115 protein-coding genes, 1 tRNA gene and 1 pseudogene (1 of these 117 cut by a window edge) are annotated in these 112,405 nt (G+C 69.7%); 52 read left to right on the top strand and 65 right to left on the bottom strand.

Translation table 11 applies throughout. From position 1 onward, the window contains the following. Positions 1-94 carry the final stretch of a hypothetical protein gene (locus FHU35_RS17880; protein WP_145741082.1) on the top strand. It extends 332 nt beyond the left edge of the window, so only the last 94 of its 426 coding nucleotides appear in the window; the start codon falls outside the window, past its left edge; its stop codon occupies positions 92-94. 79 nt (positions 95-173) lie between these two features. Here the strand turns inward: FHU35_RS17880 and FHU35_RS17875 are convergent, their stop codons facing one another. Continuing rightward, positions 174-746: a phosphatase PAP2 family protein gene (locus FHU35_RS17875; RefSeq protein WP_145741080.1), complete on the bottom strand. Its 573-nt coding sequence runs from the start codon at positions 744-746 to the stop codon at positions 174-176. A gap of 147 nt (positions 747-893) precedes the next feature. On the opposite strand from FHU35_RS17875, the gene FHU35_RS17870 reads away from it, so the two are divergent. Beyond that, on the top strand, positions 894-1,436 hold the full coding sequence (locus FHU35_RS17870; protein WP_145741078.1) for a chorismate mutase: 543 nt from the start codon (positions 894-896) through the stop codon (positions 1,434-1,436). Between the two features lie 7 nt (positions 1,437-1,443). Here the strand turns inward: FHU35_RS17870 and FHU35_RS17865 are convergent, their stop codons facing one another. From FHU35_RS17865 to FHU35_RS17855, 3 genes are all read right to left on the bottom strand, one after another. Further along, positions 1,444-2,586 (bottom strand): serine hydrolase domain-containing protein, encoded by a 1,143-nt coding sequence (locus FHU35_RS17865; protein ID WP_222429416.1) that lies wholly within the window; start codon positions 2,584-2,586, stop codon positions 1,444-1,446. A gap of 193 nt (positions 2,587-2,779) precedes the next feature. Beyond that, positions 2,780-3,967, bottom strand: coding sequence for a cobalamin-independent methionine synthase II family protein (locus tag FHU35_RS17860; RefSeq protein ID WP_145741073.1), 1,188 nt, complete (start codon positions 3,965-3,967; stop codon positions 2,780-2,782). A gap of 134 nt (positions 3,968-4,101) precedes the next feature. Continuing rightward, positions 4,102-4,608 (bottom strand): GNAT family N-acetyltransferase, encoded by a 507-nt coding sequence (locus FHU35_RS17855; protein WP_145741071.1) that lies wholly within the window; start codon positions 4,606-4,608, stop codon positions 4,102-4,104. A gap of 140 nt (positions 4,609-4,748) precedes the next feature. Here FHU35_RS17855 and FHU35_RS17850 point away from each other — a divergent pair. Continuing rightward, positions 4,749-4,824: transfer RNA gene (locus FHU35_RS17850), tRNA-Lys, on the top strand. A gap of 349 nt (positions 4,825-5,173) precedes the next feature. On the opposite strand, the gene FHU35_RS17845 is transcribed toward FHU35_RS17850, so the two are convergent. From FHU35_RS17845 to FHU35_RS17835, 3 genes are read right to left on the bottom strand one after another with little or no spacing between them, the layout of a single operon-like run. Next, positions 5,174-5,581, bottom strand: a complete 408-nt coding sequence (locus tag FHU35_RS17845) for an arsenate reductase ArsC (RefSeq protein ID WP_145741069.1) — start codon at positions 5,579-5,581, stop codon at positions 5,174-5,176. A 37-nt stretch (positions 5,582-5,618) separates the two neighbouring features. Next, a complete protein-coding gene (gene arsB, locus FHU35_RS17840; protein WP_145741067.1) occupies positions 5,619-6,704 on the bottom strand; it encodes an ACR3 family arsenite efflux transporter in 1,086 nt (361 codons plus the stop codon). After that, entirely contained in the window at positions 6,701-7,069 is a 369-nt protein-coding gene (locus FHU35_RS17835) for an ArsR/SmtB family transcription factor (protein WP_145741065.1), read from the bottom strand. The genes arsB and FHU35_RS17835 overlap by 4 nt, the downstream gene beginning before the upstream one ends. An 84-nt stretch (positions 7,070-7,153) precedes the next feature. On the opposite strand from FHU35_RS17835, the gene FHU35_RS17830 reads away from it, so the two are divergent. Then, positions 7,154-7,594: an ArsI/CadI family heavy metal resistance metalloenzyme gene (locus FHU35_RS17830; RefSeq protein WP_145741063.1), complete on the top strand. Its 441-nt coding sequence runs from the start codon at positions 7,154-7,156 to the stop codon at positions 7,592-7,594. 146 nt (positions 7,595-7,740) lie between these two features. Here FHU35_RS17830 and FHU35_RS17825 read toward each other — a convergent pair whose 3' ends face one another. Then, positions 7,741-8,040, bottom strand: coding sequence for a YrhK family protein (locus FHU35_RS17825; protein WP_145741062.1), 300 nt, complete (start codon positions 8,038-8,040; stop codon positions 7,741-7,743). Positions 8,041-8,220: 180 nt separating this feature from the next. Between FHU35_RS17825 and FHU35_RS17820 the strand changes: the two genes are divergently transcribed. Continuing rightward, entirely contained in the window at positions 8,221-9,144 is a 924-nt protein-coding gene (locus tag FHU35_RS17820; RefSeq protein WP_222429415.1) for an MBL fold metallo-hydrolase, read from the top strand. A gap of 3 nt (positions 9,145-9,147) precedes the next feature. On the opposite strand, the gene FHU35_RS17815 is transcribed toward FHU35_RS17820, so the two are convergent. The 4 genes from FHU35_RS17815 to folP form a co-directional block, all read right to left on the bottom strand. Further along, positions 9,148-9,984 carry an undecaprenyl-diphosphate phosphatase gene (locus FHU35_RS17815; RefSeq protein ID WP_145741060.1) on the bottom strand — a complete coding sequence of 279 codons (837 nt, stop codon included), beginning with the start codon at positions 9,982-9,984 and terminating at the stop codon, positions 9,148-9,150. A 149-nt stretch (positions 9,985-10,133) separates the two neighbouring features. Next, positions 10,134-10,340 (bottom strand): hypothetical protein, encoded by a 207-nt coding sequence (locus tag FHU35_RS17810; RefSeq protein WP_145741059.1) that lies wholly within the window; start codon positions 10,338-10,340, stop codon positions 10,134-10,136. Positions 10,341-10,519: 179 nt separating this feature from the next. Next, on the bottom strand, positions 10,520-11,263 hold the full coding sequence (locus FHU35_RS17805; protein ID WP_145741058.1) for a pyrimidine reductase family protein: 744 nt from the start codon (positions 11,261-11,263) through the stop codon (positions 10,520-10,522). Continuing rightward, complete coding sequence (gene folP, locus FHU35_RS17800; RefSeq protein ID WP_145741057.1) at positions 11,263-12,129, bottom strand: dihydropteroate synthase; 867 nt, start codon at positions 12,127-12,129, stop codon at positions 11,263-11,265. The genes FHU35_RS17805 and folP overlap by 1 nt, the downstream gene beginning before the upstream one ends. Before the next feature lie 114 nt (positions 12,130-12,243). On the opposite strand from folP, the gene FHU35_RS17795 reads away from it, so the two are divergent. Further along, positions 12,244-13,038: an alpha/beta fold hydrolase gene (locus FHU35_RS17795; RefSeq protein ID WP_145741056.1), complete on the top strand. Its 795-nt coding sequence runs from the start codon at positions 12,244-12,246 to the stop codon at positions 13,036-13,038. A gap of 5 nt (positions 13,039-13,043) precedes the next feature. Here the strand turns inward: FHU35_RS17795 and FHU35_RS17790 are convergent, their stop codons facing one another. Continuing rightward, positions 13,044-13,658 (bottom strand): TetR/AcrR family transcriptional regulator, encoded by a 615-nt coding sequence (locus FHU35_RS17790; protein ID WP_145741055.1) that lies wholly within the window; start codon positions 13,656-13,658, stop codon positions 13,044-13,046. 81 nt (positions 13,659-13,739) lie between these two features. Between FHU35_RS17790 and wzt the strand changes: the two are divergent. Together wzt and FHU35_RS29660 are read left to right on the top strand one after the other, a co-directional pair. Next, positions 13,740-14,471, top strand: a pseudogene (wzt, locus tag FHU35_RS29665) (galactan export ABC transporter ATP-binding subunit Wzt/RfbE); the annotation flags it as partial. 57 nt (positions 14,472-14,528) lie between these two features. Then, positions 14,529-14,900 (top strand): ArsC/Spx/MgsR family protein, encoded by a 372-nt coding sequence (locus FHU35_RS29660; protein ID WP_222429430.1) that lies wholly within the window; start codon positions 14,529-14,531, stop codon positions 14,898-14,900. A gap of 63 nt (positions 14,901-14,963) precedes the next feature. Here the strand turns inward: FHU35_RS29660 and FHU35_RS17780 are convergent, their stop codons facing one another. Then, complete coding sequence (locus FHU35_RS17780) at positions 14,964-15,263, bottom strand: hypothetical protein (protein WP_145741053.1); 300 nt, start codon at positions 15,261-15,263, stop codon at positions 14,964-14,966. Positions 15,264-15,676: 413 nt separating this feature from the next. Here FHU35_RS17780 and FHU35_RS17775 point away from each other — a divergent pair, with 413 nt between their 5' ends. From FHU35_RS17775 to FHU35_RS17745, 7 genes are all read left to right on the top strand, one after another. Next, positions 15,677-16,303 carry a superoxide dismutase family protein gene (locus FHU35_RS17775; RefSeq protein WP_145741052.1) on the top strand — a complete coding sequence of 209 codons (627 nt, stop codon included), beginning with the start codon at positions 15,677-15,679 and terminating at the stop codon, positions 16,301-16,303. A 121-nt stretch (positions 16,304-16,424) separates the two neighbouring features. Further along, positions 16,425-17,579, top strand: coding sequence for a tRNA dihydrouridine synthase DusB (gene dusB / locus FHU35_RS17770; RefSeq protein ID WP_145741051.1), 1,155 nt, complete (start codon positions 16,425-16,427; stop codon positions 17,577-17,579). 3 nt (positions 17,580-17,582) lie between these two features. After that, entirely contained in the window at positions 17,583-17,984 is a 402-nt protein-coding gene (locus FHU35_RS17765) for a hypothetical protein (RefSeq protein WP_186459482.1), read from the top strand. A gap of 289 nt (positions 17,985-18,273) precedes the next feature. Then, complete coding sequence (locus FHU35_RS17760) at positions 18,274-19,128, top strand: GGDEF domain-containing protein (protein ID WP_145741050.1); 855 nt, start codon at positions 18,274-18,276, stop codon at positions 19,126-19,128. Positions 19,129-19,382: 254 nt separating this feature from the next. Further along, entirely contained in the window at positions 19,383-21,599 is a 2,217-nt protein-coding gene (locus tag FHU35_RS17755) for an LCP family protein (RefSeq protein ID WP_246110383.1), read from the top strand. Positions 21,600-21,783: 184 nt separating this feature from the next. Further along, on the top strand, positions 21,784-22,431 hold the full coding sequence (phoU, locus tag FHU35_RS17750; RefSeq protein WP_145741049.1) for a phosphate signaling complex protein PhoU: 648 nt from the start codon (positions 21,784-21,786) through the stop codon (positions 22,429-22,431). Positions 22,432-22,564: 133 nt separating this feature from the next. After that, positions 22,565-23,419 (top strand): helix-turn-helix domain-containing protein, encoded by an 855-nt coding sequence (locus FHU35_RS17745; protein WP_246110382.1) that lies wholly within the window; start codon positions 22,565-22,567, stop codon positions 23,417-23,419. A 273-nt stretch (positions 23,420-23,692) separates the two neighbouring features. On the opposite strand, the gene pstB is transcribed toward FHU35_RS17745, so the two are convergent. The 6 genes from pstB to FHU35_RS17715 form a co-directional block, all read right to left on the bottom strand. Next, positions 23,693-24,469: a phosphate ABC transporter ATP-binding protein PstB gene (gene pstB / locus FHU35_RS17740; RefSeq protein WP_145741048.1), complete on the bottom strand. Its 777-nt coding sequence runs from the start codon at positions 24,467-24,469 to the stop codon at positions 23,693-23,695. Between the two features lie 11 nt (positions 24,470-24,480). Next, a complete protein-coding gene (pstA, locus tag FHU35_RS17735) occupies positions 24,481-25,395 on the bottom strand; it encodes a phosphate ABC transporter permease PstA (protein WP_145741047.1) in 915 nt (304 codons plus the stop codon). Next, a complete protein-coding gene (gene pstC, locus FHU35_RS17730) occupies positions 25,392-26,306 on the bottom strand; it encodes a phosphate ABC transporter permease subunit PstC (RefSeq protein WP_246110381.1) in 915 nt (304 codons plus the stop codon). The genes pstA and pstC overlap by 4 nt, the downstream gene beginning before the upstream one ends. 216 nt (positions 26,307-26,522) lie before the next feature. After that, complete coding sequence (gene pstS, locus FHU35_RS17725; protein WP_145741044.1) at positions 26,523-27,638, bottom strand: phosphate ABC transporter substrate-binding protein PstS; 1,116 nt, start codon at positions 27,636-27,638, stop codon at positions 26,523-26,525. 220 nt (positions 27,639-27,858) lie between these two features. Then, a complete protein-coding gene (gene mshD / locus FHU35_RS17720; RefSeq protein WP_281290243.1) occupies positions 27,859-28,818 on the bottom strand; it encodes a mycothiol synthase in 960 nt (319 codons plus the stop codon). 233 nt (positions 28,819-29,051) lie between these two features. Further along, a complete protein-coding gene (locus tag FHU35_RS17715; protein ID WP_145741039.1) occupies positions 29,052-29,837 on the bottom strand; it encodes a winged helix-turn-helix transcriptional regulator in 786 nt (261 codons plus the stop codon). A gap of 196 nt (positions 29,838-30,033) precedes the next feature. Here FHU35_RS17715 and FHU35_RS17710 point away from each other — a divergent pair, with 196 nt between their 5' ends. The 7 genes from FHU35_RS17710 to FHU35_RS17685 all read left to right on the top strand — a co-directional run bounded on the left by FHU35_RS17710 (position 30,034) and on the right by FHU35_RS17685 (position 33,978). Next, positions 30,034-30,804 carry an alpha/beta hydrolase gene (locus FHU35_RS17710; protein WP_246110380.1) on the top strand — a complete coding sequence of 257 codons (771 nt, stop codon included), beginning with the start codon at positions 30,034-30,036 and terminating at the stop codon, positions 30,802-30,804. Continuing rightward, positions 30,801-31,604 carry an LmeA family phospholipid-binding protein gene (locus FHU35_RS17705; protein ID WP_145741034.1) on the top strand — a complete coding sequence of 268 codons (804 nt, stop codon included), beginning with the start codon at positions 30,801-30,803 and terminating at the stop codon, positions 31,602-31,604. Before FHU35_RS17710 ends, FHU35_RS17705 begins: the two co-directional genes overlap by 4 nt. Continuing rightward, positions 31,601-32,038 carry a TlpA family protein disulfide reductase gene (locus FHU35_RS17700; protein ID WP_145741032.1) on the top strand — a complete coding sequence of 146 codons (438 nt, stop codon included), beginning with the start codon at positions 31,601-31,603 and terminating at the stop codon, positions 32,036-32,038. The genes FHU35_RS17705 and FHU35_RS17700 overlap by 4 nt, the downstream gene beginning before the upstream one ends. Next, positions 32,035-32,199 (top strand): putative leader peptide, encoded by a 165-nt coding sequence (locus tag FHU35_RS30440; protein WP_425474152.1) that lies wholly within the window; start codon positions 32,035-32,037, stop codon positions 32,197-32,199. The genes FHU35_RS17700 and FHU35_RS30440 overlap by 4 nt, the downstream gene beginning before the upstream one ends. 130 nt (positions 32,200-32,329) lie before the next feature. Continuing rightward, the gene (locus tag FHU35_RS17695; protein WP_145741030.1) at positions 32,330-32,773 is read left to right on the top strand and encodes a DUF4395 domain-containing protein; all 444 of its coding nucleotides are present in this window, start codon (positions 32,330-32,332) and stop codon (positions 32,771-32,773) included. A 32-nt stretch (positions 32,774-32,805) separates the two neighbouring features. Further along, complete coding sequence (locus tag FHU35_RS17690; RefSeq protein WP_145741029.1) at positions 32,806-33,645, top strand: sulfurtransferase; 840 nt, start codon at positions 32,806-32,808, stop codon at positions 33,643-33,645. 33 nt (positions 33,646-33,678) lie between these two features. Beyond that, positions 33,679-33,978 carry a DUF1416 domain-containing protein gene (locus FHU35_RS17685; protein ID WP_145741026.1) on the top strand — a complete coding sequence of 100 codons (300 nt, stop codon included), beginning with the start codon at positions 33,679-33,681 and terminating at the stop codon, positions 33,976-33,978. 51 nt (positions 33,979-34,029) lie between these two features. On the opposite strand, the gene FHU35_RS17680 is transcribed toward FHU35_RS17685, so the two are convergent. Further along, complete coding sequence (locus FHU35_RS17680; RefSeq protein WP_145741024.1) at positions 34,030-34,773, bottom strand: class I SAM-dependent methyltransferase; 744 nt, start codon at positions 34,771-34,773, stop codon at positions 34,030-34,032. A gap of 258 nt (positions 34,774-35,031) precedes the next feature. Between FHU35_RS17680 and FHU35_RS17675 the strand changes: the two genes are divergently transcribed. Next, a complete protein-coding gene (locus tag FHU35_RS17675) occupies positions 35,032-35,673 on the top strand; it encodes a heme-binding beta-barrel domain-containing protein (protein WP_145741022.1) in 642 nt (213 codons plus the stop codon). Positions 35,674-35,869: 196 nt separating this feature from the next. On the opposite strand, the gene FHU35_RS17670 is transcribed toward FHU35_RS17675, so the two are convergent. Next, positions 35,870-36,718 (bottom strand): aminodeoxychorismate lyase, encoded by an 849-nt coding sequence (locus FHU35_RS17670; protein WP_145741020.1) that lies wholly within the window; start codon positions 36,716-36,718, stop codon positions 35,870-35,872. Positions 36,719-36,813: 95 nt separating this feature from the next. Between FHU35_RS17670 and FHU35_RS17665 the strand changes: the two genes are divergently transcribed. The 5 genes from FHU35_RS17665 to FHU35_RS17645 all read left to right on the top strand — a co-directional run bounded on the left by FHU35_RS17665 (position 36,814) and on the right by FHU35_RS17645 (position 41,029). Beyond that, positions 36,814-37,242, top strand: coding sequence for a Fur family transcriptional regulator (locus tag FHU35_RS17665; protein WP_246110379.1), 429 nt, complete (start codon positions 36,814-36,816; stop codon positions 37,240-37,242). A 41-nt stretch (positions 37,243-37,283) separates the two neighbouring features. Continuing rightward, the gene (ygfZ, locus tag FHU35_RS17660) at positions 37,284-38,426 is read left to right on the top strand and encodes a CAF17-like 4Fe-4S cluster assembly/insertion protein YgfZ (RefSeq protein WP_186459480.1); all 1,143 of its coding nucleotides are present in this window, start codon (positions 37,284-37,286) and stop codon (positions 38,424-38,426) included. 212 nt (positions 38,427-38,638) lie between these two features. Beyond that, the gene (locus FHU35_RS17655) at positions 38,639-39,199 is read left to right on the top strand and encodes an RsiG family protein (protein ID WP_145741018.1); all 561 of its coding nucleotides are present in this window, start codon (positions 38,639-38,641) and stop codon (positions 39,197-39,199) included. After that, complete coding sequence (locus FHU35_RS17650; RefSeq protein WP_145741016.1) at positions 39,196-40,113, top strand: asparaginase; 918 nt, start codon at positions 39,196-39,198, stop codon at positions 40,111-40,113. The genes FHU35_RS17655 and FHU35_RS17650 overlap by 4 nt, the downstream gene beginning before the upstream one ends. A gap of 109 nt (positions 40,114-40,222) precedes the next feature. After that, the gene (locus FHU35_RS17645; RefSeq protein WP_222429414.1) at positions 40,223-41,029 is read left to right on the top strand and encodes a methyltransferase domain-containing protein; all 807 of its coding nucleotides are present in this window, start codon (positions 40,223-40,225) and stop codon (positions 41,027-41,029) included. Positions 41,030-41,063: 34 nt separating this feature from the next. On the opposite strand, the gene FHU35_RS17640 is transcribed toward FHU35_RS17645, so the two are convergent. Further along, positions 41,064-41,942, bottom strand: coding sequence for a DUF8083 family protein (locus tag FHU35_RS17640; protein ID WP_145741014.1), 879 nt, complete (start codon positions 41,940-41,942; stop codon positions 41,064-41,066). A gap of 246 nt (positions 41,943-42,188) precedes the next feature. Between FHU35_RS17640 and FHU35_RS17635 the strand changes: the two genes are divergently transcribed. Next, positions 42,189-42,377: a DUF3073 domain-containing protein gene (locus tag FHU35_RS17635; RefSeq protein WP_093419982.1), complete on the top strand. Its 189-nt coding sequence runs from the start codon at positions 42,189-42,191 to the stop codon at positions 42,375-42,377. A gap of 670 nt (positions 42,378-43,047) precedes the next feature. Here FHU35_RS17635 and purM read toward each other — a convergent pair. From purM to FHU35_RS17605, 6 genes are all read right to left on the bottom strand, one after another. Then, the gene (gene purM / locus FHU35_RS17630; RefSeq protein WP_145741011.1) at positions 43,048-44,160 is read right to left on the bottom strand and encodes a phosphoribosylformylglycinamidine cyclo-ligase; all 1,113 of its coding nucleotides are present in this window, start codon (positions 44,158-44,160) and stop codon (positions 43,048-43,050) included. 82 nt (positions 44,161-44,242) lie between these two features. Continuing rightward, positions 44,243-45,847: an amidophosphoribosyltransferase gene (gene purF, locus FHU35_RS17625; RefSeq protein ID WP_186459479.1), complete on the bottom strand. Its 1,605-nt coding sequence runs from the start codon at positions 45,845-45,847 to the stop codon at positions 44,243-44,245. 121 nt (positions 45,848-45,968) lie between these two features. Next, a complete protein-coding gene (locus FHU35_RS17620; RefSeq protein WP_145741009.1) occupies positions 45,969-46,358 on the bottom strand; it encodes a sterol carrier family protein in 390 nt (129 codons plus the stop codon). A gap of 187 nt (positions 46,359-46,545) precedes the next feature. After that, on the bottom strand, positions 46,546-47,343 hold the full coding sequence (locus FHU35_RS17615) for a helix-turn-helix domain-containing protein (RefSeq protein WP_145741007.1): 798 nt from the start codon (positions 47,341-47,343) through the stop codon (positions 46,546-46,548). 271 nt (positions 47,344-47,614) lie between these two features. After that, the gene (locus FHU35_RS17610) at positions 47,615-48,787 is read right to left on the bottom strand and encodes a S8 family peptidase (RefSeq protein ID WP_145741005.1); all 1,173 of its coding nucleotides are present in this window, start codon (positions 48,785-48,787) and stop codon (positions 47,615-47,617) included. A gap of 289 nt (positions 48,788-49,076) precedes the next feature. Beyond that, on the bottom strand, positions 49,077-49,496 hold the full coding sequence (locus FHU35_RS17605; protein ID WP_145741003.1) for a PRC-barrel domain-containing protein: 420 nt from the start codon (positions 49,494-49,496) through the stop codon (positions 49,077-49,079). 183 nt (positions 49,497-49,679) lie between these two features. Between FHU35_RS17605 and FHU35_RS17600 the strand changes: the two genes are divergently transcribed. Together FHU35_RS17600 and FHU35_RS17595 are read left to right on the top strand one after the other, a co-directional pair. Beyond that, positions 49,680-50,252 carry a type VII secretion system-associated protein gene (locus FHU35_RS17600; protein WP_145741002.1) on the top strand — a complete coding sequence of 191 codons (573 nt, stop codon included), beginning with the start codon at positions 49,680-49,682 and terminating at the stop codon, positions 50,250-50,252. Positions 50,253-50,378: 126 nt separating this feature from the next. Further along, positions 50,379-52,259 carry a glycoside hydrolase family 15 protein gene (locus tag FHU35_RS17595; RefSeq protein ID WP_145741000.1) on the top strand — a complete coding sequence of 627 codons (1,881 nt, stop codon included), beginning with the start codon at positions 50,379-50,381 and terminating at the stop codon, positions 52,257-52,259. Here the strand turns inward: FHU35_RS17595 and FHU35_RS17590 are convergent. After that, positions 52,235-54,400, bottom strand: a complete 2,166-nt coding sequence (locus FHU35_RS17590; protein WP_186459478.1) for a putative bifunctional diguanylate cyclase/phosphodiesterase — start codon at positions 54,398-54,400, stop codon at positions 52,235-52,237. The genes FHU35_RS17595 and FHU35_RS17590 overlap by 25 nt on opposite strands. 416 nt (positions 54,401-54,816) lie before the next feature. Between FHU35_RS17590 and FHU35_RS17585 the strand changes: the two genes are divergently transcribed. Further along, a complete protein-coding gene (locus tag FHU35_RS17585; RefSeq protein ID WP_145740997.1) occupies positions 54,817-55,605 on the top strand; it encodes a lysozyme in 789 nt (262 codons plus the stop codon). Between the two features lie 61 nt (positions 55,606-55,666). Further along, positions 55,667-56,668 (top strand): pentapeptide repeat-containing protein, encoded by a 1,002-nt coding sequence (locus tag FHU35_RS17580; RefSeq protein WP_145740995.1) that lies wholly within the window; start codon positions 55,667-55,669, stop codon positions 56,666-56,668. A 6-nt stretch (positions 56,669-56,674) separates the two neighbouring features. Here the strand turns inward: FHU35_RS17580 and purL are convergent, their stop codons facing one another. From purL to purS, 3 genes are read right to left on the bottom strand one after another with little or no spacing between them, the layout of a single operon-like run. Further along, on the bottom strand, positions 56,675-58,984 hold the full coding sequence (gene purL, locus FHU35_RS17575) for a phosphoribosylformylglycinamidine synthase subunit PurL (RefSeq protein WP_145740992.1): 2,310 nt from the start codon (positions 58,982-58,984) through the stop codon (positions 56,675-56,677). Next, positions 58,981-59,658, bottom strand: a complete 678-nt coding sequence (gene purQ / locus FHU35_RS17570; protein WP_145740990.1) for a phosphoribosylformylglycinamidine synthase subunit PurQ — start codon at positions 59,656-59,658, stop codon at positions 58,981-58,983. The genes purL and purQ overlap by 4 nt, the downstream gene beginning before the upstream one ends. After that, positions 59,655-59,894, bottom strand: a complete 240-nt coding sequence (purS, locus tag FHU35_RS17565) for a phosphoribosylformylglycinamidine synthase subunit PurS (RefSeq protein ID WP_145740988.1) — start codon at positions 59,892-59,894, stop codon at positions 59,655-59,657. The genes purQ and purS overlap by 4 nt, the downstream gene beginning before the upstream one ends. 233 nt (positions 59,895-60,127) lie before the next feature. On the opposite strand from purS, the gene FHU35_RS17560 reads away from it, so the two are divergent. Continuing rightward, positions 60,128-60,526 carry a hypothetical protein gene (locus tag FHU35_RS17560; protein ID WP_145740986.1) on the top strand — a complete coding sequence of 133 codons (399 nt, stop codon included), beginning with the start codon at positions 60,128-60,130 and terminating at the stop codon, positions 60,524-60,526. Positions 60,527-60,630: 104 nt separating this feature from the next. Next, positions 60,631-61,266, top strand: a complete 636-nt coding sequence (locus FHU35_RS17555) for an MBL fold metallo-hydrolase (RefSeq protein ID WP_145740984.1) — start codon at positions 60,631-60,633, stop codon at positions 61,264-61,266. Between the two features lie 109 nt (positions 61,267-61,375). Here FHU35_RS17555 and FHU35_RS17550 read toward each other — a convergent pair whose 3' ends face one another. Further along, the gene (locus FHU35_RS17550) at positions 61,376-62,119 is read right to left on the bottom strand and encodes a DUF2334 domain-containing protein (RefSeq protein ID WP_145740982.1); all 744 of its coding nucleotides are present in this window, start codon (positions 62,117-62,119) and stop codon (positions 61,376-61,378) included. A 237-nt stretch (positions 62,120-62,356) separates the two neighbouring features. After that, entirely contained in the window at positions 62,357-63,247 is an 891-nt protein-coding gene (locus tag FHU35_RS17545; RefSeq protein WP_145740979.1) for a phosphoribosylaminoimidazolesuccinocarboxamide synthase, read from the bottom strand. A 72-nt stretch (positions 63,248-63,319) separates the two neighbouring features. On the opposite strand from FHU35_RS17545, the gene FHU35_RS17540 reads away from it, so the two are divergent. After that, positions 63,320-63,982, top strand: a complete 663-nt coding sequence (locus tag FHU35_RS17540) for a TenA family protein (RefSeq protein ID WP_145740977.1) — start codon at positions 63,320-63,322, stop codon at positions 63,980-63,982. Between the two features lie 98 nt (positions 63,983-64,080). On the opposite strand, the gene purB is transcribed toward FHU35_RS17540, so the two are convergent. Together purB and FHU35_RS17530 are read right to left on the bottom strand one after the other, a co-directional pair. Next, complete coding sequence (gene purB, locus FHU35_RS17535) at positions 64,081-65,514, bottom strand: adenylosuccinate lyase (protein ID WP_145740975.1); 1,434 nt, start codon at positions 65,512-65,514, stop codon at positions 64,081-64,083. A 136-nt stretch (positions 65,515-65,650) separates the two neighbouring features. Next, positions 65,651-66,877, bottom strand: a complete 1,227-nt coding sequence (locus FHU35_RS17530; RefSeq protein ID WP_145740973.1) for a threonine synthase — start codon at positions 66,875-66,877, stop codon at positions 65,651-65,653. 103 nt (positions 66,878-66,980) lie between these two features. Here FHU35_RS17530 and FHU35_RS17525 point away from each other — a divergent pair, with 103 nt between their 5' ends. Together FHU35_RS17525 and FHU35_RS17520 are read left to right on the top strand one after the other, a co-directional pair. Beyond that, complete coding sequence (locus FHU35_RS17525) at positions 66,981-68,537, top strand: ABC transporter transmembrane domain-containing protein (RefSeq protein WP_246110378.1); 1,557 nt, start codon at positions 66,981-66,983, stop codon at positions 68,535-68,537. Next, positions 68,534-70,276, top strand: a complete 1,743-nt coding sequence (locus tag FHU35_RS17520) for an ABC transporter ATP-binding protein (RefSeq protein ID WP_145740971.1) — start codon at positions 68,534-68,536, stop codon at positions 70,274-70,276. Before FHU35_RS17525 ends, FHU35_RS17520 begins: the two co-directional genes overlap by 4 nt. Before the next feature lie 449 nt (positions 70,277-70,725). On the opposite strand, the gene FHU35_RS17510 is transcribed toward FHU35_RS17520, so the two are convergent. From FHU35_RS17510 to FHU35_RS17500, 3 genes are all read right to left on the bottom strand, one after another. After that, the gene (locus FHU35_RS17510; RefSeq protein ID WP_145740967.1) at positions 70,726-71,310 is read right to left on the bottom strand and encodes a TetR/AcrR family transcriptional regulator; all 585 of its coding nucleotides are present in this window, start codon (positions 71,308-71,310) and stop codon (positions 70,726-70,728) included. A gap of 89 nt (positions 71,311-71,399) precedes the next feature. Next, positions 71,400-72,017 carry a hypothetical protein gene (locus tag FHU35_RS17505; RefSeq protein ID WP_246110377.1) on the bottom strand — a complete coding sequence of 206 codons (618 nt, stop codon included), beginning with the start codon at positions 72,015-72,017 and terminating at the stop codon, positions 71,400-71,402. Between the two features lie 51 nt (positions 72,018-72,068). Beyond that, on the bottom strand, positions 72,069-72,584 hold the full coding sequence (locus tag FHU35_RS17500; protein WP_145740963.1) for a SigE family RNA polymerase sigma factor: 516 nt from the start codon (positions 72,582-72,584) through the stop codon (positions 72,069-72,071). 167 nt (positions 72,585-72,751) lie between these two features. On the opposite strand from FHU35_RS17500, the gene FHU35_RS17495 reads away from it, so the two are divergent. Together FHU35_RS17495 and FHU35_RS17490 are read left to right on the top strand one after the other, a co-directional pair. Further along, complete coding sequence (locus FHU35_RS17495; protein WP_145740961.1) at positions 72,752-73,774, top strand: threonine aldolase family protein; 1,023 nt, start codon at positions 72,752-72,754, stop codon at positions 73,772-73,774. Between the two features lie 25 nt (positions 73,775-73,799). Next, positions 73,800-74,393 (top strand): HAD family hydrolase, encoded by a 594-nt coding sequence (locus tag FHU35_RS17490; RefSeq protein ID WP_186459499.1) that lies wholly within the window; start codon positions 73,800-73,802, stop codon positions 74,391-74,393. A gap of 90 nt (positions 74,394-74,483) precedes the next feature. On the opposite strand, the gene FHU35_RS29345 is transcribed toward FHU35_RS17490, so the two are convergent. The 3 genes from FHU35_RS29345 to purD form a co-directional block, all read right to left on the bottom strand. Next, positions 74,484-74,648, bottom strand: a complete 165-nt coding sequence (locus FHU35_RS29345; protein WP_186459477.1) for a hypothetical protein — start codon at positions 74,646-74,648, stop codon at positions 74,484-74,486. A gap of 116 nt (positions 74,649-74,764) precedes the next feature. Then, positions 74,765-75,928: a pyridoxal phosphate-dependent aminotransferase gene (locus tag FHU35_RS17485; RefSeq protein WP_145740956.1), complete on the bottom strand. Its 1,164-nt coding sequence runs from the start codon at positions 75,926-75,928 to the stop codon at positions 74,765-74,767. Between the two features lie 79 nt (positions 75,929-76,007). Continuing rightward, positions 76,008-77,270 (bottom strand): phosphoribosylamine--glycine ligase, encoded by a 1,263-nt coding sequence (gene purD, locus FHU35_RS17480; protein ID WP_145740954.1) that lies wholly within the window; start codon positions 77,268-77,270, stop codon positions 76,008-76,010. 185 nt (positions 77,271-77,455) lie between these two features. Here purD and FHU35_RS17475 point away from each other — a divergent pair, with 185 nt between their 5' ends. After that, complete coding sequence (locus FHU35_RS17475) at positions 77,456-78,562, top strand: glycerophosphodiester phosphodiesterase (RefSeq protein WP_145740952.1); 1,107 nt, start codon at positions 77,456-77,458, stop codon at positions 78,560-78,562. Positions 78,563-78,687: 125 nt separating this feature from the next. After that, complete coding sequence (locus tag FHU35_RS17470) at positions 78,688-80,301, top strand: Na+/H+ antiporter (protein ID WP_145740950.1); 1,614 nt, start codon at positions 78,688-78,690, stop codon at positions 80,299-80,301. Between the two features lie 114 nt (positions 80,302-80,415). Here FHU35_RS17470 and FHU35_RS17465 read toward each other — a convergent pair whose 3' ends face one another. Then, positions 80,416-81,702, bottom strand: coding sequence for an adenylosuccinate synthase (locus tag FHU35_RS17465; protein ID WP_145740948.1), 1,287 nt, complete (start codon positions 81,700-81,702; stop codon positions 80,416-80,418). Positions 81,703-81,883: 181 nt separating this feature from the next. Here FHU35_RS17465 and FHU35_RS17460 point away from each other — a divergent pair, with 181 nt between their 5' ends. From FHU35_RS17460 to FHU35_RS17450, 3 genes are all read left to right on the top strand, one after another. Next, a complete protein-coding gene (locus FHU35_RS17460; RefSeq protein ID WP_246110376.1) occupies positions 81,884-82,507 on the top strand; it encodes a hypothetical protein in 624 nt (207 codons plus the stop codon). Between the two features lie 153 nt (positions 82,508-82,660). Beyond that, positions 82,661-83,293, top strand: a complete 633-nt coding sequence (locus FHU35_RS17455; RefSeq protein ID WP_145740945.1) for an HNH endonuclease family protein — start codon at positions 82,661-82,663, stop codon at positions 83,291-83,293. Between the two features lie 76 nt (positions 83,294-83,369). After that, positions 83,370-83,612 carry a hypothetical protein gene (locus tag FHU35_RS17450; protein WP_145740943.1) on the top strand — a complete coding sequence of 81 codons (243 nt, stop codon included), beginning with the start codon at positions 83,370-83,372 and terminating at the stop codon, positions 83,610-83,612. Between the two features lie 234 nt (positions 83,613-83,846). Here the strand turns inward: FHU35_RS17450 and FHU35_RS17445 are convergent, their stop codons facing one another. The 4 genes from FHU35_RS17445 to FHU35_RS17430 all read right to left on the bottom strand — a co-directional run bounded on the left by FHU35_RS17445 (position 83,847) and on the right by FHU35_RS17430 (position 87,102). Beyond that, entirely contained in the window at positions 83,847-84,935 is a 1,089-nt protein-coding gene (locus FHU35_RS17445) for an FUSC family protein (RefSeq protein WP_246110375.1), read from the bottom strand. Positions 84,936-85,081: 146 nt separating this feature from the next. Then, positions 85,082-85,492, bottom strand: coding sequence for a DUF3151 domain-containing protein (locus FHU35_RS17440; RefSeq protein ID WP_145740941.1), 411 nt, complete (start codon positions 85,490-85,492; stop codon positions 85,082-85,084). 91 nt (positions 85,493-85,583) lie between these two features. Continuing rightward, positions 85,584-86,618, bottom strand: coding sequence for a class II fructose-bisphosphate aldolase (fbaA, locus tag FHU35_RS17435; RefSeq protein ID WP_145740939.1), 1,035 nt, complete (start codon positions 86,616-86,618; stop codon positions 85,584-85,586). A gap of 205 nt (positions 86,619-86,823) precedes the next feature. Then, positions 86,824-87,102, bottom strand: coding sequence for a YciI family protein (locus FHU35_RS17430; RefSeq protein WP_145740937.1), 279 nt, complete (start codon positions 87,100-87,102; stop codon positions 86,824-86,826). A gap of 93 nt (positions 87,103-87,195) precedes the next feature. Between FHU35_RS17430 and FHU35_RS17425 the strand changes: the two genes are divergently transcribed. The 4 genes from FHU35_RS17425 (at position 87,196) to FHU35_RS17410 (ending at position 90,011) form a co-directional block, all read left to right on the top strand. Next, positions 87,196-87,765, top strand: coding sequence for a SigE family RNA polymerase sigma factor (locus tag FHU35_RS17425; protein WP_145740935.1), 570 nt, complete (start codon positions 87,196-87,198; stop codon positions 87,763-87,765). Positions 87,766-87,863: 98 nt separating this feature from the next. Continuing rightward, positions 87,864-89,018, top strand: coding sequence for an N-acetylglucosamine-6-phosphate deacetylase (gene nagA, locus FHU35_RS17420; protein ID WP_425474156.1), 1,155 nt, complete (start codon positions 87,864-87,866; stop codon positions 89,016-89,018). Between the two features lie 56 nt (positions 89,019-89,074). Then, positions 89,075-89,260 carry a hypothetical protein gene (locus tag FHU35_RS17415; protein ID WP_145740931.1) on the top strand — a complete coding sequence of 62 codons (186 nt, stop codon included), beginning with the start codon at positions 89,075-89,077 and terminating at the stop codon, positions 89,258-89,260. 79 nt (positions 89,261-89,339) lie between these two features. Then, positions 89,340-90,011, top strand: coding sequence for a DedA family protein (locus FHU35_RS17410; protein WP_145740929.1), 672 nt, complete (start codon positions 89,340-89,342; stop codon positions 90,009-90,011). 134 nt (positions 90,012-90,145) lie between these two features. On the opposite strand, the gene FHU35_RS17405 is transcribed toward FHU35_RS17410, so the two are convergent. The 5 genes from FHU35_RS17405 to FHU35_RS17385 all read right to left on the bottom strand — a co-directional run bounded on the left by FHU35_RS17405 (position 90,146) and on the right by FHU35_RS17385 (position 93,604). Then, entirely contained in the window at positions 90,146-90,790 is a 645-nt protein-coding gene (locus tag FHU35_RS17405) for a TrmH family RNA methyltransferase (protein ID WP_145740926.1), read from the bottom strand. Then, a complete protein-coding gene (gene pyrE, locus FHU35_RS17400; protein ID WP_425474151.1) occupies positions 90,787-91,329 on the bottom strand; it encodes an orotate phosphoribosyltransferase in 543 nt (180 codons plus the stop codon). Before pyrE ends, FHU35_RS17405 begins: the two co-directional genes overlap by 4 nt. 18 nt (positions 91,330-91,347) lie before the next feature. Continuing rightward, entirely contained in the window at positions 91,348-92,121 is a 774-nt protein-coding gene (locus tag FHU35_RS17395; protein ID WP_145740924.1) for an SDR family NAD(P)-dependent oxidoreductase, read from the bottom strand. Between the two features lie 54 nt (positions 92,122-92,175). After that, positions 92,176-92,874, bottom strand: coding sequence for a type III secretion system chaperone family protein (locus tag FHU35_RS17390; protein ID WP_342788513.1), 699 nt, complete (start codon positions 92,872-92,874; stop codon positions 92,176-92,178). Between the two features lie 109 nt (positions 92,875-92,983). Then, positions 92,984-93,604: a TetR/AcrR family transcriptional regulator gene (locus FHU35_RS17385; RefSeq protein ID WP_145740919.1), complete on the bottom strand. Its 621-nt coding sequence runs from the start codon at positions 93,602-93,604 to the stop codon at positions 92,984-92,986. A gap of 94 nt (positions 93,605-93,698) precedes the next feature. Between FHU35_RS17385 and FHU35_RS17380 the strand changes: the two genes are divergently transcribed. Beyond that, positions 93,699-94,904: an MFS transporter gene (locus FHU35_RS17380; protein WP_145740917.1), complete on the top strand. Its 1,206-nt coding sequence runs from the start codon at positions 93,699-93,701 to the stop codon at positions 94,902-94,904. 119 nt (positions 94,905-95,023) lie between these two features. Here FHU35_RS17380 and clpB read toward each other — a convergent pair whose 3' ends face one another. Then, positions 95,024-97,609 (bottom strand): ATP-dependent chaperone ClpB, encoded by a 2,586-nt coding sequence (gene clpB / locus FHU35_RS17375; RefSeq protein ID WP_145740915.1) that lies wholly within the window; start codon positions 97,607-97,609, stop codon positions 95,024-95,026. Positions 97,610-97,833: 224 nt separating this feature from the next. Between clpB and FHU35_RS17370 the strand changes: the two genes are divergently transcribed. Further along, positions 97,834-99,411 carry an alanine/glycine:cation symporter family protein gene (locus FHU35_RS17370; protein ID WP_145740913.1) on the top strand — a complete coding sequence of 526 codons (1,578 nt, stop codon included), beginning with the start codon at positions 97,834-97,836 and terminating at the stop codon, positions 99,409-99,411. 98 nt (positions 99,412-99,509) lie between these two features. Here the strand turns inward: FHU35_RS17370 and FHU35_RS17365 are convergent, their stop codons facing one another. The 5 genes from FHU35_RS17365 to FHU35_RS17345 form a co-directional block, all read right to left on the bottom strand. Further along, positions 99,510-100,376 (bottom strand): YceI family protein, encoded by an 867-nt coding sequence (locus FHU35_RS17365; RefSeq protein WP_145740910.1) that lies wholly within the window; start codon positions 100,374-100,376, stop codon positions 99,510-99,512. 116 nt (positions 100,377-100,492) lie between these two features. After that, positions 100,493-102,931, bottom strand: coding sequence for an MFS transporter (locus FHU35_RS17360; RefSeq protein ID WP_222429429.1), 2,439 nt, complete (start codon positions 102,929-102,931; stop codon positions 100,493-100,495). 74 nt (positions 102,932-103,005) lie between these two features. Then, on the bottom strand, positions 103,006-103,497 hold the full coding sequence (locus FHU35_RS17355; RefSeq protein ID WP_145740905.1) for a MarR family winged helix-turn-helix transcriptional regulator: 492 nt from the start codon (positions 103,495-103,497) through the stop codon (positions 103,006-103,008). 121 nt (positions 103,498-103,618) lie between these two features. Further along, positions 103,619-104,083 carry a MarR family winged helix-turn-helix transcriptional regulator gene (locus FHU35_RS17350; protein ID WP_246110374.1) on the bottom strand — a complete coding sequence of 155 codons (465 nt, stop codon included), beginning with the start codon at positions 104,081-104,083 and terminating at the stop codon, positions 103,619-103,621. 436 nt (positions 104,084-104,519) lie between these two features. Continuing rightward, the gene (locus FHU35_RS17345) at positions 104,520-105,236 is read right to left on the bottom strand and encodes a pyridoxamine 5'-phosphate oxidase family protein (protein ID WP_145741497.1); all 717 of its coding nucleotides are present in this window, start codon (positions 105,234-105,236) and stop codon (positions 104,520-104,522) included. Positions 105,237-105,518: 282 nt separating this feature from the next. Here FHU35_RS17345 and FHU35_RS17340 point away from each other — a divergent pair, with 282 nt between their 5' ends. Then, positions 105,519-106,691 (top strand): globin domain-containing protein, encoded by a 1,173-nt coding sequence (locus FHU35_RS17340; protein WP_186459476.1) that lies wholly within the window; start codon positions 105,519-105,521, stop codon positions 106,689-106,691. A gap of 182 nt (positions 106,692-106,873) precedes the next feature. Here FHU35_RS17340 and FHU35_RS17335 read toward each other — a convergent pair whose 3' ends face one another. From FHU35_RS17335 to FHU35_RS17310, 6 genes are all read right to left on the bottom strand, one after another. Beyond that, positions 106,874-107,302 carry a heat shock protein transcriptional repressor HspR gene (locus FHU35_RS17335; protein WP_186459475.1) on the bottom strand — a complete coding sequence of 143 codons (429 nt, stop codon included), beginning with the start codon at positions 107,300-107,302 and terminating at the stop codon, positions 106,874-106,876. Between the two features lie 44 nt (positions 107,303-107,346). Further along, the gene (gene dnaJ / locus FHU35_RS17330; protein ID WP_145740904.1) at positions 107,347-108,555 is read right to left on the bottom strand and encodes a molecular chaperone DnaJ; all 1,209 of its coding nucleotides are present in this window, start codon (positions 108,553-108,555) and stop codon (positions 107,347-107,349) included. 25 nt (positions 108,556-108,580) lie between these two features. Beyond that, positions 108,581-109,288: a nucleotide exchange factor GrpE gene (gene grpE, locus FHU35_RS17325; protein WP_145740902.1), complete on the bottom strand. Its 708-nt coding sequence runs from the start codon at positions 109,286-109,288 to the stop codon at positions 108,581-108,583. A 17-nt stretch (positions 109,289-109,305) separates the two neighbouring features. Further along, the gene (gene dnaK, locus FHU35_RS17320; RefSeq protein ID WP_145740900.1) at positions 109,306-111,189 is read right to left on the bottom strand and encodes a molecular chaperone DnaK; all 1,884 of its coding nucleotides are present in this window, start codon (positions 111,187-111,189) and stop codon (positions 109,306-109,308) included. A 228-nt stretch (positions 111,190-111,417) separates the two neighbouring features. After that, positions 111,418-112,002, bottom strand: a complete 585-nt coding sequence (locus FHU35_RS17315; RefSeq protein WP_246110405.1) for a TetR/AcrR family transcriptional regulator — start codon at positions 112,000-112,002, stop codon at positions 111,418-111,420. Between the two features lie 5 nt (positions 112,003-112,007). After that, positions 112,008-112,331: a DMT family transporter gene (locus tag FHU35_RS17310; RefSeq protein WP_145740895.1), complete on the bottom strand. Its 324-nt coding sequence runs from the start codon at positions 112,329-112,331 to the stop codon at positions 112,008-112,010. Positions 112,332-112,405: the final 74 nt, after the last annotated feature.

The following is a 112,405-nucleotide window of genomic DNA, read 5'->3' as shown; positions in this document are numbered from 1 at the left end:
GCCCTGCTGCGACGGGCAAGGGCTGCCACCGGAGTGGAACGAGCAGTGCCAAGACGTCGTCGACCACGCTCGCGCGATCACACGGCGCGGCTGACCTGCCCCTGCGGCGAGAGCCGCCAGTCCGATCTCGACCGCGCGAGCGACGGTCCTCCTCGTCCAAGCCGAGATGCAGTTCAGGACGTGGCTGACGTGGGTTCCACGTCCGCACCGATCGCTTCCGCAGGCGGCCGTCGAGCGCCGGGTTTGGCGGCGATGGCGGCGATCAGGCCGATGAGCGAGCCGAAGAGCAGGCCGAAGAGCACGTCGTGCGGGTAGTGCACGCCGATGAACACCCGCAGGAACGCCTCCAGCAACGCCGCGATCGCGACCACCGCGATGCTCTTGCGCCACAGCACGGCCACGGTCATCGCGAACGCCGCTGCTGTGGCCGCGTGACCGCTGGGCAGCGACCAGATCCCGACCTCGCTGCAGTGCTCGACTGTGCGCACCGGAAGCACGTTGCACGGCCGGGGCTGCTCGAAGATGCCCTTGACCAGACCGTTGAGCACCCAGGTCGTCCCGCCCGAGAGCAGGATCGCCAGCATCGCGCGCAACCTCCGGTCGACTCGCCACCAGACGAACGCGGCGACCGGGATGAACGCGAGCAGCAGCACGTCGGTGACGACCAGCGCACCGGCCTTCACCCAGGCCGGCGAGAGGTCGCCCCATCCGGCGATGATCCGGTAGAGATCGGCGCTGTAATCCACCACACCCACACTAACCGGACATGCGGCACCGGCCACCCACCCTCACGACCTCGGCATGACGATCCCGTGCGGCCGGGAGAAGTTGGTTGCCGTGCGGGGCATTCGGGTGTTGAGTGGGGAGGAATGATCTTCCAGGAGGGGTCTGCGATGCGTCCGTTGATCGTCGGTGGTGCTGCGCTGGCGGCTGTTCTGGGACTCGGCGCTCCGGCTCAGGCCGAAGGCGCGCTGGACCCGCTGGTGGGTTCGGCCGCGCAGCGCGTCGTGCTGTCCGACCAGGTGGCGGCTGCCAAGTGGGGAACGGACTCACCGATCGAAGACCCGGAGCGCGAGCAGCAGGTGCTCGACGGGGTCGCCGCCGACGCGGCGGAGCTCGGGCTCGATCCCGAGGAGGCGAAGCGGGTCTTCCGCGACCAGATCGAGGCGAGCAAGCTCGTGCAGCGCGGGCTGCACGCCTACTGGACCGCGCACCCCGACCAGCAGCCGACCGAACGTCCCGACCTCGGCGAGATCCGCCCCGAGCTGGACCGCCTCGGCGACGAGATCCTCCTGGCGCTCCGCGACACCGACGAGCTGCGCGACGGGCCCTCGTGCCCCGGCGACCTGCTCGGCGCCTACGCGCACACCGCGTCCGGTCTCGGCGTCCTGCACCAGGCCGGGCTCGGCCGCGCCATCCCGTCGATCTGCTCCTGACCTCGACTCAGTCCAGGGCCTGGTAGGTCGTGGTCTCGAAGTCCTGGAAGTGCGGTGCCCCACCGGTCAGCGCGCGCTGGGTGAGCAGGATCGCGATCAGGTCCTCGGCGGGTTCGGCGAACGCCGTGGTCCCGAATCCGCCGCTCCAGCTGAACTGTCCGACTCCGGGCATCCCGATCCGCCGTGTCACCACGCCCTGGCCGAACGCCCATCCCATGTTGTCGGGCAGAGCTCCTGCGGCGGAAGGCTTCTGCGTCTCGATGAGGCGGTCGGTGGTGAGCAGTTCGACCGACGCGCGGGACAGGATCCGGGTGCCCTCGTGCGTCCCGCCGGCCAGCAGCATCCGGTAGAACGTCAGGAAATCATCAGCCGTGGACAGCAATCCACCGGCACCGGATCCGAAATCCGGTGGCGCGGAAGGCGATACGGGGTACGGGAGGAGGACGCCGTCGTCGGGCATGTAGACGGAGGCGACGCGGTCCTCGGCGGCGGTGCAGAAGCCGGTCTCGCGCATCCCGAGCGGCTCGAAGATCCGCTCGCGCAGGACGTCTCCGAGTTCGCGGCCGGTCGCGCGGGCCATCAGAACCCCGAGCGCGTCCGATCCGGTGTGGTAGAGCCACTGCTCGCCGGGCTGGTGCGCGAGCGGCAGCTCACCGAGCCGCCGCATCCACTCGTCGGGTGCGATGCCCGGGTCGACCGGTGACGGCGACAGACCCGCTTCGTGCATCGCCTTCGCGATCGGCACGTCACCGGGCACGGCGCCGAGCCCGAAGGTGAAGGTCAGCAGGTCTCGCGCGGTGATCGGCCGAGCAGCGGGAACGGTGTCGGACAGCGGGGCGTCCGGGCTGACCAGCACGCGGCGATCGGCCAGTTCGGGCAGCAGCGGATCGACCGGGTCGTCCAGCCGGAGCACGCACTCCTCCACCAGCGTCATCACGGCCGCGGCGGTGATCGGCTTGGTCATCGAGGCGATGCGGAAGATCGTGTCGCGGCGCATCGGCTCCCCGCCGATCGACAACGATCCGAACGCGTCGATGTGCGTTTCACCGCCGCGGCTGACCGCGGTCACCGCCCCCGGAAGGGTGCCGTCGGCGATGTAGCCGCCCATCACCTCGCGCATCCGCGCGAGCCTGGCCTGATCGAATCCCACGTGGTCCTCCTCCTCGTCCCGGCTGTTCTGACTCGACGGCGCTCCGGAACTCATCGCCACCGGAACAGACCAACTGGAGGTGGTCCCAGAACGACTCAGGGGAGGGGAGACCGCCCACGTCGCGCACCGATCTCGTCAGCCTATTCGAAACCCGAAGCAGCGCACCGGGATCTAACCCCGGCGCGCCCTCCTGTCATCGGCTCCAGAGGTGCTGCGAAGCCAGCTTCGCGCCTTCGGCGAGGGCGGAGAGCTTCGCCCACTGGATCTCCTCGTGCACCCGCTTGATGAACGCGCCCTGCGCGAACCCGCAGTCGGTCCCGGCGAGCACGTTGTCCCGCCCGACGACGCCCGCCAGCCGCACCAGCCGCTGCGCGACCAGCTGCGGGTGCTCGACGACGTTGGTGTGGTGGGTGACCACGCCGGGGATGAGCTTCTTGCCGTCCGGCAGCTTCACGTCCTCCCACACGCGCCACTCGTGCTCGTGCCGCGGATTCGCCTGCTCCATCGCATAAGCACCGGCGTTGACCTGCAGGATCAGGTCGATGACGTCGCGCAGCGGTGGGTCGAACGCGTGCGGACCGTGCCAGCTGCCGAAGCACACGTGGTACCGGACGCGATCCTCCGGCAGCCCTTCCAGCGCGTGGTTGAGCGCGCGCACGCGCAGTTCCGCCCAGCGCCGGTAGTCGTCGAAGGAGCCGCCGCCGGCCAGGATCGTGTCGCACTCGTGCATCAGCACGGCGTCGTCGACCTGCAGCAGCAGACCGCTGTCGACGATCGCCCGGTACTCCTGCTTGAGCACGTCGGCCAACGCGAACACGAACTCCTCCTCGGAGTCGTAGTGCTCGTTGGTCAGCCAGTAGGCGCTCGCCGGCGCGACCACGGGCAGGAACGCTTCGACGCCTTCGTGCTGCGCCACAGCGGTTTTCACGTTCGCGATGTCGCGGTCGATCGCGGTCCGGTCGTAGCGCAGCGGGCCGGTGCAGTACCAGGCCGACGGCGGTTGGTCGGCGGTCTGGGCGTTGCTCTTGCGGGTGGCGGCCTCGTCGAGCGCGTCGAGTTCGGCGTAGGCACCGGGGAACGACTGCCGGTCGCGGCTCGGCGGAAGCACGCTCGATCCTTCGAGTTCGATCGACCGCGACCCCAGGCCGCTGACCCGTTCGTAGAGGTAGGTGATCCAGCTGACCTTGCCCATCTCGCCGTCGTCGACCACGTCGACGCCGGCCTCGACCTGCTTTCGGACCACGTCGTCCACGGATGCGGTCAGGCAGGTCTGGTAGGCGGCGTCGTCCACAGCGGCACCGCCGGCCTTCGCGGACAGGAACGACAGGAGCTCGGTAGGACGGATCAGGCTTCCGGTGTGCGTCGCAAGGATCCTGCTCACAGCTCTCCTCATGCCGACGACCTGAAGAACGCGGCCCCCATGACCGCACCCCGAACCCTTCTCCGCCCGGCACCCGCGGTCAACACCCGCACGACCCGAACGCCCTGCCCCAACCGGTCCCACTCGCGACGACCTCAGAGCGGGAGCCCCACGAACACGACGTCTTCGAGACGATCACCGAGATCAGCGACCGCGGGCAGACGCCCCCACTCCTGGAAACCGCGGGCCCGGAAGAGGCGGAGACTCCGCTCGTTCGAGGCGAAGATCGTGGTCGCGATGGTTTGGAAGCCCAGCTCGGGAGCCCGCGCGACGGCCTGGCCCAGCAGGTGCTCGCCCTGCCCCCGACCCCGGTGCTCGGGATGCAGGTACAGCGCCAGATCAGCGGTGATGTCATACCCGCGCCGTCCGTTGAGGAACGGTTCCAACGACACGTAGCCGGTCACGACGGTCGGCGAACCCGGCTCGTGGCCGACCCACACCGGGTAGCGATCCGGATCGGATTCGGCGAACCACGCCTCCCGCGAAGCGACCGTGATCGGCTCCCAATCGCAGGTCGCCGACCGTTCCGGGATCACCGAGTTGTAGATGTCCACGATCGCGGGGAGATCCGCACGCGTGGCGAGCCGATGCGCGTAGGTCATGACCACGTCCGCCCTTCGGGTTCGACCGGAAGCCCGCGCTGTCGCGCAGCACGGCGAAGCGTGCCAGGACGTGATCTCGACGGGAAATGCCGCCACCACGAGCCACGAAGATCATCCGGACCTTGTAACCTTGGGCTCGCGGGGCGTTAGCTCAACTGGCAGAGCAGCGGACTTTTAATCCGCGGGTTCAGGGTTCGATCCCCTGGCGCCCCACCAAAACCCCAGGTCAACGGCCTGGGGTTTTTTGCTTTCAAGATCGCCGCCATGCTTTTGCCATGGAGAACGACTCCACTGAGAGACCGCCGCTGGCGAACGGCTGATCACGGGCGAGGGAAACGCGCCGTAGCGTCCCCAGGCAGCCGAGGCGGTATCCATCACACGCGGCCCCACAACCAAGCCCCCCTTGGAGGGGGCGCATGCTCACCACGAACAGTGATCAACTGCACACGGCTGCAACCTTTGACCTCGCGCTTCTGGCTTTCCCGTCCGAAACAACAGGAAACGTCCATCACCAACGGTCCTCATCGGTGGGACGACCGGACACGTCGCCTCAGAACTCGCGGGATCAGGCGCCGGGGATGAGTTCGGCCAGGAGACCTCGGACGCGCCGGTCGATGTCGTCTCGGACCTCGCGGACGTCGTCGACGCCCTTCCCCGCGGGATCGATGAGTTCCCAGTCGAGGTAGCGCTTGCCGGGGAAGACGGGGCACGCATCGCCGCAGCCCATGGTGATGACCACGTCGGCGGCTTCGACCGCGTCGGTGGTGAGCTTCTTCGGGAACTCCTGCGAGAGGTCGAGGTCGAGTTCGTTCATGACCTCGAGCACGGCGGGGTTGATCGTGTCGGCCGGCGCGGATCCGGCGGAGCGCACGGCGATCTTGCCCTGTGCGTGGTGGTGCAGCAGGGCAGCAGCCATCTGGGATCGGCCAGCGTTGTGCACGCAGACGAACAGGACCTCGGGGATGGCGGACACGATGGCTCCCTGGTTCTCGGCGATGTCGTCGTGGTGGCTAGGCGCTGGCCCCGACGCGGTCGGCCTCGGAGGGCGTGAACCAGCGTCGTGCGGCGAGTGAGACGTAGACGAGCGCGACCAGCACGGGCACCTCGATCAGCGGGCCGACGACCCCGGCCAGAGCCTGGCCGCTGGTGACGCCGAAGGTCGCGATCGCCACCGCGATGGCCAGTTCGAAGTTGTTGCCCGCAGCGGTGAACGACAAGGTCGCCGAACGTTCGTAGTTCAGGCCGATGGCCTTGCCGAGCGCGAACGATCCGGCCCACATCACCGCGAAGTAGACGAGCAGCGGCAGCGCGATGCGCGCGACGTCCAGCGGGCTCGATGTGATCGCCTCTCCCTGCAGCGCGAAGAGGATCACGATGGTGAACAGCAGCCCGTAGAGGGCGATCGGGCCGATGCGGGGCAGGAACCGCGACTCGTACCACTCGCGGCCCTTCACGCGCTCGCCGAAGCGGCGGGTGAGGTATCCGGCCAGCAGCGGGATGCCGAGGAAGATCAGCACGTTCTTGGCGATCTCCCAGGCCGAGACCTCCAGTCCCGCGACCGGCAGACCCAGCCACCCGGGCAGCGCGGAGAGGTAGAACCAGCCGAGCCCGGCGAAGGCGATGACCTGGAACACCGAGTTGAGCGCGACCAGCACGGCCGCAGCCTCACGGTCCCCGCAGGCCAGGTCGTTCCAGATGATGACCATCGCGATGCAGCGCGCCAAGCCGACGATGATCAGCCCGGTCCGGTACTCGGGCAGGTCCGGCAGGAACATCCAGGCCAGCGCGAACATCAGCGCCGGGCCGAGCACCCAGTTGAGCACGATCGAGGAGACCATCAGCCGCTTGTCGCCGGTGACGGTGTCGAGCCGGTCGTAGCGGACCTTGGCCAGCACCGGGTACATCATGACCAGCAGGCCCAGGGCGATGGGCAGCGAAACCCCGTCGATCTGCACGGCATCCAGCGCAGAGCCCAGCCCGGGGATCCATCGGCCGGCCAGGAGCCCGAGGACCATCGCGGCACCGATCCACACCGGCAACAACCGGTCCAAGGCGGACAGCTTCGCCACGACGGCGTTGCCCTGGGTCTGCGTCATGCCGTCACCGCCACGTCCTGAGCGGGAACCAGCGAGTCCGACAGCAGGCGCAGGGTGTCCGGGCGGACGCGGTAGTAGATCCAGGTCCCGCGCCGCTCGCCCTCGATCACCCCGGCCTCGCGCAACACCTTGAGGTGGTGCGAGATCGTCGGCCCCGACAACTCGAACGCTCCCGTCAGGTCGCAGACGCAAGCCTCACCACCGGCGTGCGAGGCGATCAGGGACAGCAGCCGCAGCCGCACCGGCTCGCCGAGGGCCTTGAACACCCGTGAGAGCGTCCCCGCCTTCTCGGCATCGAGCGGCTCCCGCATCACCGGCGAGCAGCACAGCGCCCCGTCATCGACGGGCGACTCCTGATTCGACATGCTTCTATCTTGACATCCGTCAAATCAAGGGCGCAAGCTTCGAGCATCCATCTGATTCGATGGGCATCGAATTAAGGGGTTGAGATGTCTCGCATGCAACTGGCTCTCCGCGTGGGCGACCTGGAGGGCTCGATCGCGTTCTACTCGAAGCTCTTCGGTGCCGAACCGGCCAAGCTCCGGCCCGGCTACGCCAACTTCGCCATCGCCGAACCACCGCTCAAGCTCGTACTCCTCGAAGGCGAATCCGGGCAGGACACCGCCATCGACCACCTGGGCGTGGAGGTCGGAAGCACCGAGCAGGTCAGCAACGCCACCGACCGGCTCAAGGCCCTCGGGCTGTTCACCGAAGTCGAGGAGGACACCACCTGCTGCTACGCCCGCCAGGACAAGGTCTGGGTCCACGGCCCCGGACGGGAGCCCTGGGAGGTCTACGTGGTCAAGGCCGACGCCCAAAACTTCGGCGCCTCACCCACCGAGGAAGGCGCCACACCCTGTTGCACCACCGATGAAGCCGTCAGCGCATAACTCACCCTCGATCGCGGTCCGGCCACCATCAGGAGAGGCCGGGCCGCAGGACGTCCAAAGCGCGCCGACCTTGCACGACTGGCGATCATTCGCACGTGAGTTCCGACATGAGCGTTGTGAAGATCGAGCTCATCGGGGGCTTTCGGTCAGAACTCCTGGACTTCGGCGCCTGGGGCGTGGAGGTCGGCGGAGCGGACACGGCCCATGTGCACGTTCCTGCTGAGCCGGATCGCGGGGCGGATCAGCAGCTCGATACTTCCCAACAGGAAGAACCACGTGCCGGCCTCGGCGGTCTCCGGGGAGAAGAACAAGATGCTGCCGACGACGAACCAGACCGCGACCAGGATGTCGTTGCTGATGCTCAGCACCTCGTAGCGCCTGCGGAGCATCAGCTCCTTGTTGCCGATCGTCACGACCAGCGGTCGCGGGCCCTGCTTCTCGGCCATCTCGACACCCCTTCCCGCCGGTGACCCACGCCTTCCACAGACCTGTGCGCCAACGCCCACACTACCGATCCGACGTGCGCGAACGCCGCTTCCCGTTCGCTCCTGCCCGGAAGCAAGTCCACAATGGACAATCCCCGCCGTGGCGGGAATACCGATCGGCGGGCGCCGGTTGGTCCTCGTGTGAGTTCTGCGTTGAGGTTCGGCCCGTACGAGGTGCGGCGCGTCGTCGAGTGGGTCGGGCCGATCGCGCCGGTGAGCAAGGTGCTGCCCGACACGCCCGCGTCGTACTGGGCGGAGAACGAGGACTGGCTCGTCCCGTCCCACCTCGACGGGGAGAGCTACCGGGCGGCGATCCAGACCTGGGTGATCGAGGGCGCCGGCGAGACGATCCTCGTGGACACGGGTGTGGGCAACGATCGCGATCGCCCGCAGATCCCGGTCTTCTCGCACCTCCAGACCGACTTCCTCGCGCGCCTCGACAGCGCGGGCATCGACCGGAACGCGGTCACGTGCGTCGTCAACACCCACATCCACTACGACCACGTCGGCTGGAACACCACGCTGGCCGACGGCGCGTGGGTGCCGACCTTCCCGAACGCCCGCTACGTCGTTCCCGCGCGCGACCGGGAGCACTTCCGCCCGGAGAACGCCGACCGGATGCGGGCGCCGACGACCGAGGACGAGCGGCGCCGCTTCGAGGGCAGCCGGCTCGTGTACGCCGACAGCGTGGCGCCCATCGACGAGGCCGGTCAGCTGGAGACCTGGGACGACGAGCTGCGGCTCGCCCCCGCCCTCCGGCTCGAACGCGCGTCCGGGCACACGCCCGGATCGTCCGTCCTCTGGCTCGAAGCCGGCGACGGTGCCGTGTTCGTCGGCGACCTGACCCACAGCCCGGTGCAGGTCCCGCGCACGGATGACGCCTGCGCCTTCGATCTCGACCGGGACGAAGCGCGCCGCGCCCGGCACGACGTCCTCGGACGGGCCGCTCGAACCGGGGCCACGATCTTCCCCGCCCACTACGCGGGCCAGGGCGCGATGACGATCACCCCGCAGGACGAGAGCGGGTTCACCATCGGTGCCTGGGCACCGCTGCCGCCGCTCTAGAGATCAGGTGGCAGGACCTGATGCGGGGTCGAGGACGCCCGTGAAGACCAGGGCCAGGATCACCAGGCCGAGGATGACGCGGTAGACGACGAACGGCACGAAGGTGCCGCGCTTGATGTAGGCCATGAGCCAGGCGACGACCGCGTACCCGACCACGAAGGACACCAGCGTCGCCACGAGCGTGGGTCCCCAGGCCGGGGCGTTGCCCGCGCCGATGTCGGTCAGCTTATACAGCCCGGACCCGAACACGGCCGGTGCTGCCAGCAGGAACGAGTACTCGGCGGCGTCCGCGCGCCGGTAGCCCATGAGCAGGCCCGCCGTCGTCGTACCGCCCGAGCGCGACACACCGGGGATCAGGGCGAGCGCCTGAGCCAGGCCGTAGGCGAGACCGCGCGGAACGTTCAGGTCGTCGAGGGTGCGTTCCTTCCTGCCGTACCGGTCGGCCCATCCGAGCAGCAGCCCGAAGCCGATCAGCACCAGGGCGGTCAACCGGAGATCGCGGAACGCGGAGTCGATCGCGTCCTCGAACAGGACACCGAGCACGACCACGGGGATCGTGCCGACGATGATCAGCCACCCCATCCTGGCGTCGGGATCGCGGCGGAGCTCAGGGCGGTAGAACGACCGGAACCAGTTCCGCAGGATCGAGCCGATCTTCTTCGCGAAGTACGCGAGGATCGCCAGCTCCGTCCCGATCTGGATCACCGCGGTGAACGCCGCGCCCGGGTCGTCCCACCCGGCGAACGCAGCCACGACGCGCACGTGCGCGCTGGAGGAGACCGGCAGGAACTCGGTCAGCCCCTGCACCAAACCCAGCACGACCGCTTCGAACCAACCCACGGCAGACCCTCCGTCACGTGCAGCGCCGACACCGCACCGCTCCCGCGATCAGGATGCCCACCCCGGCCTGGCACCCCCGCAGCGGGTGCGCCCACGAAGAACCCCAGGTCTCGGAAGACCTGGGGCCGTTCGCCTGGCGGGTGGTGGTGCTACTCGGCGAGCTTGGTGATCGACTGCGCCCAGAGGAAGTACTTGTTGGTGCCGAGGTCGCGGACGGTCTTGATGCCGAAGGCGGAATTGAGCTGCTCCGCGTCGGATTCGCTGACGCCCTGCAACGCTCCCACCGGTGCGTCTGCCAGTTCCGCCAAGCTCTTGCCCTCGTAGGCCTTGACCACCTTGCTAGCGAGGTCTCCCATGCGAGTCGCCCTCCAAAGTCTCGGTCCAGCGGACTGATTGGGAGCCTAGGAGCGGCACGGACAACAGCAACCTGAAGGAGACCCTGCAGGCCGATCGAGTGTCACCCGGTCCGATGAACCACACCCCGGGCGACCACGCGATGTCGATCACCTCGCCGATCGGTGGACGCGGGGCCAGGTCAGCGCTTGATCAGATAGCGCAGGAGCAGCGTGTCGTCCTGGAGCAGCACCGAGTCGAGGGTCAGCGCTGCCGGGTCGATGCCCGTGCCCGTCGCGATCCGCCCCGCCGCTCCGGAGACCAGCAGCGGCGAGAGCGTCAGCCGGAGCTCGTCGACCACGCCCGCCTCGATCAGCGCGCCGAACAGGTGCGGCCCACCGTCGCAGTGGATCCGGCGGAGACCGCGTTCGGCCAGGGCCGCCGTCGCCGCCGCGAGGTCCACTTCGGACTCCCCGGCGACCAGCACCTCGGCACCGGCCGCCCGCCACTGCTCGCGCAGTTCGAGAGGCGCTGCGCGGCAGGTGATCACGATCGTCGGGACCTTGGCGTCGGTGATGACCGGTGCGTCCGCCGGGAGCGTCCCGCCGGAGGTCACGACCGCGATGCGGGTGATCGGGTCGAGCCCGTGGCGCTCGCGGAACGCGATCTCGTCCGCGTCGGGGTCGAAGCCGCGGAACTCCTCGATGACGGCGGTGTTCGCGCCGACGAGGATGACGTCCGAAAGCCGGCTGCCCAGCGGGTACACCTCGCGGTCCGCCGCGTTCGTCAGACCGCCGGAGCGACCGGCGATCTCGACCGCGCCGTCCACGCTCGACACGAAGTTCACGGCCAGCCACGGGGAATCGCCGTCCGGGTAGCCGTAGAGGCGTTCGAGTTCCGGACGGTCGACGCTTCCCGCTTCGTCCGCGGGCCACAAGCGATGCATCAGTCCACGTACCTCTCCACGCGCGCGGGTGCTCGTCGGCCGTCGATGGTCGCGACCATTTCCAGGGTGTGGCGGGTTTCGCGGACCTGGTGGGCCCGGAACATGACCGCGCCCTGCTGAGCTGCCAGCGCGGTCGCGGCGAGCGTGCCGGTCACACGGTCGTCCAGCTCCACGGCCAGCGACTCGCCCACCACGTTCTTGTTGCTCATCGCCATGAGCACCGGCCAGCCGGTGTCCACCAGCTCCGGCAGCCTGCGGAGGATCTCCAGGGACTGGTAGGTGTTCTTGCCGAAGTCGATCGCCGGGTCGATCAGCACGCCCTCGCGCGGAACGCCGAGGGACACCGCCCGCTCGGCGAGCTTCGTCGTCTGGTCGATGACGTCGGCGACGACGTCCTCGTAGTGCGGGCGCGAGGGATCCGTTCGCGGCTCCAGCCCACCGGTGTGCGAGCAGACGTAGCCGGCGCCGTACTGCGCGGCCACGTCGAGCATCTCGGGGTCGGCGCCCTGCCAGGTGTCGTTGAGCAGGTCCGCCCCGGCCTGGCAGACCCGGTCGGCGACCTCGTGCCGGTAGGTGTCGATGCTGATGATCAGGTCCGGGAACTCCGCGCGCGCCCACTCCAGGGTCGGCAGCACCCGGCGGATCTCCTCCTCGACCGTCACCTCGGGTCCCGGGCTCGCCGGGATCCCCCCGATGTCCAGGACATCGGCGCCCTCGGCGACCGCGCTCGCGATCGCCGTCCGCGCCCGGCCCTCCTCGAAGGTCGCGCCGTGGTCGTAGAACGAATCCGGCGTGCGGTTGACGATCGCCATGATCAGCGCCCGGTCGCTGACCACCGCACGACCTCGAAAGGCCAACTCAGGCATCCGGCCCCCTAACTGGGAAAACTCCGCGAGGTCGCCGAGCCTACCGAACCGAATCGGCCTGATCTGAGCCGATGACGGTGCGCGCCCGGCGTCGATCCTGCTTCGATCAGGCGCATGACCGAGCTGAACGTGACGGTCCTGGCCGATCCCGGTGCCGCCGAACCGCCCGCGGTGTTCGTCCACGGCGTGCTCGCCTGGGGCGACGACGACCTCTACGGCTTCGGCCGCCAGCGGGCGCTGGCCGCGAGCCGCCGGCTCCTGCTGGTGGACCGGCGCGGTCACGGCGGCAGCCCGGATCTCGACGGCCCGCACCGGACCGACTACGAGGTCGACGCCGCCGACGTCGTCTCGCTGCTGGGCGAGGGGGCGCACCTGGTCGGGCACTCCTACGGCGGTGTGGCCGCGCTGCTGGCCGCTTCCCGGCGCCCCGACCTCGTCCGCTCGCTGTGCCTCATCCAGCCGGGATCGCTGCGCGTCGCCGAGGAGCACCCGGTGATCGCGGAATGCCTCGCCCGCAACCGCGCGGCCACCGGCTCGCTGCCTGCGGACATGAGCGCGGAGGACTACTTGGCCCTCGCCACCAGCAGCGTCGGCATGCCATCGCCGGAAGCGACGCCCGAGCGCCTCCGCGCAGCACGCACGAGCATGGGCGAACGGCCCTGCTGGGACGCCGCCGTCGAGCTCGGGCCGATCGCCGACGCCGACTGGCCCTCGCTCGTGGTCGTCGGCGACTGGGCGAGCGCACCGGAGGCGTACCGGCGCCTCGCGGGCGAACCGCTCACCATCGCCGCCCAGGTCCTCGCCGAGCGCATCGGCGCGGACCTGCTGACGGTCCCCGGCTTCTACCCGCACGTCCAGGAACCGGACCAGGTCAACCGCGCGCTGCTGGACCTCTGGTCCCGCGCCTGAGCCCCTCAATCGCGAGAGGTCAAGTCCGCCAAGGCCATCTCCGCGCTCCGGGACGCCCAGTCGGTCCAGGTCAGACCGTCCGGCCAGGTGTCGCAGCTGGCGGCCCGGTGCACGCAGGAGCCGATGATGGTGCGCGCGGAAAAGCGCACGGCCGCACGCGGTTCGGTCCGAACGACCTCGGCCAGGTGCGGTTCGACGGCGTCGACGAGTGCGCGCTGAACAGCGTCGAGCGCCTGCAACCCGCGCTCGGCCCCTCCCACCGACTGGACGCTGAGCAGTGCGGGGAAGGTCCGGGTGTGACCGGAGAAGGCCCCGGCCATCGCGGCGGTGAAGGCGCCGATCACGCTGCCGAGTCCCGGTTCCGCTGACCGGAGAGCCTGCGACACATCGGTTTCCAGCTGTTCGAGGAGCTGGTCCTTCACGGCTTCGAGGAGCTGCTCCTTGCCGCTGAAGCGGCGGTAGATGGCGCCCACCGACATCCCCGACCGCTCCGCGACGGCCGCGACGGTGAAGTCCTCGATGCCGCCGACGGCGAGGACGTGCTCGGCCGAGGTCAGCACCTTCTGCAAGGTCTCTCGGCTGCGGGCCTGCTGCGGAGGCCGGAAGTGCGGGGCGCTCATCGCCCTGACGCTACCGCCCGCCTTCTCACCGACGATATGGGAATGATAATTTCCATTCTCATTTGGGAGAGAGGTCACGCCGTGGTGAACATCGAGGTGCGCGACGCCTACGTCGATTTCCCGATCTTCGACGCGAAGACGCGCTCGCTGAAGAAGAAGGTCTTCGGGAAGGTCGGCGGCAAGATCGGGACCGACGCCAAGGTGCCCGTCATCGAGGCGCTGCGCGGCGTCACGCTCTCACTGCGCGACGGCGACCGCGTCGCGCTCGTCGGGCACAACGGAGCGGGTAAGTCGACGCTGCTGCGCCTGCTGTCCGGCATCTACGAACCCACCCGCGGAACCGCCCGGATCCGGGGCAAGGTCGCGCCGGTCTTCGACCTCGGCGTCGGGATGGACCCCGAGGTCTCGGGCCACGAGAACATCGTCATCCGCGGCCTGTTCCTCGGGATGACCCGCAAGCAGATGCAGGAACGCGCCGACGACATCGCGGACTTCACCGAGCTGGGCGACTACCTGCACATGCCGCTGCGGACCTACTCCGCGGGCATGCGCGTGCGGCTGGCCCTCGGCGTGGTCACCACCATCGACCCGGAGATCCTGATCCTCGACGAGGGGCTGGGCGCCGTCGACGCGGCCTTCATCGCGAAAGCGCGGCAGCGCATGGTGGACCTGGTCGAGCGCTCCGGAATGCTGGTGTTCGCCTCGCACTCCGACGAACTCCTGCTGGAGCTGTGCACGAAGGCGATCTGGATGGACGAGGGCTCGATCCGGATGACCGGCGACGTGCGCGACGTGCTCGCCGCCTACAAGGGGCACCCGATCACCTGGGCCGCGTCCGGGAACGCGGCGCGTCCTAGGCTGGGTGGTGTGATGGAGATCTGGGTCAATCCGCAGTGCTCGAAGTGCCGTTCCGCCGTCGGTGAGCTCGACGCCGTCGGAGCCGGGTACACCGTGCGGCGATACCTGGAGGACCCTCCGTCCGTCGCCGAGCTCGAAGCGGTGCTGGAGCGGCTGGGGCTGGAACCCTGGGACATCGCGCGCACCGGCGAGGCCGTCGCGAAGGAGCTGGGACTCCGCGAGCTGCCGAAGGATTCCGCGCACCGGGCCGACTGGCTGCGGTTGATGAGCGAGAACCCGAAGCTGATCCAGCGGCCGATCATCACCGCGTCCGAGGGCACGACCGTCGTCGGCCGCGACGCGGAATCGGTGAGCCGCGTGATCGACGCCGAGAAGAACGCCTGATCGCGCGCACCTCATCCCGCTGAGAACCGCTGTCCTCGACGGGGTTCGGCTCGGATCCCTGGGTCAGTCGCGGCGGGTGAGGCGTTCGCCGACGCGGATGATGCGCTCGCCGACGTTCTCGGCGAGTCCGCTGGTGGCGCCGGCGACCTTGTCCGCCGCGGACCGACTCACGGCAGCCGCCTTGATCGCGGCGTCCTCGGTGAACTCGACCGCCACCGCGCCCGCGTGATCCGTCCAGCCCGCGGCTCGTCCGGAGAACCGCGCGACGTGCTCGGACGCGTCGCCGCGAACCTGCTCGTAGAACTTCGCCGTCTGCGCGACCGTGCTGTCGACCAGCTTCGAGAACGCCTCGGGGACCGGCATCGCGACCTCCTCAGGGGACACCGAGCACACACATGTTACTTCGAGTAACAGGTTAGGGAGATCGCGGGCCATCCGCAACGCCCCTGCCCCCGATGGACCGTCCGGACCAGCGCGATCGACCACTCGCTCGAACGGTCCGGCCATATCCATCCACTGTGGACTCAGTGTTCCGACGGGTGACGAAAACCTCTCCGCGGGCCGCTTGATCGTGTCGAGCTGCGATCCGATTCCGGTGCAACCGGAAGGACAACTTCCGCGTGGCCCCTGCGATGCTGGAACGCAACCTTGGGCACATAGGATCAAATTCCCAGGGAAGGCATTGCCCGCGCAGCCGGTGAACAGGCACGGTCCTGGACCCCTCGTGCGGGCAGAAACGGCGCCGATCCGTCGGCAACCACTAAGGACAGATACTCATGCTTCAGCAGCGGACGCGACTGCTCGGTTCGATCCTGAGCCTGTGCACCGCCGGCGCCTTGGTCGCCGGTTGCGGCGGAGGCGACTCGGCCGAGCACGCGCAGCACGAGAACGCCCCGCAGGCTCCCGCCCAGGGTCAGTCCGCTGCGGGCAAGCAGACCTCCGGCTCGTTCGAGAACTTCTCGCCGACCGCCAAGGCCATCACCTACAAGCCGGACCAGGTGCCGGTCGGTGGCCAGATCAACGTGGCCTCCTCCAGCGCCGACGGCAAGAACAAGGTGACCGTCGAGGTCAAGGGACTGCAGCCGAACCGCGCCTACGGCGGGCACGTGCACGTCAAGCCCTGCGGCGCGACCGGCGAGGACGCCGGGTCGCACTACCAGGAGAAGGCCGACCCGGTGAAGCCGTCGGTCGACCCGGCCTTCGCCAACCCGCAGAACGAGGTCTGGCTGGACTTCCACACCGACGCCCAGGGCAACGCCAGCACCACCGCCGAGGGCACCTGGGCCCTGGCCACGCGCGAGGACGCCCAGTCCGTGGTCATCCACGAGACCCACACCCACACCGAGGCCGGCAAGGCGGGCACGGCCGGCGGGCGTCTGGCCTGCATCACCGCGGACTTCTGAGCCGCACGCGCTCACGAGGAGGGCACTCGCCGACAGGGCGGGTGCCCTCCTCGTCTTCGTCGTCGCGCCCGCGACGCAGGTCACCGGTGATCGGGGTCCGGCGTCAGGGACAATGGGCACGATGACCGCTCTGGACCTGCCCGCCGCGACGGGCGCCAAGACGCTGCGGATCGGGCCCCACGAGGTCGATCCGCCGGTGGTGCTCGCACCCATGGCCGGCATCACCAACGTCGCGTTCCGGCGGCTGTGCCGGGAGTACGGCGCCGGGCTGTACGTGTGCGAGATGATCACCAGCCGGGCGCTGGTCGAGCGGCACCCGAAGACGCTGGAGATGATCACCTTCGACGCGGACGAGCGCCCCCGCTCGATGCAGCTCTACGGCGTCGACCCGGTGACCATGGGCAAGGCCGTGCGCATGATCGTCGACGAGGACCTCGCCGACCACGTCGACATGAACTTCGGCTGCCCGGTGCCCAAGGTGACCCGCAAGGGTGGTGGGTCGGCGCTGCCGTACAAGCGGCGGCTATTCGCCGACATCGTGCGCGCCGCCGTCGAGGCAGCCGAGCCCGCCGGCGTGCCGGTCACCGTGAAGTTCCGCATCGGCATCGACGACGAACACCTCACCTACCTCGACGCCGGACGCCTCGCCGAGGAGAACGGCGCGGCCGCGGTCGCGCTGCACGGCCGGACCGCGTCGCAGCGCTACTCCGGGACCGCCGACTGGTCGGCGATCCGGACGCTCAAGGAGCACGTCACCTCCATCCCGGTGCTCGGCAACGGCGACATCTTCAGCGCCGACGACGCGCTGCGGATGGTCGCCGAAACCGGTTGCGACGGCGTGGTCGTCGGCCGCGGCTGCCTCGGACGCCCCTGGCTCTTCCGCGACCTGCAGGCCGCGTTCACCGGGCAGCCCGTTCCGGAAGGCCCCCATCTGGGCGAGGTCTCGCGAGTGCTGCGGCGTCACGCCGAACTGCTCGCCGACCACATGGGCGAGGAGAAGGGCCTTCGGGACCTGCGCAAGCACATGTCGCAGTACCTGCGGGGTTTCCCGATCGGATCGGACCTGCGGCAGGGCTTCGGACTCGTCTCCAGCCTCGCGCAGCTCGACGACCTGCTGGCGCAGCTCGACCCGGACGTGCCGTTCCCGGTCGACGCCGAAGGCCCGCGCGGACGGCAGGGATCAGCGGGCAAGGTCGTGCTGCCGGAGGGCTGGCTCGACGACCCCGAGGACGCCACCGTGCCCACCGGCGCGGAGATCGACTCCAGCGGCGGCTGACCCGTGCGAGTGGTCTGGCCGCTGATCGCCGCACTCTGCGTGTCCGGCTGCACCGCGGCACCGCAGCCTCCGGACTTCCGCGGCTACTTCGCGGACAACAACGCCGCCGCGGCCGCGGGTCCGCAGGCGCAGCAGGAGTTCTTCCGCCGCACGCAGCACCCCGATTTCACCGACAACACGTGCGAACTCGACGATCTCACCGTCCGGCTGGACCCCGCCTGGAGCACGCTGCGGCCCGATCCCGGGTTCGCCACCGACGGCGTGGTCCCGCGCGGCGAGATCTGGGCGATCGGAGTCGAAGTCACCACCCGCGCGAACGGCAGCGCCACCGGTCATCAAATCGGGTCACAACACCTCGTGGTCCTCGACGGACGGACGTTCGCGTTCGCACCCTGTCCCCGATAATCGAAGAACTGCCCGGCACGTCCGAAAGGCGCGCCGTGCGGCCAAGATCACCTCGGTACGGTTGCAGGGCGGTGATGTGAAACCGACACTGGTCTGCTCGTCCGTGCGGGTGGGTCCGAACCGATTCGCCTCCACACCAGGGCCTCCGACCGGTACACACCTAGGAGCCGAGACTCGGTCTCCGTTCGCCGAAAGCATCACCCGATCGCGCGAATCGAGACGTGGGGCGAGTCCAACGGCATGATCGTTTGCGTCAAACCGACGACAGCGCGGACGGGAGGTGGTCGACATGATCCGCAACGGGTTCGCCGGGCAAGATCCGCACTCCGGCAGCGGCGAAGTGCCGCAACCGCCCACGCCCCGCAGCCGTGAGGAAGTGGCCAGCGGCACGGGCATGGCGGAGCTGCACGAGTCCATCGCGCGGCTGCTGGCCTCCCGCGGCCAGTGGCGTCAGGCGTACCACCACCTGCGCTCCGCGCTGGACATGATGTCCTCGGACAAGCCGGCCGTGCCCGAGCAGCTGCGCAGCGAGGTCGAGCTGCTGCGCAGGGAGCACGCCAAGGCCCGCGAGGAGAGCCTCCGGGACAGCCTCACCGCCAGCTACAACCGCCGGTACCTGGACGAACGGCTCGCAGACCTGGTCGCGGAGAACGCCATGACCGGCGAGGGCCTGGCGGTGGCGCTGATCGACCTGGACTGGTTCAAGCTCGTCAACGACACCTACGGCCACCTGTTCGGGGACCGGGTGCTGCAGCGCGTCGTGGACCTGCTGCAGGAAGCGCTGCCGGACGGCGCGTTCTGCGCCCGCTACGGCGGCGAGGAGTTCGTGCTCGTGCTCCCGCACATCCTGCCCAACTCCGCGGTGCAGGTGTGCGAAGCGGCCCGGCAGCGGGTCGAGCACTTCCGGTGGGAGACCATGGCCCGAGGGCTCGGCGTGACGATCAGCATCGGCGTCGCGCACGAGCAGGGCACCGGTGGCCACGTGTCGGGCGAGCAGCAGCTGATCTCGGCCGACGCGCTCCTGTACGCGGCAAAGCGGGCCGGCCGGAACGCCGTCGCATACCGCAAGGGCGCGGAGGTCCGGCTGGCCGGGGCCGCGGCTGAGCGCGTCACCGAAACCGGAAGACGGGCCGCCGGTTACTGATCGCAACTGAACGAGAGCACAGGGTGTATTCAATTTCCGCGCATACCGGTCATCTGGCTTAGCACGGCTAGTCGCAATAGACGAGCCGCGCGGTAGGATCGTGCACTGATTGTGAAGAAATTGTCGGCGCTATCGTCAGTTCGGGCGATCAGCCGTACTATCTTCGAGGCGCCACGCGATACATGTCGGGGAGTATCGAGCGCGTCAGCACGATTCGCAGAACGATGACTGAGGCAGGTTGGGAGGGAACACGCGTGCCGCAAGACCCCCGGCATGGCGACTTCGGGCACCGGCGTACCCGCCCCGACGAGGACGCCGATGCCAACGGTTCGGCAAGTGGTTCCGGACGTCGCCGACGAGCGCTGTCCGAGGACGGCACCGGTGGCACCCGAGTGATCGACCTGCTGTCCAAGCACGGCAAGGGCCCGAACACCTCCGGCCACCGCCGCGCCGCTGAGCCCGAGCAGCCATCGGCACCGCAATCCCCGCAGAAACCTCCGCAGACCGGCCCGCGCAGGGCCGCTCCGCCCGCACCGCCGGAACCGCCGCAGGCGTGGACGTCCCCCGAACCGTCCGGCCGCCGCCCCCGGCAGGCGCCGCCGAGCCGCCCGATGCCCACGCCGCCGGCTCCGCCGAACAACCCGGCGCCCCCGGCGGGCTGGACCGCGCCCGGCACCGGTCCCCGGCCGACCCAGCAGCCCCCGGCACGGCCGGTGTCACCGCCGTCCGGACGCAACCAGCGCCCGACGCCGCCGCCCGCGGCTCCGGGTGCCGCCGCCGCGTTCGCCGGTGGCGCCGCCGCGCGTCCCGCACGGCGCAACCCCGAGCCGCCCGGCGAGGAGGCGACCCGGATCAGCCAGGCGCTGGGCGCCGACACCCCGCAGCGGGTCTCACCCCCGTCGGGCCGCAACCCGCGTCCGAACCCGTCTCCGTCCCCGTCCCGCCCACCGGCGGACATGGACGCCACCACCCAGCACCCGCGCGTGCCCGCCGCTCCGCGGCCGGAACAGCCCGCGCGACCGGCCAAGCCCGCGGCCGCCGCACCGGCGCAGCCCGCCAAGCCCACGCCTCCGCCCGTCGAGCGGGCCGAGGAGACGGCGATCGTGGCGCCCGCCGACGGCTACTCCGAGCTCGACGAGTTCGACGACGAGGTGGAGGTCGGCGGCCAGGCCGTCGACGACGGCGAGCGTCAGAACGACATCGAGCAGATCGACCTCACGCTCGCCCGCTTCTCCGCGGTGCACGACGAGATCGCCGCCGAGGAGGCCAAGCGCCGCAAGCGCTACGCGTGGCTGCCCGGCAACAAGAAGGAACCCGAGCTCGGCAGCGACATGCCGTTCGACTTCCACGACGACCGCGGCGGGGCGTCGCGGATGGAGTGGAAGAAGAAGCAGCGCAAGCGCCGCACGCACCTGATCGTGATGGCCGTGGCGGTCGCCGCGTCCCTGACCGTGTTCCTGTCGCTGGGCTTCGCCTGGGGCGCGACCACGCTGTTCGGGCCTCCCGCGGTGCTCGCCCTGGACCCGAACTCCTCCGACATCAAGGACGTCGCCGGGCAGGCGGGCGACCAGAACTTCCTGATGATCGGCTCCGACACGCGCGCGGGGGCCAGCGCCGCCGACGGTGTCGGCTCCGAGGCCGACGAGCCCGGGGCGCGCTCCGACACCACGATGATCGCCCACATCCCGGCCGACCGGAGCCGCGTGGTGATGGTGTCCTTCCCGCGCGACCTGCAGGTGGACAGGCCCTCCTGCCAGCGCTGGGACTCGACCACCGGCAAGTACAGCAACGAGGTCGTCCCGGCCAAGAAGGGCGCGCGGCTCAACGAGGCCTACGCGGTCGGCGGCCCGCTGTGCACCACCAAGGTCATCCAGCAGGTCTCCGGACTGCGGATGGACAGCTTCCTGGGCATCGACTTCAACGGCTTCAAGTCCATGGTCGACGCCGTGCACGGCGTCGAGATCAGCACCGACAAGCCGATCGTCGACGAGACGCTCGGCACGGTCATCCCCGAGGCCGGGCAGCACACCCTGACCGGTGACCAGGCCCTCACCTACGTCCGCGCGCGGCACGTCAAGGGCGACCCGACCTCGGACTACGGCCGCATGGAGCGTCAGCAGACGTTCCTGTCGTCGCTGCTGCACAAGACCATGTCCAGCCAGGTGCTGCTGGACCCGCGCAAGCTCAGCGACTTCGTCAAGGCCGTCGGCGCCAACACCTTCGGCGACAACGTCGGCGCCGACCGGTTGATGGGCCTCGGACAGCAGCTGCAGGGCCTGGACCCGAACAAGGTCTCCTTCATGACGGTCCCGACCACCGGCTACGCCAACGACGAGGGCATGGAGGTCCTGCGGGAGGACGCGACGAAGTCGCTGTTCCAGTCGATGATCGACGGCCGTCCGGTGACCACCGACGCCACTCCGCAGAAGGCCGCGCAGTCCACGCCGAGCGGCGGACCGGGCGGTCCCTGAAGGCCCGTCCGGCGCTGCACCGGAGGTCCGCCGACCGGTCATCTCTCAACCGTTAACGCGAGAACCGGGAACAGGGTGTGACCTGCGGTGATCGGTCTTCTTCCGCTGGCCGATCACGACGATTTCACCTCTGGTTCACCACAGGTCATTCTGTCCGATTCCGCGGAGCAGTACGCTGGGTGACATGCGCGAGGTCTACCAGGAACAACTAGGCATGCTCACCGACGTTCTCGCCTCGATGTCGGCGATGGTCGGCACGGCGATGGAACGCGCCACGAAGTCGCTCCTGGAGACCGATCTGAGCCTGGCCGAGCAGGTCATCGACGAGGACTCGCTCGTCGACGAGTCGCGGTCCCGGGCCGAGGAGTACGCCTTCGGCCTGTTGGCGCTGCAGGCTCCCGTGGCCGGCGATCTGCGCAGCGTCATCGCCACCATCCACGCCGCCGAGGACATGGAGCGGATGGGCGACCTCGCCCTGCACGTGGCCAAGGCCGCCCGGCGCCGCCACCCGAACGCGGTGCTCCCGGCCGACGTGGCCGCCTACTTCGCCGAGATGGGCCGCATCGCCGTGAAGTTGGCCCACCAGGTCAGCACGGTGATCCGCACCCAGGACGTCGAGGCCGCGCGGCTGCTGGACGAGGTCGACGACGAGATGGACGACCTGCACCGGCACCTGTTCACCGTGCTGATGAGCCCTGACTGGGAGCACGGGGTCGCCACGGCCGTCGACGTCACGCTGCTCGGCCGCTTCTACGAGCGCTTCGCCGACCACGCTGTCGCGGTGGCACGCCGGGTCGAGTTCATCGTGACCGGAAAGATGCCTTCCCGTTGATCCGTTTCCGCTGGTCAGCGGCGATCTCGCCCGGGAAGTATTAATAGTCGGTCTCAGCACTCGATGTTGTGATCATCGTGTGCCATCCTCTTTCGAGTGAGATGCGACCGAACTCGTACCGATGAGGTGCTCGGTGGGTAAGAGTCCGACCGTGCACCGACGTCGCCTGGGAAGTGAACTGCGCCGACTCCGCGAGGTCGCCGGGCGCACGCACCGCGAGGTCGCCGCCCACCTGGACTGCTCGCAGGGCAAGATCAGCCAGATCGAGCTGGGCAGGGTGCCCGTGCGCACCTCCGACGTGCGGCTGATGGCCGAGTTCTACGGTGCGGGCGCTCAGCTCGACTCGCTGATCGACCTGGCCCAGGACTCCAAGCAGCGCGGCTGGTGGCAGCAGTACCCGAGCACCGCGCTGCGACCCGGCCTGCAGACCTACCTGGGACTGGAGACCTCGGCGAAAGCCGTCAGCTGCTTCGGCAGCGACCCGCTGCCCGAGCTCCTGCAGACCACCGACTACACGCGGGCTCTGCTGACCTCGGACTCGCAGGTGTTCACCGACGACGAGATCGCCGAACGCCTGAAGGTCGTGACCACCCGCCAGCAGCGCCTGCTGGGCGACCAGCCCCTGGAGCTGTGGGCGGTCCTCGACGAGTCGGCGCTGCGGCGCTGCGTGGGCGGTCCGGGCGTGATGCGGCAGCAGCTGGAGCACCTGGTGCTGCTGGGATATCGCCGCAACGTCACCATCCAGGTCCTGCCGTTCCGCGTGGGCGGCCACCCCCTGATGGGCGACCGAGCAGCGGTGTTCTCCTTCACCGACGAAGCCGACCCCCAGGTCGTGCACCTGGGAGACTCCGCCAACTCCCGCTTCCTGGACAAGTCCGCCGACACGGCCGACTACCTCAAAGCCTTCGAGCAGGTCTGCACGACAGCGCTGAGCCCGAAGGACTCCAGCGCCTTCATCTCCTCGGTAGCGGACGAACTACCCACCTGACAAAGTCAGAAAAGCGGGGCTCCCCAGGGAAGCCCCGCTTTTGTAGACCCAACGCACGTCAGGCAAGCGACGGAGTCGCTTTCTCACTACCCCACCAAAGCAACTCGCACCGCCGCGGGTTCTCAGACGCCTTCTGGGGAGGACAGCCGTAGCGCCGCGTATCCGTTCATACTCAAGTCTCGGATCCCGGACCCAGAAGGCGTCTGAGGTTCCGCTTCCGGCACCGCGAAGCAGAAGGACCACGGAGTAGTTTTCAGTTGGACAGCGGCAAGATCAGCCGAAGCGGCCTGAGATGTAGTCCTCTGTGGCCTTCTGGGTCGGGTTGGAGAAGATCTTGCCGGTCTCGTCGATCTCGACGAGCTGGCCGGGCTCGCCGACTGCGCGCAGGTTGAAGAACGCGGTCTGGTCGCTGACGCGAGCGGCCTGCTGCATGTTGTGGGTGACGATGACGATCGTGTAGTCCTGCTTGAGGTGCGAGATCAGGTCTTCGATCGCCAGGGTCGAGATCGGGTCGAGCGCGGAGCAGGGCTCGTCCATCAGCAGCACGTCGGGCCGCACCGCGATGGCGCGGGCGATGCACAGGCGCTGCTGCTGACCGCCGGAGAGACCGCCGCCGGGCTTGTTGAGCCGGTCCTTGACCTCTTCCCACAGGTTCGCGCCGCGCAGCGCCTGCTCGGCGACCTCGTCGAGGTGCGACTTGTTCTTGTCGCCCGCGAGCTTGAGACCGGCCACCACGTTGTCCCGGATGGACATGGTGGGGAACGGGTTGGCGCGCTGGAAGACCATGCCGATGGTCTTGCGGACCTGCACCGGGTCGACGTCGTTGGCGTAGACATCCTCGCCGTCGAGCATCACCTTGCCCTCGACGCGGGCGCCCGGGATGACCTCGTGCATGCGGTTCAGCGACCGCAGCACGGTGGACTTCCCGCAACCCGAGGGACCGATGAACGCGGTGACGCTGCGGGCGGGGACCTGCAGGGTCACGTCCTGCACGGCGTGGAACTTCCCGTAGTGGAGGTTCAGGTCTTTGATGTCGAGACGCTTGGCCATTTCGAATGTCCCTACTTGGTCTTGATCGCGAAGATCTTGGACAGACCCGTCGCGGCAAGGTTGATCAGCATGATGACGATCACGAGGGTCAGCGCCGCTCCCCACATCCGGTCCAAACCGGCATCGGTTCCGGTGCTGCGCTCCATGAAGATGGTCAGCGGCAGCGACGCCATCTCGCCGCCGAAGAGATCGAAGTTGATCGCCGAGGAGTACCCGACCAGGATCAGCAGCGGTGCGGTCTCACCGAGCACGCGCGCCAGACCGAGCATGACGCCGGTGACGATGCCCGACAGCGCGGTCGGCAGCACGATCCGCACGATGGTCTTCCACTTCGGCAGGCCCAGCGCGTAGGCCGCCTCGCGCAGCTCGTTCGGCACGATCAGCAGCATCGTCTCGGTGACCCGGACGACGACCGGCAGCATCAGCAGCAGCAGGGCCAGCGCGACCGCGAAGCCGCTGCGGGTGAAGCCGAAGGTGGTGATCCACAGCGCGTAGATGAACAGGCCGGCCACGATCGAGGGCAGACCGCTGAGGATGTCGACCATGAAGGTCGCGGTCTTGGCCAGCTTGGAGCTCTGCCCGTACTCGACCAGGTAGACGGCGACCATCACGCCCAGCGGGACCGCGATGACCAGGCAGACCAGGCCTTCGAAGACCGTGCCGACCAGGGCGTGGTAGACGCCGCCGCCGAAGTCGGTGGGCAGCAGGCCCTTGAACGAGTGCGACCACCAGTCGGCACTGAGGACGGGCCTGAGGCCGCGTTCCAGCAGCGTCCACAGGACCCACAGCAGCGGGATGACGGCGAGCGCGAACGACGCCACGAACAGGACGGTCGCCAGGTTGTCCTTGAACTTCCGGCCGAAGCCGATGCTCTGGAAGGCCGGCGCGGTTGCGAGCTGCTCCACGTCGGCAGCGTCGGTCCTCATGACTTCCCCTTAGCGCCGGCCGCACTCTCGACCCAGCGCGCGATCGCGTTCACTGCGAAGGTGATGATGAACAGCACCAGACCGGCCGAGATGTAGGCCCCGACCTGCAGGTTGTTGTTGAACTCCGCGGACCCGAGGGCGATCTTGGAGGCGAAGGTCGCTCCGCTGTCGAAGATGCTGTACCCGGGCGGTGCGGCGGTCCAGCTCAGGATGATGGTCAGCGCCATCGTCTCGCCGAGCGCACGGCCGAGGCCGAGCATCGAGCCGCCCACGAAGCCGTTGCGGCCGAAGGGCCACACGGTGGTCTTGATGACTTCCCAGCGGGTGGCGCCGAGCGCCAGCGCGCCCTCGATCTGGGAGTCCGGGGTGCGGGCGAAGACCTCGCGGGTCACACCGGTGATCGTCGGGATGATCATCACCGCTAGCACGATCCCGGCGGTGAACACGTTCGCGCCGGAGTCGACCTGGGAGATGTTGCCCTGGCCGAAGATCGGGATCCAGCCCAGCGTCCCGTTCAGCCAGTTCGACACGGGCTTGAGGAACGGTCCGAGGACCAGGAAACCCCACAGGCCGTACACGACCGAGGGCACGGCGGCCAGCAGGTCGACGATGTAGGCGAAGGGGCGGGCGAGGGTCTTCGGCGCGTAGCGCGTGAGGAACAGGGCGATCCCGCCGGACAGCGGCATCGCGATCACCAGCGCGACCACGGAGCTGGCCACGGTGATCCACGCGAGGTCGAAGATCCCGAAGCTCATGTTGTTCGGGTCCTTGGTGTCCCACTCCCGGCTGAACAGGAAGTTCACCTGGTTCACCTGGAGGGCGGGGACGGCCCGGATGAGCAGGAAGATCGCGATCGCGGCGATCACCGCCACCACGAAGGCCCCGGACGCGGTGGCGAGCGAGGAGAACACCTTGTCGCCGACGCGGGAGCGCTTGCCCGCTGACGTCTGTGGAGCGGAAATGGGAGCCTCCGGTCCGGAACTGGGCGCCGAAGAGCCCCGCCGGGCACCGGTGGTGTCCGCGGGGCGCGTAACGGCTCTCGTTGAGTCGGTCACTGCTGTTTGCAGCCTCTCATCTTGTCCGTTGGACCAGGGGCCCGCCCGAGGTGAGGGCGGGCCCGGTCACTCTCACGAGATGGCGTTGACGGCGTCCAAGACCTTGGTCTTGAAGCCTTCGGGGAGCTGGACGTAGCCGGACTTCTCCAGCTGCTCCGGGTTGGCGTTGGCGGCGACCTTCAGGAACGCCTTGACCGCCTTGGCCGTCTCCGGGTCGTAGCCCTTCGAGCAGACGATCTCGTAGGTGTTCAGCACGATCGGGTAGACGCCCGCGTCCTTGTTGCCGTAGATCGACTTGAGGTCGACGCGCAGGTCGTGCCCCTGGCCCTCGATCTTGGCGCCCTCGATGGCCTTGCCGACGTTGGCGGTGTTGAGCTCCACCGGGCCCGCACCGCTGTCGATCTTGGCGATGCCCAGGCCGAGGTTCTTCGGGAAGGACCACTCGACGTAGGTGAAGCCGCCCTCGGTGGCCTTGACCGACTGCGCGACCTGGTCGGAGCCGTCACGGCCCTGGCCGACGCCCGGGCCGCCCTGGAAGGTCTTGCCCTCACCGGAGAACGCGCCACCGGTGGCGGTCTTGAGGTACTTCTGGAAGTTCTCGGTGGTGCCGGACTCGTCCGAGCGGAAGAACGGGACGATCTCGATCGACGGCAGCTGAGCACCGGGGTTCAGCGCCTTGACCGCCGGGTCGTCCCACTTCTTGATCTCGCCCTTGAAGATCTTGCTGATCACGTCGGGGTTGAGGGTCAAGTCGGAGACGCCGGGGATGTTGTAGGACATCGCGACCGGGCCGAACACCATCGGCAGGTTCCAGGCCGGGTTGCCCTGGCAGCGCTCGGCGGCCTTGGCGACCTCGCCCTTCTCCTCCTTCAGCGGGGAGTCGGAGCCACCGAAGTCGATCTGGCCGGCGGTGAAGGCGGCAACGCCCTTGCCGGAACCGGACTTGGTGTAGTTGACGGTCTGCTCCGGGCACTTGAGGCCGTAGTCCCGGGCGAACACGTCGACCGCGTTCTTCTGCGCCGAGGAGCCCTCACCGGAGATCGGCTTGGTCCCGCACTCGACCTGCAGGCCGTCGAGAGCCGGGTTGCCGCCGCCCTGCGGGACGTTCTGGTCCGAGCCGCAGCCGGCGAGCACGAGCGCGCCCGCGGCGAAGACGGCCAACGCAGCACTGTGCCGCTTGATTCTCACTTCGTTCCTCCACCCAAGGGGACACTTGCGGGGCGCGGCTGAGCCGCGCAGGCCCGTGCTTCTTGCCGCTGGGACAGACGCTAAGCAGCGTGGGTGGACGCTCCTCGCCATTCAAGTGAACGCGAAGTGAACAAGGCACGCTAAGTAAGCAGGGCCACACACCAATGGCTGAGAGGGATGCGGATCTTCCGGTCCTGCCGTGACTCAGAGCGTTCTCGGGTCAGCGCCCGAATTGAACGTCGCTGTCCAGCTTCGCGAAGCCCAACCGCTGGTAGACCTTCACAGCGGGGACGTTGTCGGCCTCGACGTAGAGGATCACGCGACTACGCCCGGTATCCCGAAGGTGACGCAGACCGACCACCGTCAGTGACCTTCCCAGGCCACCGCCCTGCGCGTGCGGATCGACGCCGACCACGTAGACCTCGCCCGTGCCGTCGGGGTGCACCTTCGTCCAGTGGAAGCCCAGCAACGTGCCCGACCCGTCCACCGCCAGGAAGAAGCCCTCCGGGTCGAACCAGTCCTCCTGCTCCTTGGCCCGCACGTCCTGATCGGTCATGTCGCCCTGCTCGGGGTGCCAGACGAACGCGCGGTGGTTGACCCGCACGACCTCTGCCTCGTCCTCGCCCGGCCGGAAGGTGCGGAGCGCGACCCCCTCGGGCGGCTGCGCCTCCGGCAGCTCGGCCCCGGTCAGCTCACGACCCATCCGCCACAGCTCGCGGGGGCGCTGGAAGCCGTAGCGCTCGGACAGCCGCAGCGCGCCCGGGTGCTCGCCGTGCGACCAGATCCGCAGCCTGCCGGTGTCGGAGCTCGGGTCGGTTCCCAGCTCGGCGCGCTCCAGCAGTGCTTCGACGAGCCGGGTGCCCGCGCCGAGGCGGCGGTGCTCCGGGTGAACGGCGAGTTCGGCGACCAGCTGGCCCGCCGCGGACTCGTGCTCGGTGTCCAGGTGCGCATAACCGGCGAGCGCTCCGCCCGAGTCGCGGACGATGAAGTGCTCGGAGCGGACGTCTGCCTGCACCGGCTCGATCTGGTGGACGACGTCGCGGTGGGCCTTGAGCCGCAAGATCACGTGCTCACCGACCGGGGCGACACCGTCGGCCTTCTCCGTCTCGTCGAGCAGGGCCATCACTTCGGCCGTCTCGCTGTCGTTCAGTCCGTTGCGCCAAGTCAGCTGCACGTCCACGACCCTACCCATGCGCGCACGACGAAGCCCCCGGCCGAGAACGACCGGGGGCTCCGCCGGAGACCTCTCCCAGCGCTGCGGGGAGCGGGAGGTCCCAGTTTTAGTCATAACTGAGCCGACATTTCGGGCATGATCATGGCTCGGTTATGACTAAAACTGGGCTGCTCCCGCAACCGCTCCGCCGGACCCGCGGTGATGCGGTGTCGCGGTCAGGCAGTAATGCGGTGTTGTGGTCAGGCGTTGATGCGGAAGTCTGCTGGGGTTTCGGGGGACTCCGTCGCTGCGGACTCGGCGGCCGCTGCGTCTGCGGCGACCTCGGCCGCGAGCGGGGAGGGCGGCGTCGCGGCGCCACCGCGGTTCGGGCGGACGAACTTGTAGCCCACGTTGCGCACGGTGCCGATCATCGAGTCGTGCTCGGGGCCGAGCTTGGCGCGCAGCCGCCGGACGTGCACGTCCACGGTCCGGGTGCCGCCGAAGAAGTCGTAGCCCCAGACCTCCTGCAGCAGCTGAGCGCGCGTGAACACGCGGCCCTCGTGCCCGGCGAGGTACTTCAGCAGCTCGAACTCCTTGTAGGTCAGTTCGAGAGCGCGGCCGCGAAGCCGCGCGGTGTAGGTGGCTTCCTCGATGACCAGGTCACCGACGCTCAGCAAGCCCTCGCCACCGGCGGAGGCGTTGTTGTGGCGGGCGACGAGCAAGCGCAGCCGGGCGTCGACCTCGGCCGGACCGGTGGCCGGGAGCAGGATGTCGTCGACGCCCCACTCGGCGTTGACGGTCACCAGACCGCCCTCGTTGACCAGGGCGATCACCGGGGCGTCACCGGCGGCCAGCAGGCGGCACAGGTCTCGCGCACCGGCGAGGTCGGAGCGGGCGTCGACGATCACGACGTCGTGGGCACCGCCGGACAGGATGGCGCCGGGATCGGCGGGCAGGACCCGGACGCGGTGGGGCAGCAGTGCCAGCGAGGGCAGGACCGCATCGCAGTCCGATTCGCTGGTCAGCAGGAGCAATTCGGAGCTCATGGGGGGCCTCCATCTCCAGGCGAGAACGACCGGCGGTCATGGACGTGGTCGTCCGATGACTCGGCGTCGTTGCCTGTGGATGCCAAGGAGAATAACCGACATGCGGTGGAAAAACCCAGGTCCAACCGAGGGCGTCACATTTGTGAACGGAGCGGGACGCCGTGTTTCCGGAGTGTTTCGGGACCGTTCCGTCACGTTGCGCGCAGAAGACGGGACGCGGCTCCGCGGCGTTCTGCACCCCGGCCCGGGACTGCCCGCGCCCCTCGGTTTCGTGGTGGGGCACGGCTTCACCCAGCACATCCGCAAACCCGCCGTGCGCGAGGTCCTGGAACGGCTGTCCGCGCACGGACCGGTGCTGGCGACGGACTTCCGCGGCCACGGCCGCTCCGGCGGCCGGACCACCGTCGGGCCGAACGAGGCGATGGACATCGACGTCGCCGTCGCGCACCTGCGCGCGCTCGGGTGCGCGCAGGTGGTCACCGTCGGGTTCTCGCTGGGCGGCTCTGTCGTGCTGCGGCAGGCCGCGCTGGGGACGCCACCGGACGCCGTGATCTCGGTGAGCAGTCCGGCCCGCTGGTTCGTGCGCGACACACCCGCGATGCGCAGGGTGCACTGGCTGCTCGAACAACCCCACGGCCGGCTGAGCGCACGCCTGCTGGGCGTGCGGCTGGCGGGTCGGTGGCCCCGCGTCCCGATCTCCCCGATCGAACTCGCCACCCGCATCGACGTGCCGCAGCTGATCGTCCACGGTGCGGAGGATCACTACTTCCCACCGAGCGACGCGCTCGCCCTCAGCGAGGCGGGAGGAGGCGAGTTCTGGCTGGTCGAGGGCATGCGACACGCGGAGAGCTCCACCACTCCGGGGCTGGTGGACAGGATCGCGGCCTGGGCTCTCGATACAGTGGGGCCACCCGATCGGGCCCGGTCGGGCCCCCGGCGCCCCGACAGAACGGACCGCTCGGAGTGAAGAAGCTCGCGATCACCCTCGTCATCGTCATCGGCCTCCTGGTCGCCGCCGACTTCGGCTCGGCCGCGTTCGCCGAGTACCAGGTGTCGAAGAAGGTCGCCCAGCAGCTCAAGCTGCCGGAGCAGCCCGAAGTCTCGATCAACGGGTTCCCGTTCCTGACCCAGGCCGCCGCGGGCAACTACCGCGACGTGCAGCTGGTGGCGAACTCGGTGCCGGTCGAGCCGTTCAACGAGGTGGACATCGAAGCCGACCTGCACGGCGCGAAGGTCGCGACCTCGCAGGTCATCGCGGGAACGGCCCAGGAGCTGACGGTCGATCAGCTGGTCGGCCGGGTGAAGCTGAAGGCCTCCGACGTGGCCCGGCTGATCGGCATCCAGGACCTCACGATCGAGCCTGCCGCCCCGAACGCCCTCGCCGACGACGACGGCAACATCAGCGAGTCCGACAAGCGGCTGGCCGAGGGCGGCGACGACCAGCGCGCACCGGTGCAGCTCGACGGCACGGTCAACATCGCGGGCTCGGAGAACAAGGTCCGCGTGATCGCGGTGCTGTCGCTGGTCAACGGCAAGATGGAGATCGAGCCGCGCGAGCTGGAGCTGAACAACAGCGCGCTGGGCCCGATCGACCTGCCGCCCATCTTCGAGCAGTCGGTGCTCAAGCAGTTCAACACCACCCTCGACCCGGGGATGCTGCCCTTCGAGGTGCAGCCCACGGCGGTGCGCGCCGAGCGCGGCGCGCTGGTCGTCGAGGGCACCGCCGAGAACGTGACGATCAGCGGCAACGGGGTGACCACGGGATGAGCCCGGGTGTGATCGCGCTGCTGATCGCCGTGCCGGTGGCGCTGGTGCTGGGCCTGGTGTGGCAGGCGAGGCAGGGCAAGGTGCGCGAAGGAGGAGGTGAGGAGATCGTGACCGACCACTTCCCGGACGGTCTCAGGCAGCGGCTCGCCGACGCCCCGGAACCGGACGCGAAGGTGACGTTGCTGCAGCTGTCGACCACGTTCTGCCAGCCGTGCAGGCACGCTCGGATCCTGCTCGCCGACTTCGCGGGCAAGACCGGCGACGTCCGCCACGTGGAGGTCGACCTCACCGACCACCCCGAGTGGTCGACGCCGCTGCGCGTCCACAGCACCCCGACGACGCTGGTCCTGGACCGCGCGGGCCGCGAGCTCTTCCGCGTCGGGGGCGTCCCGCGCCCGCAGGCGCTCGCGGAAGCCATCCAGACCCACCTGTGAGGCGACTGCGCCGGGCGAGCAGTTGCCCATCACACGCCGTCCCACTGTGTGAACATTCTTCCCGGCGATCGGTCGGTCCGGGTAACCTCCCAGGCGTGCATGTACTGCTGACCCGAAGGCGCGCGGTTGATCTCTGCCGCGTGGGTAGCAGCCTGTGTTGAAGGCACTGACCGGGCGGTAGTACGCGCTCACAGCACGGCCTCGTCATGCCCTCATGACCTTCGCCGGCGCGCGCCCCACCGCCTGACGGACTCGGCAGACCCAGTCCACATCGTCAGGAGGCCTTCCCAGATGTCAGTCACGACGCTCGATCCACGTGGGGTCAGGTTCACGGCGGCGATCACCAGCGTGATCCTCGCGCTCGGCCTGGTCACCACGAGCTGGCGTGTCTTGGCGGCCCAGATGGTTCTGTTCGGTCTGTGCGCGTTCATCGGAATGCAGCTCAACCCGTGGGGCGCGCTGTACCGGAGCACCGTGCAGCCCAAGCTGGCGCCGATCGCACCGGAAGAGCGCGAAGACCCCGCACCCGTTCGCTTCTCGCAGGGAGTCGGCTTCGTCTTCACCCTCGTGGCCACGATCGGCTACGCGGCGGACCTGACCGCTCTCGGCGTCGTGGCGAACGCCTTAGCCCTGGTAGCGGCACTGCTCAACGCGGTGTTCGGCTACTGCCTCGGCTGCCAGATGTACCTGGTGCTCCGCCGGTTCGCGCCGGCCGGGGCGTCCACGACAGACTGACCCGTTTCGAAGATCAACGAAGGAGTCGCTCGATGAGCCGCGCAGAGGTCCTGGTCTCCACCGAGTGGGCCGAAGAGAACCTGAACACCCCCGGAGTGGTGTTCGCCGAGGTGGACGAGGACACCACCGCTTACGACGGCGGCCACATCCCGGGCGCCATCAAGCTGGACTGGAAGCACGACCTCCAGGACCAGGTCCGCCGTGACTTCGTCGACCGCGAGGGCTTCGAGAAGCTGCTGTCGGCCAAGGGCATCGGCAACGACGACACCGTCGTGCTCTACGGCGGCAACAACAACTGGTTCGCCGCCTACGCCTACTGGTACTTCAAACTCTACGGGCACGGTGACGTCAAGCTGGTCGACGGCGGCCGCAAGAAGTGGGAGCTCGACGGTCGCGAGCTGACCAAGGACGAGCCGAACAAGGCCGCCACCACCTACAAGGCCCAGGAGCCGGACACCTCGATCCGCGCCTTCCGGGACGAGGTCGTGGACGCCATCGGCACGAAGAACCTGGTCGACGTGCGGTCCCCCGACGAGTTCTCGGGCAAGCTGCTGGCGCCGGCGCACCTGCCGCAGGAAGCCGCGCAGCGCGGTGGCCACATCCCCAGCGCGATCAACGTGCCGTGGAGCAAGGCCGCGAACGAGGACGGCACCTTCCGCTCCGACGAGGAGCTCAAGGAAATCTACGGCGAAGCCGGGCTGGACACCGGCAAGGACACCATCGCCTACTGCCGCATCGGCGAGCGCTCCTCGCACACCTGGTTCGTGCTGCGCGAGCTGCTGGGCAACAAGAACGTCAAGAACTACGACGGCTCCTGGACCGAGTACGGCTCGCTGATCGGCGTGCCGATCGAGAACCCGTCCGGCGCCTGATCACCCGGTAACACCGAGCAAGGAGTTTGTGACATGAGTGGATGCGGAGCGCCGCAGCAGTCGGCAACCGCGGTCGACGAGGCCACTGACCAGGTCGTGGTGTCCGGCAAGGTCCGGTCCGGGGACTCGCCCGTCGGCGGGGCTTTCGTCCGCCTGCTGGACTCCTCCGGCGAGTTCACCGCCGAGGTCGTCACCTCCGACGAGGGCGACTTCCGGTTCTACGCCGCTCCGGGCGACTGGACCGTCCGCGCGCTGCACCGCAGCGGCAAGGGCGAGTCCCAGGTCTCCCCGGCGGGCACCGGTGTTCACCCGGTGGACATCGCCGTCGCCTGACCTGCACGTTCGAAGGGCCGGCACCTCTCGGGGTGCCGGCCCTTCGTCGTTTCAGACCTTGCGGGACCGCAGCAGGGCGAAGGCCCGCTCGTCGCGGTCCGGGGTCCGGGGGTCGGAGTCCTCCTGGCAGCCGACGGTGGTGAAGTCGACGACGTCCCAGCCGGTGCGGTCGAAGATGCGGCGGAGGCCGGTCTCGCTGAAGATCCAGAAGTTCGTCGCGTCGTCGTTGGCCTCGGCCGGGTCCAGCAGGTACGCGACGGGCTGGTCGGCGATGCGGGTGCCGCCCGGCGCGACCTGGGCGACGCGCGTCGAGACGAAGCACAGCTCGGCGCGCTCGGCCAGCCTCTCCAGCACCAGGAACGGGTTCTTCAGGTGGTAGAGCAGCCCGAGGAAGAACACCGCGCCGTAGTGCTCGGCGGGCATCCGGAACTGCGCGTCGAGGTCGATCTCGTGCACCTGCGCGCGCGAGGGCAGCTCCTCGACGAGGCGCCGGGCGCCGCGCAGGCCGTTGAAGTTGGTGGGCACGTTGTCGATCAGGTCGACCTCGCAGCCCAGCTCGTCCTCCAGGAAGAACCCGAAGTCGCCGTCCGCGGCACCGATGTCGGCGATGCGGGTGCCCGCGATGCTGTCGAACACCTGCCGCTGCGGACCGCTGAGCAGGGCGTCCAGGTGGAAGATGTTGGCCATCGTGTCGTACGGGTACCAACCGAAGTCGGCCGGCGCGATCTTGTCCTTGCGAGCCAGCAGCTGCTCGCGGTAGGCCAGCGCGCGCTCGCGCAGCGTCTCGAAGTCCATTGTGATCCTCGTCCCGGCTCTGACGTTCGTGGTGTTCAGCGGCCTGTCCCCGCCGCTCACCACGCAGATCATGCCGCACGCCACAGTTCACCGGGGCGTTGCGGTGGTTATCCTTTCCGCGTGGAACTCCTCGACTTTCTGCACTACGGCCTCGTCACGCTCGTCGGACTCGCTGCGATCGCGACCGTCTGGTTCGCCTTCTACGTGGTGTACCGCCTGTACAACGACTGATCACGGCCTCGTTGTAGCCTCGAAGCGATGACTGCAACGCCGAACGAACCGCAGCCGGGCAGCGGCGACGCCGCAGTAGCCGCGGCCGCGGAACGCGCCAAGACCACCCGGGACATCAACGTCCCGGATTTCGACGACCTCCCCGGCGAGGGCGACACCGCGAACCTGCGGGAAGGCCCTTCGCTGGATGACGCCTGCCTGTCGCTGCTGCCGCTGGTCGGCGTGTGGCGCGGCGAGGGCGAGGCCTCGCACCCGTCGCTGGAGGAGTCCTACCGGTTCTTCCAGCAGGTGACGATCTCCCACGACGGCCGCCCGTTCCTGATCTACGCCAGCCGCGCGTGGCGGCTGGACGGCGAAGGCGGCAACGTCGTCGGTCCCGAGTTCCGCGAGCAGGGCTTCCTGCGCCCGCAGCCGGACGACACGATCGAGCTGATGCTGATGCACTCGACCGGCGTCACCGAGCTGTTCATCGGGCAGCCGCGCAACACCACCACCTGGGAGTTCGGCACCGACGCGGTGCTGCGCACCCCGACCGGCGAGGACGTCACCGCCGCCAGCCGCCTCTACGGCGTGGTCGACGGAGCCCTCGCCTACGTCGAGGAGCGCGCGACGTCGGAGCACGAGCTGCAGCCCAGGCTCTCCGCCAAGCTGGACCGAGTCGCGGGCTGAGGGACGTCAGGCAAGCGACGAAGTCGCTTTCTCAGTGCCCCACCTGAGCAACTCGCACCGCCGCGGGTTCTCAGACGTCTTCTGGGGAGGACAGCCGTAGCGCCGTGTACTGGTGGTCGTACATCAGTCTCGGATCCCGGAGCCAGAAGACGTCTGAGGTTCCGCCACCCGCACCGCTGAGCAGGTCGAGCGAGGTTCAGTAGTTCGACTCGTAGAGGTCGACGATCTCGGTGTGCAAGGAGTCATCCGCCTTGATCGGCGTCCCGTCGATCGCCCGCACCTGCGTCACCCGGCGAATGCTGGAGGCCAGCCACACCCCGTCGGACTCGAACAGCGCCGAGGTGGGGAAGTCGGCGACCTCGGTCTCCCAGCCGGCCCGCTCGGCAGCGCGAAACAGCGCGCCCTGGGTCGTGCCGGGCAGGACTCCGGAAGCGGGCGGCGTGGTCAGCAGCGTGCGCCCCTGGGCGAGCACGACCGTCGAGGTCGGGCCCTCGAGCACCGTGCCGTCCTCGGCGGTGAAGACGACCTCGTCGGCACCGCGCGATTCGGCCTCCCGGAGCGCGGCCATGTTCACCGCGTACGACAGCGTCTTGGCCGACAGCAGCAGCCACGGGGCGCGCTCCATCAGGCCGGGCGAGTAGCCGCGGTCCAGGGTGACGACGTCGACTCCGCCGTCGCGCTTGCGCTTGGTCTCCTGGCCGACGTCCATGCCCATCGCGAAACCGTGCGGTGTGCCGTCGCCGCCGTCGATGCCCCGGGTGCACACGAACTTGAGCCCCATCTCCGGCTCGGACTCCCACGGCCACGCGTCGATGACGGCCTGACCGGCACGCTCCCAGGACTCGCGGTCCGGCAGCTCCATCTGCATCAGCCGCGCCGACCGCTCCATCCGGTCGAGGTGCGGCCCGAGCTCGCGCGGCTTCCGGTCGACCACCAGGATCGTCTCGAAGCAGCCGTCGCCACGCATCACGCCGAGGTCGTCGGCGCGGAACAGCGGGGCTTCGGGGTCGGCCAGGGTCCCGTCCAAAAGTGCCAGTACGCGCATGCCGGAAGGGTAGAGCTTCCAGTTCCGGGGGTGGGCCCGGAGGTTACGATCGAGGGTGGGTTTCCGTCCGAGCGCGCCGAGCACAGGAGCGGGCATTGAGCGACCAGGGATCGCTGCGCAGCACCTTGCACCAACGTGGCATGCGCATGACGCTGCAGCGCCAGTTGGTGCTGGACACCGTGCGCGAACTGGGGCACGCCACGCCCGAGCAGGTCTGCAAGAAGGTGCAGGAAACGGCGCCGACGATCAACATCACCACCATCTACCGGGCGCTCGACCTGCTCGAAGAGCTCGATCTGGTGCGACACACGCATCTCGGCCACGGAGCCCCCACCTACTCCGCCGAGGAGCACGGGCACGTCCACCTCGCCTGCCACCGCTGCGGCCGGATCGACGAGGTGGCCATCGAGACGATGGACGAGCTGGCCGACAAGCTGCGCGGCGAGCGCGGCTTCGCCCTGGACGCCACGCACCTGGCGCTGTCCGGCACCTGCCGGGAATGCCAGGCCGCCAACATCGGCTGACACCGGTGAGGCACGAGCACGACCACCCTAGGAGCGCTTGAATGAGGTCACCCCTGCTGGATCTGCCGGGCGCGGTTCCCGCGCCTGACGAATCGGTGGACAGCGGCGTTCCCTGGCACTTCGGCGACCCCTTCGCCGAGCAGCGCTCGGCAGCGCGCTCGGCGGTGCTGGTCGACCGCTCGCACCGCGAGGTCATCGCCGTTCCCGGCGAGGAGCGGCTGAGCTGGCTGCACCTGGTGCTCTCGCAGCACCTCACGGAGCTGCAGGACGGGCAGGGCACCGAGGCGCTGGTGCTCGACACCCACGGCCGGGTGGACAGCCACATGATGGTCGCTCACCACGAGGGCGTCGTGTACCTGGACACCGACGCGGGCGCGGAGGCCACCAGCGCGCTGCCGACGATCGGCGTGAACGGCAGGCAGACGCTCGTGCAGTACCTCGACGCGATGCGGTTCTGGTCGAAGGTGGAGCCGCGCGACGCCACCTCCGAGCTCGCGGTGCTGACCGCGATCGGCCCGGACGCCGGCGGGGTCCTTGCCGGGTTCACCGAGGTCCCGTCCGCGCCTTACGAGGTGCGCGGCCTGCCCGGCGGCGGCTTCGTCCGCAACGTGCCGTACCGGGCTCTGCAGACCTATGACCTGCTGGTTCCGCGCGAGTCGCTGGCGGACTGGTGGCTCAAGCTCACCGACGCGGGCATCCGCCCGTCCGGGACGATGGCGTTCGAGGCGCTGCGCGTGGAAGCGCTCCGCCCGCGGCCGGGCCTGGACACCGACGACCGCGCGATCCCGCACGAGCTCGGCTGGATCCACCTCGCCGCGCACGTGGCCAAGGGCTGCTACCGGGGTCAGGAGACGGTCGCGAAGGTCCACAACGTGGGCAAACCACCGCGCCGGATGGTGCTGCTGCACCTCGACGGCTCGGTGGAGGTCTCGCCGGAGGTCGGCGACCCCGTGATGCACGGCGACCGCAAGATCGGCCGGGTCGGCAGCGTGGTCCAGCACCACGAACTCGGCCCGGTGGCGTTGGCGCTGCTCAAGCGCTCGGCTCCGATCGACGCCGAGCTGATGGCCGGTGATCCGGCGGAGGAGCGCGCGGTGGCCGCGGCGGTCGACCCGGACTCGGTGGCTCCGGATTCCGGTGAGCCGCCCGGCCGGGTGGCCGCGGACCGGCTTCGCGGCCGGTGATTCGTTAGTTCGGGTAACGATCCTCAAGTTCTCCGCGTCGCGTGACGTCGGCATTTGACAGGGCCGGTATGCCTTAGGGCGTGCCGACCGCCCGATCAGGGTCATTTCGAACGTGCAGGAACCGCTGATCGAACGCTCGGCGTCACACTGTTGTCGTAACGACATCACCCGAAGTGTTGGCGAGCTCGACCGAATTGCCGGAGGATGGCCACGTGATCGAAGTCCGCCCGGGTGGACGGCGCCGTATCGACAGGGTCCTGTCCCCGGACTACACCAGTGGCATCGAACAACACGCGCTCGGTGATGTGCGCGCGTTGCGGGACGAGGCCGCCCAGGAGGAGACCGACCTGTCCTACCTGCGCAGGGTGCTGCACGCGCGCATCGACATCGTGCGCGCCGAGCAGCGCAGGCGCCGGGAGGACGGGTCGCGCTCGGTGGTCGAGCAGCTGGTCAACATCCTCGCCGACAACGCGGTCGGTCCGGCCGCCGGTTCCGGCCGGTACCAGACCACCGAGCCCTCGCGCGCCGAGGCGCACCGCAGGCACGTCGAAGCCCTGGTGTCGGACGTGGACCTGTCCGACGTGATGTCGCTGTCCGACGAGCAGCTGGACCGGGCGCTGAACGCCTACACCTCCGAGGAGGACTCGGTCTCGCAGCGCCGCCGCGAGGTGCAGCAGGTCGTGGACCGGCTCAACGCGGAGATCGCCCGCCGCTACCGAGAAGGTGCCGCTTCGGTGGACGAACTGCTCGCGGAAGAACGAGACCGGCGTTGAACCACCCCGTTCCACTCGTCGAGATCGTCCGAAGTGGACTCAGGGAAGGACTGCACCACGGCTCCGCGGTGCTGATCGACCCGGACGGCGCGACCAGGCTCTCGCTGGGCGAGGTGTCGTCGCCGATGTACCCGCGCTCCTCGCTCAAGCCCGCCCAGGCGGCCGGGATGCTGCGCTGCGGGCTGGACCTCCCCGCCGCCGACCTGGCGCTGGCCGCGGCCTCGCACAGCGGCGAACCGGAGCACGTCTCCCGCGTCGACGCGCTGCTGCGGCGGTACTCGCTGAACGAGGACGACCTCCAGTGCCCGCCCGAGCTGCCGATGGGGGAGGCCGCACGTCGTGGCGTGTCGGTCGAGCGCCGGATCACCATGAACTGCTCCGGCAAGCACGCGGCGATGCTGGCCACCTGCGCCATCAACGGCTGGCCGACCGCCGACTACCTCGATCCGAAGCACCCGCTGCAGGTGGCGATCTCCGAGGCCGTGGTCGATCTGGCGGACGAACCGATCGCGCGCACGTCGATCGACGGCTGCGGCGCCCCGCTGTTCGCGCTCCCGCTGACCGGCCTGGCCCGGATCTTCCAGCGGCTGGTCACCACCCCGATCGGGGACGCGATGCGGGAGCACCCTTGGCTCGTCGCGGGCACCGACCGCGAGGACACCCGCCTCATGTCGGCGGTCCCGGGCCTGATCAGCAAGATCGGCGCCGAGGGCGTCTTCGCCTTCGCGCTCCCGGACGGTCGCGCGGCCGCGATCAAGATCGCCGACGGCGCGGACCGCGCCCGCCTGCCCGTGGCCACCGCCCTCCTCGCCACCCTCGGCATCGAGGGCCTGGACGACCTGGCCGAAGCGCCCGTCCTCGGCGGCGGCGCCCCCGTGGGGACGATCCGCCTCATCGCAGGCGCAGTGCGCTGACGCGCACCCTCGATCTTCGCTGAATCCGCACCCCGAAGGCTTCCCACCTGGACGTCGTCCCGGATATGCTCATATTCCGGAACAGATTTCCCATGCTTTGGGAGGAATCTTGGGATCCTCGGACGTCTACACCCACGGCCACCACGAGAGCGTCCTGCGGTCGCACCAGTGGCGAACCGCCGAGAACTCGGCGGGCTACCTGCTCGACGACCTCCAGCCCGGCACCGAGGTGCTGGACGTGGGATGCGGGCCGGGAACCATCACCCTCGATTTCGCCGAGCGGGTCGAGCCCGGCCGGGTGCTGGGCATCGACAACGCCGAGAACCTGCTGACGTCCTCCCGCTCGGCAGCGGCCGCGCGAGGCCTCGACAACGCCGAGTTCGAGACCGCCGACGTCTACCGGCTGCCGCACGCCGACGACACCTTCGACGTCGTGCACGCGCACCAGGTGCTGCAGCACCTCACCGACCCGGTCGCCGCGCTCCGCGAGATGCGCCGCGTCTGCCGGCCCGGCGGGATCGTCGCCGTCCGCGACGCCGACTACGGCGGCATGCGCTGGTCGCCGGACCACCCCGGGATGGACCGCTGGCTGGAGCTCTACCGCTCGGTCGCCCAGCGCAACAACGCCCACCCCGACGGCGGCAAGCACCTCAAGAGCTGGGCCCTGCGAGCCGGTTTCTCGGACGTCACCTGCACCGCCTCGGCCTGGTGCTTCGCCACGCCCGAAGAACGCGCCTGGTGGGGGAACCTCTGGGCCGACCGCATCCGGCAGTCGGCCTTCGCCACCCAGGCCCTCTCCTACGGCCTGACGACCCGGGAAGAGCTCGAAGAGCTCGCCGGGGCCTGGCACACCTGGCGGGATTCCGACGACGGCTGGTTCGCGGTCCTCAACGCCGAGATCCGCTGCCGCCCCTGAGTCCGGCGCTCCGCACGGGGCGCGCTCGCGCAGATCAGTTGTGGTGTTCGCGGGCGGCGAACTCGGCCCAGAAGTCGCGCAGCTGCTCGTACCGCGTGGCCACCTCGTCGGCGTCGTCGCTCTCCATCGCGTCGACGATGGCGTGCACGTCCTCGGCCGAGGTGTCGGCGTCGAGATCCGACTCGGTCATCAGCTGGACCAGGCCGCCGTAGTCGAGCTCGACGGCGCTGTGCGGGTGGAAGCGCTCCAGCCAGCGCCCGGTCTCCTTGAGGATGCGGGTCGGGCCGTCGTCACCGATCGACTGCTGGGAGACCGAGTGGGCGCGGGCCACCCGCCTGCGGGCGTCGGCCATCGCGACCCGCCAGCACACGCGGCGGCGATCGGGCTCGGTGAACACGCAGCGCTCCGTCGGGTCCACCACGACGAACCAGGGCAGCGGAACCGTCCACGTCGACGACAGCACGTGCACCGCGCCGCCGGAGAGCTCGCTGACCACCGCACCCGCGCGCGTGCGCGCCTTGTCCACCGACTCCGGCAAAGCCGCCGTGCGCAGCGGGATCTCAGCATCACCCAGGAAACCCACCAGCGCCGCCGCGGCTCGGCCGCGCACGTCCAGCGGACACGCCAGCGGCCCCGGCCCCACCGTCGCGGACGGTGCGGTCGGCACGTCCTCCGGATCCAGCACGAGAACGCCGCCCACGCCCTGGACCTCGCCGTCGGCGTTCTCACCGGGCAACAAGCGCGGCGGTGCGGCCAGCTGACTGCGCAGCCACTGGCGCTGCTCCCACAACCCCGCGTCGAACGGGTCCACGGACCCGCGATCCACGGCTGCTTCGACTTCCTCGCGCAGCGGTGACTCGAACGACGACAGGGGTTCGTAAACCCTGAGGTAGGCGACGAACGGCTCTGGCACAGCGAGCATCGTGTCATGCCCCCGACGAGCCGCTCCGCGCGACTGGCACCCCCGCGCGAACTGCACCATCGGGTTGATCGAATCGGGCGAGGGCGACGTCACCCAAGACACGGGGGCCAACTCCTGGCACCACGTCGCGTTGAACCGCCTCGACACGGTACGGTAGTTACAGGAAAAGTTGTCGAGATCATGCGGGGCCGGCTTTCCCCTGTCCGCCCCGCACACCCTGTGCGAGGGGGTCGAGCCATGGGGCGCGGCCGGGCTAAGGCCAAGCAGACGAAGGTGGCCCGCGAGCTTAAGTACAGTTCCCCGTCCATGGACATAGAGGCGTTGCAGCGCGAGCTGTCGACCTCGGAGTCCGGCGAGTGGTCCAGCGAAGACCGCGATGACTCGCACGACGACGGGTACGACGACTACGACTACGGTCGACGTTGACGCATTCCTCCAGCTAGAACAGCGGTTGAACGCTGTTCGCCCGATGGCGGAGCGCGTCGCTTAGCTCGCAGGACCAACAAGAGGATCAAGACGTGGATGGCGCCGCCGGTCGCGACCGGCGGCGCCACTCACGTCTGCGAGACACCCGGGGACGGGGCTGAACACGCAGGACACGTGGGGCGGTGCGGGATCAACTCCCGCACCGCCCCACGTGCTGCGCGCCCAGCGGACCCCTCCAACGGGTGATCGGCACCATGCCGGGAATCCTCAGGGGCCCTCGCTCGTTGTACGGGGTGCCGGCGTCGTGCGCGTGCCCCCGGGCTCCAACTATCGCCTGCTTGGAATACCGTTCGGCTGGAGCCTTGCAGTGCCATCCGCCGAGAGGCGGCCCGCACGCGCCGGCCCTATCTTGTCCTCTCTCCATGGCTGGGTTGCTTGGCGGTGCGAGTAGGGGAAACCTGAGCGGCTCCGTGGACTCCGCGCGCCACTCCTGATGTATGCCAATACACGGCGTCGCGGCGTGCTCGCCACGAAGCCGCTCAGAACCCCCGGCGGTGCCAGTTGCTCAGGTGGGGCAAGGAGAAAGCGACTCCGTCGCTTGCCTGACGTCCATACGTTGCGCAAAGAAGGGCCGTGACTCTCTCGGAGTCACGGCCCTTCTTGGTGTTGGTCAGAAGCGGGGGTGGTTTCCCCTGAGGATCACCCGGTCGTCCTCGGTGGTGCCTTCCACCGTGGGCTGCTTGGCGACCTCGCCGAGGACCCACGCGGGCACGTGGCGGGCGGTGAGGACGGCCAGGGCGCGGTCGACGTCCTCGGCCGTGACCACGGCGACCATGCCGATGCCCATGTTGAAGGTGCGCTCCATCTCCTCGGCCTCGACCCGGCCGCGCTGGGCGATCATCCGGAACACCGGAGCCGGTGTCCAGGTGCCGCGGTCCAGCGTCGCGGTCAGGCCCGACGGGATGACGCGCGCCAGGTTCTCCGCGAGGCCACCGCCGGTGACGTGCGCGAACGTCCGCACCTCGGCCTCGGCGGCCAGCGCCAGGCAGTCCTTGGCGTAGATCCGGGTCGGCTCCAGCATCTCCTCGCCGAGGGTGCGGCCGAACTCCTCCACGTGGCCTTCCAGCGGCACCCGCGCCAGGTCCAGCAGCACGTGCCGGGCCAGCGAGTAGCCGTTGGAGTGCAGACCGGACGAGCCCATCGCGATGACCACGTCGCCCGGGCGGACCTTGTCCGGCCCCAGCATCCCGTCGGCCTCCACGACGCCCACGCCGGTGGCGGAGATGTCGTACTCGCCGGGGGCCATCAGACCCGGGTGCTCGGCGGTCTCACCGCCCAGCAGCGCGCAGCCGGCCTGCACGCAGCCCTCGGAGATGCCCTTGACCAGGTCCGCGATCCGGTCCGGGACGACCTGGCCGACGGCGATGTAGTCCTGCAGGAACAGCGGCTCGGCACCGGCGACCACCAGGTCGTCGACGACCATGGCCACCAGGTCGATGCCGACCGTGTCGTGCTTGTCCACCGCCTGCGCCACGGCCAGCTTGGTGCCCACGCCATCGGTGGAGGAGGCGAGCACCGGTTCCTTCCAGCGGTCGAGCTTGAGCTGGAACAGGCCCGCGAACCCACCGAGGGAACCGAGCACCTCCGGCCGGGTCGCGCGCTCCGCCCAGGGGCGGATCTTCTCCACCGCCTCGTCTCCGGCCTCGATGCTCACTCCCGCCGCGGCGTAGGTGGCCTTCGGGGTTTCGGATTGGGCAGACCCTGCGATCAGGTCTTCGGACACGACTGGCTCCACATCTAGTGCGATTTGCGATTCGCCGGACGCGCAATCCTGGCACGGCCAACGCTACGCGGCGACGGTCAGGTCAAGGCCGTTGCAGCGCGTCTTCCGCCCCGTAACCGCTGGGCAACACGGGCGTGGCCGGACCAGCCACACCGCGCTCGGTGCTGAGTCCCTCCAGCAGGTACTTGCCGATGCGCGCGTCGTCGGGCAGCGGGATCGGGTACTCGCCGTCGAAGCACGCAGCGCACAACCGGTTGCGCGGCTGCTCCGTGGCGCCGATCAGGTTGTCCAGCGAGACGTAGCCCAGGCTGTCGGCGCCGATCGAGCGCCGCACGCCGTCGTCGTCGACGCCGTTGGCCACCAGCTCGGCGCGGGAGGCGAAGTCGATGCCGTAGAAGCAGGGCCACTTCACCGGCGGTGAAGCGATCCGCACGTGCACCTCGACGGCCCCGGCCTCGCGCAGCATCCGCACCAGCGCGCGCTGGGTGTTGCCGCGAACGATGGAGTCGTCGACCACGACCAGCCGCTTGCCCCGGATGACCTCGCGCAGCGGGTTGAGCTTCAGCCGGATGCCGAGCTGGCGGATCGTCTGCGAGGGCTGGATGAACGTCCGGCCCACGTAGGAGTTCTTCACCAGGCCGTTGCCGTAGGGGATGCCGGAGGCCTGGGCGTAGCCGACCGCAGCCGGGGTGCCCGACTCCGGGACGGGGATGACCAGATCGGCGTCCACCGGGTGTTCCTTGGCCAGCTTGCGGCCGATCTCCACGCGGGTGCCGTGCACCGTCCGGCCGGAGATCGTGGTGTCCGGGCGCGCCAGGTAGACGTACTCGAACACGCAGCCCTTGGGCTTGGGGCTGGCGAAGGACTGCGACCGCAGACCCTCGGCGTCGATTGCCAGCAGCTCGCCCGGCTCGACCTCGCGGACGAAGGACGCCCCCACGATGTCCAGCGCGGCGGTCTCGCTGGCCACCACCCAGCCGCGCTCGAGGCGGCCGAGCACCAGCGGGCGAACGCCCTGCGGGTCGCGGACCGCGTACAGCGTGCCCTCGTCGCAGAAGACCATCGAGAACGCGCCCGAGACGGTCGGGAACAGCTCCATCGCGGCCTGCTCCAGGCCGATGTCCGCGGCCTTGGCGGCGAGCATGCCGGTGACCAGGTCGGAATCGCTGCTCGCGCGCTCGCAGCCGTTGGCGGGGGACGACAGGTTGCCGCCGTCGACCCGGCCGAACTCGCGGGCGCGGTCCAGCAGCTCAGCGGTGTTGACCAGGTTGCCGTTGTGGCCGAGCGCGAGGCCGCTGCCCGCACCGGTGGCGCGGAAGGTCGGCTGCGCGTTCTCCCAGGAGCCCCCTCCGGTGGTGGAGTACCGGCAGTGCCCGACCGCGACGTGCCCGTGCAGCGAGGCGAGGGTCTGCTCGGTGAACACCTGGCTGACCAGGCCCAGGTCCTTGTAGACGACCACCTGGGAGCCGTCTCCGACGGCGATGCCGGCGGCTTCCTGACCCCGGTGCTGGAGGGCGTAGAGCCCGTAGAACGAGAGCTTGGCGACTTCCTCTCCAGGGGCCCAGACGCCGAAAACGCCGCATTCCTCGCGCGGGATGTCCCGCTCCAAGGCCTCGGGCGAGGTGTCGAAGGTCGGAAAGGGCAGGTCCGTTGTCGTGCTGGCGTTAGCCGGACGGTCGGTGACCACCGAAAACTCCCTGGATGACGGAGTCGGAGTTACACCTCAGTGTAAGACCCTCGAAACCTGGGGGAACCCCACCCGAAGCGTGTCAGCCATCTCATCACAACACGTAGCAGCTCGGAGCCCTTCAGCTGCTCTCCACGCGGACGATCGGGAGCCATCGGGAGACGTCGGAGCGGGAACCGGAGGCCGTCAGCAGGCCGTCAGCGACGGCCTCCGACCAGGTCAGACGGCCGGTCGCGAGCAGCAGCCAGGTTCGCGCGTCGGTCTCGACGACGTTCGGCGGGGTGCCTCGGGTGTGCCGGGGGCCTTCGACGCACTGCACGGCCGCGAACGGCGGGACCCGCACCTCGACCGTGTTGCCCGGGGCGACCTGCTCCAGCGTGCGCAGGCTCAGCCGCACGGCCTTGGCCATCTCGGGCCTGGCGGGGCGGTGCTGCGCGTCGTCGAGCCACTCGCGCACGGCGGTCACCGCCTCGCGCACCTCCCCGGGATCCACAGCACCGCGCTTCGGCATGCCCCGGAGTCTAGTGGTCCCAGTTTTAGTCATAACTGAGCCGACATTTCGGGCGCGAAGGGTCCTCGGTTTGGACTAAAACTGGGACCGGCCGTGCGACTTCGCAGGTGAGGCGGCTAAGCAGCGACCGTGCGCCCCGGTGCCGGTGCTCAGATGTGCAGAACCGGTGCCGAGGCGCCTGATCGATTCACAGCCAGCCGAGCTTGACCGCCTGCATCCCCGCTTGGAACCGGGTCTCGACGCCCAACCGGGAGATCAGCTCGCGCACCCGGCGGTGCGCCGTGCGAGCGCTGAAGCCCATCAACCGGCCGATGGTGTCATCGGTGGCACCCGAGGCGAGCAGCGACAGGATCCACCGCTCCTCCTCCGTGGGCCGCAGCTCGTTGCCGTCGAGGTCCTGGTTGGCGGTGAACGGCGCCGCGTAGCGCCACAGGTCCTCGAAGATGCGGGCGATCGCCGCCAGCATCGCCGAGCTGCGCACCACGACCGCGCTCTCCACCGAGGTCTCAGTGACGGTCAGCGGCAGCAGCGCGATCTCGTTGTCCACCATGATCAGCTTGGTGGGCGCCACGTGGATCACCCGCGCCTGCTCGCCCAGCGCGACGAGCTTGGTGGTGATGTCCAGCTGCGGCGGGCGTGCGAGCGCCGAGCGGTCGTAGAGGACCTGGTACCGGACGCCTTCGGCGAGCTTGCGCGATTCCAGGGAGTCCAACGTCCCGGTCTGCGCGTAGGGCGGCTTGGCGACGCCCTGGACCAGGTGCGTGGCGCTCGCCTGCAACTCGTAGGCGGCCCAGCCGACCCGCTTGGCCCCGTGCACGACCTGCAGCACTCCACCGCTGCCCGCCTGCGCGCGAGCCGCTCGGGTGACCGAAGCGACCTGCGCCTGCACGGTGCGCTGGCTGAGCTGCTCCGGCGCGACCGGCCCGCCCGGCTCGGCGACCTCGGTCGACGCCTTGGTCAGTTCCTCTGTGTATCCGGGTAACACGGCACATCCCTCCTCGATGTGCCCCGGCGAAACCCGCCCCGATCAGGCGCGGGAATCGCAATGGACACTGAGCTCCCCCTGTTATTGGGCAACGTATCCACCGGGAGCAACCGCCGGAACCGACTTTCGCCGGACAAGTGGGGCGACGAACGTGTTTACGCCCGATCAGCGGAGTCCCGATACCCCCGAAAAGCAGCGCCTCTCACGCAACGCGGGCCCTCCCTGAAGCGCTCAGGAAGGGCCCGCGACGGCGCTCTATCGCGTCAGGCGATCACAGCTCGCCGATCTGCAGCAGGTCGGTGAGGGTGCCCTGCGGGGCGCCCTGGACGACACCCGCGGAGGCCTGGCCCTGCAGGCCCTTGATGACGTCGGCCGGAGCGGTGCCCGGGTTGGCGCCCAGGAACAGCGCGCCGACGCCGGCCACGTGCGGGCTGGCCATCGAGGTGCCGCTCATCGCCTCGGTGCCGCCACCGGGGACGGAGGAGACGATGTCCACGCCGGGGGCGTAGCCCTCGACCGTGGCGCCGAAGTTGGTGAACTCGGCGGAGGTGTCGGTGTTGTCCGACGCGGCAGTGGTGTACACGCCCTCGGCGCTGGCCGGGGACACCTGCTCGGCGTCCTGCGACTCGTTGCCCGCGGCGACGGCGAGGAACACACCGCTGTTGACGAGGTTGGTGGCCGCCTCGTCGAGGGCCGGGTCCTTCGGACCGCCCAGCGACATGTTGGCGACGGAGTTCTCGTCGTGGTTCTGCGCGACCCAGTCGATGCCGCCGACGACGGACTCGGTGGTGCCCTGGCCCTGGTCGTCCAGGACGCGGACGCCGACGAGCTTGGCGGCCGGGGCGACACCGACGGTGTTGCCACCGATGGTGCCGGCGACGTGCGTGCCGTGACCCTGCTTGTCGAGGCCGTCGCCGCCGGTGGCGTCGAAGCCGACCGAGGCGCGACCGCCGAACTCGGGGTGGTCGGGCGCGATGCCGGTGTCGATGATGTAGGCGGTCACGCCCTCGCCCTTGCCGTTGGGCGTGTAGCTGTCGTCCAGCGGCAGCTGGGGCTGGTCGATGCGGTCCAGGCCCCACGACCCGGCAGCGGCCGGCTTGACGTTCGGCTCGACCGCCATGCGGTAGCTCTGCGAGATGTTCTGCACCTTGTCGTTGGCGCGAACTTCCTGCAGCTGCTCGGGCGTGAGCTTGGCGGAGAAGCCGTTGATCGAGCTGGTGTAGGTGTGCCGGGCCTGAACGCCCAGCTCCTCGGCGATGCCCTGCGGGGCGATGCCGTCCTTGAGGTTGACGATGTAGACGTCCGCGGTGTCCTTCGTCTGAGCCTGCGGGTGCAGGGTCAGCGGTGCCAGGTCGGCCTGCGGTTCCGCGCCGGCGGGAGCTCCGGCGAACACGAGTGCCGCTGCGGCAACCCCTGCCCCGGTGCCGAAGAGCAGCTTCTTCATGCGTTCCCCTCCTTCAAACGGTTCCGCTCGGGTGGGGCCGAGCGGAGGTGTTTCAAGGCGGAACGTAACCAGCGAGCCCACTCGTATGGGCGACGTTGGCGAATTTGCGCCAAACAATCGGACGTTGGGGTTAACGCTTTCCCAATCGGGCGCTTCCTACCGGGAATGAGCAGCTGAAACCGTGGCTAGCACAAGGGGCCGAACGGCACGGCGATCGCCGGATTTCCCAGTTGTTACCCGCAAGTAGAGGTAACAGTCCGTACTCAATATAACTGAGGGGGTGGACGCCCTACCGGGTAGCGGCTACCCAGCGCCGCAACCGCAGCCGGACCGACTCGACGTACTCGTCGCCGGACTGCGCGGTCTCGCCCTCCCCGGGCTGGGGCTCCACGCCGTAGGTCATCCCGTAGTAGAGGAACAGCGCTCGCTCCGTCGCCAGCGGCAGGTCGCCCTTCTCCAGGTCGACCCGCGGCGCCTGGCGCACCGCGTCCTTGCCGACCGAGACCGTCAGCGTGTCGCCGTCGAAGGCGGCGCCGTCGAGCGGCACGAAGCTCTCGTTGGTGCCGAACAGACCGGTTTGGACCGTGATCCACGCGGGTTGCTCGGTGTCGTCGTCGATGAACAGCTGTCCCACGATGCCGATTCGCTGTCCTGCCGGGTCGAAGACCTCGCACCCGAACATGCGCAACGCTTCCCGCTGACCGATCATCGAACGCCCCTCCCCGAGAACCCCGGAGACCAAGTCTCCCCCGCCATCGCGCGAGACGGCACCTCAAAACGGCGGACTGACCTCTTCGGACCACTCCGGGCGAAGAATGGGACCCTTCAACGGGAACGCCCACCACTCGCGGGCGTTCTCCTGTCCAGCCGAGCTGATGGAGTCGCCAACCCCATGACCGAACCCACCCCGCCGATCACCGACGAGATGCGTGCGCACGCCCAGGAGAACCCCAGTACCTGGCTGTACATCGCCGACCCCGGTTACGCGCAGGACGAGGAAGGCGACATGCCTCCGGAGGGCGTCGTCGGCGCGTACCGCATCGACGAGAACGGCGTGATCGACGAGGAGTTCCAGTTCAACGAGCAGTACGTCCCCTCGGACCTGATGCTGCACCGGCCGGAACCGAGCAACGACCTGGAGCGCGTGCTCGACGAGATCGCCGACGGCGAACGCCCCGAGGATGACCTGCCCCAGGCCGTCCTGGACGGCGAGGTGATGCTCTACGCGCCCTCGGCCGAGGACCGCAACGTCTACACCGCTGAGATGTCCGACGGCACCACGCTGGTGCCCGCCTGCACGTCGGCCTCGCGGGTGCCCGAGGACTGGCCGGGCTTCCGCACGGTTCCGGGTTCCTGGCTCCCCGACGTCCTCGGCGGCTACGACCTCGGGCTCAACCTGCACGAAGCCGTCCAGGCCGTGATCCCCAACGGCGTCCTCGTCCAGTTCGCCGAAGATCAGGGCTGAGCACCGGCGGAGACCGCTCGTCTCGCTCGGCGGGGCGAGCGGCGAAACCCGAGGTGCCGCTCCCGGGTCGCGTGGCGGAATCTCAGCGGCTACCGTCGCGCTCCGGATGACCCTAGGGTCGGCAGGATGACAGGCCCGGGCCTCATCGAGGACTACGCGTTGCTCTCCGACCTGCGCACGGCCGCGCTCGTCGGCAAGGACGGCTCCATCGACTGGTTGTGCCTGCCCCGGTTCGACGCTCCTTCCTGCTTCACCCGGCTGCTGGGCGGCGAGCGCGACGGGCACTGGTCGATCGCCCCGACCGGGTCGGTGCAGGAGGTCCGCCGCCGGTACCGGGACAACTCCCTGGTGCTGGAGACGGAGTTCCAGACCGACACCGGGGTGCTGCGGCTGATCGACTTCATGCCGCCGCACGAGGTGAACCAGCACGACGAACCGTGCGTGGTGCGGATCGTCGAGGGCGTGTCCGGCGAGGTCGACTTCCAGCTCGACTGGGTGCTGCGGTTCGACTACGGCGACTCGGTGCCGTGGGTGCGTCGGGTCCGCGAGACCGATCCGGTGCTCGACGAGTACGTCCTGGGCATCGCGGGTCCGCACACCGTCGTGCTGCGCGGCGAGGAGCTGCCCACTCGTGTCGACGACGTGCGCGCGCACCGCTACCGCGGAACGATCTCCGCAGGTCAGCACATGGCCTGGGTGCTGCAGTGGGCCTCGGACCCCGACGTGATGCCCGCACCGATGAACCCCGAGCAGGAACTGCAGGAGTGCGAGGACTACTGGCGGCAGTGGTCCGCCAAGATCGTCTACAGCGGTCCGCACGGGACGGCGGTGCGCCGCTCGCTGGCCACCCTCAAGGCCCTCACGTACTCGCCGACCGGCGGCATCATCGCCGCACCCACCACGTCGCTGCCGGAAGCCGTTCCCGGCAACCGCAACTGGGACTACCGCTACTGCTGGCTGCGCGACGCCACGCTGGTGCTGCTCGCGCTGGACGACCTGGGCTGCACCGCTGAGGCCGAGGCGTGGCGGCGCTGGCTGGTCCGCGCCGTGGCGGGCGACCCCGCCGACCTGCAGATCATGTACGGCGTCGGCGGCGAGCGGCACCTGATCGAGTGGGAGGCCGACTGGCTGCCCGGTTACCGGGGCAACGGCCCGGTCCGGGTCGGCAACGCCGCCTACCGGCAGACGCAGCTGGACGTCTACGGCGAGGTGATGGACGCCCTGCACCTCGCCCGCGAACGCGGGCTGGTGGAGAGCGCGGACTCGTGGGCGGTGCAGCGCGGCATGCTCCACCACCTCGCACGGATCTGGCGGGAGCCCGATCGCGGCCTGTGGGAGGTGCGCGGACCGGACCGGCACTTCACGCACTCCCGGGTGATGGTGTGGGTCGCGTTCGACCGCGCGGTGCGCGCCGCCGAGGAGGACGGGCTGCCCGGCCCGGTCGAGCACTGGCGAGCGCTGCGCGACGAGGTCCGCGACGAGGTGCTGAGCCGGGCGTGGAACCCGGATCTCGGCGCGTTCACCCAGTTCTACGGCGGGACGGAGCTGGACGCGTCGGTCCTGCTGCTGCCGTCGGTCGGCTTCATCTCCGGCGAGGACGAGCGGATGCGCAGCACCGTCGACGCCATTCAGCGCGAGCTCCAGCGCGGGGTGCTGGTCGACCGCTACACCACCACCGACCAGCCGAACGAGGTCGACGGGCTCGCCGGGCGCGAGGGATCGTTCCTCGCCTGCTCGTTCTGGATGGTCGACGCGCTGGCCTACTGCGGTCGCCGCGACGAGGCGGTGCGGATGTTCGACGAGCTCATCGCCATGGCCAACGACGTCGGCCTCTACGCCGAGGAGTTCGACGTCGAGAGCGGGTGCTTCACCGGCAACTTCCCGCAGGCGTTCAGCCACCTCGCCTTGGTCAACTCGGCCGCGGTCCTCTACGGCGGCCGGACCCGCGAGCAGAAGTCCCGGCGCAACGGCACCGCCGCCGCTCAGTCCAGGTGGGACGAGATGTAGTCGGTGACCGTTCGGGGATCGCCGGGTTTCGCGAAGAGGTAGCCCTGACCGGTTTCGCAGCCGATCTCGGCCATCCGGCGGGCCTGGGCCTGGGTCTCCACGCCTTCGGCGGTGACGGTCAGGCCCAGCGTGTGCGCCAGGTCGACGAGGGTGCCGACGATGCGGGCGTCGACCGGATCGGCTCGCTCCGCGTCGCGCAGGCCCTCCATGAAGGACCCAGCGATCTTGAGCTCGTGCACCGGGAGGTGCCGCAGGTAGGCGAGGTTGGAGTAGCCGGTGCCGAAGTCGTCGATGGCGATCCGCACGCCCATCCGCGACAGCGCCCGCAGCTTGTCCAGCGGTTCGTCCGCAGTGGACATGATCGTGCTCTCGGTCAGCTCCAGCTGCAGCCGGTGCGGGGCGAGGCCGGTCTCCTCCAGGATCGCGGCGACGTCGTGGACCAGGTTCGGGTCGCGCGACTGCCGGACCGCGAGGTTCACGCTGACGAACGGCGCTCCGTCGCCGAAGCGGTCCTGCCACCGCTTGGCCTGCTTGCAGGCCTCGCGCAACACCCACCGCCCGAGCGGGACGATCAGCCCGGTCTCCTCGGCGAGCCCGATGAACTTGTCCGGTCCGAGCCTGCCGAGATCCGGATGTCCCCAGCGCACCAGGGCTTCGACGCCCACGACCGAGCGGTCCCGCAACCCGATCAGCGGCTGGTAGTCGACGTAGAACTCCTCGCGCTCCAGGGCTGCGGGCATCGAGGCGGCCAGGCGGAGCCGGGCGACCTCGGTGGCGTTGCGCTCCGGGTCGAACTGCGCCCAGCGGCCCTTGCCCTCGGACTTCGCCCAGTACAGCGTGACGTCGGCATCGCGCATCAGCTCGGCCGCGGTCTGCTCGGCGACCTCGCGCTCGACGATCCCGACGCTGGCCGAGACGGTCAGCTCGTGGCCGTCGATGTGGATCGGCTCGTCGACGGCCGCCAGCACCCGCTCGGCGATCTCGAGGGCCTGCTCCGTCCCGCGGGAGTTCTGCAGCAGGATGACGAACTCGTCCCCACCCATCCGCGCGACGAGCCGGTCGTCGCCCTGCACGGTGGCGGCGAGCCGCTCGGCGACGGTCACCAGCAGGTCGTCGCCGACGTGGTGGCCGAGGCTGTCGTTGATGACCTTGAACCCGTCGAGGTCCATGTAGCACAGCGCGATCCGGTCCTCCGGATCGTTGCGCTTGAGCACGGTTTCGAGCCGGTCGAGGAACAGCGCCCGGTTCGGCAACGTCGTCAGCGGATCGTGCATCGCCTGGTAGCGGAGCCGTTCCTGCAGCTCACGGCGGTCGGTGACGTCTTCGATCAGCGCGACCTGGTACAGCGGCTTGCCGTCGTCGTCGCGGATCAGGGACACGAACAGCTCGGTCCACACGGTCTTGCCGCTGGGCCGCGAGAACTGCTTCTCGACCCGGAACTGCTCGCGCTCGCCGCGCATGAGCTCGTCGTAGAGCCGCCAGACCCGCTCCGGATCGGCGGGGTGAACCATGTCCTCGACCTGCATCCGGCGGAGGTCGTCGGTCGGGCGCCCGAGGATCCGCGCCAGCGACGCGTTGATCTCCAGGATGCGGCCCTCGATGTCGGCGATGCCGATGCCAATGGCCGCCTCGGAGAAGATCGCGCGGAAGCGGGCTTCGCTGGTGCGCAGCGCCAGCTCGACGGAGTCGCGCGCGTCGAGCACGGCCTGCCGGATGGCTTCCTGCTCGTCGAGCGTGCGCTTGCGCGCCGCCTGCACGAATCCGGAGCACAGCGCGGACTGCAGGGCCGCGATCCGGCCGCGCCACACGGGGTCGTCGCCGAGCCGGAGGACGTCGAGGAGTTCGGCACCGATGAGCTCCACGGTGCACGCGAGCGATTCGGAGCCGGTGAAGTGCAGACCGACGAGGTCGACGCCCACCTCGCGGGCCGGCGACGCGTCGAAGGGCTCGCCGACCAGCGCGTCGACCAGGCGGTCGGTGAAGCCGTGCAGACGGCCTTCGACCTCGGCGCTGGTCATGGGCACGTAGCTGGTCCCGATCAGCGCCTGCGCCCAAACCGCGGCGAAACGTCGTCGATCGGTTCGATTCACCTTGGCGGCCACCTCATGAGCGCTGGGCACCGGCGCGGTCCAGCCAGTCATGCCTGGGCGCCCTCCACTCGTCGTCCTACCTGGGCCGTACCCCGTCGAAGCGTACGACCGGTCCAGCATGGCGGTCGAACATCGTGTGCGGCACCCGGAGCAGCCGTGACACCTGTGTCTGGCGGCCATCTGGGTGGCCTACGTTCACATCACCGCTACCGTCCGCGATCAGTTCATCGATGAACGGCGACGGAGTTCGGTCCCCCACTAGTAGACGCTCAACCCACCATAAGAGGTTGCGTTGGCAACTCCTCGCCAAAACGCCTGTTCGGGTGCCCCGCAGCTGTACGGATTGAGCCGATCCGGTCAAAAACTAACACAGCATCTTCCGCCATCAGAAAGCGTTCGCCACACTTTCGGGGCACGATGCGTAGCCGGCCGACATGGCCCACGACTATCCGTAATGCGAGGTCTCGATGACGCGACGCGGTCGTTCAGCCCTGGCAACGATGGTCGCGCTGGCGTGCGCGGCTCTGCCGATCCCGGCGCACGCGGGCCCGGCGATCACCGATGACGACAACGCCACGCTGGGTTCGCAGATCCGCAAGTTCGAGCCGGTGGACCTGCTCCCGCACCTGGACCTGGACCCGCTGGCCACGGTCGCGGGCATGGACGTCGCCAGCTACCAGGGCAACGTCGACTGGCCCGCCTGGTACGGGCAGGGCAAGCGGTTCGCCTTCGTCAAGGCGACCGAGGCCACCAGCTACACCAACCCGTACTTCCCGCAGCAGTACACCGGGTCCTACGACGTCGGCATGATCCGCGGCGCCTACCACTTCGCGATCCCCAACGCCTCCACCGGAGCCGACCAGGCGAACTACTTCGTCGACAACGGCGGTGGCTGGACCGGCGACGGCCGGACGCTTCCCGGCGCCCTCGACGTGGAGTACAACCCCTACGGCGAGACCTGCTACGACATGAGCAGGGAAGCGCTCACCGCGTGGGTCAAGGACTTCAGCGACACCTACCGCGCGCGCACCGGCCGGTTCCCCGTCATCTACACCAGCACCAACTGGTGGAACCAGTGCGTCGCCGGGTACTTCGGCACCACCAACCCGCTGTGGGTCGCCCGCTACGCCGACGCCCCGGGCGAGCTCCCCACGGGCTGGCTCGCGTGGTCCTTCTGGCAGCACACCTCGGACCCGCTCGACCAGAACCACTTCAACGGACCCATCACCTCCCTCCAGGCCCTCGCCCGCGGCTGACTACTCGCCGTCGGGTGGGAGGGGGTGCGAGCAGTCGATCTCGTCATCGACAATCACCGTCATGGGTGAGCGGAAGATCGGGTTGGTGCTGACGATCGCGCTCGCGGTCGTCGTGCTGTGCGGGGTCAGCGCAGCGCTGTTGCTCTTCGACCCGCGGACCACCGGCGCCGACGCGCTGCGCACCGGAGGTCTCGCGGCCGGATCGGTCGTGGCGCTCTACGCGCTGTGGCTCAACGACCGGCGCCGCCGGGTCGAGGAGGAGCGGCAGACGCTGGAGCGCAGGCGGACCGACCTGGAGCGCGACCGCGTCGCCGACGAGCGCTTCGCGCGAGCGATCGAGCTGCTGGGGCACGAGACCGACCAGGTCAGGGTGGGTGCGCTGCACGCGCTGGCCGGGCTGGCGCACAGCAACCCGGGGCAGGTCCAGACCGTCCTCGACGTGCTCTGCTCCTACCTGCGCCGCCCGTTCCAGCACCCGCGCTACTCGTCGTCGTCGACGGGCTGGACGCCGGAGCAGTCCGACGAGGCTGAGCGGCAGCTGCAGGTGCGGCTGACCGCGCAGCGCCTGATCGCCGACCTGCTGCCCGGCGCGGACGACATCGACGCGCCGGTCTACGACCTGGACCTCACCGGGGCGACGCTGGAGTACTTCGAGCTCTCCGACCGCAAGGTCGGCACCGTGCTGCTGCGCTACGCGCACCTGTTCAGCAGCAACAACCTCAGCCGCAGCGTCTTCCACGGCCACGTCTACTTCAGCAGGAGCACCTTCGGAACCGGCCGGCTCAGCGGCCGGTTCCGCTGCGACGACGCGGTGTTCCACCGCAGGGCGTGGTTCCCCGGGGTGCACTTCGGCGGCCCGGTTCGCTGCCAGCGCAGCACCTTCCGCGGACCCGCGAAGTTCGCCGACAGCACCTTCACCGACGAGGTGACGCTGGCCGGGTCGGCCTTCGAGGACCTGGCGGACTTCGACGGCGTCCTCTTCCAGCAGGCCCCGAACCTCGACGGAACGAGCGGGGCGGGGGAGGTCCCGACCGGAACCTCCCCCGCCCCGCAGCAGAGCTGACCGACCTCAGCCGAAGAGCTTCGGCAGGGTCCCTTCCCACGCCTCGCGCAGCTCCGGCAGCGGGATCTCGGTGACGTCCTGGATGTCCAGGGAGTTCGAGCCCGCGTCGGCGACGCCGACCTTGGCCCACGGCAGGCCGCGGGCAGTGCACATGTCGGTGAAGCGCAGCTCCTCCGAGCGCGGGACCGCGACCAGGACGCGACCGGCGGATTCGGAGAACAGCTGGACGAACGGGTCCACGCCCTCCGGCAGCACCACGCGGGCACCGCACTCGCCGACCAGCGCCGTCTCGACCAGCGCCTGCGCCAGGCCGCCCTCGGAGAGGTCGTGCGCGGCGGAGATCATCCCGTCGCGCGAACCCGCCAGCAGGACGTCCGCCAGCAGCTTCTCGCGCGCGAGGTCGACCACCGGGGGCGTGCCGCCCAGGTGGTCGTGCGCCACGCGCGCCCACTCCGAGCCGCCGAACTCCTCGCGCGTGTCGCCGAGCAGGATCAGCGTCTCGCCTTCCTCACCGCCGATGCCGGTGGGGATGCGGCGGGTGACGTCGTCGATCGTGCCGAGCACGCCGACCACCGGGGTCGGCAGGATCGCCTGACGGCCGGTCTGGTTGTAGAAGCTGACGTTGCCGCCGGTGACCGGGATGCCCAGCTCGGCGCAGGCGTCGGCCAGACCGCGCACCGCCTGCTGGAACTGCCACATCACGCCCGGGTCCTCCGGCGAACCGAAGTTCAGGCAGTTGGTGACGGCCATCGGCGTGGCGCCGGTGGTGGCCACGTTGCGGTAGGCCTCGGCCAGCGCCAGCTGCGCGCCGGTGTACGGGTCGAGCCGGGTGTAGCGCGCGTTGCAGTCGGTGGCGACCGCGACGCCGCGACCGGTCTCCTCGTCGATGCGCAGCACGCCGCCGTCGGAGGGCTGGGCCAGCACGGTGTTGCCCCGCACGTAGCGGTCGTACTGGTCGGTGACCCACGCCCGCGAGCACAGGTTCGGCGAAGCGGCCATCGTCAGGACGGTCTGCCGCAACTCGTCCGGGGTCGACGGACGGGCCAGGGTGTTCGCGTTGTCCGCGGCGATGAGGTCCTGCTCGCCCGGGCGCTCGACGGGACGCTCGTAGACCGGCCCGTGGTGGGCGACGGTGCGCGGCGGCACGTCGACGACGAGCTCGCCGCCCCAGAGGATCTCCAGGTTCTCGCCGTCGGTGACCTCACCGATCACGTTGGCCTGCACGTCCCACTTCTGGCAGACCTTCATGAACTCGTCCACCTTGGACGGGTCCACGACGGCGCACATCCGCTCCTGGGACTCGCTGGAGAGGATCTCCGCGGCGTTCATGCCGGTCGCGCGCAGCGGGACCTGGTCCAGGTCCACGCGCATGCCGCCGTCACCGGCGGCCGCGAGCTCGGAGGTGGCGCAGGACAGCCCGGCTCCGCCGAGGTCCTGGATGCCCACGACCAGGCCCGAGTGGTACAGGTCCAGGCAGCACTCGATGAGCACCTTCTCCGCGAACGGGTCGCCGACCTGCACGCTCGGCAGCTTCTTGCGACCGCCGGAGCCCTCCTCGTCGTCGAAGGTCTCCGAGGCCAGCACGGACACGCCGCCGATGCCGTCGAGACCGGTGCGCGCACCGAAGAGGATGATCTGGTTGCCCGTGCCGGAGGCGTGCGCGAGGTGCAGGTCCTCGGTCTTCATCACGCCCACGCACATGGCGTTGACCAGCGGGTTCCCCGCGTAGGTCTCGTCGAAGACGACCTCGCCGCCGATGTTGGGCAGGCCCAGGCAGTTGCCGTAGCCGCCGACGCCGGCGACCACGCCGGGCAGGACGCGCTTGGTGTCCTCGGCCTCGGCCGGGCCGAAGCGCAGCGGGTCGGCGACCGCGACCGGGCGGGCGCCCATCGCCATGATGTCGCGGACGATGCCGCCGACACCCGTGGCCGCGCCCTGGTAGGGCTCGACGTAGGACGGGTGGTTGTGGCTCTCCAGCTTGAAGGTGACCGCCCAGCCGTCGCCGATGTCCACCACGCCGGCGTTCTCACCGATGCCGGCGAGCATCTTGGAGCGCATCTCGTCGGTGGTGGTCTCGCCGAAGTACTTCAGGTGGACCTTCGAGGACTTGTAGGAGCAGTGCTCGCTCCACATCACCGAGTACATCGCCAGCTCGGCCTCGGTGGGCCTGCGGCCGAGGATCTCGCGGATCCGCTGGTACTCGTCGTCCTTCAGGCCGAGCTCGCGGAACGGCTGCTCGGTGTCCGGGGAGTTCTTCGCCGTGTCGACCGTGTCAACGTGACCGGCCGCGCCGGCGGGTTCGATCGTGTCGGTCATGCTGCCACCAAGGAATCCAGAACGGACAGGAACATGCCGAGGCCGTCGTCGGTGGGCCCGGTCAGCGGGTCGATCGCGTGCTCGGGGTGCGGCATCATGCCCGCGACTCGCCCGCGCGCGTCGGTGATGCCCGCGATGTCGCGCCGGGAGCCGTTCGGGTTCTCCCCGGCGTAGCGGAACAGCACGCGGCCCTCGCCTTCGAGCTGGTCGAGGACGGCCTCGTCGGCCACGTAGTTGCCCTCGCCGTGCTTGATCGGGATGAGCAGCTCGGCGCCCGCGTCGAAGCGGGTGGTCCAGGCGCTGGAGTTGTTCTCGACCTTCAGCCACTGGTCCCGGCAGACGTAGTGCAGGCCCGCGTTGCGGGTCAGCACGCCGGGCAGCAGCCCGGACTCGCACAGGATCTGGAAGCCGTTGCACACGCCGAGGACGGGCATCCCCTTGCCCGCGGCGATGATGACCTCGGTCATCACCGGGGCGAACTTGGCGATCGCGCCGCAGCGCAGGTAGTCGCCGTAGGAGAAGCCACCGGGCACGACCACGGCGTCCACGCCCTTGAGGTCGTGGTCGGCGTGCCACAGGGCGACGGCCTCACCACCGGCGCGGCGCACCGCGCGGGCGGCGTCGACGTCGTCGAGGGTGCCGGGGAAGGTGATGACGCCGATCTTCGCGCTCATGATTCCACCCGGCGGACCACGAAGTCCTCGATGACGGGGTTGGCCAGCAACGTCTCGGCGATGTTGGCGAGCGTGGCGTCGTCGACGTCGTCGGCGACCTCCAGCTCGAACCGCTTTCCCTGGCGGACTTCGGTGATGCCGTCGAACCCGAGACGGGGCAGCGCGTTGGCCACCGCCTGTCCCTGCGGGTCGAGGATCTCCTGCTTCGGCATGACGTCGACAACGACTCGGGCCACGGGTGCTGCTCCCGGTTTCCGTGCAGATCCGCCGGTCCCGGCGGATGGCCAGCAGTACGTCCGCAGCGTAACTGAGCTGGGAGTTCGGCCCGCCGAGCAGGGGCCTGACGTGCGTCGCAGCTCACCTGTCCCTCGTGTCCTGCATCACATATGGGGTCGGTTGTCTGAACCTCTCCGAACCTGAGGCGTCTTCAGGACATCAAGAACATCGCTTGAACTGAGGGGATTTCACCATGCGCAAGCTCAAGACCGCCTTCGCCGGAGCCACGCTCGCCTGCCTCGCGCTGACCGCCGCGGCCCCCATCGCCACCGCCGCCGCCCAGCCGGCGCCCGTCTCCGCCACCCAGGGCGGCGGGCTGACCGTCGACGACACCGTGGTCCGGCCCGGCGAGCAGCTGACCATCCACCTCGACCACGGACCGGAGATGCTGAGCTGGATCTCCTCGGGCTCGTTCGTCCGCGACTCCGAGCACCCGATGGGCGCCGACGAGGGCGTCGCCCACGTGGTCCGCGACTCCGGCGGCAGCGCCGACGCGGTCGCCACCATCGGCGACGTCCCGCCCGGTCAGTACGTGGTGCACGCCCGCGTGGGCGGCGGCTCCGTTCCGGGCGTCACCATCACCGTCCGGTGAACTGAGGCGAGGACCGGCGGGATCGGGGGCCCGCCGGTCTTCGCGCGCCAGCCGGCAGTGGCAGAGTGGGACTCGGATTTCGCCTGCCGCTGAGGAGGATTCGCGTGCACATCACCCACTTCGGACATGCGTGCGTGCTGCTGGAGACCGGGTCCGCCCGGCTGCTGCTCGACCCGGGCGCGTTCTCGACCGACTTCGAGGACCTGCGCGACCTGGACGCAGTGCTGATCACCCACCAGCACGCGGACCACCTCGACCTCGACCGGCTGCCGGCACTGCTGGAGGCGAACCCCGGCGCCCGCCTGGTCGTCGACCCGGGCAGCGCCGCCGCCGTTTCCGAGAAGGGGCTGACCGCGACCACGGCCTCGCCCGGTGACGCTCTCGACCTGGGCGGATCCTCGATCGGCGTCGTCGGCGGGCAGCACGCGGTGATCCACCCGGACATCCCGAACATCGACAACATCGGCTACCTGGTCGATCACGGCGCCTTCTACCACCCGGGCGACGCCTTCCACGTTCCCGAGCAGCGGGTCGACGTGCTGGGCCTGCCGACCGGCGCGCCCTGGCTCAAGCTCTCCGAGGCCGTGGACTTCCTGCGCGCGGTCGCCCCGCGCGCAGCGGTCCCGATCCACGAAGCGGTCCTGGCGATGCCCGCGATGCACTACCGGCAGTTCGAGGCGCTGGCCCCCTCGGAGACCACGGTCGACGTGCTCCCCCAGGGCTCAGCCACGAAGGTGTGACCATTTCCCAGTTTTAGTCCAAACCGAGGACCTTCGATGCCCGAAATGTCCGCTCAGTTTGGACTAAAACTGGGAAATGCTGTGGCGGTCGCCGCTCGAGACCGGTGGTTCACCAGGCTTCGTGGGGAATCCGCGGCTTCGGGATCCGGGCCACCTCCGAGGTGGCCCTCGCGAACGAGGCGTAGGTGACCGGGTTCGCGCCGTGGTGCAGCGCCAGGTCCACCGCGTCCAGGATCGCGTGCCGCACGGCCGGCTTCACCAAGGTCTGCGCGTCCACCGCCAGGCGGACGGCGCGTCCCCGGCGGGCGGCACGCCCGGCACCCAGCACGAGCGCCCGGCACCACCACGGCTCGGCGACCTCGCCCGGGCCGAGCAGCCTGATGCGGGACCGCAGCACGCTGCCGGTGCCGAGGTCGCGCACTCCCATCGCATCCGCGCACACCGCGAAACCACGTCGCTGAGCGGCCAGGACCGTGCCCGGCGACGCCAACCAGCGCGGCGGGATGAACGTGTGCGTGCGCAGACCGGCCTGCTCCAGCACGGCCGAGGCGGCCACCAGCCGCAGCCCGGCCTCGTGCGCCGGGAGCCGCGCGGCCGGGGCCAGCCGCGAGCGCAGACCGGGCGAGACCCGGGCGAACCCGTGCAGGCTGACCGTGTCCCGGCGCATGAGCCGGTCGGCCACCCAGCCCAGCACCGGTGACCTGCGGTCGCGGGAGTCGAGATCGGTCGGTTTCGGGGAGATCAGCAGGGACAGCGGGACGCTCCGGCGGTCCAGCTCCGCGGCGAAATCCGCGCAGCTGTCCAGCGACCGGAGTTCCAGTCCCGACAACGACACCACGAGCGGCGTGCTCACAAACACCCATTCGGCCTGGCGCGGGTGACCGTTACCTGAAAGCCAGGTGTCGCCCCGGCGCAAATCCGGCGAACCTCCACCTCGCAACAATCAAACGCGCAGGCCAGGCCCACCTCCCGACACGCCGCCGAATCCCGCGACCGGGTGAAGCATTCGAATTTCGCGCGAAATTCGAGTCCCGAAGTTCGGGGTCGAATGTCGCGCGAAATTCGAGAAGACCAGGTCAGGAGGCCGGGATCAGGCGGCTGTGGGCCAGTCCGCGAAGGAGCGGCCGGTGATGCGCTCGTAGGCCTCGACGTAGCGGGCGCGGGTGGCCTCGACGATGTGGTCGGGCAGGGCGGGCGGCGGGGTGTCGGAGTGCCGGTCCCAGCCGGACTCCTCCGAGGTCAGCCAGTTGCGGACGAACTGCTTGTCGAAGGACGGCTGGACCTCGCCCGCCTCGTAGCCGTCGGCGGGCCAGTAGCGCGACGAGTCCGGGGTGAGCACCTCGTCGCCGAGCACCAGGTCACCGGCGGCGTTGCGGCCGAACTCGAACTTCGTGTCGGCGAGGATCACCCCGCACTCGCGCGCGTGCTCAGCGGCCCGGGCGTAGACCCGCAGCGTCAGGTCGCGCAGCTCGGCGGCGAGCTCGGCACCCTCCTGCGCGGCGACGGCCTCGAAGCTCACGTTCTCGTCGTGCTCACCGATCTCGGCCTTGGTGGCCGGCGTGAAGATCGGCTCCGGCAGCCGGGACGACTCGACGAGCCCGTCCGGCAGCGAGACGCCGCAGACCGAACCGGTGCGCTGGTAATCGATCAGCCCCGAGCCGGTCAGGTAACCGCGGGCGACGCACTCCACCGGCACCATCGTCAGCCGGTCCACCAGCAGCGCGCGGCCGCGCACCTCGGCGGGGATGCGCGGGTCGTCGTGCGCGACGAGGTGGTTCGGCAGCTCGTCCGCCAGCAGCTCGAACCAGAACACGCTCATCGCCGTGAGCACGGCGCCCTTGTCCGGGATCGGCGTGTCCAGCACGTGGTCGTAGGCCGAGATGCGGTCGGAGGCGACCAGCAGCAGGCGTTCGTCGTCCACGGCGTGCAGCTGGCGGACCTTGCCTGCCGCGATCTGGGGGTAATCCGCGAGTGCAACCACGCCGCGATTCTCTCCCACCGCAGGTGGACCGCTCGCACGTGGTGGGATGACGTCGAGCACGAGGAGGAGATCTTGACAGCGACGCCCCCGGAAACGACGTTCACCGACTGGCTGCGCGAGCGCAGCGAACCCGACTGGACCTCGGTCGTGGAGCACCCGTTCACCGACGCGCTCTTCGACGGGTCGATGCCCGACGAGTACATGAGCTCGTACCTGGTGCAGGACTACCAGTTCGTGGACGACTTCCTCGCCCTGCTCGGCGCCGCCGTGGCCAAGGCCGACCGGTACGACTCGCGGCTGGCGCTCGCGGGCAGCATCGGAGTCGTCACCAGCGAGGAGAACACCTACTTCCAGCGGTCCTTCGACGCGCTCGGCATCGTCGAGAGCGACCGGGTCGACCCGGAGCTCGACCCGGCGACCGAGGCGTTCCGCGACCTGATGCGCGACACCAAGGACAACGGCGGGTACGCCGAGATCCTCGCGGTGCTCACCGTCGCCGAGTGGACCTACCTGGAGTGGGCGCAGCGCGCCCCGGCGAAGCCGGAGAGCTTCGTGCACGCCGAGTGGATCGACCTGCACGCCAACCCGGACTTCGAGTCCTGGGTGACCTGGCTGCGCTCGGAGCTCGACCGCGTGGGCGCCGACCTCGACGAGCGCGAGCGCGCCCGCTGCCTGCGCCTGTTCCAGCAGGCGACGAAGTGCGAGGTCGACTTCTTCCACGCCCACTGGGACTGAAAGCTTTCGGTGGAGCTTTGCTCGTTGTGGGTGGGGGAAGTTCTCATGAAAACTTCCCCCACCCCGACAACGAGTTGACCGCACGCCTCAGACGGTCGTCAGAGGATGTCGGTCGGGGCGTAGGCGGCGGCCTGCGGGTACTGGGTGGCGACCTTCTCGACGGCCGCGACGACATCGCCGACCTGCGAGGACGCGGCTCCGGTGAAGGCGAGCCTGTCGGCCAGCAGGGCTTCCAGCTGCTCGCGGTCGAGCGGCAGCCGCTCGTCGGCGGCGAGGCGGTCGAGGAGGTCGTTGCGCTCAGCACCGCGCTCGCGCATGTCGAGCGCGACCGCGACGGCGTTCTCCTTGATCGCCTCGTGCGCGACCTCCCGGCCGACCCCCGCGCGGACCGCGCCCATCAGCACCTTCGTGGTGGCCAGGAAGGGCAGGTAGCGGTCGAGCTCGCGAGCGACGACGGCCGGGAACGCGCCGAACTCGTCGAGCACGGTCAGGAACGTCTCCAGCAGTCCGTCGAAGGCGAAGAACGCGTCCGGCAGCGCGACCCGGCGCACCACCGAGCAGGACACGTCGCCCTCGTTCCACTGGTCGCCGGCCAGCTCCGCGCTCATCGAGACGTACCCGCGCACGATCACGGCGAGCCCGTTGACGCGCTCGCAGGAGCGGGTGTTCATCTTGTGCGGCATGGCGCTGGACCCGACCTGGCCGGGCTTGAAGCCCTCGGTGACCAGCTCGTGCCCGGCCATCAGCCGGATCGTCTTCGCCACGCTGGAGGGCGCGGCCGCCAGCTGCGAGAGCAGGCTCAGCACCTCGAAGTCCAGCGACCGCGGGTAGACCTGGCCGACGCTGGTGAGCGTGCTGCCGAAGCCGAGGTGACCGGCGACGCGGCGCTCCAGCTCGGTGAGCTTGCCGGCATCGCCGCCGAGCAGGTCGAGCATGTCCTGCGCGGTGCCGACCGGGCCCTTGATGCCGCGCAGCGGGTAGCGGTCGAGCAGCTCTTCGAGGCGGTGGAAGGCCACCAGCAGCTCGTCGGCGGCGGTGGCGAAGCGCTTGCCCAGCGTCGTGGCCTGGGCGGCGACGTTGTGCGAGCGACCGGCCATGACCAGCTCGGCGTTCTGCCCCGCGAGCTTCGCCAGCCGGGCGAGCACCGCGACGGTGCGGTCGCGCACGTGCTCCAGGCTGCGGCGGACCTGCAGCTGTTCCACGTTCTCGGTCAGATCCCGCGACGTCATGCCCTTGTGGATCTGCTCGTGACCGGCGAGAGCGTTGAACTCCTCGATCCGGGCCTTCACGTCGTGCCTGGTCACGCGCTCGCGCGCGGCGATGGAGTCGAGGTCGACCTGCTCCAGCACCCGCTCGTAGTCGGCCACGGCCTGCTCGGGAACCTCGATGCCGAGGTCGGCCTGGGCGCGCAGCACGGCCAGCCAGAGGCGCCGCTCGAGAACGATCTTGTGCTGCGGAGACCACAGCTCGACCAGCTCCGGAGAGGCGTAACGACCGGCGAGAACATTCGGAATGCTGGGCTTGTCACTCACGCGCCCAGGATAAGTGACGGACGTTGTCCCCCGTCCCGCGTGCATGTCGTGTGGTGGGTGTGGGGAAGTTTTCATGAAAACTTCCCCACACCCACCACACGACGTCAGGACGTGCTCGCCTCGGAACCACTGATGGTCACAGACCCGATCCCCAGGCGGGGGAGTCCGCCGGGACCACTTCCGGTGAGGCGGGGACGAAATCCGGGTACTTCTGACCGGCACCGGTGTTGAACAGCACGACGCGGTTGGTCCCGGTGATCTCGCCGGAATCGCGGAGCCTGCGGAGCGCGGCCAGCGTCGCGGCCCCTTCCGGTGCCGGGTGGATGCCCTCCGACGAGGCGAGCTCCCGGGTGGCGTCGCGCATGTCGTCCTCGCTCACCGACACCGCCGTGCCGCCGGAGTCGCGGACCGCGTCGAGGATCAGGTAGTCGCCGACGGCGACCGGGACCCGCAGGCCGCTGGCGTCAGTGGCGGCGTCCTCCCACCGCGGCGCGTGCCGTTCTCCCTGGTCGTGGGCCCGGACGATCGGGGCGCAGCCTTCGGCCTGGACGACGACCATGCGCGGCCGCTGCTCGCCGATCCAGCCGAGCTCGGTCATCTCGGCGAACGCCTTCCACATGCCGACCAGCCCGGTTCCGCCGCCGGTCGGGTAGATCACCACGTCCGGCAGCTGCCAGCCGAGCTGCTCGGCCAGCTCGTAGCCGAGGGTCTTCTTGCCCTCGACCCGGTAGGGCTCCTTGAGGGTGGAGACGTCGAACCAGCCGCGCGCCTCCGAGGTGGTGCGCACCAGACGTCCCGCGTCGTCGATGAGCCCGTCGACGAGCCAGGTGTCGGCACCGGCGACGACGGCTTCGACCTGGTTGATGCGCGGGCAGTCCTCGGGCATCACGACTCCGGCGGCCAACCCGGCCCGGGCCGCGTAGGCGGCGAGCGCACCACCGGCGTTGCCCGCCGAAGGCGCCGCGACGACCTGCGCCCCGAGTTCCCGGGCGCGCGACACGGCCGCCGACATCCCGCGCGCCTTGAAGCTGCCGGTCGGGTTCTGGCCCTCGTCCTTGATCCGCACGTCGGCGATGCCCAGCCGCGCCGACAACCGGGGCGCGCTCAGCAGCGGCGTGAAGCCCTCGCCGAGGCTGATGACGTTCTCGGCGTCGCGGACCGGCAGCAGCTCCCGGTACCGCCACATCGACGGCTCCCGCGTCACCAGGTCCGACGGGCGCAGGGCGACCTTCGCCAGGTCGTAGCGCGGGTAGAGGACTTTCCCGCACTCCTCGCACAGCCGGTGCGGCGCGTCGGCGTCGAAGGTCCGTCCGCACGCGGTGCATTCGAGGTGGCTGAGGGTGCTGCCGGTGGGGTGCGCCATGATCGCATCCTGACCCGTCGCACCGGCCCGGTCCAGCCCCGCTCACCCGCTGGTACCGGCCGGGAAATTCGGTCGCCGTCCGAACCCGCCGTGGATAACGTCGGTGCTCGTGGCCCGAAACGGTTCGCTGCGGTTCCTCTTCGCCCTGCTCGCCCAGCGACCCGGGCTGGTGGTGCTGGCCGCCCTGTCCGGAGCGCTCTGGATGGCGCCGACCGCGGTGCTGCCGATGGTGGTCGGCCGCGCGATCGACGGCGGGATCCGGGCCGGTGACACCGCGGTCCTGCTGCGCTGGGTGCTGGCGGTGGTGGCGCTCGGCGTACTGCAGATGGTGGCCGCCGCCGCGCTGAACTGGGCGGCTCACACGCTGTGGATCCACGGCACGGCGAGCGCCCAGCGCATCGTGCTGCGGCAGGTGATCCGCCTCGGCGGCACGCTGACCCGCGAGGTCAAGGCGGGTGAGGTGGTCACGATGAGCGCCTCGGACGTGTTCAAGATCGGCGACCTCTTCGAAACCCTCGGCCGCGCCTTCGGTTCGCTGCTCGCCTTCGTCGCAGCCGTCGCGCTGCTGCTGTGGATCTCGCCGCCGCTGGCGCTGGTGGTTCTGATCGGTGTGCCGCTCGCGATGCTCGGCATCGGGCCGCTGCTGCGACCGCTGCACCGGCGCGAGGAGATCCAGCGCGACGAGCTGGGAAAGCTCGGTGCTCAAGCGGCCGACATCGTCTCCGGCCTGCGCATCCTGCGCGGCATCGGCGGCGAGCGGCGGTTCTTCTCGCGCTTCGCCGCGACCGGACGACAGGTCCGGGAAGCCGGCATCGCGACCGGCCGGATTGACGCCTGGCTCAGCGGCGCGGAGGTGCTGCTGCCCGGGCTGGTGACGGTCCTGGTGACCTGGCTGGGCGCCCGGATGGCCCTGGCCGGATCGATCACCGTCGGAGAACTGGTGACGTTCTACGGGGTTTCGGCGTTCCTGGTGATCCCGGTGCGCACCGCGACGGAGACCGCCTACGCGTTCGCCTCGGCGCGCATCGCCGCCGGGCGCGCCGCCGCCCTGCAGCAGGTCGAGGTCGATCCCGCGCCACCGGTGAACCCGCTCCCGCTCCCGGCGGGCCCGTTGGGTCTGGTCGGCGACGACGTCGAGGTTCCTGCCGGGGAGCTGGTGGTGATCGACGCCGGGCACCGCGGCGAAGCCGTCGCCGAGCGGCTGGCCGGGTCGTCGCTGGCCGGCGGGGTGCGGCTGCCCGACGTCGATCCGGACGAGCGGCACCGCCGCGTCGTGCTCGCGCACAACCAGGACCTCCTGTTCGCCGGAAGCGCGCGGGAGGCCATCGACCTGGGCACCGAGGTCGACTTCGCGACCGTCGTGCGCGCCGCCGACGCCGAGGACGTGCTCGCCGCGCTGCCGCCGGACGGGTTGCTCGACGAGCGCGCCCGGCTGCTCTCCGGTGGTCAACGGCAGCGGCTGCTGCTGGCCCGCGCGCTGAGCACCGACGCCGACGTGCTGGTCCTCGACGACCCGACCTCGGCGGTCGACGCGCACACCGAGGAGCGGATCACCGAGCGGGTGCGCGCGCTGCGGGCCGGGCGGACCACGGTCGTGCTCAGCCAGAGCCCGCTGTGGGAGGCCGTGGCCGACCGGCACGTCCAGGTGGAGGAACCGTGAAGCTGCCGCTCGCCGACGCCGCCGCGCTGCGCGGCTGGCTGCGCGAGGTCCTGCGCACCTGCCGGGGCCGGTTCCTGTCCACCACCGCCCTCTACGTGCTGGCCACCGCGGTCGGGCTGATCGGCCCCCAGCTGCTCGGCGTGCTGGTCGAATCCGTGCAGGCCGGGACTTCGGTCGACCGGGTCGACCTGCTGGCCGGGTTCTTCCTGCTCGTCCTGATCACCCAGGCGCTGCTGGCCCGCGCCGCGCGGCTGCGCGCGATGCTGCTCGGCGAGGAGCTGCTGCTCAAGGCGCGCGAGGAGATGGTCGAGCACGCGCTGGCCCTGCCGCTGGGCACGGTGGAGTCGGCGGGCACCGGCGACCTGCTCAGCAGGGCCACCACGGACATCGACCGGCTCGACCACACGGTCCGCAACGCTCTGCCGGAGATCTCGGCCGCGCTGATCTCGATCGGGCTCACCGCGGGCGCGATGCTGCTGGCCTCACCGCTGCTGGCCTGCGGAATGCTCGTGGCGGTGCCGTTGCTGGTGCTCAGCACCCGCTGGTACTACCCGCGTTCGCTGCCGGTGGTGCAGCGACTCATGGAGCGCTGGTCGGACGTGCAGGCGGGCACGCACGAGTCGGTCGAAGGCGCGCGCACCATCGCCGCGCTGCGGCTGGGCGGCCGGCGAACCGCGCGCAACGAGCACCTCCTGGGCCGCGCGGTCGACGCCGAGCAGCGGCACCGCTCGCTGCTGACGGTGTGGTTGCCGTGCCTCGAGCTGTCCTACGTGCTGCCGGTGGCCGCGATCCTGCTCATCGCGGGCTGGGCGCACGGCTCCGGTGCGGCTCAGCTGGGCACGATCGTCGCGGTCGTGCTCTACGCCCAGTCGTTGTCGGCGCCCTTGGACGAGCTGTTCATGTGGCTCGAAGAGCTGCAGGTGGGCGGTACCGCGCTGCAGCGGGTCCTGGGCGTCTCGCAGGTTCCGCTCGACGAGCCGCGCCACCCCGCCGCGCCTGCCGACTCGCGCGATCTCGTGGTCCGCGACCTGCGGTTCGCCTACCGGCCCGAGCGGGAGGTGCTGCACGGCATCGACCTGGTCGTGCCCGAGGGACAGCGCCTGGCGATCGTCGGCCCGTCCGGCGCGGGCAAGTCCACGCTGGGCCGGCTGATCGCCGGGACCGGACGTCCCAGCTCGGGATCGGTGTCCGTCGGCGGCGTCGAGGTCTCGGCGATGCCGACCGAGTCGCTGCGCCGCGAGGTGGTGCTGCTGACCCAGGAGCAGCACGTCTTCGCGTGCTCGCTGCGCGACAACCTCGGGCTCCTGGACCGGGAGACCGGTGACGAGGAACTGCTCGACGCGCTCAAGTCGGTCGGTCTGCTGGACTGGGTGCGCGGGCTCGACGAGGGCCTGGACACGATCTTGGGCGCAGGTGGAGTCGCGGTCCCCGCGGCCCGCGCGCAGCAGCTGGCGCTGGCCCGCGTCCTGCTCGTCGACCCGCACACCGTCGTGCTGGACGAGGCGACGTCACTGCTCGACAACACGACCTCCCGCGACCTGGAAGGCGCGTTGGCGACGTTGCTGGCCGGACGCACGGTGATCGCCATCGCGCACCGCCTGCACACGGCGCGCGCGGCCGAGCGGATCGCGGTGATGTCCGAGGGCCGAATCGTGGAGCTGGGCGCGCACGACGAGTTGATGGCTTCCGGCGGTTCTTACGCACGCCTGTACCGGGCGGCTCACCTCGATCACGGGTGAATCGTCAATCGCTTGTTCGGCGAAATCCCCATTTCCGCTCGATCAGGTGTGGGATTCTGGACTAATACAACGGCGCGAACTTATCGTTGGCCGACGCATTCGCGGCTGTGCACAGGAACGGGAGCGGATGAACATCACCAGGTTCGCCGAGGATCGGCAGGACGTGTTCTGGATCGTGGGCACAGGTCAGGTGGAACGCCACGCGACGACCATGCGACCAGGGGCGGTATATGCCGGGCAATGCGTAGCGGCGCTCTGCGACGTTCAGATCAAGATTCCGCAGTCAACCCCTCTGGGACGCGATCCGCTGACGAAGAAAGTCTCAAGAAAGTGCCCAGCGTGCGAGGGAATCGCCGAGGAAAACAATTACGCGGAAACCAATTGGGACTTTTAATGTGAAAGAACGCTCTCGGTTCGCCAGATGACCGTCATGCGTTCTTGCACGCGAATCAGGAAAGCCACTTCCGCAAGGTTCGACGGGCAGCCGCGCGCGGATCGGGGTCGGACTCGATCAACGCGTTGACCACCGCTCCGTCGACCAGCGCGACCAGATCGGTCAGCTGCTCCGAGTCGAGGTCCATGCCGCTGCGGGAGAAGATCTCCGCGAGGAGCTTCTGCAGCTCGACCGCCATCTCCCGCATCAGCGGGGCCAGGTACGGGCGGCGAGGCGAACCGACCAGCCGCTCGTAGCGCAGCAGCACCGGCTCGACACCGCCGTGCCGGGAGTCGACGCCGAGCAGCAGGTCCAGCAGCAGCTCGATCACCGCTTCGGTGCTGCGCGGCTGCTCGGACAGGTCGGCGAGGCGGGCGCGCCCGGCGGTGAGCTCCTCCCTGGCGTTGTGCTCCACCGCCGCGCTGATCAGGTCTTCCAGCGAGGAGAAGTAGTAGGTGGTCGACGCCAGCGGAAGTCCTGCGCGTTCGGCCACGGCGCGGTGCCGCACCGCGTCGAAACCGCCCTCGACGAGCAGCTGCGCCGCAGCCGTCACCAACGCCTGCCGCCGCCGCTCGCCCTTGGGTGTGCTGGCCGCTGTCATGACCCGCGATCCTATGCCGTGTCCGGAAGATCCCGTTGATCGCCGCTGCGGACCGGATCCCGCGGCGCGATCGACCAGGGCTTCACCGGTCAGAACCGGGTGGCGAGGTCTCCCGCGACGTTGGCCACGCGAGAGACGAACGGAGCGCCGGGCGAACCGCTCTCCGGCTCGCTGAGCACCACCACGAGCTTGCCGCTGCGCGCCTTGCGCACCGACTGCTGGGCGCCGTCGGGACGCTGCACGTCACCCGGTGTCGACTGGCCCGCCTGGGCCGCGCCCGCCGGGCTGATCACCACGGTCACCCGGCCCGCCGTCGCGCCGTCGCGCAGCGAGAAGGCCGCTGCCTTGGCGCCGGTCGGGCAGCTGCGCACCGAGGTCGGCGTGGAGCTGCCGGCCTCCGGGAGCGCGCTCGCGACCGCCGCGACCACCGCCGCATCGGGCTGGCAGCCCGTCGAGCGCGGTGTGCCACCGGTGGACTCGATCCGCGGGCCCGGTGCCGCCGTCAGCGGCACCGCCGGTGGCGGGCTCGCCACCGTGTCGCTCGACGGCGAGAACCAGCCGGCTCCCACGCCGATACCGCCGACCAGCACCGCCGCCGCGACGACGGTCCCCCCGGCCGTCGCCGTCATCCGGCGCCGGGCCGTGATCCTCCGCGACGCCGTCGAGACGTCACCTTCGTCGAACGACGCCGGCGGAACGGCTCGCACCGAGTCACGGAAAAGCTCTTCGAGCTTGCGCTCGTCCAACCCGCACCCCCTTCACGCGGACCTCAGATCCCCGAGCTCGTCGCCCAGCGCCTCTCGCAACGTCGCCAGCCCCCGGGCGCACTGGCTCTTCACGGTTCCTTCGCTGCACCGCATCACCGCAGCGACTCCCGACACGTCCAGCCCTTCCAGGAAGCGGAGGACCAGCACGGCGCGCTGCTTCGGCGGCACCTTGCGCAACCCCGCGATGAGCGTCTGCCTGGTGGACACCGAGTCATCCACGTCCGGGTCGTCGACCGGACTGTCCGGCAGGGTCTCGGCGGCCCTCTCCCGTCGCCAGGGCCGCCTCGACTCGTCGATCACCGCTCGGGTCAGGGTCCGGCGCACGTAGGCGTCCAGGGCGCCCTTGTCCCGTACCTTCCGCCAGTGGCGGTGCAGGTTGATGAACGCGGTCTGGGCGAGATCGTCCGCGCGGTGCCAATCACCGCACATCATGTACGCCATCCGACGCACCGCCTCCCGCCGAGCCACGAAGTACTCCGCGAACTCCTGCTCTTCGCGCTGGTCCACGCGGAACTCTCCGCTCGTTCGTTGCCTGCACTGCTATGACGGGATCGCGTGCCCGAACCGTTGCACGCTGTTTCGAGCCGATCCACCTGTGATTGATACCGCAGCGGCGAGATCACGTTCCACCGGGCCATTGCCTCAACCCCGTGCAGGTGTGATGTGATCTGTTCGTGACCACTCCGGCGCCCATCGACCTCCGCTCCGACACGGTGACCCGCCCCGACGAGCAGATGCTCGCCGCGATGGCCGCCGCCGAAGTCGGCGATGACGTGCTCGACCACGATCCCACCATGCGCGCGCTCGAGGAGCGGGTGGCCCAGTTGCTGGGCACCGCGTCCGCGCTGTGGGTGCCGAGCGGCACGATGGGCAACCTGATCGCGCTGATGCTGCACCTCCAGCGCGGCGACCGGTTCCTCGCACCGCGCGGGGCGCACGTGCTCAACCACGAGCTCGGATCGGCGGCATGGCTGGCCGGCGGCATGCCGGACCCGCTGGAGTGGGACGCAGGGCCGGGCAGGCCCAGCGCCGAGTCGGTGCGCTCGCAGGCCCACCTGAGCCTGGCCTACGACTCCCTGCACACCACCCTGCTGTGCCTGGAGAACACGCACAACGGCGCAGGTGGTGCGGTGGTTCCGCCGCACGAGCACGCGCGGTTGGCGGCAGCGGCGAAGGAACTCGGGCTCAAGGTCCACCTCGACGGCGCGCGCCTGTGGAACGCCTCGGTCGCGCTCGGCGTGCCGCCCGCGGCGCTGACCGTCGGCGTGGACAGCGTCCAGGTGTGCCTGAGCAAGGCGCTCGGCGCACCGGTCGGATCGATCCTCGCGGGAGAGGCGGAGTTCATCAAGGCCGGGCGGCGGATCCGCAAGATGCTCGGCGGCGGCGTCCGCCAGGGCGGCGTGCTGGCCGCGGCCGGCCTGGTCGCGCTGGACCGCGTCGACGCGCTCGGGGACGATCACGACAACGCCCGGGTGCTCGCCGACGGCCTCACCGAGCGGGGCTGGCAGGTGACGGCTCCGCAGACGAACATGCTGCTGGCGGCGGTTCCGGACGTGCAGCTGACGTTGCAGCGGCTGCGTTCGGTGGGTGTCCTGGCGGTTCCCATGAACGGTCAGGTCCGGTTCGTCACGCACCGGGACGTGAGCAAGTCGGACGTGGAAGAAGCGTTGCGCCGGATCGGCCAGGCCGGGATCTAGCGCACCGGGAGCGGAGGTCGCAGTGCTGCGTTGGATCGTCTTCGACTACGGCGAGGTCATCAGCCGCCGCATCAGGGCGCTGCCCGAGATGGCCGCCCTGCTGGAGACCGACGCGGCGGAGTTCGAGAAGGCCTACTGGGCCGACCGGCGCGACTACGACGCGGGGGCCTCCGACACCGAGTACTGGCGGGCCGTGGCCGGACGGCTCGGCCGCGAGGTCGACGACTCGCTGGTCCAGCGCCTCACCAGCGTCGACGTCGACGGCTGGATGTCCACCGAACCGGATTCGCTGGCTCTGCTGGAAGACCTGCACCGGCGCGGCGTCCCGCTGGCGCTGTTGTCCAACGCGTCCACGACGTTCGCCCGCGCGGGCGAGAGCAAGCCGTGGGCGCGCTTCTTCCAGCACCTGCTGTTCTCCGGCGACCTGCGCGTCACCAAACCGGACCCGGAGATCTGGCGGATCCTGCTCGACACCCTCGGCGCGAAGCCCTCGGAGTGCCTGTTCTTCGACGACCGCGCGGAGAACATCGAGGGCGCGCGCGAAGCGGGCCTGCACGCCGAGCTCTGGAGCTCAGCATCCCGCGCCCGAACCGTCATCCAAGAACAGCTCGCCGCCTGACCACCGAAGGCCCTTCCTCCTCGTGTGGGGGAAGTCGTCATGTGGGTGGGTGGGGAAGTTTTCATGAAAACTTCCCCACCCACCCACCGCCTAGGACTTGATCTCCTTTTTGTCCTTGGCCCAGCCGAGAGCAGCTGTGGCGACGAACAGGAGCCCGCCGATCACGGCCAACCAGAACAGGCCCTTGATCAGCACTCCGGCGACGGAGACCACAAGCCACAGGACCAGCAGACCGCCGATCACCTTCCACAACATCGCGACCACCTCTTCACCGCGGAGCGTCCCGCACGTCCAGCGTGCCAGAAGGAACGCGCAGATCAGCGGGCCGAAGGCCCGGTTCCGGGAAACATCAGGGTGCCCCTGAGCCCCACCTACAGCCAGGCCCTCAGCCGCTGGACCGCCTCGGTGATGTCGCCGGGGTCGCCGGCGAAGGAGAGGCGGAGGTAGTGGTGGCCCCGGCTCGGGTCGAAGTCGACGCCGGGGACGAGCGCGACTCCGGTGTCGTCGAGGAGGCGGCGGCAGAACGACGCCGCGTCGTCGGTGCGATCGCTGATGTCCACCCAGGCGTAGAACGCGCCGTCGGCCGGGGCGACGTCGGTGATGCCCGCGTCCGCCAGGCCGTCGAGCAGCAACGTCCGGTTCTGCCGGTAGCGCTCGACGTGCCCCTCGACCTCGTCGTAGGCCTCCGGGGAGAACGCCGCGACCGCCGCCTGCTGCGAGAGCGCAGGTGGGCAGAGCGTGAAGTTGCCGGTCAGCGAGTCGACGGCGCGCAGCAGGCGCGGCGGCACCAGCATCCAGCCGAGCCGCCAGCCGGTCATCGACCAGAACTTGGAGAAGCTGTTGACCACGATCGCCTCGGCGGAGAACTCCCGCGCGGTGTGCAGCGGCTCGCCGTAGCTGAGCCCGTGGTAGATCTCGTCGCTGATCAGCTGGACCCCGTTGTCCTCGCACCAGCCGGCGAGCCTCGCGAGCTCGTCGCGGGACAGCACGGTGCCGGTGGGGTTCGCCGGGCTGGCGACGATGAGCCCGCGCACGGGTTCGTCGAGCGCCTCCAGCATCTCGACGGTCGGCTGGAACCGGGTGGAGGCGTCGCAGGGCAGCTCCACGACCTCGCAGCCCAGCGCGGACAGGATGTTGCGGTAGGCGGGGTAGCCGGGGCTGGCCAGGGCCACCCGGTCACCGGCGTCGAACGCGCTGAGGAACGCCAGCAGGAACGCACCCGAGGCACCCGTGGTGACCACGACCTCGTCCACCGGCACCGAGTGGCCGTGGGCCTTCTCGTAGTGGCCTGCGATGCCTTCCCGCAGCTCCAGGATCCCCAGCTGCTCCGTGTAACCGAGGGCGTTGCCCTCCAACGCTCTCGCGGCGGCTTCCCGCACGGCCTTCGGAGCGGGTGTGGAGGGCTGTCCCGCGGCCAGCGACACGACGTCACCGAGTTCCCGCTGCCGCTGCGCAGCGGCGGACAGGACCTCCATGACCTGGAACGGAGCAACATCGGCTCGCGTCGCGACGGCGAGCGCAGCATTCGGCACCATGCGGTGCAGCGTGCCAGACCGGCCGTCTCGCCTCCATCGTCGGCCGAGGCGTCAGCGCTCGGTCACGAAGGCGGCGCGGTCAGGACTTCGGGACGCTGATCTCGCCGTCGACCGCGCGGCGGGCGATGTCGGTGCGCCAGTGCGCGCCGGGCAGGTGCACCCGGTCGACGCGCTGGTAGACCTCGTCGCGGGCCGCGCCCAGGTCGGAGCCGGTCGCCACCACCGACAGGACGCGTCCGCCCGCGGACATCACGGCACCGTCCTCGCGGCGGCGCGTGCCGGAGTGCAGCACGCCTTGCAGGTCGGAGCCCTGGATGACGTCGTCGACGCGCGGTCGGCCGGGGTAGCCCTCGGCGGCCAGCACGACGGTCACCGCCGAGCCCTCCTCCCACTCCAGCGCGGGCTGGTCGGCGAGCTGCTCGCGCGCCACGGCGTCGAACAGCCGGGCCAGCGGCGTGTGCAGCAGGGCGAGAACGGCCTGGGTCTCGGGGTCGCCGAACCGGCAGTTGAACTCGATGACCTGCGGGCCGTTCGAGGTCAGCGCCAGTCCCGCGTAGAGCAGTCCGGAGAACGGCGTGCCGCGCCGATCGAGCTCGTCGACGGTGGGCTGCACGACCGCGCGGACCACCTCGTCGACCAGGCCGTCCGGGGCCCACGGCAGCGGGGCGTAGGCACCCATGCCGCCGGTGTTCGGGCCCGCGTCCTCGTCGCCGACCCGCTTGAAGTCCTGCGCGGGCAGCAGAGGAACGACGGTGGTGCCGTCGACCAAGCAGAACAGCGAGGCTTCCGGACCGTCCAGGAAGGACTCCAGCAGCACCGGGTGGCCGCCATCGAGCAGCTTCATCGCATGCGCGCGGGCCGCGTCGAAGTCGCCGGTCACCAGCACGCCCTTGCCCGCGGCGAGGCCGTCGTCCTTGACCACCCAGGTCGGGCCGAAACCGGCCAGCGCGGCGTCGAGCTTGGCGGGGTTGTCCACGATCTCGCTGCGTGCGGTCGGCACGCCCGCGGTGACCATGACGTCCTTCGCGAAGGCCTTGGAGCCCTCGATCCGAGCTGCCGCCTTGGACGGGCCGAAGCACGGGATTCCCGCCGCGCGCACGGCGTCGGAGGCACCCGCGACCAGCGGTGTTTCCGGACCGAAGACGACCAGGTCGGCCTGCCAGCGGGTGGCCAGCCCGGCCACCTCGTCGGGCTTGGCGACGTCGACGCCGTAGGACTCGGCGAGCGCAGCGGTACCGGCGTTGCCGGGCGCGCAGGCGAGTGCCGTCACGGACGGATCATGGGACAGCGCCAACACGATCGCGTGCTCTCGACCGCCGCCACCGATCACGAGGATTCGCACAAAACGCAGCGTAGAGCGTGCGGTGGGCCACGCGATCGCTGCCCCCGGCAACTGGTTCCGCCACATGGCGCATCCCAGGTCGCGCGGCGTTCACCCGGCGGTCGGCCGCGCGACGCACCCGCGTGCCCCGGACGTCGGTTGCGGGGAGTTGGGTGAACCCGCCACAGTCACAGCAGGGAGATGACATGACGATTCGGGGACGGTTGATCGCTTTGTCCGTTGCGGGCACCGCCGCGCTCGGGGTGATCACCTCGGCCGGGCCGGATTCCGCGGCCGCCGCACCGGCCCCGGACACCGAGCGGGTCGAGGTGTTCGGTCACCGCGGCGCTTCCGGCTACCGCCCGGAGCACACGCTCGCCTCCTACGAGCTGGCCGCGCGGATGGGCGCCGACTACATCGAGCCGGACCTGGTTCCCACGAAGGACGGCGCGCTGGTCGCTCGGCACGAGAACGAGATCGGCGGCACCACCGACGTCGCCGAGCACCCGGAGTTCGCCTCTCGCAAGGCCACCAAGGTCATCGACGGCACCGAGATGACCGGCTGGTTCACCGAGGACTTCACGCTCGCCGAGCTCAAGACGCTGCGCGCGAAGGAGCGCATCCCGGACGTCCGCCAGCACAACACGGTCTACGACGGCCTCTTCGAGGTGCCGACGTTCCAGGAGGTCCTGGACCTGCGGGAGCGGCTGTCGAAGGAGCTCGGCCGCGAGATCGGCGTCGCGCCGGAGACCAAGCACCCCAGCTACTTCCGCAAGATCGGCCACCCGCTGGAGCCCGGCGTGGTCGAGGCGCTGGACGCCGACGGCCTCAACGAGCGGGGCGCGAAGGTCGTCGTGCAGTCCTTCGAGGTCGGCAACCTCAAGGAGCTGCGCGAGCAGCTGCGGGTGGAGCTGGTGCAGCTGATCAGCAACAGCGGAGCGCCGCAGGACTTCATCGAGGCCGGCGATCCGCGCACCTACGCCGACCTGGTCACGCCGGAGGGCTTGAAGGAGATCGCGACCTACGCGGACGTGATCGGCCCCGACAACCAGGTGATCCTGCCGGTCGACGAGAGCGACCACCTCACCGGACCGACGGCGGTCGTCGCCGACGCCCACGCGGCGGGCTTGAAGGTCGTCCCCTACACGGTTCGCGCGGAGAACACCTTCCTGCCCGCCGACTTCCGGTCCTCGCAGGACCCGGCGCAGTGGGGCGACGTCCTCGGCTACTTCCACGCGCTGTACGACCAGGGCGTGGACGGCGTCTTCAGCGACATGCCGGACCTCGCCATCACCGCCCGCGACCAGCGCTGATCCGCTCTCCCCGCACCGGACCTCAAGGGAGACCCGGGTTCTGGTGGGCGCGTCGGGGAGACCCTTCGTTCCCGGTGATGGCGCCGCTGCGCACCTAAGGTGTCCACCGTGGACGGAGGTGCGGAGTGGTTCAGCTGATCCTGGTTCTGATCGGGGCGCTGCTGGTCACGGCCTTGGCGCGGAGCCGGGAGATCGCGGCGCCGCTGCTGCTGGTGGCGGTCGGGATGGCCGTGTCGCTGGTGCCCGGGCTCGACGAGCTGCGCATCGAGCCGGAACTGCTGCTGACCGTCGTGCTGCCACCGCTGCTGTACGCGGCGGCGCTGGACAGCTCGTTCACCAACTTCCGGGCCCGGATCCGCCCGATCGTGCACCACGGCGTGCTGCAGGTGATCGCCACCTCGTTCGTGCTGGGCTGGATCGCGTTCATGCTGATCCCGGACCTGCCGCTGGCCTCGGCGATCGTGCTCGGCGCGGTGATCGCACCGCCGGACGCGGTGACGGCGGCGGCGATCGGGCGCCAGCTCAAGCTGCCGCGCCGGGTGATGACGGTGCTGGGCGGCGAGAGCCTGATCAACGACGCGGCGGCGCTGACGATCTACCGGATGGCGGTCACCGCCGCGGCGGGCACCACCCCGACGCTCGGCCAGGGCATCTGGGTGTTCGCGCTGGCCGTGGTGGTCGGGGTCGTGCTGGGCCTGGGCTTCGGGATGCTCGCCCAGCTGGCCCGTCAGCACATCCCGGACGTGCAGGTCGCGACGCTGCTGGGCGTGCTCGTCCCGTTCATCGCCTACCTGACCGCCGAGGAGCTCAACGGCTCGGGAGTGCTCGCGGTCGTCACCGCCGGCCTGTACGTGGGCCACAACCTGCCCCGGGCGCGCGCTGCGGGACGGCTGCAGGAGCACACCGTGTGGGCGGCGATCAACCTGCTGCTGGAGAGCCTGGTGTTCGCCTACATCGGCCTGCAGCTGAAGTCGGTGGTCTCCGAGGTGCTGGACTCCGGCCGACCGGCGGGCGGGATCCTGCTGGCCACCCTGCTGATCCTGCTGTCCGCGATCGCGTTCCGGGTGCTGTGGATGTTCGCCTCGAACTACCTGCCCGGCGTGTCCCACCTGCTCGCGAGTGCACTGCGACCCGGCAGCAGGTGGCGGCGCACGACGGTGCTCGGCTGGGCGGGGATGCGCGGCGTGGTGACCCTGGCGGCGGCGGGCGCCATCCCGTTCACGACGGAGAGCGGCGCTCCGCTGCCCGGCCGCGAGGTCATCCAGTTCGTCGCCGCACTGGTCACCGTCGGCACGATCCTGCTGCAGGGCACCACGCTGCCGCCGCTGATCCGCCTCCTGGGGGTCACCGACCCGGAGGAGGCGCGCAGCGACGACCAAGCGGAGGCCGAGGCGCGCAGGACCGCCACGAACGCGGCTCTGGCCTACCTGGACGGGCTGACGCCGGCGGAAGCCGGGTGCGAGCGCCCCGCCCTGGACCGGATGGTCTCCCGGATCCGGGACCTGGTCGAGCACCAGGGCCTGGCCGCCGCCGAGCAGGTGGGGCGCACCCCTGCCGAGCGCGCCGACACCTCGACGAGGACGTTCTCCGAACTGCGGCGCGACATCATCGAGGTGCAGCGCTCGGCGATCGCGGACGAACGCGACGCGGGCAACCTCGACGACGAGGTGCTGCGCCGCGTTCTCCGCGAGCTCGACCTGCAGGAAGCGGCCTTGGAAGGCTCCTGGCGGAACCGGTGAGGGAAGTTCTCATGAAAACTTCCACCCTCGTGAGTGGTGGGAGTTCTCACGGGAACTTCCGTACCCGTGGGGTGAGGGAAGTTCTCATGAGAACTTCCCCCTCTTTCGCACGGGTCAGGCCATCGTGTGGCGCACGATCGTCTGATCGCGCCCCGGGCCCACGCCGACCGCCGACACCCGGGCACCGGAGAGCTCCTCGATGCGCTCGATGTAGGCCCGGGCGTTGGCGGGCAGGTCCTCGAAGGTGCGGCAGTCGCTGAGGTCCTCCCACCAGCCCGGCATCTCCTCGTACACCGGAACCGCGTGGTGCACGCCGGTCTGGGTCATCGGCATGTCCTCGACCCGCTCGCCGTCGACGTCGTAGCCGACGCAGATCGGGATGCTCTCCAGGCCGGAGAGCACGTCGAGCTTGGTCAGGAAGTAGTCGGTGATGCCGTTGACGCGGGTCGCGTAGCGGGCGATCACCGCGTCGAACCAGCCGGTGCGCCGCGAGCGGCCGGTGGTCACGCCGAACTCGCCGCCCTGCTTGCGCAGGGCCTCGCCGGCCTCGTCGGTCAGCTCGGTCGGGAACGGACCGGCTCCGACGCGCGTGGTGTAGGCCTTGAGGATGCCGATCACCGCGTTGATCTTCGTCGGGCCGACGCCGGAACCGGCCGAAGCACCACCGGCGGTCGGGTTCGACGAGGTGACGAACGGGTAGGTGCCGTGATCGACGTCGAGCAGGGTGCCCTGCGAGCCCTCCAGCAGCACCGTCTCGTCGCGCTCCAGCGCCTTGTTGATCAGCAGCTTGGTGTCGGCGATGCGACCGGCGAACTTCTCCGCCTGCCCCAGCACGGTGTCCACGACCTCTTCCGCGTCGATGGCGCGGCGGTTGTAGACCTTGACCAGGATCTGGTTCTTGATGTCGAGGGCGGCCTCGACCTTCTGGCGCAGGATCTTCTCGTCGAGCAGGTCCTGCATCCGCACGCCGACGCGGGCGATCTTGTCCTGGTAGCAGGGGCCGATGCCGCGGCCGGTGGTGCCGATCTGCTTCTTGCCCAGGTACCGCTCGGTCACGCGGTCGATGGCCACGTGGTACGGCATGATCAGGTGCGCGTCGGCGGACAGCAGCAGCCGCGAGGTGTCGACCCCGCGCTCCTCCAGCCCGGCGAGCTCCTCGAGCAGGACGCCCGGGTCGACGACGACGCCGTTGCCGATCACGTTCGTCACACCGGGGGTGAGGATCCCCGACGGGATGAGGTGCAGCGCGAAGTCCTGCCCGTCCGGGAGCACGACGGTGTGTCCCGCGTTGTTGCCGCCCTGGTAACGCACGACCCACTGCGCCTGCTCGCCGAGCAGGTCTGTCGCCTTACCCTTGCCTTCGTCGCCCCACTGGGCGCCGATCAGCACGATCGCCGGCATGTGAAACTCCAACCTGGACTGGGTGGTCGCCAGCGTGACCGCACGCTTCGCCCGCGCCCACCACGGGGTATGCCGGTCGATCAGGGTAAACCAGGAGCAAAACGTGAGTACCACCGCATTGTCCTGCGGAAACGTTGATGGCGCAGCGCGTCCGGCCGGTGACCGTGCGCAATGGCACGAAGTGTCCGCCGCACCGGGTCGTCACGAGGTCGATCCGCTGCTGGCAGAAGCAACCGATCGGGTGGTCGTGCACGGCACGGACATGGACCTCGCAGCGGTCGTGCTGCGGCTGCTGCGCAAGGAGCGGCTGACCGAGCTGGCGGTCGGGTACGTCCCGGTGGCCGACTCCCCGGTGGCGCGGCTGTGGGGGCTGCGCGCCGGCGATTTCGAGCGGGCGCTGAGCGCTTCGCCGCGACCCGTGCCGCTGATCAGGGACGACTCGGGCGGAATCCTGCTGGGAGAGGGCGTGATCGCGCCCATCACCGGGCAGGCCTACTGCGACGACGAGCAGGTCCTCAACGGCGCCGCGCAGAGCCTCGTGGTCTCGCCCGACCCGGACGCCGCGCCGCTGCCGGACCCGACGGCCGACCCGCTGAACCACACGATCGAGCCCGCGATGGACGGTCTGCGGGTCACCACGACCCGCCGCGGCCTGCTCCGCCGCCGGACCGGCGTGGCGCGCGGCAGGGCGTTCCAGGCGTCGTTCCGGTCCACCACCGTGCGGCACGACGGGACCGATCACCCGCGGCCGATGGAGAAGTGGGTCTGGTACCGGCACACCGAGGACCTCAACCTGGCTCGCTGATCACCGAGTGTGTGGAATTCACATTTCACCTACCTCTATCGGTGGCGACTTCACGCCATGTCACCTTCCGGCCACTCCGCGGCATTGAATCGGCCACCCGCGTGGGCAATCGTCGTTCTCAAGCACGCGATCAAGCCCACCGCGGAGGAAGCCATGACACGTTCGTTGCGCACCACCCTCGCCGCGCTGCCGCTGGCCGGACTGATCGGGCTCGGACTGGCCGTGCCGGCAGGCGCCGAGCCGCCGGGAATCCCCGACCCGGCCACCGCCAAGACCCAGCTCGGTGAGCTGACCGTCGCCGCCGAGGGCTCGATGGACGGCTACGACCGGGAGAAGTTCCCGCACTGGAACGAAGGTTCGGACGGCTGCAGCACCCGTGAAGCGGTTCTCAAGCGGGACGGCGACGACGTCGAGGTCGGCTCCGACTGCTACCCGACCTCGGGCAGCTGGTTGAGCACCTACGACGGCGAGACCTGGACCCAGCCCTCCGACCTGGACATCGACCACGTCGTGCCGCTGGCCGCCGCGTGGCGCTCCGGTGCCGCCGAGTGGACGCAGGAGCAGCGCCAGGCCTTCGCCAACGACCTGGAGGGACCGCAGCTCATCGCGGTCACCGACAACGTCAACCAGGAGAAGGGCGACCAGACCCCGGAGACCTGGATGCCGCCGGCCGCCGACTACCACTGCACCTACGCCTCGATGTGGGTCGGCAGCAAGCACAAGTACGAGCTGACCGTCACCGAAGCCGAGAAGGGCGCCCTGCAGACGGCCCTCGACGGCTGCTGACGGGTTCCTGCGAGAACGGGCGTCTCCCGGCGTGGAGATGCCCGTTCTTCGTTGCGGGGGAAGGCATACTGCGGGCATGGGCGACTTGCGCACGACGCTGACCGCACCGCCTGGCGGGGTGATGACCGACGAGGTCGGCGTGATCACCGGTGACCTGGAACTGGCGACCGCGTGCGAGGACGGCACCGTGCGGGTGTGGATCCGCTACTCCGGCGCCGAGGAGTGGTACCGGCTCTCGGCCGCCGACTGCGCGCTGCACGACCCGCGCGACCACGAACCGCTGCACGCGTCGCTCGCCGCGGTGCTGAACCGGCCGTAGTCCGCCTTCCGGCGCCCGCCGGACCCTCGGAAGCCGTGTTGCGGAACGCGACGGGAGCCGCTGCCTCAGGTGTGGGACTCAGCTGGCACCGCCGCGGGTTCTGATCGCCTTCGTGGCGAGTACGCCGGGACGCCGTGTATTGGCATACATCAGGAGCGGCGCACGGAGTCCACGAAGGCGATCAGGTTCCGCTACCCGCACCGCCACGCAAAGCAATTCATCAACACTTCCTAGCTAGTCCTCTGCCGGGTGCAGCGGCGGTAGGACCGCGACGGCCTCGGCGCGGGTGAGGCCTGACGCCTGCAGCAGATCGACCGCGATCGAGCGGACCTGCAGCACCACGACCTGCATCGAGAAGTCACCTTCGCCGAGGAGCTCCACTGTGGACTTCGTGGCGACCGAGCGGGCGGCTTCCCTGGCCTGCAGCGGATCCTTGCCGCTGGCCAGCTCGTCGCGCAGCAGCACGACGGTGCCCGCGAGCTCCTCCAGCATCCCGGGCAGCGGCCGCGGCACGGGTTCACCGTCGCGCAGCGCGGCCAGCGCCCGCCGGGCCAGCACGCGGGTGTTGCGCAGCGCGCGATCGATCGGCGTGGACGCGGTTTCGTAGCGGTCGAGGTCGCGGCGCCTGCGCCAGCGGATCGGCGCGAACCTGGCGATCTCGGCCCCGCCCTCCAGCGCGGTGCGGAACTCCTCGACGGCCTTCTGGCTCTTGCGCGCGTCGGCCAGCACGTCCGAGGCCATCGACACGTCCTGGTGCGCGATGGCGGTCGCGATCCCGCGCAGCGCGTCGGTGAGCGCGCCGAGCACCACGCGCCCGTGTCGATGGGCGACGGCGAGCGGGTTGGCGGGCAGCAGCGCGGCCACGACGAAGCCGACGAGCCCGCCGACGGCGGCGTCGATCATCCGGGTCGGCCCACCACTCGTCGCCGGCGGCAGCAGGGTCGCGACCAGAACCGATGAGGACGCCGCCTGCAGCACGATCACGCCGCCGCTGTCCAGCAGCACCGCTGTGGACATCGCCAGCGCCACGACCAGCGCGATCTGCCAGGCACCGGTGCCGATCACCGAGATCAGCACGTCGCCGACCCCGATGCCGATGCTCACTCCGACGACCAGTTCCAGGGCCCGTCGCATCCGCTGCCCGAGCGAGACGCCCAGCGAGATCACCGCGGCGATCGGGGCGAAGAACGGCGCGACGTGGCCAACGATGTCGTGCGCGAGGAACCAGGCCAGCCCGGCCGCCACCGCGCACTGCACGATCGGGGTTCCGGAGCGCAGCAGCCGGCGCAGCCTCCGGCTCAACTCCTCACGCAAGCGGTGCACGACCCCATCCTCCGCCACAGAAGAACCCGCACGCCCCGACCCCACCACCGAGTGACTCGACAACCGCCGGATCGCGCGGGCGATGCCTGCGGTTGTCGGGCCCCGGCGGCGAGGCCGGGGGTGAACCCCGAGGTCGAGCGGGTGGGTCAGGCGAGATCGGTGGCCTCGAGGGAGGCCGGGTCGCTGTCCTCCAGGAGCTGGCGGCAGCGGTCGAACTCCTCGGTCTCGCCGATGGCGCGGGCGGCCTTGGCCAGGGCCGCGACCGAGCGGAGGACGCCGCGGTTGGGCTCGTGGCGCCACGGGACCGGTCCGAAGCCCTTCCAGCCCGCGCGGCGCAGGGCGTCCAGGCCGCGGTGGTAGCCGGTGCGCGCGTACGCGTAGGCGGCGATGTGCTCGTCCCTGCCCAGGGCGTTCTCGGCGAGCGTCGCCCAGGCGGCGCTGAACGCCGGGTGCTGCGCCGCGACCTCAGCGGGGTCGGTGCCTGCGTCCAGGGCACCCTGCGCCTCCGGGCTCTCCGGCAGCAGCGTCTCCGGCGGCTCCAACAGATTCCTCGTCATGACCCAATCCTCGCACTAGGAGCTGCGATGACGATGGTCCGTCCACCCACCGGGCGGACGGACCATCGTCGTTGCTAGCGGAACCGGAGGATCAGCCGGCGATCATGCGGCCTGCGGACTTGAGGACCTCGCAGCCCTGGGCGACGCGAGCGGCCATGGCCTGCTCGGCGACCTTGAGGTAGCTGCGCGGGTCGTAGGTCTTCTTGTTGCCGACCTCGCCGTCGATCTTCAGCACACCGTCGTAGTTCTTCATCATGTGGTCCGCGATGGGCCGGGTGAAGGCGTACTGGGTGTCGGTGTCGATGTTCATCTTGATGACGCCGTAGGTGAGCGCCTCGTGGATCTCCTCCAGCAGCGAACCGGAACCGCCGTGGAAGACCAGGTCGAACGGCTTGGAACCGGCGGCCAGGCCCAGCTTCTCCGACACCACGTCCTGACCCTGCTTGAGGATCTCCGGGCGCAGCTTGACGTTGCCCGGCTTGTAGACGCCGTGCACGTTGCCGAAGGTCGCGGCCAGCAGGTACCGGCCCTTCTCGCCGCTGCCCAGGGCCTCGACGGTCTTGATGTAGTCACCGGCGGCGGTGTAGAGCTTCTCGTTGATGTCGTTGGCGACGCCGTCCTCCTCGCCACCGACGACGCCGACCTCCAGCTCCAAGACGATCTTGGCCTTGGCCGACTGCTCCAGGAGCTCCTGCGCGATCTGCAGGTTCTCGTCGAGGTCGATCGCCGAGCCGTCCCACATGTGCGACTGGAACAGCGGGTTCTCGCCGCGGTTGACCCGCTCCTGGCTGATCTGGATCAGCGGCCGGACGAAGCCGTCGAGCTTGTCCTTCGGGCAGTGGTCGGTGTGCAGCGCGATGTTCACCGGGTACTTGTCGGCGACGACGTGCGCGTACTCGGCGAGCGCGGTGGCACCCGTGACCATGTCCTTGACCTTGGTGCCGGAGGCGAACTCCGCGCCACCGGTCGACACCTGGATGATGCCGTCACTCTCGGCCTCGGCGAACCCGCGCAGCGCCGCGTTGAGCGTCTCCGACGAGGTCACGTTGATCGCTGGGTAGGCGAACTCACCGGTCTTCGCCCGGTCCAGCATCTCCGTGTAGACCTCGGGGGTCGCGATGGGCATCGGTCATCCTCCTCAGATGGAGTTCGGTCGTGAAGACACGAGATCGCGCAGCATCCTAGAAACCCCTGCGCACCGTTGGCGGCGCGGCGGGGCAGGTACCACTCTTTCGCGCGTCACAGTGCCCCAGCGGTGTTGTTTTGAAAAGTTGGTGCAAGGATTCAGAAAACGATCCTGTGCACATACTCACACGACCGAGCGCCCGCTTCTACAGCCACGCGCCGGTGACGATCTCCCACTGGCGGATGGTGGTCGAGGCCAGCACTCCCGCCTTCGCGTACGGGTCGGCCGCGAGGATCTCCCGCAGCTCGGTCTCGTCGGCCACCTCGTAGACGATCTGCGCGCCCGCGCCGTCGGTGTAGGGGCCACCGGCCAGCAGCGTGCCCTTCGCCGCCAAGCCCTTCGAGTACTCGCGGTGCTCCGGCCGGACTTCCAGCCGCTTGTCCTCGTCCGGGCCGTAGACCAGCTCGACGACGAACCTCGCCATGTGTGCCTCCGTGGTGGCGTTTTCAACGATCAGCACCGACGCTAACCCGAACCCGGCACGCGCCCCCATCCTCGCCCGGTAGGTTCTCGGATCATGGGCGGTGAATCGGAAGGGATCGAGCGCAGCGTCGAGAAGACCTTCGGCACGCTGCGGAAGCTGGACGGCGTCCACCGGGAGACCCAGCAACCGCTGTCCCTGGAGGACATCTACAAGCAGCAGCGGATGCGCATGGTCCGGCTGGCGATCCTGCTGGTGGACGACATCAGCAGCGCCGAGGACGTGGTCCAGGAGGCCTTCACCGGGCTGTACCGGAACTGGTCCGGGCTGCGCGACGCCAACGCCGCGATCGCCTACCTGCGCACGGCGGTCGTCAACGGTTCCCGCTCGATGCTGCGACGGCGCAAGACCGCCCGCGAGTACCAACCGCCGCACCAGGCCAACGCGCGCTCCGCGGAGTCGCTGGCGATGCTCACCGCCGAGCACCAGGCGGTCGTCGACGCGCTGGGCAAGCTGCCGCGCAGGCAGCGCGAGGTGCTGGTGCTGCGCTACTACGGGAACCTGTCGGAAGCGGAGATCGCCGAGTCCACGGGGGTTTCCAAGGGGACGGTCAAGTCGACCGCCAGCCGCGCGCTGGAGGCGTTGCAGAAGCACATCGGCGGCTGACCCGAAACCGCGCGGTGCTGCCGCGACGGGGTGAGAAGTTGCGGATGAGCCGCACAACACCGATTTTGGTGTAGACCAATGCTCGCGCGTGGCGGAGGATCGTAGGTGTGAACACTGCCGAACTGATCCTCACCGGCGCGCGAGTCGTCACCCCGGGCGGAGTCGCACGACCGGGCTGGGTGCGGGTGTCCGCGGGCAAGATCGCCGCCGTCGGCGACGGCGCCGTCCCACAAGGCCCGGCGATCGAGCTCTCCGGGCGGTGGCTGGTGCCCGGCTTCGTCGACGTCCACTGCCACGGTGGCGGCGGGGGCTCGTTCACCTCGCTCGAACCCGAGCAGACCGAGACGGCGGTGGCCCACCACCGGGCGCACGGCACCACGACGATGCTGGCCAGCCTGGTGTCCGCGCCGATCCCGGAACTGGTCAAGCAGATCGCCACCCTGGCCGAGCTGACCGCCTCGGGCATCGTCGCCGGTGTTCACCTCGAAGGACCGTTCCTCTCGCACGCCCGCTGCGGCGCGCACGCACCCGAGGCGCTCCGCTCGCCCGAGCCCGACGACGTGCGCCAGCTGCTCGACGCCGGCCGCGGCACGGTCCGGATGGTCACCCTCGCCCCGGAGCTCCCCGGCTCGGTGGAGGCGGTCCGGCAGCTCGTCGACGGAGGCGCGATCGCAGCCGTCGGGCACACCGACGCCGTCGCCGAGCAGGTCCTGGAGGCCGTCGACGCGGGCGCGACCGTGGCGACCCACCTGTTCAACGGCATGCGCCCGCTGCACCACCGCGAACCAGGACCCGTCGGCGCGCTGCTCGACGACGAGCGGGTCAGCGTCGAGCTGATCTGCGACCTCGTGCACCTGCACCCGACGGTGGCGCGGCTGGCCGCGACCCACGCCGGCGCGGACCGCACGATCCTGGTCACCGACGCCATCAGCGCCACCGGAGCAGGGGACGGCACCTACGAGCTGGGCGCGTTGCCGGTGACCGTCGTCGACGGCGAGCCGCGGCTGGCCGACGGATCGCTGGCGGGCAGCACGCTGACCATGGACGCGGCCTTCCGCAACCTGGTGCGCGACTGCGGCCTGTCCGTGCCCGCCGCCGTCGCGGCCACCGCGACCAACCCGGCTCGGCGGCTCGGTCTGACCGACGTGGGCGAGATCCGCGAGGGAGCGGACGCGGACCTGGTGGTGCTCGGCGACGACCTGGACCTGCAGGGCGTCATGCAACGCGGCCAGTGGCTCACCTCGCCCGCCTGACCTGGCGGTTCACCGATTTCCGGTGATTGTTGCCGACGCCTGGTTAGGGTCGGGGGATGACCGGCCGGGATACCGAGGACACGCTGTCCGCCGCACTGCGGGCGCGGGCGAGCGGCAGTCCCTCGTCGTCGCAGCGCGCGCGACGTCCGAATCCCGTGCCGGCGCTGCTCTTCGTGATCGTTCTGGGACTTCTGGCCGGACTCATCGCGGCGAGCATCACGATCGTCTACCCCATCGGGTGATCACAGGTGTGCGCTGGGTTGATGTCCGATTGCTCTCCCGAAGTCCGGGCACACCGGCGTCACGGTACCGTTGGCAAGCGTGACGACCGAATTCGCCGCCGCGGCACAGCCCGCGCTCGCTCTGCTTCCGGATTGGCTGAATCCGGAGAACATCGTCTCTGGTCTGGGCCCGTTCGCGCTGATCGGCGTCTGCCTGATCATCTTCGCCGAGTGCGGCCTGCTCATCGGGTTCTTCCTGCCGGGTGACTCGCTGCTGTTCGTGACCGGCCTGTTCGTCGCCACCGGTTCGATCAACACGCCGATCTGGCTGGTCTGCGTGCTGCTCGCGGTGTGCGCGTTCGTCGGGAACGTGACCGGGTACTGGATCGGGCGCAAGGTCGGCCCGGCGATGTTCAACAAACCCGACTCGAAGCTGTTCAAGCGCGAGCACGTGGACAAGACGCACGCCTTCTTCGAGAAGTACGGCGCACGCGCGATCATCCTGGCCCGCTTCGTGCCGATCGTCCGCACGTTCATCACGGCCGTGGCCGGCATCGGTCAGATGGACCAGAAGAAGTTCTTCAGCTTCTCGGCCATCGGCGGCGTGGCCTGGACGCTGAGCATGACGCTGCTCGGGTTCTTCCTGGGCAACATCCCGTGGATCCGGAACAACATCGAGTCGATGGCGATCATCATCGTCGTGATCTCGATCGTCCCGATCATCATCGAGTACATCAAGGGACGCCGCGAGAAGGCCCGCGAAGCAGCCTGACGCACCCTTCCAGAAGAGCCGGGCACCCCACGAGGATGCCCGGCTCTTTCGCGTGAAATCCCAGTTTTAGTCCAAACCGAGGACCCTTCGCGCCCGAAATGTCCGCTCAGTTAGGACTAAAACTGGGGACTGCCTCACCAGGACTGGGTGAGGTCGGCGTGTTGCTGGATCCAGGTGTGCATGACGACGCCTGCGGCGACGCCCGCGTTGATCGAGCGGGTGGAGCCGAACTGGGCGATGGACACGACCAGGTCCGCCTCGCGGCGGGACTCCTCGTGCAGGCCCGGCCCCTCCTGCCCGAACAGCAGCACGCAGCGGCGCGGCAGCTCGGCACGCTCCACCGGGATCGCGCCCGGTGCGTTGTCCACCGCCACCACGGCCAGCCCCTCGTCCCGCGCCCACGCGCTCAGCGACTCGACGTCCGGGTGGTGGTGGACGTGCTGGTACCGGTCGGTGACCATCGCACCGCGCCGGTTCCACCGGCGACGGCCCACGATGTGCACGGCTCTGGCCAGGAACGCGTTGGCGGTGCGCACCACGGTGCCGATGTTGTGGTCGTGCTGGAAGTTCTCGATGGCCACGTGGAACTCGTGCCGCCTGCGGTCGAGGTCGGCCACGACCGCCTCGCGCTTCCAGTAGCGGTAGTGGTCGACGACGTTGCGCCGATCGCCGTGCTCCAGCAGCTCCGGGTCGTAGCGCTCATCGTCCGGCCAGGCGCCCTCCCACGGCCCGACGCCGACGCTGGTGCCCCACTCGGTGGGCCCGACGTCCTCGCTCACGCCAGTCCGAGGTCGGACAGCCCCAGCAGAGTGCGGTAGGGCAGGCCCGCTTCCTCGATCGCCTCGCGCGCACCGGTGTCCCGGTCGACGACGGTCGCCACACCGACCACCTCGGCACCGCCTTCGCGCAGCGCCTCGACGGCGGTGAGCACGCTGCCCCCGGTGGTCGAGGTGTCCTCCACCGCCAGCACCCGTCTGCCGGTGACGTCCGGTCCTTCGATCTGGCGCTGCATCCCGTGGGCCTTCGCGGCCTTGCGCACGACGAAGCAGTCCAGGCCGGGTCCGTCGGCGTGCATCATGGCGGCGGCGACCGGGTCGGCGCCCAGGGTGAGGCCGCCGACGGCGGTGTAGTCCCAGTCAGCGGTGATCTGCCGGAGCAGACTCCCGATCAGCGGGGCCGCCTGGTGCTGCAGGGTCGCCCGGCGCAGGTCCACGTAGTAGTCGGCCTCCTTGCCGGAGGACAACGTCACCTTGCCGTGCACCACCGCGAGTTCCTTGACCAGACGGGCCAGTTCGGAGCGCTGCTTCTCGTTCACCACGAGGCTTGAGGATAGTTCTCAGGTCCGGCCGGGGACGGTGCGGGTGACCACCATGCGCTGCAGCTTCTTCGGGAGCAGCCGCCCGACCGCGACGAGCGCCTTGTACTGGGCGCCCGGGACCGACACCGGTTTGCCCGCGCGCAGATCGGCGAGCGATTCGTGCACCACCTGGTCGGCCTGCAGCCAGAACGCGCGCGGCAGCTTGCTCATCTCCAGGCCCGCGCGCTCGTGGAACTCGGTCTGGGTGAAGCCGGGGCACAGCGCCATGACCCGCACGCCGGTGCCGGTCAGCGACGTCGCCAGCCCCTCGGAGAGCGCGATCACGTAGGCCTTGGTGGCGGCGTAGGTGGAGCCGGAGACGGTGAAGAAGCCGGCCACGCTGGCCACGTTGACCACGTCGCCTCGCCCGCGCTCGCGCATCGCCCCGACCGCCGCGTGGGTCAGCTCCAGCACGGCCGCGACGTTGACGTCCAGCTGCCGCTGCAGCACGTCGGGCGTCAGGTCCCAGAACGCGCCGTTGGTGCCGAACCCGGCGTTGTTGATCAGCACGTCGACCGGCTTGGCCGGATCCGCGAGGCGCTTCGCGACGGCGGCGCGCTGCGCTGCGTCGGACAGGTCGGCGGCCAGGACCTCGACCCGCACGTTGTGCCTGGTCTGCAGTCGGTCCGCGAGCTCTTCGAGCCGTTCGGCGTCACGCGCGACCAGGACCATGTCGTGGCCCTCGGCGGCCAGCCGACGGGAGTAGGCGCGGCCGATGCCCGCGGTGGCACCGGTGACGAGTGCGGTAGGCATGAGCCGAACCTACCCGGTCTCGTCAGCGGAGCGGGACGCGTGGTGACCAGGCTCCTACTGGATGTGCTCGGAGGGCTCCTCGGCCTCGTCCTGCGCCTTCGCCTCGTTGGGATCGCTGTCGAACGGGTCGACGAGGTCGGCGAGATCGCCGAGGTCGCGCAGCAGGCGTTCCAGGCGTGCCGGGTCCGCGTCGGCGGGGTGCATCGCGGCCAGCACCCAGTCGTTCTCCAGCCACACCACGGTGACGTCCTGGCCGATCTCCTCGGTGGCGTCGACCAGGTCGGCGGTGACCAGCGGGCGGGCCGCCGCGACCTCGGTGACGAAGGCGTAGCGCGAACCGACCGGGCCCAGCAGGTCCAGCCCGGTGTCCTGGGGGACCGGCACGTCCGGGAGCCACAGCTCGATGGTCGCCGGTGTGGTGCGGCGGCAGCGGACGCCCACCAGGACCGCGACGTTCTTGCCGCCGGCCTCCAGGTCCAGCACGTAGACCTGACGACGCCCGTCAGCGGTGAACGTCGAGCCGGCGACGACGTCGGTCGCGCTGCTCGTCCCGTACTGGGCGAGCACGCCGCGCTCCCACCGCGTCGGCAGGACGCGGTCGACTTCGGCGAACTGCCAACCGCGCAGCGCCGCCCAGCGGCGCCGCTCCCGGTTGTTCGACGTGCGCTGCGACCGGTTGGAGATCAGCAGCGCCACGCCGGCGACGATCGCGACGACGGCGACGAGGAACCAGAGCCACGCAGGTATGCCCACACGGGGCAGGGTAGTCCGAACATCGCGGAACTCGAAGATCACCTGGGCATCCGAATGCGAACCGCTCGTTCGGTTGACCTTGACGTGCGAAAACCGGATCGCGGCGAGATCACTCGGCGCGGTTGTCGCACAACGCGCGCCACTCGGCGGCGCCGGGAGCGGGACCGCGCAGCGCCGCCCCTTCCGATCGCAGCCCTTCCAGGACGAGGCCGAGGTAGCGGGTGCGCAGTTCGGCACGTCGCGATTCGCTGGTCGGCAGCGACGGGTTGAGGTGCTTGAACAGCAGCAGGATGTCGGTCCAGTCGACGTCGGAGCGGAGCTCACCGGCGCGCTGGGCGTCCTCGACGAGGACTTCGATCAGTTCCGCGACCTGCTGCTGCAGGCCGCGGAACTCGGCCGAGAAGGCGTACCGCTGCTCCAGCTGCGGCAGCACGGTGCCGATGCCCGAGCCCTCCCGCATGCAGCGGTGCATGAACCGGCTCAGCGCCCGCCACGGATCACCTTCCTCGGCGCGTGCCGCCTCCGCTTCGGCGATCACCAGGCGGAACGCGGCGATGCGCACCTGCTCGACGAGTTCGTTCTTGCTCGGGTAGCGGCGGTAGATGCTGGCCACGCCGACCCCGGCGCGCTGGGCGACCTCGGTGATCGGGGCCGACATCCCGTGCTCGGCGAACACCTCTCGCGCGGCTCGGATGACCGCGTCGTCGCGCCCGATCGCTGCTGTGGCCATAGCCACAAGGCTACGCCGCGCGGAATGGTTCGTTCCGCTAAGAGGTTGTCGTTCTCCGGAGCCCATCGGACCCGATCGAGCGCAGAGGAACCCCATGACGACCGAACTGGTTCGCCCCCGCCTCCAGCGCGAGCGAGGACTTTCACGTTCCGGCTCGTTCTGGCTCATCGGTGCCGTCTACGCCCTGTTCCTGATGGCCTCCACCGCGCCGTCCCCGATGTACTCGCTCTACCAGCAGCGATGGGGCTTCACCAACACCGTGCTGACGGAGGTCTTCGCCTCCTACTCGGTGGCGATCCTGGTGGCGCTGCTGCTGTGCGGATCGCTGTCGGACCACATCGGGCGGCGCCCGGTGCTGGTGGGCGCGCTGCTCGTGGAGATCGCCGCGGTGCTGGTGCTGGCGCTGGCGTCCGGGGTCGGCTGGCTGTTCGCCGGTCGCGTCCTGCAGGGCTTGGCGACCGGTGCGGCGACGAGCGCGATCAGCGGTGCGCTGCTGGACTTCCAGCGGCCGGGGACCAGCAGGGGTTCGCTGCTCAACGGCGTCGCCGCCGCGCTCGGCATGGCAGGCGGGTCGCTGCTGTCCGGTGTCCTGGTGCAGTTCGCCCCGGGACCGATGGTGACCACGTACCTGCTGCTCGCGTTCGGTTTCGCGGTGGCGGTCCCGCTCGTGCTGGCGATGCCGGAACCGGTGCTGGAGATCAGCTCGCTGCGCGAGGCGCTGCGGCCCCGCAGGCCCGTCGTGCCCGCCGGGCAGGGCGGCCGGTTCGCGCTGATGTCGACCATGGTGCTGGCCTCGTGGACCGTCGGCGGGATGTTCATGTCGCTGGCCCCGTCGGTGGCCAAGGGCATGGTGCACGACAACCCGAGCCTGATCAGCGGACTGCCGGTGGCGGTGCTGGCGGGTGTCGGCGGGCTCACCCAGCTGCTGCTGGCGCGCTGGCCCGCCGCGCGGGCGGTGCGCGTCGGCGCGGCGCTGATGATCATCGCGCTCGCCGGGGTCGCGGCCGCGGTCGTCTCCAGTCACGCCGACCTGTTCTTCGCGGCCGCCGCCGTGCTCGGCATCGGCTGGGGGCTGATGTTCATGGGTGCCTTCCGGATGCTCACCGGACTGGCAGCGCCGCACCAGCGGGCGGGCACCGCGGCGATGATCTACGTCGTCGCCTACCTCTCCGCCACGGTCCCCGCCGTCGTGCTCGGCTACATCAGCACGGTCACCAGCCTGACCACAGCGGCGCTCGTCTTCACCGCCGCAGCCGCGCTCTTCGCCGCCCTCGCCGCGATGTCCACCTACCGTCGCTGAACCTCCCGGGCAAATCCCAGTTTTAGTCATAACTGAGCCGACATTTCGGACATGATCATGGCTCGGTTTGGACTAAAACTGGGATTTGCCCAGGTCGTCGTCGACTCGCGCGCGTGTCGTCAGCCGGTGGCGTCGACGGTGAGGGAGTCGTTGTCGTCGGTGACGTCGATGCGGACCTTGTCGCCTTCCCGGATGTCGCCCGCCAGGAGCTTGCGGGCGAGCTGGTCGCCGATGGCGGACTGCACCAGGCGGCGCAGCGGACGAGCGCCGTACACCGGGTCGAAACCGTTGAGCGCGAGCCAATCCCGGGCCGCCGGCTGGACGTCGAGGGTCAGCCGCCGCTGCGCGAGCCGCTTGGCCAACCGGTCCACCTGGATGTCCACGATGGACGTGAGCTCCTCGGTGTTGAGCTGGTGGAACACCACGACGTCGTCGAGCCGGTTGAGGAACTCGGGCTTGAAGTGCCCGCGCACCGCCGACATCACGGCGTCGTCGCGGTCCCGATCGCTCAGGTTGGGGTCGGCCATGACCTGCGAGCCGAGGTTGGAGGTCAGCACCAGGATCGTGTTGCGGAAGTCGACCGTGCGGCCCTGCCCGTCGGTGAGCCGCCCGTCGTCGAGGACCTGCAGGAGCACGTCGAAGACGTCGGAGTGGGCCTTCTCCACCTCGTCGAACAGCACCACCGAGTAGGGCCTGCGACGGACCGATTCGGTGAGCTGACCGCCCTGGTCGTGCCCGACGTAGCCGGGCGGGGCACCGACCAGGCGCGCCACCGAGTGCTTCTCGGAGTACTCGCTCATGTCGATGCGGATCATCGACCGCTCGTCGTCGAACAGGAATCCGGCCAGCGCCTTGGCGAGCTCGGTCTTGCCGACGCCGGTCGGGCCCAGGAACAGGAACGATCCGGTCGGCCGGTCGGGGTCGGCGACACCGGCGCGGGTGCGCCGGACGGCGTCGGAGACCGCGCGCACCGCCTCGTCCTGACCGACGACGTGGGCACCGAGGGCGTCCTCCATCCGCAGCAGCTTGGTGGTCTCGCCCTCCATCAGGCGCCCGGCGGGGATACCGGTCCAGGCGCTGACCACGTCGGCGACGTCGTCGGCGGTGACCTCCTCCTGCAGCATCGCCTTGCGCTCGGTCTGCGCTCGGGTGGCCGACTCCAGGTCCTTCTCCAGCGCCGGGATGCGCCCGTAGCGGAGTTCGGCGGCCTTGCCGAGGTCGCCGTCGCGCTCGGCGCGCTCGGACTCGCCGCGCAGCTGCTCCAGCTGGGTCTTGAGGTCCCGGACCTTGTCGATGGACTCCTTCTCCTGCTGCCAGCGCGCGGTGAGCCCGGAGAGCTTCTCGCGCCGGTCGGCGAGTTCGGCGCGCAGCGAGGCGAGCCGCTCGACCGAGGCCGGGTCGGATTCCTTGGCCAGCGCCATCTCCTCGATCTCCAGCCGCCGCACGGCGCGCTCGACCTCGTCGATCTCCACCGGCCGCGAGTCGATCTCCATCCGCAGCCGGGACGCGGCCTCGTCGACCAGGTCGATGGCCTTGTCCGGCAGGAATCGCGCGGTGATGTAGCGATCGGACAGCGTCGCGGCGGCCACCAGGGCGCCGTCGGTGATCCGGACGCCGTGGTGGACCTCGTAGCGCTCCTTGAGCCCGCGCAGGATCGCGACCGCGTCCTCCGGGCTCGGCTCGCCGACGAGCACCTGCTGGAAGCGCCGTTCCAGGGCGGCGTCGGTCTCGATGTGCTCGCGGTATTCGTCGAGCGTGGTCGCGCCGACCATGCGCAGTTCACCGCGCGCCAGCATCGGCTTGATCATGTTGCCCGCGTCCATCGCGCCCTCGCCGGAAGCACCGGCGCCGACGATGGTGTGCAGCTCGTCGATGAAGGTGATCACCTGCCCGGCGGAGTCGGTGATCTCCTTGAGCACCGCCTTGAGCCGCTCCTCGAACTCGCCGCGATACTTGGCGCCCGCCACCATCGAACCGAGGTCGAGCGAGATGACCCGCTTGCCGCGCAGCGATTCGGGCACGTCGCCTGCGATGACCCGCTGGGCGAGCCCTTCGACGATGGCCGTCTTGCCGACGCCGGGTTCGCCGATGAGCACCGGGTTGTTCTTGGTCCGCCGGGACAGCACCTGCACGACGCGGCGGATCTCGGCGTCCCGGCCGATCACCGGGTCGAGCTCGCCGGCGCGGGCCCGCTCGGTGAGGTCCTGGCCGTACTTCGCCAGCGCCTGGTAGGTGCCTTCCGGGTCCGGGCTGGTCACGCGCGCGGAGCCGCGCACCTCGGTGAAGGCCTCCCGCAGGGCGTCGGGAGTGGCGCCGTGCTTGCGCAGCAGGTCGGCGACGCGACCGCCCTCGGCGGCGAGCCCGACCAGCAGGTGCTCGGTGGAGACGTACTCGTCACCCATCTCGGTGGCGAGGCGCTGCGCGTGGGTGAGCGCTTTGACGGACTCGCCGGACAGCTGCGGGGCGCCGACGGTGCTGCCGGTCGCGGCGGGCAGCGAGTTCATCAGCGATTCGAGCTCGCGCCGCACGTCGGCGACCTCGGCCCCGACGGCGGCGAGCAGGGGCGCGGTCAGCCCGTCCCCCTGGGCCAGCAGGGAGCCGAGCAGGTGGGCCGGAGCGACGTCCGGGTTGCCCGCCACCGTGGCGGCCTGGACCGCGGAGGAGATCGCCTGCTGGGTCTTCGTCGTGGGGTTGAACGCGTCCATTCCTCACCTCTGCCGGTTTTGCGCCTGGTCATCCCACTTGTCGGCGCCAGACTCCACACGTCCAACGTAACAAAAGTTGAGCCGGTTCCGCTCAAGCCTCGTTCGCGCGATTTTTCGTTTTTCACGACGTGTCAGCGAAAGGTGCGACCAATCGGGCGAAAAGTCGACATATTGTTACGCTACGTACTTGCTTTGGATCACGTCACTCGCTTGGCTGATGCGCCATGACATACACCTTGGCGGCACCGCCACCGGATGGCGAACTCATCCTCGCGGCCGACGCCGGCCCACTCGCCCGCATCGAGGACACCATCAACAACGTCTTCACGCCGATCTCGGAGGGTTTCTCCGGGTTCGTGTTCGGCGAGATCACCGTCCTAGGCGTGACCTTCCCGTGGATCGTGGCCTGGCTGGTGATCGCCGCGACGGTGTTCACGCTGGCCTTCGGCTTCGTCCAGATCCGGAACTTCAAGCTCGCCGTCGACCTGGTGCGCGGCAAGTACACCAGCAAGGACGAACCGGGCGAGATCAACCACTTCCAAGCGCTGGCCTCGGCGTTGTCCGGAACCGTCGGTCTCGGCAACATCGCCGGTGTCGGTGTCGCCGTGACGGTTGGTGGCGCCGGTGCGACCTTCTGGATGATCCTCTGCGGTCTGCTCGGCATGGCGACCAAGTTCGTCGAGTGCACCCTCGGCGTGAAGTACCGCGAGATCGACTCGAACGGCGTGGTGCACGGCGGTCCGATGCACTACCTGCGCAAGGGCCTCGCCGAGCAGATCCCCAACGCCTTCGGCCGCGGTCTGGGCAAGGTGCTCGCCGTGCTGGCGGCGATCATGATCCTGGCCTTCGGCATCGGCGGCGGCAACATGTTCCAGGCCAACCAGACCTTCGCCCAGGTGCGCGACATCACCGGTGGCGATGACGGCCTGCTCGGCTCGGACGGTGCCGCGCTGATCTTCGGCATCGTCCTGGCGATCATCGTCGGCTCGGTCGTGGTCGGCGGCATCAAGTCCATCGGCGCGGTGACCAGCAAGCTGGTCCCGGCGATGGCGATCATCTACGTCCTGGCCTCGCTGACGGTCATCGGCGTCAACATCACCGCGGTGCCGGACGCGGTGGTCACGATCGTCCAGGGCGCGTTCACCCCGGAGGCCGGCTTCGGCGGTCTCATCGGTGTGCTGATCGTCGGCTTCCAGCGCGCCGCGTTCTCCAACGAGGCCGGTATCGGCTCGGCGCCGATCGCGCACTCCGCGGTCCGCACCCAGCACCCCGCCACCGAGGGCCTGGTCGCGCTGCTGGAGCCCTTCATCGACACCGTCATCATCTGCACCATGACCGCGCTGACCATCGTCATCGCGCAGCCGCAGCTGTGGGTCGAGGGGCAGAAGGCGGTGCTGGCCGGCGGTGAGGAGCCGGACGGCGTCACGGTGACCTCCGAGGCGTTCGCCAGCGTCCTGCCCTGGTTCCCGTACGTGCTGACCGTGGCGGTCGTGCTCTTCGCCATCTCCACGATCATCACCTGGGGCTACTACGGCCAGCGCGCGTGGCTGTTCCTGTTCGGCAACAACTCGGTGAGCCGCAACCTCTACAACGTGGTGTTCTGCCTGTTCGTGGTCATCGGTTCGGTGCTGAGCCTGGGCAGCGTCATGGACTTCACCGACGCCGTCCTGTTCCTGCTCGCCCTGTTCAACATCATCGGGCTCTACATCATGATCCCGGTGGTCAAGAAGGAGCTGGCCGCCTACAAGGCCAAGATCCGCTCCGGCGAGGTGCGCAAGGTCGACGAGAAGTCCGGAGTCTGATCCCGGACCGAACGCGAAGGAGCCGTGCGCACCCCCGACGTGCGCACGGCTCCTCCTTCGTGGAGCGGTCGAGCCAGCCACAGCAGACCGCTCCTCGCTCATCCCTCCTCGTGCACCGCCTGGATGTCGATCTGCACGCGGAGTGTGGTTCCGACGGCCGCGATGCCGCTCTTGAGCGACTGGCTGAAGCGGACCGCGAAGTCGTCGCGGCGGAGCTGCGCGACCGCCGACGCCGAAGCGCGGGTGCCGCCCCACATGTCGGCGCCGACGCCGTCGAACCGGGTGTCCAGCATGACCGGCTTGCTGACGCCGAGCATGGTGAGCTCACCCGCCAGGTCCCACTTGTCACCCCCGCGCGGGCGAAGCCCGGTGGAGCGGAAGCTGATCTCCGGGTGCTCATCGACGTTGAGGAAGTCCCCGGAGCGCAGGTGGTCGTCGCGCATGGTGTTGCCGGTATCGATCGTGTCGGCCGTGATGCGAGCTTCGACCAGCGAGTTCTCGATCGGGTTGCCGATCCGCACCTCGCCGGAGAACTCGTTGAAGCGGCCGTGGATGCTGCTCAGCCCCAGGTGCTTGGCGGTGACCTGGATCGAGGAGTGGATCGGGTCGATCCGCCACAGCCCGGGCGCGGGCAGGTCCGCGCCGCCGACGCGGCGGACCTCCACGTCGCCGAGGCCGGCCGTGGCGCCCTCGTGCACCAGGGTGGTGCGGGCGACGGGCTCGTGACCGATGGCGGTGACGATCGCGGTGTAGGCGCCCGCGGGGAGGCCGGTGACCACCACCGAGCCCTGCGCGTCGCCCTGCGCCCGCGCGACCTGCGCACCGCCACCGTCGATGACGGTGAGCACCGCCTCCGGCACCGGCCATCCGTCGCTGCCGCGCACCGACGCGGTCACCGCTCCAGAGCCCCGAGCTGACCCGGTCTGGCCGTTGTCAGCCGCGGCCTGCGGTTGGCCGAGATCCATCTGAGAACACTCCTTTGAAGCAGAGCTGGTCATGATCTTGCTCGGCGGGCGGGCCGACGTCCAGTCGTTCCCGCCCGCCGCAGCGCGACCGTGACCTACGGGTGGTGCGAGCGCGATCAGCCTTCGGGGTAGCCCAGGTCGACGTCGTGCGACGTCTCCTGGCCCGTCAGCCGCAGCGAACCCGCGACCGGCGGGTAGCCGCTGGCGATCACCGTGTACTCGCCGTCGGGCAGGTCGGTGAAGTGGTAGTTGCCGTCGATGTCGGTGGTGCCCGCGGCGACCACCGCGCCCGATCCGTCCAGCAACGTCACTCGCGCGTCCGGCACGGGCACGCCGAGGTTGGCCGACCGGATCACGCCGCTGAGCTGCGCGCCGGTCTGCAGCGCGACGTCGAGCCGCACCCGCTCCCCGTCGGTGACCACGATCGGGTGGGCCACCGGGCGGTATCCGTCGGCGGTGACCGTCAGGGCGTAGGAGCCGCCGACGAGGTCGGAGAAGCCGTAGTCGCCGTCGGCGTCGGTGGCGTTGGTGGCCACGACCTCACCGCGCACGTCGGTGAGCACCGCCATCGCGCCGGGGACGCCGACTCCGCCGACGTGCACCAGGCCGCTGAGCTCACCTGCGCCCAGCAGCTGCACGTCGTGCCGCACCGGGCGGTCGGAGACGACCACCATCGACGCGGTCGGCTGGTAGCTGCCGCCGGAGGCGATCAGCACGTAGGTCCCGCCGTTGTCGACGCTGAAGTGGAACGCGCCGTCGTTGTCAGTGCGAGCCCTCTCCACCTGGCGCCCGTTGGCGTCGGTGAGCGTCAGCACCACGCCCGAGACCGGGGTGCCGATGGAGTCGTGGACGACCCCGTGCACGACGCGCTGAGCCTGCTCGTGACCGTCCATGAACCGGCCGGTCAGCGCCGCCCCGTTGGAGGCGAACGACGGGATCGACGGCTCGGTCCACGGGCTGGCCTGCGCGGAGTTCACGTGCGCGCCGTTGTGCCTGCCGTTCTCCCGGCCCTCTTCTTCTGCGGCCACTGAAGCCGTCTCCCTTTCCTCGTTGCTCTCGATCGTCGTCCGCAAGGGCTTCTCGCGGATGAACAGCACCGCGACGAAGGTGACCACGGAGATGCACGCCGAGATGAGGAAGATGTCGCCGATGGCATCCCCGTACGCCGCGCGGACGATGGTCTGGATCGGCCCGGGAAGGTGTCCCACGTCCAGTGATCCGGTACCGCCACCTGCGGCCGCGGCCTGGGCCGCGCCGGGGATCTTCGCCAGGCCTTCCATGATGTAGTCCTGAACGCGGGTGGCCAGCACAGCTCCTAGCACCGACACACCAGCCGAACCTCCCAAGGTGCGGAAGAAGGTGACGACGGAGGTCGTCGAGCCCATGTCCTTGGCGCTGGTGGCGTTCTGCACCGCCAGCACCAGGTTCTGCATGAGCATGCCCACTCCGGTGCCCATCAGGAAGAGGAAGACCCCCATGAGCACCAGGTTCGTTTCGTGATTGACGGTGCTCAGTAGCCCCATCGCAATGATCATCACGATCGAGCCGCCCACGAGGAACGGTTTGGTCTTGCCGGTGTACCGGGAGATGACCTGACCGCTGACCGTGGACGAGATGAACAGGCCGCCGACCATCGGCAGCGTCATCAGGCCCGCGGTGGTGGGGCTGAAGCTGCGCGCGATCTGGAAGTACTGCCCCAGGAACACCGCGCCGCCGAACATGGCGGTGCCGACCGCGACGGTGCCGAGGGTGGCCATCGTGACCGTGGGGTTGCGGAACATCTTCAGCGGCACGATCGGCTCGCTGTGCTTGGACTCGATGATGACCGCGATGATCAGCGCGACTATGCCGCCGCCGACGAAGTAGCCGGTCTCCGGCGAGAGCCAGTCGAAGTTCTTGCCGGCCAGCGAGACCCAGATCAGCAGCAGCGAGACGCCGCCGACCAGGAACAGCGCGCCGAACCAGTCGATCTTCACGTCGCGCTTGATCACCGGCAGCTTGAGCACCCGGCCGAGCACGATGAAGGCGATGACGGCGATCGGCACGGTGACCCAGAAGCACCAGCGCCATCCCAGCCACGGGGTGTCGACGATGACGCCGCCGACCAGCGGGCCGCTGACGGTGGCCACCGCGAAGGTGGCGCCGATGTAGCCGCTGTAGCGACCGCGCTCGCGCGGCGGGACCATCGCCGCGATCACGACCTGGATCAGCGCCTGCAGACCGCCCATGCCGATGCCCTGCAGCGCGCGGAAACCGATCAGGGTCTCCATCGACTGCGCGAACCCGCCGGCCACCGAGCCGACGGTGAAGATGGTGATCGCGATCTGGTACAGCAGCTTCTTGCTGAACAGGTCGGAGAGCTTGCCCCAGAGCGGGGTGGAGGCCGTGGAGGTCAGCAGCATCGCCGTGACGACCCAGGTGTACTGCCCCTGGGTTCCGTGCAGGTCGGCGATGATCCTCGGCAGCGCATTGGACACGATGGTCGAGCTGAGGATGGCGACCAACAGCGCCAACATCAGGCCCGACATGGCCTCCAGGATCTGGCGGTGCGACATCGCCTGGTCCTGGGCCGGCTCGTGCGGCGCGCTCGGTTGAGTCGACACCTTGGGCGCCGTCTCCGTCGAGCTGGTCATCGAGTTCCTTCCCTCATTCCGGAGTCTGCGTGATCTCCGTCTTCGATCGTGTGGCGGCGGATGTCCGACATCGCGTCGCCGAGCAACCGGGCCAGTTCGCGGACCTGGGTGTCCTCCCAGTCGCCGAGCGCTTCGCCGATCCACTCCGCCTTCTTCTGCTCCAGGTCGGCCACGACCTGATCGCCGACCTCGGTGGTCCGCAGCAGCGAGACGCGGCGGTCCGCGGGATCTGGCCGGCGCGTGATCAGTCCGGCTTGTTCGAGCTGGTTCACCTGCCGGCTCACCACGGACGCATCGACGATGCGGTGGTGCGCCAGGTCGGAGACCCGGCATTCGCCGCGGTGCACGAGCTCGGTGAGCAGTCCGGCCGCCGCGTAGGGCACTTGGTCGGAGAGCTGCAACCCCCGTTGCAGCGCGACCTGCTTGAGGCCCATCAAGGCGCGGAGTGGGCGGAGCAGCTCACCGCAGGTCTCTGGTGTCGGTCCCATGCGAGCCCATCCTTTTAGTTGCTCAAGGCAACCATAGGACCACTTGGTTGCAGCACGCAACTGATATTCGGGTGACTCGCACCACGGCCGATTTTGGCCGTTTTGCCTGATCAGTGATGTTTCAGCTGGTCTCGTTGAGCTTGCCCAGCAGGCGCGCGAGATCCGCGAGGTCCTGGGTGCTCCAGCTGGCGAACTGGCCGTGGAGGTGCTTGCGCCGTTCGGCGCGCACGCGTTCCAGGCGCTCCTGCCCCAGGTCGGAGAGCTGGATCCGGCGGGCGCGGCCGTCGTCGGGGTCCGGGGCGCGCTCCAGCAGTCCCAGGTCGACGAGGGTGGCGATCTGCCGGGAGACCGTGGACTTGTCCAGGCCGGTGCGGCCGGCCAGGTCCATGCCCCGCAGCGGGCCTTCGTTGGCGACCATCAGCAGCATCGTGTACGACGCCGGGTCGAGGTCGGGGTGCACCAGCGCGGCGACGTGGGTGGAGAGGTTCCGCGCGTTGCGGAACATCATCACCAGCTCGCGTTCGATCTCCTCGGCCGCTTCGCGGCGCGCGGGGTCCTCAGCGATCTCGCCGTCCTGCTCGCTCACGTCACTCCCCGCACCTCGCGACCGTTTCGCCCCACTCTAGGGAGCAAGACGAACCCCGAGAGCACCAGCCCGGACATCAGTCAACCCAACAGCAGAACAACACCAAGAACCAGCAGAAGAACCCAACAAACCAACCCACGCCAGGCAAGCGCCGAAGGTGCTTCCTCACTGCCCCACCAGAGCAACCCACGTCAGCCAACCGGCGAAGCCGGTTTCTCAGTGCCCCACCTGAGCAACCGGCACCGCCGCGGGTTCTCAGACGCCTTCTGGGGAGGACAGCCGTAGCGCCGCGTATCCGTTCATACTCAAGTCTCGGATCCCGGACCCAGAAGGCGTCTGAGGTTCCGCATCCGGCACCGCCCAGCAGCAAGACCACTGAGTAGTTTCAGTAGACGCCACCCGCACCGCCAAGCGGCCCCAGAGCCGTACTCAGGGATTACGCAGAAACTTCGTGCCACGGGCGAGGTGTGCCCTTGGCTCCGAAGTAGTCCCCACCCTTGCGCTTGACGTCATCCGTCCCCCAGGTCCGCTCTCGCAGGACCGGCATCATCCGGGGGATGTGCTTGCGGCAGTGGATGTAGGCCTCCTCGACCTGGACGACCACCCACCGCTCGGGCGTGCGGCCGCGGTCGAACTGGGAGGGCAGCGCGGGGTAGATGCCGCGCAGGTCGGCGTCCTCGACGATGCGGGCCTTGCCGTTGATGTGCAGGCCGATCAGGTCGGTGACGAAGTCGACCAGCAAGATGCCGACGTGCGGGTTCTCGCTGATGTTGCCGAGGCTGGCGAGCACTCCGTTGCCCCGGTACTCGGGGTAGCAGACGTGCTGGTCGTCGAGGACTTCGATGAATCCGGGCGGCCCTGCTCGCAGGCTGGAGTCGCACTCGCCTCGGGAGTCGGAGGTGGCGACGAAGGCGAGCTCCATGCGGCCGATGAACTGCTTCATCTCGTCGTTGAGCCGGTCGAGCACCTGGTCGTCGTAGAAGCGGCGGGCCCGCTTCTGGCTGCCGTAGGCGCTCTGGAGCAGGTGCTCACCCGCGGATCCGGGCAGGGTCGGGGTTTCCTGCTCGAACGGGTCGGTGAGCTGCGGCTCGGGGTAGCGGGTGGGCATCGGGACGGGGGTCGGGACGGTGTCGGATAACTCGAGGTCCAGCATGGCCGCGGAGGCCACGCCTGCCGGATTGCTGTGATCGGGGGTCACGGCGAACCACAGTGTCACGTCAACCCGTCCGGTCACAGCTTCCCCACTAGCTTTCCCCCGACCGATTGATGGATTATCTACGTGAAGTAGTTGCAAAGCACTCGAAAGTGCCATCAAGGCAGACGTGCCTCCGATCAGGGGTTAGGGTCGCTCCTGATGTCGGGGGACGTTTGCAGGTAGCGGTTGCGCCTCACCCAGGTGCCTGCCGCCAACGTGGAGAAGACTGCGCCCGAAACGATGACGAACGCCGTACTGAGCCCCGGTCCACCCCCGAACAACGAGCCGTCCAACTCCGGTGTGAGCAAGATGGTTCGACTCATCCGCGAGAGCTACGCGGTGGTCGAACCGCACTCCGACGAGGTGGCGAAGTTCTTCTACGGAACCCTGTTCAGCATCGCGCCGCACACCCGCGAGCTGTTCGCCGCCAACATGGAGGTGCAGCGCAGCCGCCTGCTTCGGGCGCTCGTGCACTTCATCCAGATGGTCGACAAGCCCGACGAGCTGCTGCCGTTCCTGCAGCAGCTCGGGCGCGACCACCGGAAGTTCGGTGTCATCACCCAGCACTACGAGGCGGTCGGCACCGCTCTGCTCGCGGCCATCAAGCGCTACGCCGGCGACGCCTGGACCGACCAGGTCGAACGCGCCTGGGCGGAGGCCTACACGGTCATGGCTTCGGCGATGACCGAGGCGGCGGCCGCCGACGACGGTCCCGCCTGGTACACCGGCCAGGTCCTGCACCACGAGCGGCTGAGCTGGGAGCTCGCCGTGATCCGCGTGCAGACGGACCACCCGGTGCCCTACCTGCCCGGCCAGTACGTCAGCGTCGAGGTCCCGCAGCGGCCCCGGATGTGGCGCTACCTCTCGCCGGCGAACGCGCCCAGCGAAGACGGCGTGATGGAGTTCCACGTCCGCGCCGTGGACTCCGGGTGGGTCAGCCGTGCGCTCGTGGGCCACGCCAAGCCGGGTGACCAGTGGCGGATCGGTTCGCCGATGGGCCGGTTGACCGTCGACCGGGAGAACTCGCCGGACATCCTGATGATCGCCGGCGGCACCGGCATCACGCCGCTGCGCGCGATCATCGACGACCTCGCCCAGTACGGCGAGAACCCGCGCGTGCAGCTCTTCTACGGCGGTCGCACCCGCGACGACCTCTACGACCTGGAGAACCTCCGGCGCATCGCCATGCACAACCCGTGGCTGACGATCACGGCGGTGCTGGAGAACGACCCGGACGTCGACGGCGTCGAGCACGGCACCATCGCCGACGTCGTCTCCCGCTACGGCGCCTGGGAGGACTGGGACGTCCTCGTCTCCGGCTCCCCGGCCATGATCCGCGCGACGGTCTCGAAGATGCTGGTAGCGGGCACGGCCCTCGACCGCATCCGCTACGACCCGTTCACCCTGGACTGACCCGGTTCCAGGGCGCTCGCACAATCGCGTTGCGTGGCGGTGCGCCGCACCAGGTCCCAGTTTTAGTCCAAACTGAGCCGACATTTCGGACATGATCATGGCTCGGTTTGGACTAAAACTGGGCCGCACGCAAGAAGGGCGCCTCCCAGCAGGGGAGACGCCCTTCTTCTCGTTCGCTCGTTCTACCGCTTGCGGTTGGGCTTCCAGACGACCAGCGCGGTTTCCTGACGCACCGGGACCAGGTCCCTGCGGTAGGAGGCGTGGATCTGGGCTGCCGCTGAATCGGCCGCCGCGTAGGCCGCGGAGACCTCTTCCGTGAGCTCCTGGACCTTGGCCTGCAGCGCGTCGACCTGGTTCTCCAGGTCGATGATGCGCTTGATCCCCGCGAGGTTGACGCCCTCCTCCTGGGAGAGGCGCTGGACCTCGCGCAGCAGCGCGATGTCGCGCAGCGAGTAGCGTCGGCCGCCGGCCGCGGTGCGTCCGGGTGAGACCAGTCCGAGTCGGTCGTAGCTGCGCAGCGTCTGCGCGTGCAGACCGGACAGCTGCGCGGCCACCGAGATCACGAACATCGGGGTGTCCTCGTTGGAACCGGGTGGGAACGCGAATCCCATCTCCGGTCCGATCCCCCCAGGACCCGTCATGCGGCCGGCCATGCTTACCTCCCGAGCAACTCGTTCAGCTCGCTGCGCGGGTCGTGGTCAGCCGTGGCCTCGGCGTACTCGGCGAGCGCCTCGGTCGCTTTGTCGTCGAGCTTCGACGGCACCGCGACCTGCAGCGTCACCAGGAGATCCCCGTTGCCACCGGCCTTCCTGCCCACGCCCTTGCCACGCACCCGGAAGGTCCGTCCGCTGCTGGTTCCGGCGGGAACCTTCAGCGAGACCTTCCCGTCCAGGGTCGGCACGGTCAACGTAGTGCCCAGCGCGAGCTCCGGGAAGGTGACCGGCACCGTGATCGTCAGATCATCACCGGATCGTCCGAACACCTTGTTGCCGCCGACGTGCACCACGACGAACAGATCGCCCGCGGTGGCGCCCTGCCGCCCCGGTTCGCCCTGTCCGGCCAGCCGGATCCGCTGCCCGTCCTCCACCCCTGGCGGGATGCGCACGGTCAGCGTCCGGGTGCGGCTGCTGATCCCCTCGCCCGAGCAGTCCTCGCACGGGGTGTCGATGATCTGACCGCGTCCCCGGCAGTCCGGGCACGGCTCGCTGAACGCGAACGCACCCTGGTTGCGGGTGACCAGGCCGGATCCACCGCAGGTCGAGCAGCCGCGCGGGCGGGTGCCGGGCTTGGCGCCCGAACCCCGGCAGGTCTGGCAGGTCGCCGGGCTGGACAGCCGCAGCGGGACCGTTGCTCCGCGCACCGCCTCGTAGAAGTCGATGCGCACCTCGGTCTCGACGTCGGCTCCGCGCCGCGGCCGACTGGCCGTGCTCGGGCCGGCGCCCGCACCGGCACCGCCGCCGGGTCGCCGGTTGCCGAACAACCCGCCGAACAGGTCGCCCAGGCCACCGGCCCCCTGCTGTCCGCCGAAGAGATCGCCGAGGTCGAAGCCGCCGCCGGCACCACCGGGACCGCCGAAGCCGCCGCCCGGGCCCCCGAAACCACCGCCCGCACCGCCGAGCCCGCCGGCTCCGAAGAGCCGCCGGGCCTCGTCGTACTGCTTGCGCTTGTCGGGGTCGGACAGCACTCCGTAGGCCTCGGAGACCGCCTTGAACTTCGACTCGGCTTGGGCGTTGCCGGGGTTGGCGTCGGGGTGGTTCTCCCGCGCCAGCTTCCGGTACGCCTTCTTGATGTCCTCGGACGAAGCATCGGAGGAGACGCCCAGCTCAGCGTAGAAATCCTTGTCGAGCCATTCCCTGGCACTCACCGGACGCTCCCCCTCCCGCTCCTGATCACTCTTGTTCGGTGGACTCGGCGGACTCCGCCCCGGACTCGGGCGCGGCGCCCGCAGCCGTGTCGTCGGCCTCGTAGTCGGTCACCGCGACCATGGCCGGGCGCAGCACCCGCTCGCCGAACCGGTAGCCGCGGCGCATCACGGTGGTGACCGTGGGCCCCGAGACCTCCGGCGAGGTGGTGTGCTGGACGGCTTCGTGGACCGACGGGTCGAACTCGTCGCCCTCGGCACCGAAGCCCTCCAGGCCCGCGGAGCTCAGCGTGCCGACGAGCTTGTCGGCGACCGCCTTGAACGCACCGTTGAGGTCGCCGTGCGCTTCGGCCCGCTCCAGGTCGTCGAGCACGGTCAGCAGGTCACCGGCGACGGACGCCTTCGCCGCCGCGATCACCGACTCGCGGTCGCGCTCGACGCGCTTGCGGTAGTTCGCGTACTCCGCGGTGACCCGCTTGAGGTCGGCGGTGAGCTCGTCGACCTGCTTCTGCAGACCGGTGGGCTCGCCTTTCTCAGCGGAACCGTCCGCAGCGGGCTGGTCCGCCGACTCGTCGGCCTGGACGACCTCGTCGTCGAGAGTTCCGGAGATGCTTTCGGACACCTGAGCCTCGTCTCCGCTCGGAGCAGGGGTCCGGCGCTCGCCCGTCTCGGGATCGATGCGACGCCGATCCCGGACGACCACCGGCTCCTGCTCCTCGCCTTCGTTGCGCGACATTTCGGGCCTGTCCGAAGTCACTTCTTCTTCTCGTCCTCGTCGTCGACGATCTCGGCGTCCACGACGTCGTCGTCCTTGGCCGACGAGCTGGCGGAACCGGCACCGGCCTCACCAGCGGCGTCACCAGCACCCGCACCCGCGGCACCCGCGGCGTCGGCACCGGCGTCGGCGTAGAGGGCCTGGCCCAGCGCCTGCGACTCGGTGGCGAGCTTCTCCACGGCGCCGGAGATGGCGTCGACGTCCTCGCCCTTGAGCGCCTCGTTGACCTCGTCGATCGCGCCCTGGACCTTGGTCTTGGTCTCCTCGGGCAGCTTCTCGTCGTTCTCCTTGAGGACCTTCTCGGTCTGGTAGACCAGCGTCTCGGCCTGGTTGCGGGCCTCGGCCTCCTCGCGACGCTTCTTGTCCTCCTCGGCGTGGGCCTCGGCGTCGGAGACCATGCGCTCGATGTCGTCCTTCGGCAGCGCGGAGCCGCCGGTGATCGTCATCGACTGCTCCTTGCCGGTGCCGTGGTCCTTGGCGGAGACGTGCACGATGCCGTTGGCGTCGATGTCGAAGGCGACCTCGATCTGCGGCACACCGCGCGGCGCCGGCGGCAGGCCGGTCAGCTCGAACATGCCGAGCTTCTTGTTGTGCGCGGCGATCTCGCGCTCGCCCTGGAAGACCTGGATCTGCACCGACGGCTGGTTGTCGTCCGCGGTCGTGAAGGTCTCGGAGCGCTTGGTCGGGATCGTGGTGTTGCGCTCGATCAGCTTGGTCATGATGCCGCCCTTGGTCTCGATGCCCAGGGACAGCGGGGTGACGTCGAGCAGCAGGACGTCCTTGACCTCACCGCGCAGCACACCGGCCTGCAGGCTGGCGCCGACCGCGACGACCTCGTCCGGGTTGACGCCCTTGTTCGCCTCGCGGCCGCCGGTCAGGTCCTTGACCAGCTCGGACACGGCGGGCATGCGGGTGGAACCACCGACGAGCACGACGTGGTCCATCTCGGAGAGCTTGATGCCCGCGTCGCGGATGACGGCCTCGAACGGCTTGCGGCAGCGCTCGAGCAGGTCGGAGGTGATCCGCTGGAACTCGGCGCGGGACAGCGTCTCGTCCAGGAACAGCGGGTTCTTGTCACCGTCGACGGTGATGTAGGGCAGGTTGATGCCCGCGGTCGACGAGGAGGACAGCTCGATCTTGGCCTTCTCCGCGGCTTCCTTGATCCGCTGCATGGCCATGCGGTCCTTGGTCAGGTCGATCCCGTTGGACGACTTGAACTTCTCGACCAGCCACTCGACGATGCGCTCGTCCCAGTCGTCGCCACCGAGGTGGTTGTCACCGGAGGTGGCGCGGACCTCGACGACGCCCTCGCCGATCTCCAGCAGCGACACGTCGAAGGTGCCGCCACCGAGGTCGAAGACCAGGATCGTCTGGTCGGACTCGCCCTTGTCCAGGCCGTAGGCCAGCGCTGCCGCGGTCGGCTCGTTGACGATCCGCAGCACGTCGAGCCCGGCGATCTGGCCGGCTTCCTTGGTGGCCTGCCGCTGCGCGTCCTCGAAGTAGGCGGGGACGGTGATGACCGCGTCGGTCACCTCTTCGCCCAGGTAGGCCTCGGCATCGCGCTTGAGCTTCATCAGGACCCGCGCGGAGATCTCCTGCGGCGTGTAGTCCTTCTCGTCGATGCCGACCTTCCAGTCGGTGCCCATGTGGCGCTTGACCGACCGGATGGTGCGGTCAACGTTGGTGACCGCCTGGTTCTTCGCGGGCTGACCGGTGAGGATCTCGCCGTTCTTCGCGAAGGCCACGATGGACGGCGTGGTCCGCGAGCCCTCGGAGTTGGCGATCACCGTCGCTTCACCGCCCTCCAGGACGGAAACGACGGAGTTGGTCGTCCCCAGGTCGATGCCGACCGCTCGCGCCATGGGTGTTCCTCCAGTACCTAGTCAGTGCGCTCAAGAGCCGCTTCGATCTCTTGAGCCTTGCTCGCTCAAGTTTTACCCAGAACACTTGCGCACCGTCAAACGGGGTTGAGCAAGTGCCGCTCAAGCTTTCTGCCAGGACAACGCCTGACCAGCAGGATCAGTTCCCGAAGCAGCTGCCGCGTGACCCAGCCGACACGCCGGAAGATCCCCCGGGCCGGGGCCCGGACTTCAGGCCGAGGGCTGGGCGCCGAGGTAGTCGTACGGGTGCATGAGGAAGCGGAGCACCGGTTCGAGGTCGTCGACCTCGGGGGATTCGTCGGCGATGAGGGCCTGGAGGAGGAGTCCGTCCATGCCCGCGATGAAGGCGGTGATGACCGGGTCGTCGCCGCCCTGGCCGTTGTTGATGCTGCCCCGGATGAGCTCGATCCAGCGACGAGCGGCGGGGCGCAGCGCGGGCCTGCGAGCGGCGAGCAGGTAGAGCTCGTACTCGCCGAGCGTGCGCTCGCGGTGATCCCGGATCATGCGGACGAGCAGTTCGGCGACGGCGCGCGGCCACTGGGCGTTGTCGGTGACCTCCTCGCGCACGGCCATGATCTGCTCGACGAGCCCGTTGCAGCTGTCCAGGAGGCTGGCGACCAGCAGGTCGTCGATGCCGTCGAAGTAGTACGCGATCGACGCCGGCGGGACGCCCGCCTCACGTGCGACGTTGCGGTGCGTGACCGCGCCGACGCCCTCGCGGGCCACGATCCGCAGGGCCGCGTCCACGATCGCGCGGCGGCGGCGTTCGCCCTTGAGCCGCCGTCCGTCGGTCACCTCCGTCAATGCGCGCCTCCCAGTTCCAGTGCGATGACACCTCCGATGATCAACGCGATGCCGGCGACCTGCACCGCAGTGATGGACTCGCCCAAGAAGACCACGCCGATGATGGCCACCAGCGCGACCCCCGCTCCCGCCCAGATCGCGTAGACGACGCCGACGGGCAGTCCGAGCTTCAGCACGGCGCTCATGGCGGTGAACGCGATCGCGTACCCGATCACGACCGCCACCGACGGGACGAGCTTGCTGAAGCCTTCGGACAGCTTCAGCGACACCGTCCCCACGACTTCGCTGCAAATGGCCAGCACCAGCAGCAGGTACGCCACGGACCCTCCTCCGAGAAACATGGGCGATCGCCCAACTTCTTGAACGCACGGGTGCCCCGCCCCGGGAGAGCGGG

The sequence above is a fragment of the Saccharopolyspora dendranthemae genome, from assembly GCF_007829955.1.
GTDB lineage: Bacteria > Actinomycetota > Actinomycetes > Mycobacteriales > Pseudonocardiaceae > Saccharopolyspora > Saccharopolyspora dendranthemae.
Note: the sequence above shows the minus strand (reverse complement) of the source record. Positions and strands in the feature narration are given on the sequence as shown.

Coding starts and splice junctions, on each gene's coding strand:
- FHU35_RS17870 (WP_145741078.1), top strand. CDS start 894: ATGCGTCCGTTGATCGTCGGTGGTGCTGCGCTGGCGGCTGTTCTGGGA.
- FHU35_RS17855 (WP_145741071.1), bottom strand. CDS start 4,608: ATGACCTACGCGCATCGGCTCGCCACGCGTGCGGATCTCCCCGCGATC.
- arsB (WP_145741067.1), bottom strand. CDS start 6,704: ATGACGCAGACCCAGGGCAACGCCGTCGTGGCGAAGCTGTCCGCCTTG.
- FHU35_RS17835 (WP_145741065.1), bottom strand. CDS start 7,069: ATGTCGAATCAGGAGTCGCCCGTCGATGACGGGGCGCTGTGCTGCTCG.
- FHU35_RS17830 (WP_145741063.1), top strand. CDS start 7,154: ATGTCTCGCATGCAACTGGCTCTCCGCGTGGGCGACCTGGAGGGCTCG.
- FHU35_RS17825 (WP_145741062.1), bottom strand. CDS start 8,040: ATGGCCGAGAAGCAGGGCCCGCGACCGCTGGTCGTGACGATCGGCAAC.
- FHU35_RS17810 (WP_145741059.1), bottom strand. CDS start 10,340: ATGGGAGACCTCGCTAGCAAGGTGGTCAAGGCCTACGAGGGCAAGAGC.
- FHU35_RS17805 (WP_145741058.1), bottom strand. CDS start 11,263: ATGCATCGCTTGTGGCCCGCGGACGAAGCGGGAAGCGTCGACCGTCCG.
- folP (WP_145741057.1), bottom strand. CDS start 12,129: ATGCCTGAGTTGGCCTTTCGAGGTCGTGCGGTGGTCAGCGACCGGGCG.
- FHU35_RS17795 (WP_145741056.1), top strand. CDS start 12,244: ATGACCGAGCTGAACGTGACGGTCCTGGCCGATCCCGGTGCCGCCGAA.
- FHU35_RS17790 (WP_145741055.1), bottom strand. CDS start 13,658: ATGAGCGCCCCGCACTTCCGGCCTCCGCAGCAGGCCCGCAGCCGAGAG.
- FHU35_RS29660 (WP_222429430.1), top strand. CDS start 14,529: ATGGAGATCTGGGTCAATCCGCAGTGCTCGAAGTGCCGTTCCGCCGTC.
- FHU35_RS17780 (WP_145741053.1), bottom strand. CDS start 15,263: ATGCCGGTCCCCGAGGCGTTCTCGAAGCTGGTCGACAGCACGGTCGCG.
- FHU35_RS17775 (WP_145741052.1), top strand. CDS start 15,677: ATGCTTCAGCAGCGGACGCGACTGCTCGGTTCGATCCTGAGCCTGTGC.
- dusB (WP_145741051.1), top strand. CDS start 16,425: ATGACCGCTCTGGACCTGCCCGCCGCGACGGGCGCCAAGACGCTGCGG.
- FHU35_RS17760 (WP_145741050.1), top strand. CDS start 18,274: ATGATCCGCAACGGGTTCGCCGGGCAAGATCCGCACTCCGGCAGCGGC.
- phoU (WP_145741049.1), top strand. CDS start 21,784: ATGCGCGAGGTCTACCAGGAACAACTAGGCATGCTCACCGACGTTCTC.
- pstB (WP_145741048.1), bottom strand. CDS start 24,469: ATGGCCAAGCGTCTCGACATCAAAGACCTGAACCTCCACTACGGGAAG.
- pstA (WP_145741047.1), bottom strand. CDS start 25,395: ATGAGGACCGACGCTGCCGACGTGGAGCAGCTCGCAACCGCGCCGGCC.
- FHU35_RS17715 (WP_145741039.1), bottom strand. CDS start 29,837: ATGAGCTCCGAATTGCTCCTGCTGACCAGCGAATCGGACTGCGATGCG.
- FHU35_RS17700 (WP_145741032.1), top strand. CDS start 31,601: ATGAGCCCGGGTGTGATCGCGCTGCTGATCGCCGTGCCGGTGGCGCTG.
- FHU35_RS17695 (WP_145741030.1), top strand. CDS start 32,330: ATGTCAGTCACGACGCTCGATCCACGTGGGGTCAGGTTCACGGCGGCG.
- FHU35_RS17690 (WP_145741029.1), top strand. CDS start 32,806: ATGAGCCGCGCAGAGGTCCTGGTCTCCACCGAGTGGGCCGAAGAGAAC.
- FHU35_RS17685 (WP_145741026.1), top strand. CDS start 33,679: ATGAGTGGATGCGGAGCGCCGCAGCAGTCGGCAACCGCGGTCGACGAG.
- FHU35_RS17680 (WP_145741024.1), bottom strand. CDS start 34,773: ATGGACTTCGAGACGCTGCGCGAGCGCGCGCTGGCCTACCGCGAGCAG.
- FHU35_RS17675 (WP_145741022.1), top strand. CDS start 35,032: ATGACTGCAACGCCGAACGAACCGCAGCCGGGCAGCGGCGACGCCGCA.
- FHU35_RS17670 (WP_145741020.1), bottom strand. CDS start 36,718: ATGCGCGTACTGGCACTTTTGGACGGGACCCTGGCCGACCCCGAAGCC.
- ygfZ (WP_186459480.1), top strand. CDS start 37,284: ATGAGGTCACCCCTGCTGGATCTGCCGGGCGCGGTTCCCGCGCCTGAC.
- FHU35_RS17635 (WP_093419982.1), top strand. CDS start 42,189: ATGGGGCGCGGCCGGGCTAAGGCCAAGCAGACGAAGGTGGCCCGCGAG.
- FHU35_RS17620 (WP_145741009.1), bottom strand. CDS start 46,358: ATGCCGAAGCGCGGTGCTGTGGATCCCGGGGAGGTGCGCGAGGCGGTG.
- FHU35_RS17610 (WP_145741005.1), bottom strand. CDS start 48,787: ATGAAGAAGCTGCTCTTCGGCACCGGGGCAGGGGTTGCCGCAGCGGCA.
- FHU35_RS17605 (WP_145741003.1), bottom strand. CDS start 49,496: ATGATCGGTCAGCGGGAAGCGTTGCGCATGTTCGGGTGCGAGGTCTTC.
- FHU35_RS17600 (WP_145741002.1), top strand. CDS start 49,680: ATGACCGAACCCACCCCGCCGATCACCGACGAGATGCGTGCGCACGCC.
- FHU35_RS17595 (WP_145741000.1), top strand. CDS start 50,379: ATGACAGGCCCGGGCCTCATCGAGGACTACGCGTTGCTCTCCGACCTG.
- FHU35_RS17590 (WP_186459478.1), bottom strand. CDS start 54,400: ATGACTGGCTGGACCGCGCCGGTGCCCAGCGCTCATGAGGTGGCCGCC.
- FHU35_RS17585 (WP_145740997.1), top strand. CDS start 54,817: ATGACGCGACGCGGTCGTTCAGCCCTGGCAACGATGGTCGCGCTGGCG.
- FHU35_RS17580 (WP_145740995.1), top strand. CDS start 55,667: ATGGGTGAGCGGAAGATCGGGTTGGTGCTGACGATCGCGCTCGCGGTC.
- purL (WP_145740992.1), bottom strand. CDS start 58,984: ATGACCGACACGATCGAACCCGCCGGCGCGGCCGGTCACGTTGACACG.
- purQ (WP_145740990.1), bottom strand. CDS start 59,658: ATGAGCGCGAAGATCGGCGTCATCACCTTCCCCGGCACCCTCGACGAC.
- FHU35_RS17560 (WP_145740986.1), top strand. CDS start 60,128: ATGCGCAAGCTCAAGACCGCCTTCGCCGGAGCCACGCTCGCCTGCCTC.
- FHU35_RS17530 (WP_145740973.1), bottom strand. CDS start 66,877: ATGGCGCACCCCACCGGCAGCACCCTCAGCCACCTCGAATGCACCGCG.
- FHU35_RS17510 (WP_145740967.1), bottom strand. CDS start 71,310: ATGACAGCGGCCAGCACACCCAAGGGCGAGCGGCGGCGGCAGGCGTTG.
- FHU35_RS29345 (WP_186459477.1), bottom strand. CDS start 74,648: ATGTTGTGGAAGGTGATCGGCGGTCTGCTGGTCCTGTGGCTTGTGGTC.
- FHU35_RS17485 (WP_145740956.1), bottom strand. CDS start 75,928: ATGGTGCCGAATGCTGCGCTCGCCGTCGCGACGCGAGCCGATGTTGCT.
- FHU35_RS17475 (WP_145740952.1), top strand. CDS start 77,456: ATGACGATTCGGGGACGGTTGATCGCTTTGTCCGTTGCGGGCACCGCC.
- FHU35_RS17465 (WP_145740948.1), bottom strand. CDS start 81,702: ATGCCGGCGATCGTGCTGATCGGCGCCCAGTGGGGCGACGAAGGCAAG.
- FHU35_RS17455 (WP_145740945.1), top strand. CDS start 82,661: ATGACACGTTCGTTGCGCACCACCCTCGCCGCGCTGCCGCTGGCCGGA.
- FHU35_RS17450 (WP_145740943.1), top strand. CDS start 83,370: ATGGGCGACTTGCGCACGACGCTGACCGCACCGCCTGGCGGGGTGATG.
- FHU35_RS17440 (WP_145740941.1), bottom strand. CDS start 85,492: ATGACGAGGAATCTGTTGGAGCCGCCGGAGACGCTGCTGCCGGAGAGC.
- fbaA (WP_145740939.1), bottom strand. CDS start 86,618: ATGCCCATCGCGACCCCCGAGGTCTACACGGAGATGCTGGACCGGGCG.
- FHU35_RS17430 (WP_145740937.1), bottom strand. CDS start 87,102: ATGGCGAGGTTCGTCGTCGAGCTGGTCTACGGCCCGGACGAGGACAAG.
- FHU35_RS17425 (WP_145740935.1), top strand. CDS start 87,196: ATGGGCGGTGAATCGGAAGGGATCGAGCGCAGCGTCGAGAAGACCTTC.
- FHU35_RS17415 (WP_145740931.1), top strand. CDS start 89,075: ATGACCGGCCGGGATACCGAGGACACGCTGTCCGCCGCACTGCGGGCG.
- FHU35_RS17395 (WP_145740924.1), bottom strand. CDS start 92,121: ATGCCTACCGCACTCGTCACCGGTGCCACCGCGGGCATCGGCCGCGCC.
- FHU35_RS17385 (WP_145740919.1), bottom strand. CDS start 93,604: ATGGCCACAGCAGCGATCGGGCGCGACGACGCGGTCATCCGAGCCGCG.
- FHU35_RS17380 (WP_145740917.1), top strand. CDS start 93,699: ATGACGACCGAACTGGTTCGCCCCCGCCTCCAGCGCGAGCGAGGACTT.
- clpB (WP_145740915.1), bottom strand. CDS start 97,609: ATGGACGCGTTCAACCCCACGACGAAGACCCAGCAGGCGATCTCCTCC.
- FHU35_RS17370 (WP_145740913.1), top strand. CDS start 97,834: ATGACATACACCTTGGCGGCACCGCCACCGGATGGCGAACTCATCCTC.
- FHU35_RS17365 (WP_145740910.1), bottom strand. CDS start 100,376: ATGGATCTCGGCCAACCGCAGGCCGCGGCTGACAACGGCCAGACCGGG.
- FHU35_RS17360 (WP_222429429.1), bottom strand. CDS start 102,931: ATGTCGCACCGCCAGATCCTGGAGGCCATGTCGGGCCTGATGTTGGCG.
- FHU35_RS17355 (WP_145740905.1), bottom strand. CDS start 103,497: ATGGGACCGACACCAGAGACCTGCGGTGAGCTGCTCCGCCCACTCCGC.
- FHU35_RS17345 (WP_145741497.1), bottom strand. CDS start 105,236: ATGCTGGACCTCGAGTTATCCGACACCGTCCCGACCCCCGTCCCGATG.
- FHU35_RS17340 (WP_186459476.1), top strand. CDS start 105,519: ATGACGAACGCCGTACTGAGCCCCGGTCCACCCCCGAACAACGAGCCG.
- FHU35_RS17335 (WP_186459475.1), bottom strand. CDS start 107,302: ATGGGATTCGCGTTCCCACCCGGTTCCAACGAGGACACCCCGATGTTC.
- grpE (WP_145740902.1), bottom strand. CDS start 109,288: ATGTCGCGCAACGAAGGCGAGGAGCAGGAGCCGGTGGTCGTCCGGGAT.
- dnaK (WP_145740900.1), bottom strand. CDS start 111,189: ATGGCGCGAGCGGTCGGCATCGACCTGGGGACGACCAACTCCGTCGTT.